Source organism: Stenotrophomonas sp. YJH_SMC_19 (assembly GCF_059367915.1).
In genome coordinates this window covers 1-112,922 of the sequence record NZ_JCAFRI010000014.1, presented here as the reverse complement: position 1 = coordinate 112,922, position 112,922 = coordinate 1, and the positions used below count along the sequence as shown (strand labels likewise).

Sequence of the window (112,922 nt, the reverse complement as noted above, 5' to 3'; positions counted from 1 at the left end):
TCAAATCCCAATAGCAGGGGAGTGGCGACCCCGGATCCATGGCCGTGGACCGGAACGCTAACGGAACGGTGGTTAAAAGCTGGTGCGGCGCCGGGTGATCGGCGACTGAACTTTTCCCGGGATTGGCAGTCTCATTGCCCGACGTCGGTTGGGCTGACAGGAGTGCGGCCCCTCATGGCCGAGGTTGATACACCACAGGAGCTGGATCTGGAACTGGTCCGGCGCGTGCAGCACGGCGAGAGCGCCGCGTTCGATGTCCTGGTGCGCAAGTACCAGCATCGCGTGGTGGCCCTTGTCGGCCGCTACATCGCCGACTGGAGCGAATGTCAGGACGTCGCCCAGGACACTTTCATCCGCGCCTATCGCGCGATCGGAAGTTTCCGTGGCGACGCCCAGTTCTCAACCTGGTTGCATCGAATCGCCGTGAATACCGCCAAAAACTACCTGGCTTCACACAATCGACGGCCGCCGACCGATGACATCGACATCGGCGATGCCGAACAGTTCGACAGTGGTACGCGCCTGCGCGACACCGACACGCCCGAACGCGAGTTGATGCGCCAGGAGCTGGAACAGACGGTGATGAAGGCCGTCAACGCGCTGCCGGAAGAGCTCCGGTCGGCGATCACCCTGCGCGAGGTGGAAGGCCTGAGCTACGAGGAAATCGCGCAGAAAATGGGGTGCCCGATCGGCACCGTGCGTTCACGGATCTTCCGGGCGCGCGAGGCGATCGACACCGAACTCCGGCCGCTGTTGGACATCGGCAGCGCCACCCGTGAGAAGAGCCGCGTATGACCAGTAACCCGTTCAACGAATCGCAGAACCATCAATCGCCCGCCGGGCAGCGCCTGGACCAGCGCCATCGCGAGCAGCTGTCGGCCCTGGTCGATGGCGAGCTGGGCGCCGATGAAGCGCGCTTCCTGCTGCGGCGGATGGAGCATGACCCCGAACTGGCCGGCTGCCAGGAGCGCTGGCAGCTGCTGGGCGACGTGATGCGTGGGCAGGCGTCGGCACTGGCCCCGGCCGGGTTCAGTTCCGCCGTGGCTGCTGCCATCGCCGCCGAGCCTGCGCCGCAGGCCGAGCCGCGCCGTCAGGTGCGTCGCAGTGGCTGGCGGGCCTGGGGCGGTGGTGCCGCACTGGCCGCTTCAGTGGCAGCGGTGGCGCTGTTCATGGGCGGTGAGAAGCTGAAGGAAGCCACCCCGGGCGAGCCGTTGGCACCTCAGGTGATCGCCAGCCAGGCGGAGCTGCCGACCGTGCCGACCGATCCTGCCCCGGTTACCGAAGCCTCTGCAGACACGGCCGCGATGGCTGTGGCGGCGGCTCCCGCCCTGGCGATGGCCACTGCCGGTCGCCGCCAGGACACCCGCCGCGCCAGTGCCACCCGCAGCCAGCAGGCCGCGCGTGCCGCCCAGCGTGAGGACGTGCCGCAACGCACGGTGGCTGCTGCGCAGGCGCCGCTGACCCCGACCATACCGGCCAATGGCAGCCGCAACATGCCGTTTGGCGAGGTCGGTGGGCTGCAGGCGCGGCCGTGGCCGCGTTCCAGCCTGGCGCCTGCCGCCGGCGGCGCGCTCAATGCCAGCTTCCCGGCCCATACCGGTGGCGCCGCCTTCTACCCGTTCGAGCCGCGCCTGCAGGACGACCTGCCGGTGCCGCCGCGCCCGCGCGACTGAGCCGGGCGCTTTCACGCCCCGCCGTCAGCGGGGCCCGTATTCCTCTTTCCATCCGATCCGGAGGTTGCCGTCCGATGACTCCCCGACTCCGCACGCAGGCCATGGGCCTGTTGGCCCTGACCCTGCCGCTGGTGGCCTGCGCGCAGGCACCGGCTCCGGCCGCCCCGACCCAGGCTGCTCCAGCCACCGCGCCAAGGGCACCGGCACAGCCGCTGGTTACCGGCCTGCCCGATTTCACCAACCTTGTTGAACAGGTCGGGCCGGGTGTGGTCAACGTCGACACCACCATCGTCCGCACCAACCGCCAGGCTTCGCGGGGCCCGATGGGCGGTGACGACGACATGCCGGAATTCTTCCGTCGCTTCTTCGGCCCGGACTTCCCGATGCCGGGGCAGGGCCCGGGCGGCCCGGACGGTGGCCCCAGCATCAAGGGCCGCGGCATGGGCTCGGGCTTCATCATTTCGCCCGATGGCTATGTGCTGACCAACTACCACGTGGTGGCCGATGCCAGCGACGTGAAGGTCAAGCTGGGCGACAGCCGTGAGTTCAACGCCAAGGTGGTGGGCAGCGACCAGCAGTACGACGTGGCGCTGCTGAAGATCGATGGCAAGAACCTGCCGACCGTGCGCGTGGGTGATTCCAATACGCTGAAGCCCGGCCAGTGGGTTGTCGCGATCGGCTCGCCGTTCGGTCTCGACCATTCGGTGACCGCCGGTATCGTCAGTGCACTGGGACGTAGCACGGGTGGCGCCGACCAGCGCTACGTGCCGTTCATCCAGACCGACGTGGCGATCAACCAGGGCAACTCCGGCGGTCCGTTGTTGAACACCCGCGGCGAAGTGGTCGGCATCAACTCGCAGATCTTCTCCGCCTCCGGCGGCTACATGGGCATCAGCTTCGCGATCCCGATCGACCTGGCGATGAGCGCGGTCGAGCAGATCAAGAAGAGTGGCAAGGTCACCCGTGGCCAGCTGGGTGCGGTGGTCGAGCCGATCGATGCGCTGAAGGCGCAGGGCCTGGGCCTGCCCGACAGCCGTGGCGCGCTGGTCAACCAGATCGTCGCCGGCAGTGCCGCAGAGAAGGCCGGTGTGCAGATCGGCGACGTAGTGCGTTCGGTCAACGGCAGCCCGGTCAACAGCTGGTCCGACCTGCCGCCGCTGATCGGTGCGATGGCACCGGGCAGCCGGGTCACGCTGGGGGTGATCCGCGACGGCAAGCCGCGCGACCTCAGCGCCACGCTCACGGCGCTGAGCGAAGACGGTCAGGGCAATGCCCGTGCGGCGTCTGCCGCCAGGCCCGATGCGGCACCGCAGGCCGGCGCCAATGCCCTGCTGGGCCTGGACGTGAGCGACCTGACCGCACCGCAGCGCAAGCAGTTCGGCCTGGATGGCAACGAAGGCGTGCGCATCACCGGAGTCAAGGGCCAGGCGGCGCGTGATGCCGGCCTGTCTCCGGGCATGGTGATCCTGCAGGTCGGCCGCACCCCGGTCGGCAGCGTGGAGAGCCTGAACCGGGCGCTGTCCAGCTACAAGAAGGACGACGTGGTGATGCTGCTGGTGCGCACCGGCAACGGCAACAGCGCCTTCGTGGCGGTCAAGGCCGGCCAGTAAGGCCTGCCGGGGCCGCTTCGGCGGCCCCTGTGTCTCCCCTGAAGCCCCGCTCTGGCGGGGCTTCGGCCTTTCCGGGCGGGGCCCGAGCAGTCCGCTTTCGCGGTGGGGCGCCGGGCATGCGATAATCGACCGTTACCCTGACGACGCCGCGCGCCGCCGCCACCTATGTCTTCTGATTCGATGCGGAACATCCGCAACTTCTCCATCATCGCCCATGTCGACCACGGCAAGTCCACGCTGGCCGACCGCATCATCCAGCTCTGTGGTGGCCTGCAGGCCCGCGAGATGGAAGCGCAGGTGCTCGACTCCAACCCGATCGAGCGCGAGCGCGGCATCACGATCAAGGCGCAGTCGGTGTCGTTGCCGTACCTGGCCAAGGACGGGCAGACCTACCATCTGAACTTCATCGACACCCCCGGCCACGTCGACTTCTCCTATGAAGTCAGCCGCTCGCTGGCCGCCTGCGAAGGCGCGCTGCTGGTGGTCGATGCGGCCCAGGGCGTGGAAGCGCAGTCGGTGGCCAACTGCTACACCGCGGTGGAGCAGGGCCTGGAAGTGGTGCCGGTGATCAACAAGATCGACCTGCCGACCGCCGACATCGAGCGCGCCAAGGCCGAGATCGAGGCCGTGATCGGCATCGACGCCTCCGACGCCGTGCCGGTCAGTGCCAAGACCGGCCTGAACGTGCAGGACGTGCTGGAAGCGATCGTGCATCGCATCCCGCCGCCGACACCGCGCGACACCGAGAAGCTGCAGGCGCTGATCATCGACTCCTGGTTCGACAACTACCTGGGCGTGGTCTCGCTGGTACGCGTGATGCAGGGCGAGATCAAGGCCGGTGACAAGCTGCAGGTGATGTCCACCGGCCGCAACCACCAGGTCGACAACGTCGGCGTGTTCACGCCGAAGCGGAAAGTGCTGCCTGCGCTGCGTGCCGGTGAAGTGGGCTGGGTCACCGCCAGCATCAAGGACGTGCACGGTGCGCCGGTCGGCGACACCCTGACCCTGGCCGGCGACCCGGCACCGAAGCCGCTGCCGGGCTTCCAGGAAATGCAGCCGCGCGTGTTCGCCGGTCTGTTCCCGGTCGATGCCGAAGATTACCCGGACCTGCGCGAAGCGCTGGACAAGCTGCGCCTGAACGATGCCGCGCTGCGTTTCGAGCCGGAAAGCTCCGAGGCGATGGGCTTCGGCTTCCGCTGCGGCTTCCTGGGCATGCTGCACATGGAAATCGTGCAGGAACGCCTGGAGCGCGAGTACAACCTGGACCTGATCAGCACCGCGCCGACGGTGGTGTATGAAGTCCTGAAGACCGATGGCTCGATCATCAACATGGACAACCCGGCCAAGCTGCCGCCGGTGAACCAGGTCGAGGAGATCCGCGAGCCGATCATCCGTGCCAACGTGCTCACTCCCGAGGAGTACATCGGCAACATCATCAAGCTGTGCGAAGAAAAGCGCGGCAGCCAGATCGGCATCAACTACCTGGGCAGCCAGGTGCAGATCAGCTATGAGCTGCCGATGGCCGAGGTGGTGCTGGACTTCTTCGACAAGCTGAAGTCGGTCAGCCGTGGCTACGCCTCGCTGGACTACCACTTCGTCCGCTTCGACGCCGGCCCCTTCGTGCGCGTGGACGTGCTGATCAACGGCGACAAGGTCGACGCACTGTCGCTGATCGTGCACCGCAGCCATGCCGACCGTCGTGGCCGTGAGCTGTGCGAGAAGATGAAGGACCTGATTCCGCGCCAGATGTTCGACGTCGCCATCCAGGCTGCGGTCGGCTCGCAGATCATCGCCCGTACCACGGTCAAGGCCATGCGCAAGAACGTGCTGGCCAAGTGCTATGGTGGCGACGTTTCGCGCAAGAAGAAGCTTCTGGAAAAGCAGAAGGAAGGCAAGAAGCGCATGAAGCAGGTCGGCCGCGTGGAGATCCCGCAGGAAGCGTTCCTGGCCGTGCTGCAGATGGACAACAAGTAATCCCGCACCGGCCCTGCGGGGCCGGTCGTCCGGTGACGTTGCAAAGGACCCTGAATGAAACTGTTTGAGATCCTCCTGGTCGTGCTGACCCTGGCCTCGGGCCTGATCCTGCTTGCGGACAAGCTGTACCTCGCCAAGCGTCGCGCCCAGCGCGCCGGCCTGCTCGATTCCGAGCCGGTGCTGGTGGATTACTCGCGTGCGTTCTTCCCGGTGCTGGCGATCGTGCTGATCGTGCGCAGCTTCATTGCCGAACCGTACAAGATCCCGTCCAGCTCGATGATGCCGAACCTGCTGATCGGCGATTTCATCCTGGTCAACAAGTTCTCCTACGGCCTGCGCCTGCCGATCAGCAACACCAGGATCGTGCCGTTCGGCGAGCCCTCGCGTGGTGACGTGGTGGTATTCCACTTCCCCGGCCACAGCGACAACGACCCGGCCAAGGGCGAGAACTTCATCAAGCGCGTGATCGGCGTGCCGGGTGACACCGTGGTCTTCGAAGGCGACGGCGTGATCCTCAATGGCGAGCCGCTGAAGTACGACAACAAGGGCATCTACGCCGGCCACAAGGGTCAGGGCGAAGGCGCCAACCTGCTGGTCGAGCACCTGCCGGGCCGCACCCACACCGTGCTGGAGACCGACTACCCGCGCGGCCAGGGCCAGTGGACGGTGCCGGCCGGCAAGTACCTGGTGATGGGCGACAACCGCGACAACAGCGACGACGGCCGTTTCTGGGGCCTGCTGCCGGAGGAGAACCTGCGCGGCAAGGCCTTCCTGATCTGGCTGAACTGCCAGGGCTGGTTCTGCAAGGATGGCTTCGAGCCGTCGCGGATCGGCTCGAGCATCAACTGATCGGGCATCAACTGAGTACCTTCACATCCAACGCGTATCTGGGGAGAACGCAATGAAGACGATGAACACGCAGCGCGGCATGACCCTGACCTCGTTCCTGACGGTCCTGATCGTGGTCGGTTTCTTCCTCTACATCGGCATGAAGCTGTTCCCGATGTACCAGGAGTACTACGCCGTGCGCTCGGCGATGAAGAGCCTGGCCAACGAGCCGGGCGTGGGCAGCATGGAGCCGTCGCGGATCCAGGACCTGTTCTTCAAGCGCTTGTACATCAACTACTCGGACAATGTGAAGCCGGCCAACGTGAAGTTCGACCGTCGCGACAATGGCTGGACCCTCAAGGTCAACTACGAAGTGCGTCGCCAGCTGATCGGCAACCTCGATGTGGTTGGCAAATTCGATTCTTCCCAGGACCTGACACGAAGCGGTGCCCAGTAAATTCATCCAACGTGGCGACCTGATCGGTCATGCCTTCAGCGACCCGGCCCTGCTCAAGCAGGCGCTGACGCATCGCAGTGCCGGTGCGCCGCACAACGAGCGCCTGGAGTTCCTCGGCGACAGCATCGTCAACATGATGGCGGCCGAGGCGTTGTACCGACGCTGGCCCAAGGCTGACGAAGGGGCGATGACCCGTGCCCGTGCCGAGCTGGTGCGCGAAGGTGCGTTGGCGGTGATCGCGCGCACCCTGCAGTTGGGCGAGCGGCTGACCCTGGGCCCGGGCGAAATGAAGTCCGGCGGTCATCGCCGCGACTCGATCCTGGCCGACGCAGTGGAAGCCGTGGTGGCTGCGATCTACCTGGATGCCGGCTTCGAGGCCTGCCGGGCGGTGGTACTGCCCTGGTTCAGCGCTTCGATCGAGGCGCTGCCGGCCTCCGGCCGTCCCGAGAAGGACCCCAAGACCCGCCTGCAGGAATGGCTGCAGGCCCGACAGAAGGCGTTGCCGCAGTATGAACTGGTGTCAGAATCCGGTGACGACCATGCCAAGCACTTCCGGGTACGCTGCAACGTAGCCGACCCGGCCGCCAGCACCGAGGGCGAAGGCGCCTCGCGGCGGCTTGCCGAACAACAGGCGGCTGCGGCCGTCCTAGAACAACTGGATTCCAAGTGAGCGAACAAACTCCCCATCATTGCGGCAGCGTGGCCGTCATCGGCCGCCCGAACGTGGGCAAGTCGACCCTGACCAATGCCCTGGTCGGCGCCAAGGTCAGCATTGTCTCCAACCGTCCGCAGACCACGCGTCATCGCCTGCTGGGCATCGCCACCTATCCGGAAGGCCAGCTGGTGCTGGTTGATACCCCCGGCCTGCACAAGGTGCAGAAGCGGGCGATGAACCGGGTGATGAACCGTGCCGCGCGCGGCTCGCTGGAGGGTGTCGATGCCGGCCTGCTGGTGATCGAGGCCGGTCGCTGGGATGAAGAAGACAGCCTGGCCTTCAATGTGCTGCGCGACGCCGGCATTCCGGTGGTGCTGGTGGTCAACAAGATCGATCGCCTGAAGGAAAAGGGCGCGCTGCTGCCGTTCCTGCAGCAGGTGACCGAAGGCCGTGATTTCGCTGCCGTGCATCCGATCTCGGCGCAGAAGCGCAATGGCCTGGAAGCGTTGGTGCGCGACGTGCTGAAGCTGCTTCCGGAAGCGCCGCCGATGTTCGGCGAGGACGAGATCACCGACCGCAGCCAGCGTTTCCTGGCCGGCGAGCTGGTACGCGAGCAGCTGATGCGCCAGCTCGGCGAAGAGCTGCCGTACGCCACCACCGTTGAGATCGAGCGCTTCACCGAGGACGGCAACCTGTTGCGCATCGGCGCGGTGATCTGGGTCGAGCGCGAAGGCCAGAAAGCCATCGTTATCGGCAAGGGCGGCGCCCGCCTCAAGGAGATCGGCGCCAAGTCCCGCCTGCAGATGGAGCGTCTGTTCGGGGCCAAGGTGTTCCTTGAGACCTGGGTGCGCGTGCGTGAAGGCTGGTCCGATGACGAGGCCGCGCTGAAGGCCTTCGGTTACGAGTAAGCCGTTGCGGTCGCTTCGATGATGATCGAGGACGACACCGGCTTCGTGCTGCATGCGCGGGCCTACCGCGAGACCAGCCTGCTGGTCGAGGTGTTGAGCGCGCAGCATGGCCGCGTCGGCCTGCTCGCGCGTGGTGTGTCAACGGCGAAGGGGCAGGTGCTGCGTGCTGCCCTGCAGCCATTGCAGTGGATCCGCTTCAGTGCCCAGCAGCGCGGTGAACTGGCCCAGCTGCGCGGCGCCGAAGCGCTGGATGCGGCACCCAGGCTGGTGGGCCAGGCGATGCTGGCCGGCTTCTACCTGAGTGAACTGACCCTGCGCCTGGCGCCCCGCCAGGACCCGTTGCCTGAGTTGTACCTGGCCTATGGCGAAGCGCGCGCGCGGCTGGCGGTCGGTGCCGGCCTGGCCTGGACGCTGCGTCGTTTCGAGCGTGAGCTGTTGACCGCACTGGGCCTGGGTTTCGAACTGGACAGTGCCAGCGACGGCCAGCCGATCGACCCGGCCGCGCGCTACGAGCTGGACCCACAGGAAGGCGCGCAGCGCCTGCTCAGTGAGCGCGGTGGGGAACGCCGGGCGGCGGCCACTGGCTCGGCGCTGCTGGCGTTGGCGGCCGACGAAGAGCCCGCTGCCGCCGACCTGGCCAGCCTGCGCCTGCCGATGCGGCGGGTGCTGGCCCATCACCTCGGGCCACGCGGCCTGAAGTCCTGGGAAATGCTCGAGCAGCTCGCGCCCCGCAGGTAGGGGGTGTTCGGCAGGGCTTGCAGCCCTGCACCTGCCGAGGCCAAAGCAACAGCAGCAGCAACAGCAACAGCATGCATTCCGTGGGATGGCGGGGTGGGTCCGGTTGCGGGAGACGCCGTAAACCCGTCCCTGGGGGCTTGGCCGCGGCATCCATGCCGCGGACACTCCCGCAACCGGACCCACCCCGCCTTCGACAGATTCTTGCGAGCTGTCGGAACGGCACTCTGCTCTGGTGGGTGTCGACCTTGGTCGACACAGTAGAGCCACGCCATGCGTGGATGCGTTTCGATTTCAATTCGAAATATTTGATTCTGATTGAGATTCATCCACGCATGGCGTGGATCTACCCGCCGTCACCGGGAATCTGTCGGGGGTGGGGCGGTGTGGGTTGGCAGGACCGTTGGCGCCATGGATGGCGCCATCGAGCCCCCAGGGATGGGTTTACGGCGTGTCCTGCCAACCCACACCGCCCCGCCCAACAAGCAGAAAGCCAGAGCCGCTCTGGCTCTGGCCTTTGGTGTTGCTCTGGCTTGAAGCATCTGCGGGTGCAGGGCGCAGCCCTGCCGAAAAACCCTCAATGCAGCAGGGCAGCCACCGCGGCGCGGAACCCATCCTGGGCCTGCCCGGACTCCGGCGCATGATGCAACTGGCGCACCGCCCGTCCCAAGCGTGCCGCTCCCACGAAGCCGCAGCTCGCCTGCAGCCGATGCAGCTGGCTGCGCAGCTGGCGCTCGTCGTGCTGGTCCACGGCCTGCTCGACCGCATCGCGTACGCCCGGCAACTCGGCCAGGAACAGCTCGCGCAGCGCGATCAAGTGGTTGCGCTGGCCATTGAGCGCGGCCAGTGCCGCGGTCTCGTCCCAGTCCTGTACCTGCAGCTCGACCGCTGCCGGAGCCGGGGCAACGGAGATCCCCGCCGGGCTGTTCACCAGTGCCCGGCGCACGGCCTTCAGCAACTGGTCGCGGCCCAGCGGCTTGACCAGCGTGTCGCTGAAGCCAGCTTCGCGCAGGCGGGCATGGATGGAGGTGTCGCCATCGGCGGTATGCGCCAATGCCGGGGTATCGGGGTGTGAACGGCGCAGTTCACGCAGCAGCTGCGCGCCATTGCCGTCCGGCAGGTTGACGTCGATCAGCCACAGGTCATGCGCGCCGGGCTCGGCGCTGGCCAGCGCGCTGGCCAATGAATCTGCGGTGTCCACGTCCGCCGGTAACGTTTCCAACGCCGCTTTGAAAAAACCGCGGCTGATGATGTCGTCCTCGACAAGCAGGAAGCGGGGCCGGCTGGCCCGCGGGGTCATCTGCATCAGGGCTGCCTCCATGTCAGCTGCTGCAATCATCAAGCACGGCGGCGGCGGGCGCAAGCGGGTCCGGACCCTGCCAGTCCGGATCTGCGACAATGTGCCCCCATTTTTGCCCGCAGCCTGTTGCCACGTGGCCCGATCCCGCTCCCGCATCGACCGTACCCCGTTCCAGACCGAGATCCTCGACCTCAGCCATGATGGTCGCGGTGTCGCCCGCCGTGAAGGCGAGGGCGGCAAGGTCACCTTCGTCAGCGGCGCCCTGCCGGGCGAGGTGGTCATGGCCGAACAGACCGCCCGCAGCCGCCATTTCGACGAGGCGCGCACGGTGGAAGTGCTGCAGGCCTCGCCCCAGCGCGTGACCCCGAAGTGCCCGCATTTCGGTACCTGCGCCGGCTGCGTGCTGCAGCATCTGGACGAAGACCAGCAGATCGTCGCCAAGCAGCGCGTGCTGATGGACAACCTGGAGCGGATCGGCCATGTGAAGCCGGGCAAGGTGCTGGCGCCGCTGGTCGGCGAGAGCTGGGGTTATCGCCGCAAGGGCCGCTTCTCGGTGCGCCGGGTCGAGAAGAAGGACAAGACCCTGGTCGGTTTCCGTGAACAGGACCCGCGTTTCGTCGCCGATCTCAGCCAGTGCCTGACCGTGATCCCGGAGATCGGTACCAAGGTCGAGGCCTTGTCGACCTTCATCGAATCGCTCGATGGCAAGCGCGACATCCCGCAGATCGAGTTCATCGCCGGCGATCAGGCGGTGGTGCTGACCGTACGTCACCTGCAGCCGCTCAGCGATGCCGACCGCGCCGCCTGGGCCGCCTTTGGCCAGCAGCATGGTTTCGTGATCTACCTGCAATCCGGCGGCGTGGACACCGTGCAGCCGCTGGACGGGCAGGGGGTACCGCTGTCGTTCCGGTTGGCGCCTTGGGACGTGGAACTGGCGTTCCGCCCGCTGGACTTCATCCAGGTCAACGCCAAGCTCAACGAAAAGATGATCGCCCACGCCCTGGACCTGCTTGAGCCGGGCGAGGACGAACGCGTGCTTGACCTGTTCTGCGGCCTGGGCAACTTCACCCTGCCGCTGGCGCGCCGCGTGCGCGAAGTGGTGGGTGTGGAGGGCGATGCCGGCCTGGTCGCGCGTGCCCGTGAGAATGCCGTGCGCAACGGCCTGGCCAACGCCCAGTTCTTCAGCGCCGACCTGACCCAGGACCAGCGCAGCACCCCGTGGATGCGCCAGGGCTTTGACAAGCTGCTGCTGGACCCGCCGCGCTCGGGTGCGATCGAAGTGCTGCAGCAGCTGCCGCTGAAGCAGTTCAAGCGCATTGTCTACGTCAGCTGCCACCCGGGCTCGCTGGCGCGCGATGCCGGCTATCTGGTCAACGAACAGGGCTTCACCCTGGTCAGCGCCGGTGCCATGGACATGTTCCCGCACACCGCGCACGTGGAAAGCATCGCGGTGTTCGAGAAGCGCTGAGCGGCTGTCATCACCCATGGCGCATAATCGCGCCATGGGCATTGAAATCGAACGCAAATTCCTGGTCATCAACGATGGCTGGCGATCCGCTGCGCACCGGGTGATCCCGATGGCGCAGGGCTACATCAACGACATGGGCGCGCTGGATCGCGGTACCCAGAACGCCTCGGTGCGCGTGCGTATCGAGGGCGACCATGCTGCGCTGAACCTGAAGTCGCGCACCATCGGCCACACCCGGCAGGAATTCGATTACCCGATTCCGGTGGAGGACGCGCGCGCGCTGCTGGCGCTGTGCGTGGGTGGCCTGATCGACAAGCGCCGCCATCTGGTCGAGCACGCCGGCCTGACCTGGGAAGTGGACGAGTTCCTCGGCGACAACGCCGGCCTGGTGGTGGCCGAGGTGGAACTGGACAGCGCCGACCAGGCCATCGAGCTGCCGGACTGGGCCGGCGCGGAAGTCACCGACGACGCCCGCTACTACAACGTCGCGCTCGCCAGTCATCCCTATTCACAGTGGTGAAACCCTGAAAAGGGGACGGAGGGGATTAAGTCGTCTTTACCCCGCCTGTGCGGAAAGCGACTTAATCCCCTCCGTCCCCTTTTTTCGGCGGGGGCGGGCCCCATGTCGGTGGGATGAGAATCGACATCTACTCCGACGTGGTCTGTCCCTGGTGCTGGATCGGCAAGCATCGTTTCCAGCAGGGCGTGCAGTTGCTGGGCGCCGATGCGCCTGAACTCGATATCCACTGGCAGCCGTTCCAGCTGGACCCGGACGCGGACGACACCCCGGTGCCGCTGCGCGAGGCCTATGTGCGCAAGTTCGGTGGCGTCGAGCGCACCGAGCAGATCCTCGGCCAGACCCAGACCACGGCGCGTGCGGAAGGCCTGCCGATGGACTTCAGCCGGGGCCAGGTGCGGGTGACCACGCTGCCGGCACATCGGGTGCTGTGGCTGGCCGGCCAGCACGGCGTGCAGGACGCGGTCGGGGAGGCGCTGTTCCGCGCCCACTTCGAGCTTGGCCAGAACCTGGCGGACAGCGCGGTGCTGATCAAGGCCGGTGTGGCGGGCGGCCTGGACGGCGGCGAAATCGCGCAGATGCTGGCCTCCGACCGCGGCCTGGCCGAGGTCAAAGCCAAGCTGGCGGAGGCGCATGCGCTGGGCATCTCCTCGGTGCCGACCTTCGTCATCGATGGAAAGTGGGCCATTTCCGGGGCGCAGCCCCCCGAGGCCTTCGCCAACGCCCTGCGCCAGATTGCCGCCGAACAGGGCGCCCCGGCCACCCCGGCTGGCGACGACGAGGCCTGCGGCCCGGACGGCTGCAAGGTCTGAGCAGATCGGGGTCAGAGCCCCTGCGGGGATCCGGCCCCGGGGTCAGATCCCCGCAGGGGCTCTGACCGCACACTCCCCTTTTTCTGACCACTGCGCCTGTCGGCCGGTTCTGCGACAATGCGGCACTGCGCCATGCGGGCGCGCGTTGTGGAGATCGACCATGCTGCTGATCGGCGTTGCCGGCACCGAACTGACCGCCCAGGAACGTGACTGGCTGCAGCACGATGCCGTGGCCGGGGTGGTGCTGTTCAAGCGCAACTTCGCCTCCCGCCAGCAGGTGACCGATCTGAGCGCGGCGATCCGCGCCGCCGCGCCGCGCCCGCAGCTGATCTGCGTTGACCAGGAAGGTGGCCGCGTGCAGCGTTTCCGCGAGGGTTACAGCGATCTGCCGCCACTGCAGGACATTGGTGCCCTGTATGCCACCGACCCGCAGCAGGCCTTGGCATTGGCCGAACGGCACGCCTGGCTGATGGCCAGCGAAGTACGCGCCAGCGGCCTGGACCTGAGCTTCGCGCCGGTGGTCGACCTTGGCCGTGGCAACCGTGCCATCGGCAACCGCGCCTTCAGTGAAGACCCGCAGGTGGTGGCCGCGTTCACCGCCGCCTACGTGCGTGGCATGCACTCGGTCGGCATGGCCGCCACGCTCAAGCATTTCCCCGGCCACGGCACCGTGCTGGAAGACACCCACGTCGATACTGCGATCGATCCGCGCGCGCTGGACGAGCTGCGTGCGCAGGACCTGGTGCCGTTCCAGGCCGGCATCGCCGCCGGTGCCGATGCGGTGATGATGGCGCACGTGATCTACCCGCAGATTGCGCCTGAACCGGCAGGTTACTCGCCGCGCTGGATCCAGGACATCCTGCGCGGCGAGCTCGGCTTCCGTGGCGTGGTGTTCTCCGACGACATCGGCATGGCCGCCTCGCACAGCGCCGGCGGCGTGCCGGCGCGCGTGCACGCCCATCTGGACGCCGGCTGCGACGTGGTGCTGGTCTGCCACCCGGAGCTGGTCGATGAAGCCCTGCACGCGGTGCAGGGGCGCTCCCTCAATACCGCTGCGCTGCTGGGCCTGATCGGCCGCGGCGCGCTTGGCTGGGATGGCCTGCTGGCCGATGCCCGCCATGGCGACACCCAATCCCGTCTGCTTGAAACCCTTGGAAGAACCGTCTGATGCCCAACCTCACCATTTCCCAGGCCCTGGCCCAGGCTGACCTGCTGGTCGACCGCCCCACCATCGACAAGGCCATCGCTGGTATCGCCGCCGCCATCGCGCGCGATTACAAGGGCGAGGTGCCGCTGTTCCTGTCCATCATGCACGGTGCGCTGCCGTTCGCCGGCCAGCTGGCGCTGGAACTGGGCGCGCGCGGCCAGGACGTGCAGTTTGATTACCTGCACGCCACCCGTTACCGCGGTGAAACCACCGGCGGCGACCTGGTCTGGAAGCACAAGCCGGCCACCTCGCTGTTCGGCCGCCGCGTGCTGCTGGTCGACGACATCCTTGACGAGGGCTACACCCTGCAGGGCGTGCGCACCTGGTGCCTGGAACAGGGCGCAACCGACGTGCGCATCGCCGCGATGACGGTGAAGAAGCACGACCGCGCGCTGCCGGACGTGACCGCCGACTACGCCGGCATCGAACTGCCGGACCGCTACGTGTTCGGCTTCGGCATGGACGTCAACGAAACCCTGCGCTGCGTGCCGGCCATCTACGCGATGAAGGAATAACGGCGCAGCCGCCCGCGGCGCGTCTTCTTCTGCCGCCGGCATCCTCGGGTGCCGGCGTTCGTCTTTTCATGGAGTGCTTCGAATGCAACAGATCGCCCTGGCCGTGATCGGCGGTACCGGTGTCTACAACCTGGCCAAGCTTGACGACGTGCAGACCCACGAGGTCGACACCCGCTTCGGCCGTCCGTCGGGCCCGGTGCGCGTCGGTACGCTGCTTGGCCATCGCGTGGCGTTCCTGGCGCGCCATGGTGAAGGCCACTCGCTGCCGCCGCACAAGATCAACTACCGCGCCAACCTGGCCGCGCTGCAGCAGCTGGGCGCGCAGCGCGTGTTGGCGTTGAACACGGTCGGTGGCATCACCGAGAACTTCGGCCCGCGCGTGCTGGCCTGCCCGGACCAGATCATCGACTACACCTGGGGCCGCATCAGCACCATCTGTGAAGAAGAGGGCACCGATGTGGTCCACGTCGATTTCGGCCACCCGTACACGCCGATGCTGCGCAGCAAGATCCTGGCGGCGGCCAAAGTGACCGGCGTCACGGTCCATGACGGTGGCTGCTACGGCGCAACGCAGGGCCCGCGCCTGGAGACCATCGCTGAAATCGCCCGCATGCGCCGCGACGGCTGCGACCTGGTGGGCATGACCGGCATGCCGGAAGCCGCGCTGGCACGCGAACTGGGGCTGGATTACGCCTGCCTGGCGATCATCGCCAACTGGGCTGCCGGCTGTGGTGATGGCGAGGAGATTACGATGGCCGAAGTGCTGGCCAATGTACAGGCGGCCAGCAACGGACTTCCGGAATTGGTGGGCGAATTGGCGCGGGGGTGATTGTCTTCCCCGAGCAAGCTTTGCATACTCAGCTTGTGCGCGGGTTCAGCGTACACCACCCATTCATTGCATAAGGTCTCGCATCACCATGCCGAACGGTACCGTCAAGTGGTTCAACGACGCCAAGGGATTTGGCTTCATCTCGCCGGAGGATGGCAGCGCCGACGTGTTCGCGCACTTCTCCGCCATCAACTCCAAGGGCTTCCGCAGCCTGCAGGAAGGCCAGCGTGTCACCTATGACGTGACCCAGGGCCCGAAGGGTGCCCAGGCTTCGAACATCACGCCGGCCGAGTGATCCACTCGACAGTGCGTTGAAAACCCCGCTTCGGCGGGGTTTTTTTTTGCGCGGCGTGCCCGCAGCCGGTTCGCGATCCACCCGCCTCGGGCACAATGTGGCCATGACGGAACGACTGCGTATCGCCGTGATCGGCTACGGCACCGCTGGACAGGCGGTGTCCATCCTCCTCACCCGTGACGGCCACGAAGTGGAGATATTCGAACGCGTGCCGACGCCGGGACCGGTGGGTGCCGGTTTCCTGCTGCAGCCCAGCGGCCTGCAGGTGCTGTGGCAGATGGGCCTGCTGGATGCGGTGCGCGCGCATGCCGCGCCGGTGCACCGCCTGTATGGCGACACGCCATGCGAGCGCGCGGTGATGGACATGCGCTACGACGGTCTGGATGCGCGCCTGCATGGCCTGGGCATGCAGCGTGGGGCGTTGTTCTCGCTGTTGGACCAGGCGCGCGCGGGGGCAGGCAATCTGCATGCGGGCGTCACCATCGCCGCCGTGGATGCCGAGCAGGGCCGCCTGCGCGACAGCGAAGGGCGCCTGCATGGCCCGTTCGACCTGGTGGTGGCCGCCGATGGCGCGGCCTCTACGCTGCGCAGCACCATTGCCGGCGGTGCCGGGCTGGACCGCGTGTATCCGTGGGGAGCGCTGTGGTGCCTGTTGCCGGCCGAAGACTGGCCGCATGTGCAGGAGCTGCGGCAGCGCTACGTGGCCGCGCGCAAGATGATCGGCCTGTTGCCGGTCGGCACGCGCCCCGGCGATGACACGCCGCGCCTGAGTTTCTTCTGGAGCCTGCCACGCACCGACTTCGAGCGCTGGCAGGCCGATGGCATGACGCCCTGGCTGGACGAGCTGCATGCGCTGTGGCCGCAGGCCAGTGCGCGCTTCGCCCACCTGCGCGATGCCGGCCAGCTGGCGCGCGCGGTCTATCGCGATGCAGTGATGACGCGCTGGCACCAGGGCCGCATGGTGCTGGCAGGTGATGCGGCGCACGCGATGAGCCCGCAGCTGGGACAGGGGGTGAACATGGCGCTGCTCGATGCGCTGGCGCTGCGCGATGCGGTGCGCACGCATGGCGGTGGTGCCGCTGCATTGCAGGCCTACCAGGCGCAACGCAGGGCCCACGTGGCGGTCTACCAGCGCTGGAGTCGCTGGCTGACGCCGCTGTTCCAGTCCGATCGCGATGCCTGGGCGAAGACGCGCGACGTGCTGCTGGGCCCGATGGGGCGCCTGCCCGGAGGCCGTGGCCACATGCTGCGCGTGCTCAGCGGCACGCAGCAGGGGTGGTTCGGTTCGCTTACGCTGGATCCGGCCTTCATCGACGCATTGGCGACGACGATGGAAATACCTCGCAGCAACGCGATCACGGCCAGCGCGTGAAGCGTGCCGTCACGTGAATTAACGGTTGCCTCACCGCGGATGTGCGAGAAGTAGCTTGCACGCGACTGCGCGTCGCCCGTTTTCCTTTCCGTGATCAACATCGCGCGTGGCCCGGGCAGCGCTGCTGTTGCGGCCTGTTGCGGCCCGGACGTGCCGCTTGATGTTGAAGAGGAGGACGCCATGTTGTTCGCGGTCGAAGAGCTGGAATCGGAAATCTGCAAGCTGCGTGGACTGCTGCAGATGCTGCACGAGGACCAGCCCGACGTACTGGAGGATGTATTCGAGTTCCATGTCGGCAGCCTGGTCAGCCATGCGTCGCCGGAACATCACGCACGCATCCGGACCTGCGCGCAGGAGATGCTGGCGGCAATCCAGGCCTTGCCGCGGCGGCGTGAGAATGACACCCCTGATTTCCAGTTGATGCCGCAGCTGGGCATTGGTCCGGCCTGAGTCAGGCGACCGGCAGTTCCACCAGGCCGCTTTCCACGCAGGCGATCATCTGTTCGCCGCGGGCGGGGGCAGGCACGATGCCTGCAGTGAATGCGGAGAAGGCCGGCAGGACCGTCATCCGGTCACGCAGCCAGAACGCGGGGAAGCGCCGTCGCAGTGGCTTCAAGGCAACCTGCGGGTGCAGATGCCCGGCGATCACATGCAGCGCCGCATCGGGCATCGGCTCATGCCGAAGCATGAACGGCCGCAGTCGTACTTCATCGTGGATCTGGACCTGCAACTGCGCATGCGGCAGCTGGCGGTCGTGATTACCGCGCAGGACATGCACGTCCAGCGAAGCATTGCGTTCACGCCATCCCAGCCATTGCTGGTACCACGCAGCGCGATGCGCCGGCCCATGCAGGATGTCGCCCAGGATCCACAGCTCGCGGCAGGCATGCAGGTCCAGAAGCCGCTGCAAGCGTTGCAGGTCTTCGCCGGTGCCGCCGCTGGGCAACGCGATGCCGGCGCGACGGAACACATCGGCCTTGCCCAGGTGGAGGTCTGCGATCAGCAGTGCCTGCCGCGCGGGCCAGTACAGCGCACGCGCGCCTACCAGGACCACGGACTCACCAGCAAGCAGCAGCGGCAATTCATCGGTCATGGCGGCGCTCCAGTTGCTGGGCCGCGCGCTGCACGCGCATACGCCAGTCTTCATTGCTGAACTGACCGCGCAGGCGTTCGGCCCACAATGGAAAGCCCAGCGGCGTGAGTGATGACGGTCGCTGCAGCGACAGCTGCTGCGTGCCGATCCGCTCCAGTACCTGCTGCACCCCCGGCAGGTCGAGGCTGTCATACAGCACTTCATGTTCCGCCAGCGCCAGCAGCAGGTGTTCCGGATCGTGCTCGCGCAGCACGTCGTACAGCAGGCCCGCGGACGCCTGCAGCTGGCGCAGCGACCGTGGCATGCCACCGGGCAGGCTGGGCACCAGCAGGCCTGCTACGCGTGCGATGCCCCGGAACTGACGTCGCGCCAGCTCGCCCAGGTTCACTGCCTCGCGCAGATCGGCCAGCAACCGGTCATTGCCGAACAACGCACGCCATTGCGCCTCATCCAGATCGATCGGCCGCGCCGGCGCCAGCACCAGGCCATGATCGTTCACCGCATAGCCAATGCTGTTGCGTTGCTGGCGGGTGCAGCGCAGCGCCAACAGCGCGGCCAGTGCCTCGTGTACGTGGCGGCCGGCAAAGGGGTAGACGAACATGAACTGGCCTTCGCGGCGCCGCACCTCTTCCACCAGCAGGTGCTCTGGGCCGGGAAGCGCCGACAGCTGTTGCTGCAGTGCCAGCAACGGTGACAACCAGCGGGATTCGGCACTGTCGTCGGCGCCGGACAGCACCCACTCCAGCTCACGGCCGAGTGGCATCGACAGCGGCAACTGGCCTCCCTGCCAGCGCGGCACCACACCATCACCGCGCCCTCGTGCCAGCCGCACGAAAGCGGTCATGTCGCGCAGCTGCACCAGTTCCAGCAGGCGCCCGGCGAACTGGAAACGGTCGCCGCGACGCAGGCGGCTGGCGAACTGCTCCTCCACTGCACCAAGCCCGCCACCGCGCAGGAACTGCACGCGCACGCTGCCATCGCTGCTGATGGTGCCGATCGACAGGCGGTGCCGCAGCGCCTGGCGGCGATCGTGCATGCGGTAGCTGCCATCGGCATCGCGCACGACCTTGTGGAAATCGGGGTACTGCGCCAGCGCCTGCCCACCCTGCACGATGAAGTCCAGCACGGCCCGCCATTGTTCATCGCCCAGCGTGGCGAAGGCATGGGTGCGACGCACCTGCGCCAGCAGCGCATCACTGTCAAAGCCGCCAGCGAGGGCGCGGCTGACCGCATGCTGTGCCAGCACGTCCAGTGACAACGTCGGCGGTCGACGCGCTTCGACCACGCCTTCGTGCAGTGCGCGGCGCACCGCTGCATATTCGGCCAGTTCCAGTGCGTGGCTGGGTATGCAGACGATGGCCCCCTTGGCGCCGGGACGATGGCGTGCGCGCCCGGCGCGCTGGCGCAGCCGCGCCACGCCCTTGGGGCTGCCCAGCTGCAGTACCTGTTCAACCTCCGGGAAATCCACGCCGAGGTCGAGGCTGGAGGTCGCCACCACGCAGCGCAACGCGCCTGCGCGCAGGCCGTCTTCCACCTGCTGCCGCAGTGCTGGATCCAGCGAGCCATGATGCAGTGCCAGCGTGTCCGCGTCTTCCGGCCATACCGCCGCCAGCGCCTGGTGCCACAGCTCGGCCTGCGCGCGGGTGTTGGTGAACAGCAGGCTGCTGCGTACGGCCATCAGTGCGTCCAGCACGCGCGGCAGCTGCGCCAGGCCGAGATGCCCCGCCCAAGGGAAACGTTCACCGGGTTCCGGCAGCAGGCTGCGCACGCTGATCGCGCGCGGACGAACGCCCTGTACGATCGGTGCATCCTGTTGGCCAGGCAGCAGCACGTCGCGGGCCTGCGGCAGGTTGCCCAGCGTGGCCGACAGTCCCCAAAGCTGCAGGGAAGGAGCGGCGTCGCGCAGCACCGCCAGGTTCAGCTGCAGCAGGACGCCGCGCTTGTTGCCCAGCAGTTCATGCCATTCGTCCACCACCACGCAGCGCAGCTGGCGCATGCGTGGCAGTGTGTCGGGATAGCTCAGCAGCAGTGCCAGCGATTCCGGCGTGGTCACCAGTACGTCGACGCGGCCTTCGCGGGCCTGCCGGCGCTCGCGGTTGCTGGCATCGCCGCTGCGCAGGCCGACCCGCCAGCCCAAGCCCAGCCCGTCGATCACTGCCTGCAGCGCACGTGCGGTATCACTGGCCAATGCCCGCAGCGGCGTCACCCACAGCACCTGCAGCGGCCGCACCGCGCTGGCCCGGCGCGGTGCCGACGGTGGATCGAGCATCGCCTGCAGCAGCGGGCCGCCGAACATGGCCAGCGTCTTGCCGCTGCCGGTGGGGGTGTGCAGCAGCCCGGAGTCGCCCGCCAGATAGTGCCGCCACATCGTGCGCTGGAACGGCAGTGAGCGCCAGCCGCGCGCAGCGAACCAGTCTTCCAGCCGGCGCAACGCCTCGCGGCGGTTCATCGCGCCAGCGCCTGCAGCGTGGCCAGCTGGTCGGCTTCGGCGGCGGGCTTGTCGTGGCGCCAGCGCAGGATGCGGGGAAAGCGCACGGCGATGCCGGATTTGTGCCGGCTGCTGCGGTTGACTGCCTCGAAGCCCAGTTCAAACACCTGTTCGGCACGCACGCTGCGCACCGGGCCAAACCGTTCACGGGTGTTGGCGCGGATCCAGCGATCGAGGGCCAGGATTTCCTTGTCATCCAGGCCCGAATAGGCCTTGGCCACCGGCACCAGCGTATCGCCGTCCCAGACGCCGAAGGTGTAATCGGTGTAAAGCGTGCTGCGCCGTCCATGGCCGGCCTGCGCGTACAGCAGCACGGCATCGATGGTCAGGGGGTCGACCTTCCATTTCCACCAGTCGCCGCGCCGTCGCCCTGACTGGTAGGCGGACGTCCGGCGTTTCAGCATCAACCCTTCCACGCCCCGCTCACGGGCGGCCTCCCGCAACGTGGCCGCCTGCAGCCAGTCTCCAGCGGGTACGTCGGGCGACAGCTGGATGCGTGTATCGCCGAGGGCTCCGATGACCTCGGCCAACTGTGCACGCCGTTGCTGCAGTGGCAGCCCGCGCAGATCCTCGCCATCGCGTTCAAGCAGGTCGTAGGCAAGCACGCGCACCGGGGTGTTGCGCAAGGTCGCTGCACCGGGCTTGCGACGCTGGATGCGGGTCTGCAACGCGGTGAAGGCGCGCGGCAGGTCGTCGCTCTCGTCCCAGGCCAGCAGTTCTCCGTCCAGCACGCAGCCGTCGGGCAGCGCCATCGCGGCCTGTTCAATTTCCGGGAAGCGGCCATCCAGCCGTTCCTCGCCACGTGACCACAGCGCCACTTCACCGCGTCGGCGCAGCAGCTGCAGACGGATTCCATCCCACTTCCACTCCAGCAGCCAGTCTTCGACCGGACCCAGCCGTTCGCCGGGTTCGCCCTCCAGCGGTGAGGCCAGGAAGAACGGGTACGGCTGCTGCCGGTCCAGTGGCAGTTCATCCGGCGACAGCAGCTGCCCCAGCAACGCGGGAGAGGGCACCCACTCGCCGAGCATGCGCTGGGCGATGCGCGCGATGTCCAGGCCGGACCATTCTGCCAGCGCCTGCTGCACCAGCCGTTGCGAGACACCCACGCGCAGCGCGCCGGTGAGCAGCTTGTTGAACACCAGGCGCTCGCCGCTGCACAGCTGCCGCCAGCCGGCGACGACCACCGCACGGCGCACCACTCCGGGCTGGTTGGCCACCGCCAGCAGATGCTGCTCGATCCAGTCCGACAACGGCCGGTCGGCGGCGGGATGCAAGGGGTCATCCAGCAGCAGTGTCAGTGTTTCGGCCAGATCGCCGACCTGAGCGTAGCTGTCTTCCACCAGCCAGGCGGGCAGTCCGGATTCCTCGGCAATCCAGCTGCGCAGCTCACCACTGGCGGCGATCCTGCGGCGTGCGCCGCCGACCTTGCCGCCGCTGAGCAGGTACAGCGCCCACGCCGCATCGTGCGCCGCTGCGTGGCGGAAGTAGTCGACCAGTGCGGCGCGCTTGTCCAGCGTCGCAGTACTGCGGTCCAGGCGCTGGTAGAGCGCGGCGAAGGCCTTCATTCCTCGCTCCCGAAGTCGGTGCGAAAGGCTTCAGCCGCCACGCCGCGCTCGCGCAGGAACGGAATCAATGCATCGGTATTGCCATGGGTGGCGATGACCCGCTGCGCGCCGGTCTGTTCGATGGTCTGCAGCAGCGCGGGCCAATCAGCGTGATCGGAAATGATGAAGCCCCGGTCGACGTTGCGGCGCCGCCGGTTGCCGCGCAGCTGCATCCACCCCGAGGCGAACCCCAGTTGATGCGGTCCGAAGCGGCGCATCCACGGCGTGCCTGCGGCCGAGGGTGGGGCCAGGATCAACTGGCCGGCGGCATCGGGTTGACGCCCCTGTTCGGCGACGGTGAGCGTCTCCAGCATCGGGATGTTGGCCTGCCGGTAGACCGACACGCCATTGGCGATGGCGCCGTGCAGCCACGCGGGGCGGTCGTCCAGTGGCAACAACTCGGCCAGCACCCGCTGCGCCTTGCCGAGTGCATAGCACAGCAGGATCGCCGCTTCGCCACGTTGTTCGCATTCGCGGCGCCACGCCACGATCTCTGCGGCGACCGCCGGGGTGTCCGGCCAGCGATAGATCGGCAGCGCGAACGTGGCTTCGGTGATGAACGTATCGCAGGGCACCACTTCGAAGGGCGTGCAGGTCGGGTCGGGTTGGCGCTTGTAGTCGCCGGACGCCACCCACACCCGTTCACCATCGTCGATGCGCACCTGCGACGAACCGAGCACATGACCGGCCGGATGCAGCGATACCTGCACCCGGCCCAAGCGGAACGGCACCCCCTCGGCGTGCGCCTGCACGCCAACATCGCCCAGCCGCCAGCGCAGGATCGGCAGGCTTCCTTCGCTGCAGTGGTATTCGCCCATGCCCGGGCGCGCGTGGTCGCCGTGGCCATGGGTGATGACCGCGCGCGGCACCGGGCGCCAGGGATCGATGTGGAAATCTCCCGCGGCGCAGTACAGCCCCTCCGGACGCAGCACCACCAGATCGTCATTGCCTTCCATGCGGCCACTGTGGCCTGCGCTTCGTGCAGGCGGTGAGAACCGGCCTGAACACGGGCTTGGCGGGGCATGCGGCACAATCGGACCGCATACCTCTTGCCGCCAGGATGGACCGGATGAGTGGACCCAGCTTCAGCAGCAACGTGCCGTTTGAAACCCATGTGGTGCTGAACCAGCCGCCACCGTTCGCGGGCCGCCAGCTGTGGACCGACGATGTGGCGTTGGCGGAGGCGGTGCATCGCGAGGGTGCCGGTGCCTTAGCGCCACGCCTGGCCGTGTACGGGGCCCTGGCCGGCGACGAGCTGTACCGGCTCGGCTTCGATGCCAACCGTGATCGCCCGCGGCTGCGTACGCACGATGCGCAGGGCCACCGCATTGATACGGTCGAGTTCCACCCTGCGTACCACCAGCTGATGTCCGCAGCGAAGCAGCATGGCGTGGCGGGTCTGTCCTGGCACGAGCCGCAGCCCGGCGCACACGTCGCGCGTGCGGCGCTGAGCTACCTGCACCACCAGGCCGAAGCCGGCACCAGTTGCCCCTTGACCATGACCCATGCGGCGGTGGCAGTGCTGCAGTCGCAGCCGCACCTGGCCGAATGGGCGCGCAAGGCCGCCGCGCCGGTCTATGACCCGCGCGACGTGCCGGTGGCGGACAAGACCGGCATCACGCTGGGCATGGGCATGACCGAGAAGCAGGGCGGCTCGGATGTACGTGCGAACAGCACGCGCGCCGAGCCGATCGATGGCGAACGTTACCGCCTGGTCGGCCACAAGTGGTTCTTTTCCGCGCCGATGTGCGATGGCTTCCTGGTGCTGGCGCAGGCGCCGGGCGGGCTGACCTGCCTGCTGATGCCGCGCCGGCTGGCCGATGGCGACCGCAATGCATTCAGGCTGATGCGGCTGAAGGACAAGCTGGGTGACTGGTCCAATGCGTCCAGCGAGGTCGAGTTCTGTGGCGCGCAGGCATGGCGCGTGGGCGAAGAAGGGCGTGGCGTGGCGACCATCATCGGCATGGTGATGATGACCCGCCTGGACTGCATGCTGGGTGCGGCCGCGGAGATGCGCATGGCGCTGGCGCAGGCGCTGCACCATGCACGCCATCGGCGCACCTTCGGCAAGCTGCTGGTGGAGCACTCGCTGATGACCAACGTGCTGGCTGATCTGGCGCTGGAGTCGGAAGCGGCCACGGTGTTGGCGATGCGCATCGCACGCGCGGTGGATCGTGCCGGTGTGGATGCCAATGAAGCGGCGATGGCGCGGTTGGGGACGGCGCTGGGCAAGTACTGGCTGTGCAAGCGTGCGCCGGCCTTCGTCAATGAAGCGCAGGAATGCCTTGGCGGTGCCGGCTACGTGGAGGAGTCGATGCTGCCGCGCCTGTACCGGCAGGCACCGTTGAATTCGATCTGGGAGGGCAGCGGCAACATCCAGTGCCTGGATGTGCTGCGTGCGCTGGCGCGTGAACCGGAGGCGATGGCGGCGTTGCGCGGTGAGCTGGCGTCGGTGGCCGACCGTGATGCGCGCTATGCAGCAGCATTGCAGCGTTGGGCAGCGGCGCCGCCACCGGAGGAAGCGCAGGCGCGGCTGTTCTGCGAGCGCACTGCGCTGCTGCTGCAGGCGGCGCTGCTGCTGCGTGCGCGCAGTCCGATGGCGGAGGCGTTCGTGCGTAGCCGGCTGGAAGGGGAGCATGGGCTGGCGTTCGGGACGCTGCCGGCGGGGCTGGAGCTGACGGCGATGCTGGCGCGCCCGCTGCCGTAGGGGCGGCCCACGCCGGCTCTCGACACCTACGCTGACAGATTTTCATCAGATAAGGCTCGGGCGCGCCATCCATGGCGCTTACGCCCCTGCGCGACCTACCCGCGCGTCCTTGGACACTTTCCGTGGGCGCGCACCACGGAATCAACAGAAGAAGCAGGGAGCGAAAAGCAGAAAAGCCGCGGCAGTGCCGCGGCTTTTCCTGTGGAGCCGAGCCGGTGCTCGGCTGCCGGTAAGGCTTAGTGCTTGGCTTCTTCCTTGGCGGCGTTGGCCTTGGCGTCATTGGCGACATCGCGGGCCTTGTCGGCGACCTTCTGCGCGGCGGTGGCGTCGCTGGCGTGCGCGGCGGCGTCGGTTGCGGCGTCCTTGGCCTTGTCGGCGGCGTTGGCAGTGGCGTCTGCGGCCTTGTCCAGCGCCTGCTGGGTATCGGCGGCGGCCTGCTCGGAAGCGGCGGCGGTCTTGTCGGCGGCTTCGCGGGTGGCGGCAGCAGCCTTGTCGACGGCGTCGCGGGCGGCAGCGCCGGCGCTGTCGGCCGCCTGCTGCGCGTCCTGCTTGGCCTGTTCGGCTTCCGGGCCCTTGCAGGCGGCCAGAGCCAGCAGCAGGGAGGCGGCCAGCAGGGTGGTGGTGATCGGACGAATCTTCATGGCGGTCTCCGGCACTGCAATGGATGGGGACGCCAGCCTATTCATGCCGTTGTGAAGACCGGGTCGCGATGCAGGGGCTTGATCGCCGGCATCCACGCAAAGAAAAAGCCGCTGGCGAACCAGCGGCTTTTCCAGAACAGCGTGAAGAAAGAAGTTATTACTTCTTGGCTTCTTCAGCAGCGTCCTTGGCCTTCTCAGCGGTGCCTTCAGCAGCCTTGGCAGCGTCAGCAGCAGCGCCGGCAGCAGCGTCGGTGGCAGCACCGGCGGTCTGGGCAGCGGCGTCGGTGGCGGCGTCAGCAGCGGTGGCGGCGGTGTCAGCGGCCTGCTGGGCAGCGTCGGCGGTCTGGGCGCCAGCAGCGGCGGCCTGGTCGGCAGCAGCCTGGGCTTCGGTGGCGGCTTCGTTGGCCGAAGCAGCGGCGTCCTGGGCAGCTTCCTGCTTCGAGCAGGCGGCCAGGGCCAGAGCCAGGGACATCGCGACCAGCAGCTTGTTGATGCTCATTGTGTAAATCCTCGTCGTTAGAATTAGGCAACGCGCATGCTGCGCGCCGACAACATGATGACAAGCCAAGATTGGGTGTCAAGCGATCCCGCATTCATTTTTGCGAAATCATCGTTAAATCTTTTTAAATCAATTCGATGGCGATTGCCGTTGCTTCGCCGCCGCCGATGCAGAGGGTGGCAATGCCGCGCTTGCCACCACGCGTGCGCAGAGCGTTGACCAGGGTCACCACAAGACGTGCGCCGGAGGCACCGATGGGGTGACCCAGTGCGCAGGCGCCGCCATTCACGTTGAGCTTGTCGTGAGGGATGCCCAGTTCGCGCATCGGGGCCATCGCCACCACGGCAAAGGCTTCGTTGATTTCGAACAGATCGACCTGGTCCAGCGACCAGCCGGTCTTGCCCAGCAGCTTGTGCAGCGCGCCGATCGGCGCGGTGGTGAACCACTCCGGTTCCTGCGAGTGGGTGGCGTGGCCGACGATGCGGGCCAGTGGCGTGATGCCACGTGCGGCCGCGTCTTCCTCGGTCAGCAGCACCACCGCGGCGGCACCGTCGGAGATGCTGGAGGAACTGGCGGCGGTCACGCTGCCGTCCTTCTTGAAGGCCGGACGCAGGGTCGGGATCTTGGCGATGTCCGAGCGCCCCGGCTGCTCGTCGGTGGCGACCTCGACGTCACCCTTGCGGGTGGCTACCTTCACCGCGACGATCTCGTCGGCGAACGCACCATTGGCCTGGGCAGCCTGCGCGCGCTTGACCGACTCGATCGCATAGGCGTCCTGCTCTTCGCGGCTGAACTGGTACTTGTCCACCGCGCACTCGGCGAATTCGCCCATGGCCTTGCCGTCATAGGCGTTGACCAGGCCATCGTGGGCCATGTGGTCGACCGCCTGGAAGTTGCCGAAACGGTTGCCGGTACGGGAGTTCGGCAGCATGTGCGGGGCGTTGGACATCGATTCCATGCCGCCGGCGACCACGATGCTGGCCGAGCCGGCCTTGATCAGGTCATGGCCGAGCATGATGGTCTTCATGCCCGAGCCGCACACCTTGTTCAGCGTGGTGGCACCGGCCGACAGCGGGATGCCGGCGGCGATCGCCGCCTGGCGGGCGGGCGCCTGGCCGAGGTTGGCCGGCAGCACGCAGCCCATCAGGACTTCGGAAACGTCGCTGGCCGGGACACCCGATTGTTCCAGGGCGGCGGCGATGGCTGCGGCGCCGAGGGTCGGGGTCGGCACGCCGTTGAACTGGCCGAGGAAGGAGCCGATGGCGGTGCGCTTGGCGGCGGCGATGACGATGTTGGACATGGCAATCTCGTTGATGCGTAAGCAATGTTCGGAAAGGAGACCGGAGGCCGTTGGATGCGCCCCGGTTTCCCGGCAGACTGCGTGGGGGTCGGCCCAAGTATAGAGGGTCGGGGAGGGCTGCCGCTGTGCGGCGCCGAACGCCTGCCGGGATGAAGGCAGGCCAACGTTCACGGGAAGGAATCGATGGAGCGAACGATGATGGTGAGGTCTGTGCTGGCAACCGCGCTGGCGATGGCGCTGACGGCCTGTGGTGGAGGCGGCGGAGGCGGCAGCAACGTGCGCGTCGACCCGCCCCCGACCACGCCGACACCTCCAACCACGCCTCCGCCGACGACACCACCGCCGGCCAAGCCGCAGGAGCCGGCCTTTGACGCGCATCTTTCAGTCACCAACGCGCGTGCCGCACAGGCCGCCGGCCTGACCGGGCAGGGCGTGCGCATCGGCATCGTCGATTCGGGCGTGCAGCGCAACGCGGTGGCCTTGAATGGTCGCGTGCTGGCCAACTTCAATTACATCGATCCCGCCAGGAACAACCTGGCGGTTGATGACGTGGTCGGGCATGGCACCGCCGTGGCCAGCCTCGCCGCCGGCGCAGCAGTGGGGACCTGGCCGGGCGGTATCGCGCCAGGCGCCCAGATCGTCTCGGCAAGAATCATTTCCGACAAGCCGCCGACCGATGACGGCAGTGGCCAGGGCAATGCCTTCAGTGGGCCGCTGGGCGTGGCCCAGGTCCACCAGGACCTGATCAGCTACAACGTGAAGGTGATGAACAACTCGTGGGGCGGCCTGTACTGGACCGACCTGCCGACCACCGCGCAGGTAGCCGCCGAATACCGGCCGTTCGTGATCAACCACGGTGGCCTGGTGGTGTTCGCCGCCGGCAATGACGGCCGCAGCGAGCCGAGCAGCCTGGCCGCGCTGCCCAGCCAGAAGGGCGTGGCAGGCACGCTTCCGGCGGCCGATCTGGAGCGCGGCTGGCTGGTGGCCACGGCGGTGGACCCGTTTACGCCGGGCGCGCTGGCCAGCTATTCGAATGCCTGCGGCCAGGCGGCCCGCTACTGCCTGGCAGCGCCGGGCAGCGCGGTCTACCCGGATGCCAACGGTGGCAGCTACTACTGGAACTACGGCACCTCGTTCGCCGCGCCGCTGGTCTCCGGTGCGGCGGCGCTGGTCTGGCAGCGCTTCCCCTACTTCAACAACGATCTGGTGAGACAGACCCTGCTGGGCACTGCCAAGGACATCGGTGCGCCCGGCGTGGATCCGGTGTTCGGCTATGGCCTGCTCGACATCGGTCGCGCGATCAACGGTCCCGGCCGCTTCGACTGGGGCGATGTGGTTGCCAACGTTGATGCCGGCTCGACCAACTCGATGTGGAGCAACGACATCACCGGCAGCGGTGGCCTGGTCAAGCAGGGCGGAGGCAAGCTGGTACTGGCCGGCAACAACAGCTATTCCGGCGCCACCCGCATCGAGCGCGGCATCCTGACGCTGCAGAACGGTGGCGTGATCCGTTCGAATGTGACGATCCTCGCCCAGCCCGACCCGGATTCCACCGGTCTGCAGTTCAACGGTGGCACGCCGCGGGTGATCGGCAATGTGGTCAACGGCGGCAGCGTGTTCCTCACCACCGGCAACACCACCGGCACCATCGAGGGCAACTACACCCAGCAGCCTGGCGCGCAGCTGATGATCGCGCTCGGTGCCAACGCACTTCAGGTCACCGGCAACGCAACGATCAATGGCGGTGTGCGTGTGCACGGCTTCGTCTCCGGCTATGTGCCGCAGAACGGAACGCGCCAGGACCTCATCCACGCCGCGGGGGGCCTGAACGGCACCTTCAGTACCCAAGCCACTTCCACCGGTCTGCAGGGGCTGACCCTGGTGGCACCCACGTATGGCTACGACAGCAACAACGCCTGGTTGAACGTGAACCAGGTCAGCGTCACCGCCGCAGCCAGTGGCCTGAGCGCCTCCGCACAGGCCGCAGCGCAGCGACTGGAAGGCGCATTCGCAGTGCTCGACGGCAATACCGGCCTGCAGGGATCGCCCTTCGGTACGGCAGCCGGTGCGCTGCAGTGGGCCGGAGGCGGCCAGCAGGGCCTGGCCGACAGCCTGCAGAGCCTGTCCGGCCAGGCGCATGCCCGCGCCGAGGCTGCCACCTTCGACAGCATCGACATGTCGCGGCGTGCGATTGCCGAGCGCTTCGATCGTGTACAGACCACCCCGCGCCTGCGCGGGAGCTGGCAGAGCGCGCTGGGTGAGGCGGGGCAGGGCAGCTTCGCCGGCAACGCCGCCGACAGCCGGGGCTGGATGGCCGGCCAGGATCTGCCGCTGGGCGGCAACGGCCTGATGGGCGTCGCCTTCGGTGAGACCCGCAGCAATGGTGGCAGCAGTTTCGGCGGTGATCGCGGGCGTGATCGCCAGGCGCAGGCACAGTTGTACGCTGGCTGGAACCTGGGGCGTGGCTATGCGCTGGCCCAGTTCGGCAGTGGCCAGTTCACCCGCGCGCTGGATCGCCAGCTGCTGCTGGGTGCGGGCGCCTATGGTGTCTCGGCGCGTTACGGCGGGCGTTTCAGCAGCGCCAGCGTGGAAGGCGGATATCGCCTGGGCCGCGCAGGCGCTTCGTTGACGCCCTACCTCGGTGCCAGCACCACGCGTGTCGATACCGATGCGTTCAATGAGCTGGGCGGTTTCGGCTTCGGCCTGCGGGGTGATGCCACCCGCGCGCAGCGCAGCCAGATGCTGGCCGGCATCCGCGGCGAGCGGGGCTGGGGGCGTTGGAACCTGCGCGGACACGCCGAGTGGCAGCAGCGGCTGGACGGCGGTGACGCCGATTGGCAGGCCAGTTTTGTCGGCGTGGATGCCTGGGCGCCGCTGGCAGGCTGGAATGCGCCGCGCGGCAGTGCGCTGATCGGCGTCGCGCTGGAATCGTGGTGGGGCCGCAATGGCCGCTTGAGCCTGGGTTTCGACCAGCGTATCGGTGGCGAGGGCGCGCGGCAGGCTGCGTTGCGCTACAGCACCGGGTTCTGAGCAATCGGTCGCGCCGGGAAGGATCCCGGCGCGACGTCTGCAGCCTCAGCCGCCGCGCAGGTTGCCCAGGCGCGGAGTGCTGCGGCCCAGCGGCATCTTCAGCTTGCCGATCGACAGGATGCGGCTTTCCGCAATGCGATCGGCGGCCCGCTGCGGCGCGATGTTCTCGCGCTGCGACAGTTCGAAGATGCGGGTGAGGTTGTGGTAGATGCTGCGGATCAGGCGCATCGCGCGTTCGCGGTTGTAGCCGTCGATCTCCAGCGACACGTTCATCACACCGCCGGCGTTGACGGCGTAGTCGGGGGCGTAGAGGATGCCACGCGCATGCAGTTCGTCGCCGATCTCCAGGCTCGACAGCTGGTTGTTGGCCGTGCCGCAGATGATCTTGGCCTTGATCCGCGGCAGCGTGTCGGCGTTGATCGCGCCTTCCAGCGCACACGGTGCGAACACATCGGCGTTCACTTCGTGGATCTCGTCCGGCTTGACCGCCTCGGCGCCGAAATCGCTGACTGCACGATCAACCAGCGCACTGTCCAGGTCGGTGACATACAGCTTGGCACCGCGGTCACGCAGCAGTTTCACCAGTTCCATGCCGATGTGGCCCAGACCCTGCACCGCGATGCTGGTCTTGCCTACTTCCTCATGGCCGAACTTGAAGCGCATCGCCGCCATCAGTGCCTGCAGTGCGCCGTAGGCCGTGAAAGGCGCCGGATCGCCGGAGCCACCATGGACCTGGTGCACGCCGGTCACGAACTGGCTCTCCAGGTAGATGTTCTCCATGTCGTTGACGTCGGTGCCAACGTCCTCGGCGGTGATGTAGCGGCCGCCCAGCGAATCGACGTAGCGGCCGAAGGCGCGGAACAGTACCTCGGTCTTGTCCGTCTTCGGGTCGCCGATGATCACCGCCTTGCCGCCGCCCACGTTGAGCCCGGCCAGCGCATTCTTGTAGGTCATCGTCCGGCTCAGCCGCAGCACATCGGCCAGCGCTTCGTCGGTGCTGGCGTAAGGGCGCATGCGCACGCCGCCCAGGGCGGGGCCCAGGGTGGTGTTGTGGATGGCGATGATCGCCTTCAGGCCGGCATCGTGGTTGTGGCAGAACACCACTTGTTCGTGGCCGGTGGTGGCGAGGGTTTCGAATAGCATGGCGTCTCCGATGGCGCGAACAGCGGCGAACTGCAGCGAACGGCCAGTGAACGGTAGGGTCCCAAAAACAAAAAAAGCGACGTCGTCAGTGCAGGGGGACGGGTCGCGCGGCGCCATTCTAGTCCATTCCCCCGGTCGCTGCCGTCGACATCGGCGCCCTTCCGGTTAAAGAAGATGAAAGTGCGGCCGATGCTGCGACGACGGCGGGTGGCCGGATTCGCGTGAAGAGGCAGGGCGGTCAGTGACGGCAAGGGCACCACAACGACAGGGCAGGCGGCGATGACGCCGGCCTGGTGGCGATCGCTGCGCGGCTGGCTGGCGCGCTCGACCGGGGCGGCTCCGTTGCGCCTGGCGGCCGTATCGCGACAGGCGGTCGCTGCTGCCGCAGCCAGCCTTCAGGGCGAGGCGCTGCAGGCCGGTGAGATCGCCGCCCACCTGCAGCGCGGCCTGCATGCACTTGCCCTGTACCCACGGCTGGCCGGCGAGCCTGCCCCCGTGCAGGATCCGGCACTGGGCGAAGCGGTGGCGCGCGCGCTGCAGGACCGTGACTGGGCCGCCCGGCACCTGCCGCGGCGCCCGCAACTGCTGCCGCAGCTGATCCAGACCGTCAACGACGATGCCGCCTCGGCACGGGTGATGGCGGCGATCATCGGCCAGGACCCGGTGCTGACCGGAAATCTGCTGCGCATCGCCAACAGCCCGGCCTACAAGGTGCATGAGCGGCCGGTGGAAAGCCTGCAGCGTGCGGTGACCCTGGTCGGTACCGAGGGCGTGCGCCAGATCATCAGCGCGGTGCTGGTGCAGCCGGTGATGCAGGTGCAGTGCGGCATGTTTCCGCAGTTCAGCACGGTCATCTGGGAGCACGCACTGCTGGCTTCGCGTGCGGCCGCCGATCATGCGCGCACGGTCACCTTCGGTGATGCCTTCGCTGCGCAGTGGCTGGGCCTGGTGCAGGGGCTGGGGTCAGCGCTGGTGATGCGCCAGTTGCTGCAGGAAGCGCAGGCACGCGACGAAACCGTGGAGCCGGCGCTGGCCCTGCAACTGCTCCAACAATGGTCGTTGCCGCTGGCACAACGCGTGGCTGCAGCCTGGGAGCTGCCCGAGCCCGTGCACCAGGCACTGGCGCCGGAGGCCGATGGCCCACTCGCCGACAGCCTGCGTCTGGCCAGCGCTGCGGCGGCAGCCAGCCTGCTGTGCCGGCATGGACATGCCAGCCAGAGCCGCATGCTGGCCCTGCTCGAACAGTTGCCTTCAGCGCCGCCGCATGCCCTGCGTTGGATCTGGCGGCGCCTGCATGGACGCAGCGTGGAAACACGTGATGAGGCCGGACAGGAAGAGGCGGGTCCAACACCCTGAGCGCTACAGCTGCGATTCGACCGGCAGCCAGCTGATCACCCGCGACAACCAGCGTTTGCGCGCCGTTGCCCCCGGCTCCGCCTCCACCCAGTGCGGTGGCGGTTCGCGCTCCAGCCAGCGCAACCGGCGACGCTCATCCAGAGCCAGCCACCAGCTGTGCCTGGGATCAGCCAGGCGCAGGTACTCGTCCCGCAGCTGTGCGCCCAGCACCGGATCGTCGAACAGCACGCCCATCTCGGTGTTCAGATAGGCCGAGCGCGGGTCGAGGTTGAACGAACCGACAAAACCGCGGCGGTCATCGACCAGGAACGCCTTGGTATGCAGGCTGGCGCCGCTGCTGCCGAACACGCCGGCATCGCCGGACTGCCCTTGTGCCTTCAGTTCGTAAAGGTGGACGCCGGCTTCGAGCAACGGCACGCGGTAGCCCATGTAGCCACCATGCACGGCGGCGACGTCATTGGCGGCCAGTGAGTTGGTGACCACGCCGACCTGCACGCCCCGCCCGGACATGGCCGAAAAGCCATCCAGGCCCTCGTTGCCGGGAACGAAGTAGGGCGAGATCAACAGGGCCTTGTGCCTGGCGGCCTGCAGCTCGCTGATCAGGGTCGACACCAGCCAGGCAGCGCGATCGTCCTTGCGGTGCTTCATCGGCGGGTCGGACACGATGCGCACTGCACCGCTCCAGCGCAGCGGCTCGGGGCTCGGGCGCTGCCGCTTGCGTGATTCGGCCACGCGCGCCAGGTACGGCCGGGCCACGTCCCGCTGCGCCTCATGGTCCGATTCGCGCACCAGCAGGCGCAGCTGTGCGTCGGTATGGAAGGCAAGCGCGGATACCGGAATGGCGGTTTCGCTGTTCCAGTAGTCGTCGAAGATGCGGTTGGCCTGCTCCACGGCGGGGCCGGCGACCAGCAGGTCTAGATCCTGGAAGTTCACATCGGTGCGCGCGCTGAAATACTCCTCGCCGATGTTGCGGCCACCGACGATCGCGACGCGGCCATCGGCGATCCAGCTCTTGTTGTGCATGCGGTGGTTCACGCTGAAGAAGCGCTGCACCATCTCCACCATGCGCAGGATGCCGGTCCGGTTGCGGAACGGGTTGTACAGGCGGATCTCGATGTTCGGATGCGCATCGAGCGCCATCATCAGCGCGTCCTTGTCCTTGGCATTCATGTCATCAAGCAGGATGCGCACGCGCACGCCGCGCTCGGCGGCGTCATACAGCGCCTTGGCCATCAGGTGGCCGATCAGGTCGTCGTGCCAGATGTAGTACTGCAGGTCCAGGCTGCGGCCTGCGTGCGTGGTGATCATCGCGCGTGCGGCGAAGGCATCCATGCCATCACTGAGGAAGGCCACGCCGGACTGGCCGGGATGGGCCTCCTGCAATGGCACGATCTGCTGGTCGATGCGGGTCTGCGCCGGCTGCAGTGGCAGCACATGCGAAGGCGTGCCCTGTGCCTGCGGCGTGAGGTGGTCGGCCAGCAGCAGGCCGGACAGCACCAGCAGCACCAGCACGGCGAGGATGATCGCAGCAACACGCAGCAGGCGTCGCCACAGCGGCTTGGGCAGGCTCATGCCCCGATGGTAGAGCCACGCCATGCGTGAAGGAATGCCTGCAGGATCGACAAGGGGTCAGAGCCCTTGCCTTCGGCACGGGATCCCACCCCGAGGGGGCGTCACCGATGGAGTCGGATCCCATTCCACAGGAAAGGGCTCTGACCCGCACACCTCAGAACCGCTCATCGCTGCCCAGGTAGCGCCACTGCCCCGGCGGCAGCGGCCCCAGCGCCACGCGTCCGATACGCAGGCGGCGCACCCCGGTCACCTGCAGCCCGGCGGCTGTCACCGCTGCACGCAGGCCCTTGGCGGTAAGCCCCTTGCCGGCAAAGCGCAGGCGTTGTTCGCTCTGCCAGCTGACCTTGCCGCCGCCGGCCTCCTGCTGCAAACGCGCCATCAGCCATGGCCCACGCTCCGGGCCGCCCTCGGCCACTTCGATCAGGTATTCCTGTTCGGTGCGGCCAAGATTGCGCTGCAGATGGGCCAGCGTGGCCGGATCCTGGCTGACCACCACCAAGCCGCTGTCGCTGGCCGGAAGCGAGGCGGCCAGCTGCAGGCCATGGAAGTGACGCTGCAGCGGACGGATGTCGCTGGCATCGAGTTCGCTGCGGCTGTCACTGCTGACCAGCGCACACAGGGTCTCAGCGGCAACGCCGGCCGGCTTGTTCAACAGCATGCTGACCCGCTCGGCCTTTTCATCGCTGGCCTGCTCGGCCACAACGATCACCGCGCTGTCATCGACCGGGCGCTGCGGCTGCTCCACCACGTCGCCGTTGACCGTGACCCAGCCGCCTTCGATGTAGCGTCGCGCTTCGCCGCGCGGGATGCCGAGCAGGGCGGACAGGCGTTTGTCGAGACGGATCGGTTCCATGGCGGCAAGGTCGGGCAGGGGGCGCGCAGTGTAGCTGCTGCGGCCGGTCAGCGCTGGCCGCGGTTGGCCAGCTCGGTCAGGTACAGGCGGGTATCGAACTCCAGCTGCAGGTACTCCGGCTCCATGTGCTGGCACAGCTGGTAGAAGGCCTTGTTGTGGTCGGCTTCCTTCAGGTGGGCCAGCTCATGTACCACGATCATGCGCAGGAACGCTGCTGGTGCCTGGCGGAACACGGTGGCGATGCGGATCTCGCGGCTGGCCTTGAGGCGGCCGCCGTGCACGCGGGAAATGGCGGTATGAGTGCCCAGCGCGTGCTTGATCACTTCCAGCGTGTTGTCGTAGCAGACCTTGTTGAGCGGCACCGACTTGCGCAGGTAGCGGTCCTTCAGCTCCTGGGTGTAGTCGTACAGCTGGCGGTCGCTGCGCACTTCATGCGGGTCGGGGTAGCGCTGCTGCAGCCAGGGGCCGAGCTTGCCCTGCGCCAGCAGTTCGCTGACCTGGGCGACCAGGGGTTCGGGATAGCCGGTGAGGTACTTCAGGACTGCCATGCAGGGGCGGCGGGGCGTCGGTAGAATGGGGCATCCAAGATTACACGCGGTACGCACCGACCATGGCAAAGCCCAACGCGCTGCAGGAACAATTGCTCAAGGCCGGCCTGGCCAAGAAGTCGCAGGCCAGCGCCGCCGCGCGCGAGCAGGCCAAGGCCCGCCAGGGCAAGGCCGAATCGACCTCGGCCGAGGTCCAGCGCGAGGCTGAACGCGTCCGCGCCGAGAAGATCGAGCGCGACCGCGCGCTGGCCGCCGAGCGCAATGCGCAGGCCAGGCAGGCTGAACAGAAGGCGCAGGCGAAGCAGATCATCGCGGCCCATGCCGTGTCCCACAAGGGCGATGACGAGTACCGCTTCAGCGATGGCACGGCGATCCGCACCCTGCTGATCGACCCCAAGCTGCGCAAGGCGCTGTCGGTCGGCGTACTGGTCATCGTTGCCCACGGCGACGGTTACGCGCTGCTGCCACGTGCTGCTGCCGAGAAGGTGCGTGAGCGCGCCCCGGAAGCAATCATCGTCGACCACGGCCAGCCGGGCTCGACCGCTGAGATATCCACCGGCAATGCCGAGGACGACGCCTACTACGCCCAGTTCCAGGTGCCCGACGACCTGGTCTGGTAAGCGAAAAGGGGACGGAGGGGATTAAGTCGCGATCGACCTGATTGAAGCCCTCCACGTTCTGCTCAGATTGCTGAAGATCAGCCGGGCATGGCTCGGCTCAACACAGGTCCGCTCCTTTGTGCGCGGGTGTATCGTCCCCATATCAGGCGACACACCTGCGGAGGATGGCCATGGCCACCGGTTGGGCGGGAGACGGCGCGGTCCAGGACCAGATCGACGCCACCGTCGACGATGCGATTGCCCGCGCGCGGCGCCAGCTGCGGCAGGGCCCTGGTCTGGAAAACTGTGAGGAATGCGACGCGCTGATTCCGCTGGCGCGGCGCCAGGCCGTGCCCGGGGTACGGCTGTGCGTGGCGTGCCAGCAGGCGCATGACGACGAAGAACAGGCGCATGCCGGCTACAACCGGCGTGGCAGCAAGGACAGCCAGCTGAGGTAAGGGGTGTTTTATTGGAAGGCTGCGCCCTGCACCTGCAGAAGCAACGTCAACATCAAAGGCTGGCATTCCGTGGGTTGGCAGGGCGGTGTCGGAGTGCGGGGACGCCGTGAACCCGTCCATGGGGGCTTGGCCGCGGCATCCATGCCGCGGACACCCCGCACTCCGACACCGCCCCGCCTCTGACAGATTTCCGCGATCTGTTGGAACCCGCTGCTGATGCCGACCGTTGGTCGGCACGGGGTAGGATTCAATTTTGACTATCGATATCTGACAGATGTGCCGACCAACGGTCGGCACCCACCAACAGCGCGCGGAATCTGTCAGAGGTGGGGCGGTGTGGGTGGGCAGGACCGTTGGCGCCATGGATGGCGCCATCGAGCCCCCATGGACGGGTTTACGGCGTGTCCTGACCACCCACACCGCCCCGCCATCCCACGGAATGCCGCTCTTGATCTTGCTTCGGCTTCGGCCTCGGCAGGTGCAGGGTGCAGCCCTGCAAAGAAGAACCTCCCTCAGCCGTCGCCCTGGATGCCACCGGGGGCCTGTGCCGGGTCGCGCCAGCGCCGCACCGTGCGCTGGAAGAACAGGTTGTTCGGCAGCTGCAGCACCGTGCCCTCGTGGCCGTCGCCGGTCTCCTGCAGCGTGGTGTAGATCAGGTTCACGTCGATCACCCGGCCCTTCAGGCCCGGTTTCTCGCCGTTCTCCAGCACCTCGATGTAGTCATGCAGGCGGAATGGGCGCGTGGTGAAGATCAGCAGCGTGCAGAAGATGTTGGAGAGCACGCTCCAGGCCGCGAAGAAGGCCACCGCACCCACCGCCGCGAAGCCGGTGAACGCGGTCCACAGTACCGACGGCGATGCGCCGAGCAGGCTGAGGATGTACAGCACTGCGCTGAAATAGACCACGAAACTGGTGATCCGGCGCGCGCCCATCACCATTTCCGGTGGCAGCGTGTAGTGCTCGGCGAAGCGGCGGATCAAGCGCCGTGCCAGCACCCGCAGCAGCCACGCGGCCAGCAGGGTGAGCAGGATCTTCACGGCGATACCCGCGTCGTGGAGCCAAGGGTAGGTCCAGGCCGGCAGGTGATCCTTCAGCGACAACATCATGGGGGCGACGACGGGTGGCAATAACGGCCCTCGATGTTACCCGGCGCGTGCGGGGGATTCGACCGCCGGGGTCCAGGCCAGGCAGACCAGCTCCTGGCGGTGCTGCTGCAGGCAGGCGCGGCCGTTGTCGGGGCGCAGCTGCAGTGACAGGCCCAGCGCCTGCAGCAGGACGCAGGCAGCGATCACCAGCAGGGCGGCGCAGGAAGGGCTGGACATGGCAGGACTCCCGGACGGCAGATTCGCGAAGGACCTTCCATGGATGCAGCAGCCGTCGAAAAGGTTGCATGGCATCGGCCGTCGATCGGCTCTAAACCTTTTCCCGGGTCGCCGCATCCAAGCGATATGCTCGACACCACCATGCCCGCGCTGCCTGCCGCCAACGACGCCGTCGACGAACCCGCTCTGGTACGGGCGGCGGCCGCCGGCGACACCGCTGCCTACGAACTGCTGTACCGGCGTCACGCGCCGCGTGTATTCGCTGTCCTGTGGCGGTTGTGTGGCGGCCAGCAGGCACGTGCCGAGGATGCGCTGCAGGAGGCCTTCCTGCAGGCCTGGAAAGCCCTGCCAGGGTTCCGTTTCGAGAGCAGCCTGTCCACCTGGCTGCATCGGCTGGGGGTCAACGCCGCACTGATGGAACTGCGTGGTCGCGCCGCAGGGCAGGATCACGACAGTCTGGAGGATGTCGATGGCGGCCTGCAGGAACTGGCGGTGCATGACCGTTGCGCGGGTACCGAGCGTGACCTGGAGCGCGCATTGTCGACACTGCCACCACGGGCGCGTGCGGTACTGGTGCTGCACGATATCGAAGGCTGGAAACATCAGGAAATCGCCGAGCAGCTGCAGATGGCTGTCGGCAGTTCCAAGGCACAGCTGCATCGTGCGCGCGGCCTGTTGCGCGCACGGCTGGGAGACATGACATGAGTACACACGAACACGATTCCGATCACGACCTGCTGGCCCGGCTGCGCGCGCTGCCGAACGAGCGCGACGTACCCGCCGATGGCTGGGCACGCCTGTCCGCCCGGCTGCCGCCGCGTGAATCGCAGGCAGCGCCCGCGCCAACGGACAACGTGGTGGTCCTGCCGGTGCGTTCGCGGCGCCGCTGGTGGTTGCCGGCCGGCGCTGCCCTGGCTGCCAGCCTGGCACTGTATGCGGTGGCGCCGTGGCGGCATGCGCAGCCGGATACGCCGGCGCCGTCCGCCCTGCAGCTGCAGGCCGCGGCGATGACCGAGCAGTATCAGCAGGCCGTCGCTTCGCTGCCCGATGGACGGGCGCCGGAATGGCAGCCGGCCCTGCACGAACTGGATGAAAGCGCGGCGCAGATCCGTGCCGCCCTGGCGCAGGACCCGCGTGCGCCGCACCTGCTTGGCCAGCTCAAGCGCACCTATGCGCTGCGGCTGGAACTGACCCGGCAGGCGGCCTATGCCGCCGAGTCCGGCTTGACGACCTGAGGAGACCCCCATGACCCGAACCCTGATTTCCTGCTGCGTCGCGCTGCTGTTGGCCCCTGCCGTGGCGCTGGCCGACACCCGCATCGACGAGCGCCACACCTTGGCTGCGGGCGGTCGCATCGAGCTGAGCAACGTGGCCGGCAAGGTGACCGTGCGTGGCTGGGACCGCAATGACGTGCAGCTCACCGGCACGCTCAGCGACGGCCTGCAGTTGCGCCAGGAAAAAAGCGCCAACCGTGTGCGCTGGGAGATCGAATATCCGCGCCGCAGCAACAGCGGTGGTGCAACGCTGGTGTTGAACGTGCCGCGATCGGTGGAGCTGCTGCTGAGCACGGTCAGCGCCAGCCAGGACATCAGTGGTATCGATGTGCGACGGCTGCAGGCCGACACGGTCAGCGGCAGCCTGAGCGCGGCTGGCCGCAGTGGCGACAGCAAGCTCAACACGGTCAGTGGCAGCGTCAGCGCACGCCTGCAGACGCCGAAGCTGGATGTGAACACCGTCAGTGGCCGCATCGAGGCCGGCGGTGGCGTGTCCGGTGATATCGGTGCGCAGACGGTGTCCGGACGGGTCGAGGTCGACGCCGGGCGCGTGCAGCGACTGGCGGTGGAAACCGTTTCGGGCAGCATCGATCTGGCAGCGGCCGGGTTGGCGCCCGGCGGCCGCATCAATGTCGAATCGGTCAGTGCCTCGGTCACGCTGAGCCTGCCACGCACGGTGTCGGCACAGCTGTCGGTGAACAGCTTCAGCGGCTCGATCAACAGCGACGCCGGTCAGGTGGAGCGGCCGCGCTACGGGCCGGGCAGCCATCTCGATACGCGTCTGGGGGGCGGCGATGGAGACATCCGCATCCAGTCGCATTCGGGCAGTGTGCGGGTACGCCTGGATCGCTGAGCACGGTCCGGCAGGCCGCGGCGGCAGCGCCGCCGCGGTCGGTACTGGGTCAGCTGGCTTTCTTCAGCGCCCAGGTGGTGCCGAGGACTTCGATCTTGCCACCGGCCTTGCGGAACGCTGCCAGGTCCGAAGCGATCGAGTCGCTGCTGACCACGGTGCTGGCGGCCGCGCCCTTGCGTTCGCTGCGGATGCTGTTGCTGGCCTTCGCGGGGGTCTTTGCCTTGCGGGGCATGGTTGCTCCTGTCAGGTGGAAGGGGAGGAAAGCGCCCAGGCGTCGGCCTGGCGCAGGTAATCCTGCCGCTCGCGGCGGCAGTCATCGCCGCCCATCGAAAACTGGCGGCAGATCGCCGGGCGCTGCGAATAGATCGTGCAGCGCAGGTGATAGGGATCGATCGCCGCGCACCAGCCTTCCTCGTTGCGCGCCATCACGGCACGGCCGTGGGTGTCGCGTGACAGGAACTGGCCAGGCACGTGGTCGCCGGGCTGCAGCAGCACGGGCAGCCGGCAACAGACCGCGTCACAACGGCGGCAGTCGATGGGTGCAGGTGCTGCGTCAGGTTGTAAGGCCACAGGGGCCTGGCGGGTGCCCAAAGCGGGTCTCGATGGCGGCTCAGGTGCTGCGCGGACCATGAACGAGCCAGGAAGGCATGGCCGCTAGGCCCGCAGGGCGGGCCAGGCTGCACCGTGGACACACACCGGCGTGGCCGGTGGAAGGTGCAGCGGGGTTCTAGCCGACCAAGAGTAACTTAGACCGCGTAACGTTTTGTTAATCCTGGCTGGCTGCCGCCAACGCCAGGCCTTGGACCACGCCCAGCGAGGGCTCGCCGTGGACCATGCGGGCCCCCGGGAAGGCCTCGGCCACGGCCTGGCGCAGGTAGCCGGCACGGGACATGCCGCCGGTCAGGAACACCGCATCCGGGTCGCCCCCGATGTCGCTGCGGACTTGGGCCAGCAGTTCCCGGATCTGCTCCAGGTAGCCGTGGGCGGCGGCGGCCAGGCCATCGGCGCTGCTGTCGGCATGCAGGTCGCGGGCGATGTAGTCCAGCGTGCTGCGGTGCTCGCTGGCGGCGCTGAGGGCGATCTTGGCGCGTTCGACATCGCGGTACAGGCGGGCGGTATTGCCGGTGTCCTGCAGGGCCTGCAGGCGCCCGCCCCACGGCTCGTCGACGTGATCGTATTTGTGCTGGCGGAAGTCGCGCTGGCGCGTCATGTCCTGCACGGTGGCTGCTTCCACATAGTGGTGGGCGGGCACGCGGGTGATGCCGCGGCCGAACAGCGGCATGTAGCTGGACAGGCTCAGCGCCAGATCAATGTCGGTACCGCCGCGGGCGATACCCCACGCGCGGTGGATACGCGGGGCGTCGTCGCCACCGACTTCGGCATGCGCGATATCGGTGGTACCGCCGCCGATGTCGACGATCACCGCCTGGTGCCGCTCGCGGCTTTCGGCGTGGTAGTGCATGGCCGCCGCGGCGGGTTCTTCGAGGAAATCGATCTGGTCGAAGCCGGCCTGGGTGGCGGCCTCGCGCAGGATATCCAGTGCCTGGTCATTGCCGGCCGCGCCGATCGAGCTGCGGAACTGCACCGGGCGGCCGAGCAGAGCGGCACGCAGCGGCTGGCCAAGCTGGGCGCTGGCGGTCAGGCGGATGTGTTCGAGGATGTGCGCGGCGATGCCGGTGATGGTCTGCTTCGCGCGTGGGTGCAGGTTGTAGCCCAGCATCGACTTCGGGCTCTGCACCAGGTTGCCTTCGTGTTCCTCGAAATAGGCTTCCAGCGCGTCGTCGCCGTAGACCGCGTTCTGCAGCAGGTCGCTGGCGCTGCGTTCCTTGCCGGCGCGGGCCTCCATCCATTCACGGCGCAGGGCGCGCAGGGCTTCACGGCGCAGCGCCTGCGGGGTGCGTTCCTGGCCGGCGGCACGGGCTGCACGCGCGGCGCTATCGATCATCTGCTGCAGCTGGTGTTCCTGGCCGTCGTCGAGCTGGAAGTCGTCCGGGTCGGGCACCACGCCGGGGAAGTACACGCTGGTGCGGAACTGTTCGGCGTCACCGAAACGGATCGGCAGCAGTTTCCCCTCATGCACGATGGCGGCGGCGGAGTTGCTGGTACCGAAGTCGATGCCGAGGCGCATGGGGAGTTCCGGGGGCGGTCAGGGGCCGCGCACTCTGCTGCAGTTCGTCGCCGACTGCAAGTTCCAGCGTCACGGCTGCTCCAGCCGCGGTCATGGCGGCGGCCGGGCACCTGCCAGGGAGCCGGGGCCCCGGACCGGGCGGTTACAATGGCGGCTGTTGATTCACTTTGAGGTACTTGCCGATGTCGTCTGTTCCCGCCTGCCCGCAGTGCACCCTGGAAAACACCTATGCCGATGGCGCGCTGTGGATCTGCGCCGATTGCGGTTTCGAATGGACCGCCGAGGAAAGTGCCGGTTCGACCCTGGTCGTGCGTGACAGCAACGGCAATACCCTGCAGGCCGGCGACACCGTCACCGTGATCAAGGACCTGAAGGTGAAGGGGTCTTCGATCCCGCTGAAGCAGGGCACCGTGATCCGCAACATCCGCCTGGTCGAAGATGATGCCGAGCACATCGAAGGCAACTCGGACAAGATCAAGGGCCTGGTCCTGAAGACCTGCTTCCTCAAGAAGGCCTGATCGGTCTCAGCGCCTGGCCTGCTGCTGCGCGCGCCAGCGGGCCAGGCTGTCGAGCTTGGCCTGGTAGCGTGCCTGCTCCGGTGCACCACCCAGCAGCTGCGCGCGGGTCAGTTCACGGTCGGCGCGTTCAAGCTGCCCGGACAGGAAATACACGCGCGCCAGCCCGAAGTGGAACTGGTGCGCGGTGTCATACAGGCGCACGGCCTGCCGGTAATAGCGGATGGCTTCGGCCAGCTTTCCGGCCTGCTCGGCCTGCGTGCCCAGCATGTACTGCGCGAACGGGTCCTCACGCTGCACCGACTTCAAGCGTCGCTCCAGGGCCTTGGCCTGCGCATCCAGCCCAAGCTGCCGATACAGCGCGCTGGCATTGGTCAGCGCCGCATCCTGGCGACCGTCCAGGCGCAGGGCGCGGTCCAGTGCCTGCCGCGCCGCATCGGTGTTGCCCTCACGGTTGTCGAGCACACCCAGGTTGTTCCAGACCGAGGGGAACGCGCGATCCTGCACGACCGAGGCATCGAAGAACGCGCGGGCGCCGACGAGGTCTCCTTCGGCCATGCGTTCGGCACCTCGATTGTTGTAGAAATGGGCCAGTGCACGCGCGCGGCTGACCGGCTGCGGGCCGTGGCGGTCGTAGAGTACGTTGCGATCGAGGTCGACCGTGGCGTAACGCCCCGCGATCTCCACGCCCGCGTTGACGTGGCCCACACTGTAGACCACGCCGGCGTCCTGGTCCTGGTACCAGGACACGACCTGGCCGACTTCCTGGACGCGGGCCTGGATGCCAGCCTCGCGCGCCAGTGCCACGAACATCAGCGTGAAGGCGAGGCAGTTGGCGCGGCGCTGCTGCCAGACTTCGTCCACGGTGTAGGTCGCGTTCGCGTCGTACTGCAGGTCCAGCCCCTGGCGGCCGAAGATCATTTCCACCAGTGCCTGCAGCCGCTGCTCGCGCGATGAACTGCGGTCGATCACCTGCGCCTGCAGCATCGCGCGCATTGCGGGAGGAATCGCGAAGACCTGTTCCGGTGAGGGGACCTCCACCGGGGTGACGCTTCCGATGGGCGGGAGTGCATCGGTGCGCGGGTGGTTCTGTGCGCAGAGCGGCGCGGCCATCAAAGCGGCCAGGACCACGACGAAGATGCGGGCGGCAGGGCGGTACATGACAGTTCCCGGCAGCGGCGGGCGCTCCCGCCTGCAGCGAGTGTAGACCCGGCGGCGCCGCGCTGCAGTGACCGTTGGTCGGCGCGTGGCCGGTACGGCGTTTCATCCACAACCGATGTGGACCAGCGCTCGACAAAGCTGTGGACAACCGCGTCCAGGCCTCACCGGGCAAGCGTTGTGAGTATGTGGTGAAAAAACCATCAGCTTGCCGCGGGGCTGCGCAGGCGGGATGATCCGGGTATGGATTTCTCTCCGCTGACGCTGGCTCCTGCGCAGTGGCAGGCGCTGCAGGACAGCTACGCAACGCCGCCCCGCGCCTACCACCACTTCGGACACGTACGCGCGGTGCTGCAGCACTGCCAGGACGTGGCTGACGGCCCGGGCTGGCAGAGGCCCGCCGAGGTGTACCTGGCCGTGCTCTACCACGACGCGATCTATGTGGCGGGCCGCAAGGACAACGAAGCGCGTTCGGCGGCGCTGGCCCTGCAGGCAATCGCACGGGCCCCGGAACTGGCCGGCGTCGACGCCGCGCGGGTCGAGCAGTTGATCCTGCTGACAGCCCGCCATGGCGATCTGGGCCCGGACGACGTTGATGCCGAGGCCGCGCTGTTCCTGGACTGCGACATGGCGATCCTGGCCGCGCCCGAGCCGGTGTTCGCTGCCTACGATCGTGGCGTGGCCGAAGAGTACAAAGGGGTCGTGCCGGGCTTCCTGTACCGCGCCGGGCGTCGCCGTTTCCTGCAGGGGCTGCTGCGGGCGCCGCGCATCTTCCTCAGTGACTTCTTCCACCAGCGTCTGGATGCGGCGGCTCGGGAAAACCTGCGTCGACAGCTGGCCCGCTGAGCTGGACCGGTACACTTGCGCCTGCTCTCACCGATTGTCGCTTCCCACTGTGTCCGTCCCTGATCCCGACCCCCGCCCGCTGCCCCCCGAAGAGCCCGGTCCCAACGAGTGCTGTGGCAGCGGCTGTCCGCTGTGCGTGCTGGATCTGTATGCCGATGAGCTGCAGCGCTATCGCAAGGCGCTGGCCGAGTGGAAGACGCGGCATCCGGAGGCAACGCCATGAGCCGTGCGCGTCCGGCGGCGGTGCTGGCACTGGTGGCGCTGCTGCTGTTCGTGACCACCGCGCTGTGGACCCAGGTCGCGCGCAGTGATCTGGACTGGGTGCGGGCAACCTTGAGCCTGTACCTGCACGGGCCGTGGGGCCTGGCATTGCGCGCTGCCTACTGCCTGCTGGCGCTGGCCATTGCGGCGCTTGGCATTGCGCTGTATCGCGGCAGCATCGGGCCGCGCCGCAGTGCGGCGGCGCCGCTGTTGTTCACTGTCTCTGCGCTGGGGCTGGCGACGGTCGCCATCGGTGACAGCTGGCTGCCTGAAGCGACCCCGCTGCTTGCACCGTTCATCCATGGACTGGCAGCCAACACCGCGTTCCTGTGTGCCAGCGTCGGCATGCTGCTGCAGGCCTGGTACCTGCGCCGCGAACCGGGTTGGCAGTCCGCCGCGGGCCTGCTCTGGGGCTGGGCATGGCTGGCCTTCGTGCTGCTGTGGCTGCATGTGCTGTGGCGTGGTGGACCACCGCGTGGGCTGGGACAGAAAGTGGTGATCGCGGTGATCGTTGGCTGGCTGCTGTATCTGGCGATGGCCCTGTACCGGCGCAGCCGTCGGGCCGTAGCCCACTGAATCCCCAACGGCCTGCGCCGGTACGTGCCGTGCACGCGGCGGCGGCGTATCGTGTGCGCATTCCATCGGGGATGCGACATGAAGCGTGCAGGGCTGGGCAGGGCAATGGGTGTGGTTCTGGCGTTGGCAGCACTGCCGGCAATGGCGGCGGCCAACGTGCAGCAGTTCAGCCACGGGCGGTTCGAGCAGATTCCGGTGCACATGCCGGCTGGCACGCCGCAGCGTGTGGTGATCTGGTTCCATGAACCCACCGCCGGTGGTGATACCAGCCGCCTTCCGATCGAGGCCCTGCGTGCCGATGGCGCGATGGTCGCTGCCGTGGACATCGCGCATCTGCGCAGCGTGCTCAAGCGCGAGGGGAATCCGACCTGTTCGTTCGGTTCCGGCGACGTCGAGAACTTCTCGCGCTGGTTGCAGGCCTCCCTGCACCTGCCTGGCTACCACCTGCCGCTGGTCGGTGGTGATGGTGAAGGCGCCGAGATGGCCTACACGCTGGCCGCACAGGCCGACACCCAAGTGTTCGCCGGCCTGCTGACCACTGGCTTCTGCCCGGATCGCAGCCACGAGCGCATGGTCTGCGGCGATGGCGTGAAGCGCAACAAGCTGCAGCCTGCCGAGTTGAATTCCCCGTGGCTGAGCGCCGCCGGCGACCATGGCTGCAAGGTTGGCGAGGCCAGCCGCTTCGTGCAGCAGGTGGCGATGGCACGCGAGTTCAAGCGCACCGCGCGCGGTGATGCTTCACCCGGCCTGGTGGCGGCGGCGCGGGTGATCGGCGCGCAGGCCGGCGTCAGCCTGGCACCGCCACCAGCCGCGCTGAAGGGCCTGCCGATAGTGGAAGTACCCGCTGCCGGTAATGGCGACACGCTGGCCGTGTTCGTTTCCGGCGATGGCGGCTGGGCCGGCCTGGACAAGGACGTGGCATCGTCGCTCAACGAGCATGGCGTGGCCGTGGTCGGCATCGACTCACTGCGCTACTTCTGGAGCGAACGCACGCCGAAGGGATTTGCCACTGACCTGCAGAAGATCATCGATCACTACCGCCAGCAGTGGCATCGCGACAAGGTGATGCTGATCGGTTTCTCGCAGGGTGCCGACGTGCTGCCGGCCACCATCAACCAGCTCGATGCCGATACCCGCGCAGCGCTGGATCGTATCGTGCTGTTGTCGGTAGGCAGGAAGGCCGACTTTGAATTCCACGTCAGCAACTGGCTGGGTGGTGGCGGCGATGGTCTGCCGATCGCGCCGGAAGTGGCGAAGCTGCCGGCGGCGAAGACCCTCTGCGTGTATGGCGACAAGGATGACGACGCGCTGTGCCCCGGCCTGCCGGCCAACGACGGCGTGCAGAAGGTGAAGCTGCCGGGCGACCATCACTTCAATGGTGATTACGACCGATTGGCCGAAGTGATCCTCAAGGGCGGGGCGTAGCGCCGGGCCACGCCCGAACGCTGTCGCCGCCGTGTCGACCAAGGTCGACACCTACCGGGTGGTTTGCAGCGCCGGGCCATGCCCGGCGGCTCAGGGCTTCAGTTACGCCGCGGGTCCAGCGAGATCAGGCGCGTGGCATCCAGCAACGCGGCCGGCAGATGCATGCCGCCGGGTGCTGCCAGATAGCGCGGTCGCCACTGCGGGTCGAACTTCGACTTGAAGCGGCGCAGGCCACTGAAGCCATAGAAGCGTTCGCCATGCCGCGCGAGCAGGCCGGCCAGTCGGTTCCAGCGACCAGCAAGGCGATGCTGGGCCAGCCCGGACAGCGGCGCCATGCCCAGCGAGAAGCGCGCATAGCCCTGCGCGCGGCCCCACAGGAACAGCTCGATGAACAGGAAGTCCATCGTGCCCTTCGGTGCCTCGTTGACGTGGCGCATGAGGTCCACCGACAGCTCGGCACCGGCCGGTGCCTGCCACAGGTTGGCGAATGCCACGATCTGGCCCTCGGCTTCGACCAGCGCCACCGGGAAGCGCGCCAGGTAATCCGGATCGTAGCTGCCCAGCGAGAAACCCTTCTCGTCGCCGGCCTTGTCTTCCAGCCACGCGTTGGAGATCGCGTGCAGGCGGGGAAGCAGGCTGGGAATCTCTTCCACCGGTGCCACGCGGAACGAAAGGCCCCCGCGCTTGCCACGGTTCCAGGCCTGGCGCAGATCGGCGCGTTCGCGGCCTTCCAGGCCGAAGTCGTGCAAGGGCACGATCGCTTCCTCGCCCAGCTTGACCAGGCCCAGGCCCAGGTCGAGATAGGTCTGCCAGTAGGTCTCGCCCACCTGGTAGAACACCGGGCGCAGGCCGAGCCGGTCAGCTTCCTCGCGGAAGCGCCATATCAGCGCGCGCGCCACATCAGGCGGGCCGACCGGATCGCCCATCGCGATCAGCGAACCGCCGTAGCGCTGCATCATCACGAAGCCCTGTTTCGCATCATCGCGCAGCACCGCCTTGTCGGCGGTCAGTACCAGGCAGGCCTGGGTATCGGTGGCACCGGCCAGTACCGGCGCCAATGATTGCAGCGTGGCCTCGTCGGCGGCTGGCAGCGGGCTGCGCGTACTGTGCAGCAGCCGCGCCAGGCCGAACATCACCAGCGCGATCGCCACCACCAGCAGCGCACGCAGCGCACGCGGTGCGTTGCCGGATATCGCAAACTGCCACCACAGCTCGTTCTGGTACTCGACATGGCTGTAGGTGAAGAACAACAGCCAGGTGACCGCCACCAGTACCAGGCCGAGGTTGCGCAGCCATGGCCACGACCATGCTTCATCGAGCAGCGCGCCCTGGCGGTAGAACTCGCGGCGTGCGGCCCACAGCGCCATCGCCACCAGCAGGGCGGAGACCGCGATCAACGGTTGGCCACCGCGCAGCCACAGTGGCAACGGGGTGATCACGCACACGGCCATCGCCAGCATCCATGCGGCATGGCTGCGCCGGGCCAGGCCCTGGCCGATCAGCAGCAGGGCGACGCCGCTGAGGCTGCCGATCAGATGGGACGTTTCCAGGATCGGCAGTGATGCGTTGACCAGGTGACGGCGCGGCGTGGGCAACGTGCCGTCGATGACCAGCGCAGCACCGATGCTGAACACCGCCAGCGCGATGATCTGCGGCAACCATGGGCGCAGCGCGTTCCAGCCGGCACGGGTTGCCCCGGCACTGGCCTGCAGCGGCTGGCGCAGCGCGGGTGCAAGCGCGAGCAGGGTGGCCAGCAGCAGGGGCAGCACGTAGTAGGTGACGCGGTAGATCAACGCCGCCGCCAGCACCGCAGCCGGTGCCACCTGTGGCAGCAGCTTCAGCAGGCTCCATTCGAACACGCCGAGGCCGGCGGGCACGGTCGAAACCAGGCCGGCCAGCACCGCGACCAGGTACAGGCCGACGAAGCCGGGCAGGCCGGTCGGCGTCGAGTCCGGAAGCAGCACATAGAACGCGGCACTGGCCAGCACCAGCTCGATCACGCTGAGCACGGTCACCCCGATCATCGTGCGCCGGTCGGGCAGCCACAGCGCATGGCCGAACACGCTGAACTGGCGTCCATCGCGGCCGACCAGCAGCAGGGTGGCCGCATAGGCCAGCAGCGCGACGATGCCGACCACGCGCACCGCATCCGGGTCCAGCGGCAGGGCAAGCGCCGCTGCCGCCGGTTCCATGCACAGCGCCACGCTGATCAGCAGCCACGCACCGAACACGAAGCCGAGCGTGCTCATCAGCACGACCTGGCCGATCTGCGCCAGGTCGAGGCCGGCGGTACGGTAGCCGCGCAGGCGCACCGCACCGCCGGTGAGCGCGGCAAAGCCCACGGTCTGGCCGAGCGTGTGTGCCAGGAACGCGGTGATGCCGATGCGCGCCGGATGCACGCGGATGCCGCTGCGGCGCAGGCCGATGGCATCAAAGCCGATCAGGCAGGCATAGCTGGCCAGGCCCAGCACGACAGTAAGCGCGATCTGCGTGCCACTGAGCTGGTGGAAGGCATGGCGGATGGCGCGGTAGCCGTTCTCATCGAACTCGTTGGCCAGGCCGTGCAGCGCCAACGCAAGGATCAGCAGCGGGATGACGATGGTGAGGACCCGCTTCCATGCCGGGGTGGAGGGAGCGGTGGCGGGGTCGGTGGTTTCGGTCATCGGCGCAAGGGTGCGTCAGGGAGGGCGAGGGCGGTGTCAATGCAGCCGTGGCGCATCGTGCGCCTGTCGCTGGCATTTGACCAGCGTCGCTGTCGGAAGCCGGTAGTGACCGTGTGTGGATGGCTGCCCTGCACCCATCGTTGACCGGTTTGGAGGACAATGCAGGCCTGATCACCCGCAGGAGCCACGCCCATGATGGAGCGTTACGACGTCGGACCGCGCATGTCCGAAATGACCGTGTACAACAAGGTCGCCTACCTTTCCGGCCAGATTCCGGAAGACACCAGCCAGGACATCACCGGGCAGACCCGGCAGGTGCTGGCCGAGATCGACAAGCTGCTGGCGCTGGTGGCCAGTGATCGCCAGCACGTGTTGCGCGCCGAAGTGTTCCTGGCCGACATGGCCGATTTCGACGGTATGAACAAGGCATGGGATGAGTGGGTGGTGGAAGGTGCGACCCCGGCGCGCGCCACGGTCGAGGCCAAGCTGGCCCACGCCGACTGGAAGGTCGAGATCGTGGTGACGGCGGCAGTGCCGTAACGGCAAGGTCACCTCCCAGCAGTGGAGGGGGGGTAGAGTCGACTGTCGCGCGCAGCGCGGGGTTTTGCGCCGCCGGAACGAAGAGCAGTCGACTAACAGCCGACTCTACCCCGCCGCTCCACCGCCGGTTGGTCTGGTGGCTAGGCCGGCACCAGCTCGATGCAGTCCACCGGGCACGGCGGGATGCACAGCTCGCAGCCGGTGCACAGATCGGCGATCACCGTGTGCATGTACTTGGCGCCGCCGACGATGGCGTCCACCGGGCAGGCCTGGATGCACTTGGTGCAGCCGATGCAGTCGGCTTCCACGATCAACGCCACCTGCGGCGCCTTGTGCTCGCCGCGCGAACGATCAAAAGGAATCGCCGGTACGCGCAGAACCTGGGCCAGCGCGCGTGCACCGGCATCGCCACCGGGTGGGCAGCGGTCGACGCCTGCCTCGCCGCGCGCCATCGCCTGCGCGTACGGTCGGCAACCGTCGTAGCCGCATTGCCCGCATTGGGTCTGCGGCAGCAGGCGGTCGAGGCGTTCGGTCAGGGGCGGGATCAGGCTCATGCGTGGCGAAGGCTGCGCGTCGGGTTACTTCAGGGGTTTGCCGCGGAACCAGCGCTCGTGGGCCAGCGCCAGCATCGGCTTGTCTTCGGAACTGTCACCGTAGGCATGGATGCGCACGTAACGCGACAGATCGAACTGGCGACGGATGTGCTCGACCTTGCGCGGGCCACAGTCGCCACCGGCGTAACGGCCGGTCAGGCGTCCGTCCTGACATTCCAGCCGGTTGCAGATCAACTGCAGGCCCAGCTGCTCGCACCACGGCCGCAGGTACAGGTCCAGCGAGCCGGACACGATCACCACGGTGTGCTGCTGTTCCTTGTGCCAGCGGATCTGCTCCAGCATTTCCGGGCGCACCACATCGGGCAGGAACTCACGCGAGAAGCCGGCGGCCAGGGTGGTGATGTCGTCACTGTGGCGGTCGCTGAAGGTCAGGCGGGTGACGCGCGCGCGGATGCGTTCGGCCGAGATCAGCTTCAGCTTGTACGCGAGCAGCCACGGGCCGACCTTCCACCACGCCTGCGCCAGCTGTTCGGCGGTGGCCACGCGGCGCAGGAAACGGCCATAGGTATCGCAGGTGGTCACGGTGTGGTCGAAGTCGAACAGCGCCAGTTCCATTCCGTTGCCTCCCATCGCGTTGCCTCCGGTGGCCGGTGCTGCCGGCGGGCGCGGCCGAGGCCACGCCCGCTGCGGGCATCAGCGGACCGGCATGCCCGGCTGCGCGCCGCTGTCGGCGTCCAGCAACGCCAGCGCACCGCCGTCGAAGCCGGCCGACAGGATCATGCCTTCGCTCAGGCCGAAGCGCATCTTGCGCGGGGCCAGGTTGGCGATGAACACCACGCTGCGGCCGACCAGCTTCTCCGGCTCGCCGTAGCTGCCACGGATACCGGAGAAGATCTGGCGCTTGCCCAGTTCACCTGCATCCAGCTCGAAGCGCAGCAGCTTGTCCGATCCTTCCACGAACTCGCAGACCAGCACCTTGCCGATGCGCAGGTCGAGCTTGGCGAAATCGTCGATGCCGATGTAGGCCGGCGCGTCGGCGCTCTTTGCTTCGTCCTTGGCCGGGGCCGGGGCGGCCGGCTTAGCGGCGGGGGCAGCGGCAGCCGCCGGCTGCAGGGTGTCCTTGGAGGCGTCGATCATGGCGTCAATCTTCTTCGGGTCGATACGGGTGAACAGTGGGGTGTAGTCGGTGATGCGGTGGCCCAGCAGCGGCTGTGCCAGTTCGGTCCAGTCGTTCACCGGCGCGGCCAGGAAGGCTTCGGCCTGCGCGGCGGTGGCCGGCAGCACCGGCTTCAGGGCGGTGACCAGCACGCGGAACAGGTTCAGGCCCTGGCTGCATACGGCCTGCAGTTGCGCATCGGCGCCTTCCTGCTTGGCGATGACCCACGGCTTGACGTCGTCGATGTAGCGGTTGGCTTCGTCGGCCAGGGTCATGGTCAGGCGGATCGCCGCGGCCGGGTCGTTGCGCTCGTAGGCTTCACGGATCGGCGCCAGGCCATCGACGAAGCGCTGGTACTGCGCCGCATCGGGCAGCTGCGCGGCCAGCTGCCCGTCGAAGCGCTTGCTGATGAAGCCGGCGCAGCGGCTGGCCAGGTTGACGAACTTGCCGACCAGGTCGGCGTTGACGCGGGCGATGAAGTCACCCAGGTTCAGGTCGAGATCGTCGACGCCACCGCCGGACTTGGCGGCGTAGTAGTAGCGCAGCGCTTCCGGCTCCAGGCCGACATCGAGGAAGGTACGCGCCATCACGAAGGTGCCGCGCGACTTGCTCATCTTGGCGCCGTCCACGGTCAGGTAGCCGTTGACGTGCAGGCGGGTCGGCGCGCGGTGACCGGTGCCGTGCAGCACCGCCGGCCAGAACAGGCCGTGGAAGTTGACGATGTCCTTGCCGATGAAGTGGTGCAGCTCGGTGCTGGTACCGGCGCGCAGGTGCGCTTCGAAGTCCTCGCCGATCCTGCCGCACAGGGTCTGGAAGCTGGACAGGTAGCCGATCGGCGCGTCCAGCCAGACGTAGAAGTACTTGCCCGGCTGGCCGGGAATCTGGAAGCCGAAGTACGGCGCATCGCGCGAGATGTCCCACGCGCGCAGGCCACCTTCGGCGTTGAGCCACTCGCCGAGCTTGGCCTTCACGCCCGGCAGGGCGACGTCGCCGGCCAGCCATTCGCGCAGGAACGCGTCGAAGTGGCCCACCTCGAAGAAGAAGTGCTCCGAATCGCGCATTTCCGGCGTGGCACCGGAGATGACCGAACGCGGTTCCTTCAGATCGGTCGGCGCATAGGTAGCGCCGCACACTTCGCAGTTGTCGCCGTATTGGTCGGGGCTGCCGCAGTTCGGGCAGATGCCCTTGACGTAGCGGTCGGGCAGGAACATGCCCTTGGCCGGGTCGTAGAACTGCGCCACCGAACGGCGGCTGATGTGGCCGGCCGCTTCCAGCTTCAGGTAGAACTGCTCGGTCAGCGCCTTGTTGGCCGCCGAATTGGTCGAGTCGTAGTGGTCGAAGGCCACGCCGAAGGCGGCGAAGTCACGTTCGTGGCTGGCCTGGATGTTGGCGATGAAGGTTTCCGGGGTGACCCCGGCCTTTTCCGCGGCCAGCATGATCGGCGTGCCATGGGTATCGTCGGCGCAGACAAACCAGGCCTTGCCGCCACTCATTCGCCGCGCACGCACCCAGATGTCGGCCTGGATGTAGCCGACCAGGTGGCCCAGGTGCAGCGGGCCGTTGGCGTAGGGCAGGGCGGTGGTGACGAGCGCGGTACGGGTCATGGTCGCGGGGTGAAGCCGAGGGGAACCGCAGAGTATCGCATGCCCGCAACGAGGTGACCCGGCCGAGGCCGGGTCACGGGGATGAAGCGGGGGCCGGGGCGCTTATTCGCGCTGCCAGGTCTGCGCGCGGCAGATGAAGGCGATGCAGCCGGACACGTCCAGCCGGGTGCCGCCGGGCTGCAGTTCCATCTTCGACTTGTAGGTCTTGCCGTTGGCCGGGTCGAGGATGGTGCCACCGGACCACTTGTTGGCGCCGTCGGCCTTCAGGTTCCAGAGGATGGTCATGCCCTTCACCGGCTTGTTCCTGTTGGCGCCTTCACAGCCGTCACAGACCGGGTTGGGGCCCTTGTCCGAGTGCAGGATGTCGACCACCTTGCCGGTCAGGGTGCCGTTGGCGGCCTGGGTGATCTCGACGATCGACTTCACCTTGCCGGTCTTGTCGTCGATGGTCTTCCAGCGGCCGGCGGCGCCATCGGCGGCCTGCGCCGAGAGCGCGGCCAGGCACAGCGGCAGTGCCAGCAGCAGGGTCTTGAAGGTCTTGCGCATGGTCCCCTCCCAGGGTTCATTCCGGCACTATGCCGGTACGGGTCGACTGTATACCCATTCGGCGGGGTATGGGGAAGGGGGGGCTTTGCAGGGCTGCGCCCTGCACCCGCGGTAGTGCCGGCCGCTGGCCGGCAACGGCAACGGCAACTGCAAAAGCGGCCATTCCGTGGGATGGCGGGGTGGGTCCGGTTGCGGGGGACGCCGTAAACCCGTCCGTGGGGGCTTGGCCGCGGCATCCATGCCGCGGACACCCCCGCAACCGGACCCACCCCGCCTTCGACAGGTCTCCGCGATCTGTCGGAATGGCACGGCCTCTCTTGGTGGGTGCCGACCTTGGTCGACACAGTAGATCCATGCCATGCATGGATGAATCTCGATTGAAAAACGCTCAACCGACTTCGTACAACTCCAGCGGCAGGTCGTCGGGGTCGGCGAAGAAGGTGAAGCGGCGGCCGGTGTACTCGTCCACGCGGATCGGTTCGCAGGTCACGCCATGCGCGGCCAGTCGCTGGATGAAGGGTTCCAGTGCAGTCACCCGGAACGCGAGGTGGCGCAGGCCCTGGGCCTCCGGGCGGCTGGGACGGGGCGGCGGCGAGGGGAAGGAGAACAGTTCCAGCTGGCCGCCGTCGGGCAGGGCCAGGTCCAGCTTCCAGGAATCGCGTGCGGCGCGGTGGTTCTCCGCCAGCACGCGCAGGCCGAGGATGCGCACGTAGAAGTCCTTCGAGCGTGCGTAGTCGCTGCAGATCAGTGCGGCGTGGTGGATGCCCAGCAGGGCGTCGGAACCGGGGGTCATTGCAGGGTGTCCAGCCAGCGCTGGGCGATCTTCTGCGCCAGCGGATAGGGTTCGGGGTCGTTGCGGTTGGTCAGCACGATCACGGTCAGGTGCTTCTCCGGGTGGCGCACGATCACGTTGCGGAAGCCGATGCTCTCGCCGCTGTGCCATTGCACCGGACCATTCAGCCGCCAGCCGAAGCCGTAATGCGGCACGTCCGGTTCCGATGTGGTCGTCGCCGGGCTGAACATCGCGCGGCGCGAGGCCTTCGACAGCAGGCGGTCGTCGTACAGCGCCGCATCCCAGCGGGCCAGGTCGTCCAGCGAGGAGTAGATCCCGCCGTCTCCCAGTACGGCGCTGGTAGTGCTCTGGTCGGTGCGCTGCCAGCGGCCATCGATCCGGCTGTAGCCATAGGCGCGTGCGGCGACCGTGTCCACGCCGTCCTGGTGGGCCACGGTATGCGTCATGCCCAGTGGGCGGAAGATGCGTTGTTGCAGGAAGGCGGCGAAATCCTGGCCGGATGCGCGGCCCACGATCAGTGCCAGCAGTGCATAGCCGCTGTTGCTGTAGCGGTACTGCGTGCCCGGCGCGAAGTTCAGCCGGTCCTGGCGCGACAGCAGGGCCAGCACATCGGCATCGTGTACCTGCCGCGTGTCTGCCGGGTCCATCAGGTCTTCGTAGTCGAGCAGGCCGCTGGTATGCGAGAGCAGGTGGCGGAGGGTGATGCCCGCTGCAGCCGGTGGCAGCTCGGGCAGCCACTGCCGGGCCGGCTGGTCCAGCCCGAGCCGGCCGTCTTCCACCAGCAGCAGCACCGTCGCAGCGGTGAACTGCTTGCTGACCGAGGCCAGCCGGAAGTTGCTGGCGGCTGTGACCGGGGTGCCGTCTTCGACCATCGCAAGGCCGTAGCCACGGCGGAACACCGGCTGCCCGTCATGCAGCACCAGCACTGCGGCGCCGGGCACCTGGCCATCGTAGGCCTGCATCAGGCCGTCGATACCGGCATCCGGTGGGGTTAGCACCGGTGCGGCGGCGCCCGTCAGAGGCAGCAGGCCCAGCACGGCGGCGAACAGGGCGACGGCAGGGCGCATGGTGGCTCCGGAAGCGTCAGGGCGAAGGTGTGGGCGCAGCGCTGGCCGGCTGTGCCATCCAGCGCTCCATCTTGCGGTCCAGCACGTCCAGAGGCATCGAGCCGTCTTTCAGCAGTTCTGCATGGAAGCGGCGCAGATCGAAGGCTGCGCCCTGGCGTGCCTTGGCCTTGTCGCGCAGGGCAACGATGGTGGTCAGGCCGGCGACGTTCGACAGTGCCTGGCCGGGCTGGGCCATGATCCGCTCGACTTCGGCGTTGGCGTCATCGCTGCTCATGTCCACCGTCTTCTGCAGGTAGGCCACGGCCTGCTGCTTGCTCCAGCCCTGTGCATTGACGCCGGTGTCGGCGACGACGCGCGCGGCGCGCAGCAGGCGTGAGTACAGGTAGCCGATACGGTCGTAGGGATCGGTGTAGACGCCGAGGTCTTCACCCAGCGTTTCGGCGTACAGGCCCCAGCCTTCGACGAACGCAAGATCGCCACCGAGGCGACGGAAGCGCGGCAGCTTGGCCAGCTCCTGCTGCAGGCCCAGTTGCACGTGATGGCCGGGAATCGCTTCATGCAGGTACTGCACCGGCACGCTCCAGCGCTTGCGGCTGGGCAGGTCGCGGGTGTTGATGTACAGCACGCCGGGCTGCCCGGGCGGCGACGGCTGGTAGGCGGCAGCGGCGGCGGTCAGCGCCCGTTCCGGTTCCACTGCGCGTACTTCCAGCGCGGACTTCGGCAGCGTATCGAGCACCTGCGGCAGGCGCGCGTTGACCTGCTGCTGCACCTGGCGGTAGCGGCTGATCAGTGCATTGGCATCGCTGTACTGGAACTGGCGATCGTTGCGCATGCTGCGCAGCAGCTTTGCCGGCGTGCCACGCAGCTTGGCGTCCTTCATCACCGTGGCGATCTGTGCCTGCAGTTCCTGCACGCGTTGCTCGCCCAGCGCGTGCAGCTGCGCGGCGGTCTGGTCGCTGGCGGTGGTCTGCACGATCAGGTTGGCGTACCAGGCCTGGCCGTCGGGCAGCGCGCCCATGCCGCTGCTGGCGCGCGTGGCCGGCAGGTACTCGGTGGCGATGAAGCCGCGCAGGGCGCGGTAGGCGGGCATGATGCGCAGTTCGATCATGCGCTTGTACTCGGCACTGATGCGCGCCTTGTCTTCGGCCGCAATCGTGTTCGGCATGGTGCGGATCGGCGACCAGAAGATGCTCTCTTCAGCGGTCGGCTTGATCACTGCATCCAGCTGCGGCAGCACCTTCTCCATCAGGTCGCGCGGCTGCACCACGTCGGCCTTCATGCCCTGGCGCATGTTGTCGATGGCCTGGTCGAACAGTTCGGGAATGCCGAGCGAGCGGCGCGACCAGGTGTCATAGTCCTGCACGGTGTTGAACGGCTGCGCGCCCGCGCCGGAGCCGAGGATCGCCATGATGCTGCCGATGTTGTAGTACTGGCTGATCGGCATCATCCAGCTCGGGTAGCGCTCGGCAGCCAGCGAGGCGCGCGCGTCACGTACGAAGATCTCGTAACTGAGCAGGTCCTGGCCCTGCAGGCCATCGCTGCCGAGTTTTTCGACCTTGCCCAGCCACTGCGTGGTGAAGTCGTGCGACTGCTGGCGCCAGGCGGCGGACAGGATGTTGGGCAGCTGGTCGTTGTAGCGCGGTTCGCCCTGGAACGTGGCCTGCAGCGGGTTCAACCGCATCGAGGCATCCCAGTACTCGTCGTACAGCCGTTCCAGCTGCACCTGCTTGGGCACGGCACGGGCCGGAGCGACCGGACGCGGCGCAGCGCGGCGCGCCGAACTGCCACGGGCCGGTGCGGTGGCACGGGCGGGCCTGGCCTTGGGCTTGGCGGCCTGGCGGGTCTGCGCAGCGGCAGGGCGGATGGCCTTCTTCTTCGCTGCTTCGGCCGACGGCACGGCACTGAACAGGAACAACGCGGCAATGGCAGCGGCCAGGACGCGGGGGGAATACGGCATCAAGAAGCTTCCGTGGAACACAGATCGTGGAGCTTGCACGATCCGCGCGCGTACGGCCAGCGTGAAGACGCAGTCAGCTTGGTGGCGCTGGGGCTTCAGTCAGCCGCAGCGGCGGCGCGCAGTGCCGCCGCGCGATCGGCGCCCAGATAGCGGGTGATGGCACGCCGCATCAGGTAGAGCAACGGAATCAGGGCAATCGCAAAGCCCATCTTGTACACGTAGTTGACGCTGGCGACCGCAAGGAACAACGAGGTCGGCCAGTGTTGCGGGCCCAGCACGAAGGCGATCCAGATCACCACGAAGCTGTCCACCACCTGCGAGATCGCGGTCGATCCGGTCGCACGCAGCCACACGTGGCGTTCGCCGGTGGCCTGGCGGATGCGATGGAACACCGCCACGTCGATCAGCTGGCCGAGCAGGAAGGCCACCAGCGAACCGGCGATGGTCCACATGCCCTGGCCGAACACGGCTGCGAACGCGGCCTGGTAGTCGGGCACACCGTGGCCATCCATCGACGTGACCCACCAGCTGGCCGGCGCCAGCGAAATGGCCGCGAAGGCGAACAGGAAGCCGTAGCCGATCAGCACCACCGCCAGCCACGAGATGAAGCGCACGCCGCGCTTGCCGAAAAACTCGTTGATGGTGTCGGTCATGATGAACACCACCGGCCACAGCAGGGTACCGGCGGTGAAGCTGAGCGAGCCGGTCTGGCCGAACAGGTTCCAGTTCAGCGGGGCGATGCCCAGGGTGTCTTCCAACGCGAAGATCTTCACCCCGATCAGCTCGGCCAGCACCGCATTGCCGCAGAAGAACGCGGCCAGCACGATGAACAGCAGGACCGCGCGGTCCTGCAGCGGGCGCTCGATCGGCGCCGGGGTCATTCGGTGCGTTCGCCGGTGCGTTCGCCGGCGCGGGTGAACGGCACGCTGGACGGTGCGACGGCGCCGCCGGAAATGATGAAGCTCATGGCCTGGTCGACGGTCCAGTCAGTCGGGGTCAGCAGTTCCACCGGCACGATTTCCAGGTAGCCCGAGGTCGGGTTCGGCGTGGTCGGTACATACACCGCGGCCAGCTCACGGTCGGTGCCGTGTTCCTTGATCACGCGGGTGACCAGTCCGACCGATTTCATGTCGCGGTGCGGGAAGTCGATCAGCACCACGCGCTGGGTGCTGCCCGGTTCGGTCTGCAGCATGTCCAGCAGCTTCTTTGCGCTGTCGTAGATGATGCTGGCCAGCGGAATGCGCTTGATGACCGCGCCCACCCAGCGCAGCAGGCGCTGGCCGAGCACGCGGCGGCTGGCCACGCCCACCGCCAGGATCACCAGCAGGGTGGCCAGCAGGGCGATGGTGTCTTGGATCCATTCGGCGCGGACCCAGCCGAGGTAGTGCGGGAAGCTTGTCGCGATCTGCTCGGACAGCGGTACCACCAGCGGGCTGGAAATGCCCGACAGCAACACGAACACGAACTTGACCACGACCCAGGTCAGCCAGATCGGCAGCAGGGTCAGCAGGCCGGTCAGGAACAGGCGCTGCAGGGAGGGGCGGGGGACCAGGGCGGGGGCTTCGAGCGACATGTGCGCATTGTAGCGGTCACTGCCGGTCGATTACGCTGGTGGATCGACTGCGGCAACGAGCCATGGAAGGGAAGCTGTGTTGAAGATTCTGCGCGGACTGGGCTGGACCCTGGCGGGCCTGCTGCTGTTGACCATCGTGGTGTGGTGCGCCTCACGCATGTGGCCGGTGCCGGAATCGCGGTTGCAGGCGCAGCAACGGCTGGAAGCGCGGCTGCCGGCGAGCGGGCGCAACGGTTATGCCCTGTTGTGGACGCTGCCGTTCGACGATCTGGATGCTCGCCAGCGCGAGCAGGCGTTGGCCGAGGACGTGCGCCGTTGGGAGGCCGACCTGCGGGGCAGCAGCGGCGGCCAGACACACCTGGTGGCCAACCATGCCGAGCTGCGCTCGCGGCCCGGTGCCAGTTGCGGGCCGGCCGCCCGCGGCTGCCTCGCCCAGGTCCGCGCGGACCCGCAACGCTTCGTGGAGGCCCATGCCGGGCACCAGCAGTTGCACGCGCGGCTGGATCAGCTCGCCGAAGCAGACTACTTCGTATCGCCGTTCCAGCCGAAGGGCGAGGGCATCCTGGTGCCGATGCCGACCTACGGGCTGGTGGTCGATGCCACCAGCGCACGCGCGCTGGCGTTCGTACAGGGTGACATCGACGGTGCCCTGCGCGGCAGCTGCCGGGGAGTGCAGCTGGGCCGGCGGCTGGTGCCCGGTGGCAGCTATCTGGTCGAAAGCATCATCGGCGCCAGCCTGGTACAGGCCAACGCGCAGCTGCTGGCCGACATGCTGGTCGAACTGCCTGCCGATCACCCGCTGCCGGCCGAATGCGAACAGGCCATGCAGCCGATGCGGGCCGACGAGCAGAGCCTGTGCCGTGCGATGCAGGGCGAGTATGCGATGAACCGGGTGGCGATCGAGACCTCGGCGCGGGAATTCGGCGGCGCGCTGGTACTGGACCGCAGCAGCACCCTGGCCCGTGCGGCCGGCAATCTCGGTTGGGCCTGTGGCGCGACGGCGACCGCTGCGCTGGAGGCGGACCGTCCGTTGCCGGCACCGGCGCCGCCGCAGCGTGACTTTGGTTGCCTGTCGAACGTCATGGGTTGCCTGTTGACCGACATTGCGGGTCCGGTCTATCCGGCCTATTCGTCGCGCACCCAGGACGCCGCGGCGATGCTGCGCCTGCTGGGTGCACAGCGCTGGCTGCGGCAGCAGCCGGGGGATCCGGTGGATGCCCTGCAGCGGTTGCCGGCACAGTTCGCCTCGCCGGTGCGGGTGCCGCGCTTGTCGGCGGATGGCCGCCATCTGCAGGTGCCGCGCCGCTCGCCGTCCCGCAGCAACGACGAAAGCCCGTGGCTGTCGGTGCCGCTGCAGGCGGAGCCAGCTTCGACTGCGTTGGCGCGCGATTGAGGTGCGCTCAGCGTGCGTGTGGCTTCAACCGCAGGTACACCTGCTTGCGGACCTGTGCGACCACCTCGCCGCTTTCATCGATCACGTCGTTGCTGAACCAGCGCAGCACCTTCTCGCCACTGGCCGCTTCGGCGCGCAGTTCATCCAGCAGCGCGTCGTCGATGCGGAACGACGTCCGCACGATGCCACGGCCCGGCGTGAGGAAGTCGATGGCGCCGGCGCGGTCCCACACGTAGTAGTCGCGGCCGAGGATGTGCAGCAGGCCGAGCATCCAGAACGGATCGGTCATCGCGAACAGGCTGCCGCCGAAGTGGGTGCCGACGTAGTTGCGGTTCCATGGCCGCAGGCGCAGCTCGACATCGATCTGCCGGTAGTCGGGGGTGATGCGGGTGACGTGGATGCCGGTGAACAGGAAGGGCGGCCAGAGGTTGATGCCGAAGCGGAACAGACGGGCGTTCATGCGGATCCGGGGGCGCTGGGCGAGGTGTCCAGTCTAACCATTCGCATGCGTATGTTGCACCCGGTGGCACCGGTCACGCGCCGCCGTCGATCACATACCCGTCGCGTCCATTCGCTTTGGCCTGGTACAGCGCGGTGTCGGCCCCTTCGACGAAATGATGGGGTTGCAGCTCGCCTTCCGGTACCCGGGTGAACACGCCGATGGTGAGCGTCACCCGGTCGTCGCTGCCGTCACCGTGTACCGGCAACGCACGTACGCAGTCGATCAGGTCCTGGATGACAAGCTGCGCGCCTTCGGCCGGGGTATCGGGCAGTACCAGTGCGAATTCATCGCCACCGTAACGCGCGGCCATGTCGCGCGGCCGCCGCGCATGCGCGCCGATCAACCGGGCGACGTCCCGCAGCACGCGGTCGCCGACCTGGTGGCCATGGCGGTCGTTGTGGCGCTTGAAGTGGTCGACATCGATCAGCGCCAGGCTCAGTGGCTTGCCGTTGCGTCGTGCGGCGTCGCATTCCTGCTGCAGCGCCTGTTCGAAACGCAGGCGATTGCCAAGGCCGGTCAGTGCGTCGCGGTTGGCCTGCCGGTGCCAGGCCGAAATCCGCCAGATCGCCCAGGCCAGCAGTACCAGCAGGACGCCCAGCAGGGCGGTGGCTGGCGCCCACCAGAGGTTGCTGGTGCGCAACAGCAACCAGCTCAGCAGAGGAGCAAGCGGCAGCGAACACAGCGCCGCCAGCCACGGCAGGCGCAGGCCGAGCAGGATCACACACAGCGCCACCAGCACCGCGCTGATGGTGTGCTGCCAGAAGCGGGGCAGCACCTCGATCTGCTTGTGCTGCAGCAGCATCGAGGCGATGTTGGCCTGGTACTCGCTGCCGCTCATCCAGAACTCGCGGGTGGTCGGGGTCAGCAGGCGCGGTGCGATGCCGCTGGCGGTCATGCCGACGATGATGCGGCGGCCATGCAGCATCGCCATGTCCACGTGGCCATCGAGTACGTCTGCGTAGGAAACCTGCGGCAACTGCTCGGGAGGTCCGGCATAGCGCACCCGCACGTAGTCGTTGCGCCGCCATTGATAAGGCGAGCCCACCTCGGGATCAGGGTCGGGCAGTCCGCGCACCGCGCCCGCAGGCAGGCCGGTCAGGGCCAGCCCGAGCGCCGGCCAATGCGCCTTGCCGATGCCCGCATGCAGGTAGATGCCGCGGGCGACGCCGTCGCTGTCCACCTCAACGTCGGTGTGGCCGATGGCGGCGGCACTGGCCGCGATCTGCGGAACCGGCAGCATTTCCTCGGCCATGCGATCACCGGCTGCCGGTGCGGCCAGCACCGGCAGCACCACCCGGCCATTGCGACGGATGGCCGCGGCCAGCGCGTCGTCCTGGCGGCTGTCGCGGCGATCCGGCTCGGACAGCATCAGATCCAGCGCGACCCGTTCGGCACCGGCATCGGTCAGGCGATCCAGCAACCGGGCGTGGACCGAGCGCGGCCACGGCCATTGGCCGATGCGTTGCAGGCTGCCTTCGTCGATGGCCACGATCAGCACGCTCGGGTCGGGTCGATAGTCCCAGTTGCCGACCATCGCGTCGTAGGTGGCCTCGTCCTGCCGCCACAGCCATTGGCCCTGGCTGGCGACGAGGGTCAGTATCCCGGCCAGCATGGCCAGCAGGATCCGCTTCGACCACGGCAGCGGCGAGCGCCTCACAACAGCAGCCACAGCAGCAGGGCACCGCCGCCGGTGCCATAGCAGAGGCGACACGGCAGGGCGATCTGCTGGGCAGGCGAGAACTCGCCGGCATGGCCGTCATCGTCGATGTACTGCACGCGCACATGCAGGGTGCCGCGCCACGGACGCTTGAAGCTGACCTGCGGTTCGGCCACGGTTTCGTCGACCAGGGGTGCCTTGAAGTCGCCGCGGCGGTCGACCTGCACGCGATAGCGCTGGCCTTCGCTGCCGGCCTGCCAACGCAGGGTCAGTTCACCGTGCGCGGCCTCGGGCGGTTGCAGCGCAGGATCCACCGGCTCGTTGCTCAGCTGCAGTGGCAGGGCCTGGCCATAGCGCCCCTGGTGCCCATCGGCACTGCGGGAGGCGATCCGCCAGAAGTAGTGACCCGGCGGCAATGGCTGCGCCAGGCGCAGGTCGGTGCCGGTGCTGGTCTGTTCCTGCAGTGGCTGTACGAAGGTGGAATCAGCCGCGATCTGCAGCACGCTGCTGCGCGCACCGGGGGCTTGGCTCCAGCGGAACCGCGGGCGGTCGCCGTTGATTGTCTGTCCATGCAGCGGGGCCAGGGTCAGCGGCGGTGGAGGCTGGTCGCTGAGTTCGAAGTCGGCACTGGCGTCGATGCCTTCCACACCCTGCGCATCGACCGCGCGCAGCAGGATGCGCAGCTGGCCCGGCGGCAGATCGCCGATGGCCAGGCGGGTATCGGGGGTGGTGGCAGCGAACAGCAGGATCTCCGGCGTGGCTGCCTCCACCACTTCAACGCGGTAATGCGCGGCGCCGGCGACCGGAGTCCATGCCAGCAGCGTCGGCAACGGGGCCAGGCGCAGTTCATCGTTGCGCAGCTGCGGCGCCGGCAGCAGTACGGAGACTGCGTCCGGAGCAGCGTCTGCGCTGGCGCTGCGGGTGGCCTGTCCGGGCTGGACCATGCGCTGGCCATGGGCGTTGCCGACCTGCACCTTGCCCTGCAGGACCTCGGTGGCCGCGACATCACGACCGTCGCCGGCACTGACCCGGAAGACGGTGCCGCGTACGCTGCTGGTGGCGGTGGGCGCATCGATGATGTAGCGCGATGCCGGGCCGCGCGCGGGCGTCACCCGATTGCTGGCGCGGCCCTGCTGCAGGCGCAGGCGGGTGTCGACCATGCCGGTGTGGCCATAGCGGCTGAGCTGGTCCAGGCGCAGGCGCGAGTACTCACGCAGCTGCAGGCGCGACGCATCGGCAAATTCCAGCGTGACGCTGGATTCGCCCTCGGTCTGTACGGTGTCTCCGATATGCAGCTGCTCGCCGGCCTGGATGGCGCGGCTGGCGCTGCCGTCTCCACTGGACAGTTCGACCTTGCCGCGGACCGAGAGCACCCGCGCCGGTGCCGGTTCGATGCGCAGCCAGCTGATGGGGAAACGCAGCAGCTGGCCGGGCGGCAGCCGGTAGGGGTTGTCGATTCGGTTGTGCTGCTGGAGCTGTTGCCAGCGCACCGAGGGTTTCAGATACACGCCACCCAGATCCCACAGGGTGTCGCCGGGGCGGACCCGGTAGTTCCAGTCCTGCGCGGCGGCGATGGCCGGCAGCAGAAGCAGGGCACAGAGCAGGGCGCCCTGGAAGCGCATGGCAAACAACAGCGAGCGGACGAAGGTCACAGTTTTGCAATCCCGGCAATGCGGGGGTGCAGCTGCAAGACCCCATGGCCCCGACCTCATCCCCCCGAACGGATCGTGGCGGCCGTACGGCCGCCATCGTGCGCATTATTGCCCGCGTCCAGTGCAGGGATTCTGAACGAACCCGGCTTCCGTTCAGAACAGCAGGGAGGCCATCCTGCGGCGGTACTGGCCGACCAGGTCCTCGTCGGAGATCACATTGAAGGCATCGATCAGCGCCTTGCGCGGCAGGCCTTCCTCGAAACTCCGGTCGATCCGCAGCATTTCCAGGAACTGCGCCAGCGCGGCTTCGTCATGGCCGCCGAGCAGCAGCTGCACGCCGCGCAGGTGGCGGGCCTTGAGGTCATTGCCGTTGGCGGCGATGCGCGCGTCCAGCACCTCGGCGGCCGGGGCGTCCTTCAGGGCGGCGGCAAAGGACAGCCGGGCGCGGGCGCGCACGGCGCGGTCGTCGGTGGCCAGGTTGGCGGGCAGGCCGTCGATCAGCGTACCGGCTTCGTCCACGCCGCCGATCTGCAGCAGGGCCAGGGCCAGGTCGAGCTTCAGCTCGTCCTTGTCCGGCTCGGCGGCGATCTGCGCACGCAGTACATCCACCTGTGCCTGCGGATCCAACGGCGCTTCGTCCTCGGCGGCAGTGTCGCCGACGTCGGCCGGCACGATGCCGTGCTGGGCCAGGAACTCACGCAGCTGGCCTTCCGGGATGGCGCCGGGGAAACCGTCCACCAGCTGGCCGCCCTTGACCAGGAACACGGTGGGCACCGAGCGGATCTGGAAGGCGGCGGCAATCTGCTGTTCCTTGTCGACATCGACCTTGGCCAGCTCGAAGGCACCGTTGTATTCGGCGGCCAGCTTTTCCAGCATCGGCCCCAGGGTCTTGCAGGGGCCGCACCACGTGGCCCAGAAGTCGACCAGCACCGGCGTCTGCAGCGACTTCTGCAGGACTTCGGCCTCGAAGGTCGCAGTGGTGGCGTCGAATACGTAGGTCGTCTCGGTCATGGGGGAGGCATCGATTGGCATCTGGAGACCGATTCTATGGTGACGATCGATGCCAGTCTCAACCCGGACTGCGGCAAATGCCCGACAATGCGTCGTTCCCGCCGCCGTTGCTCCTGGAGCCTGCATGACCTCCCCGTCTTCCCTGTTGCGTCTGTCCGGCCCCGCCGCCGCACTGCTGTTCGTGCTGGCGGTGCTGGGCTTCGGCACCGGCCTGGAAGGTTATGCACAGGCGCGGCACCCGGTGGCCCTGCTGGGCGCACACGGCGTGCCGCACGCGTTGGCCTTCAATCTGCTGGGCTTCGTACTGCCGGGCCTGTTGGCGGTGGTCGTGGCCGAGTGCCTGCGCCGACAGCTGCCGGCCAGTGCTGGCTGGGCGCCGCGGGTGGGCAGCCAGATGCTGTTGCTGGGCGGACTGGCCTTCACCGCGATGGGCTTGATGCCGCTGGATGTGGACGATCTGCACGGGCCGGCCAGCCAGCTGCACGCCAGTGCCTGGATGATCTGGGTGCTGGGCTTCGTCGCCGGCACCCTGTTGCTGGGCATCTCCCAGCTGCGCCAGACGCACGGGCGCGCCCTGGGCGGGGTGGCGATCGCCTGTGGCGTGCTGGCGGCGCTGGCTGCCTTTGCGCTGCAGGGCGTGCTGCCGGCGCCGCTGGCACAACGGCTTGCATTCGCCTGCTGGGCGGTCTGGCTGGCGCTGGCCCTGCCGCTGTCGCGACCGCGCTGAGATCGGCTCCGGGCCGCTGGCGGGGCCGGCGGTCGGCGGGCAGGATTGGAGACGTTTGCCGCACTGCGGTACGCTGTACCGCTTTGCCGCCGCATCCGCGTGTTCCATGACCAGCGCTGAAACCAACGCCTACGACCCGCAGCAGGTTGAATCCGCCGCCCAGAAGTACTGGGACGCCACCCGTGCCTTCGAAGTCGACGAGACTTCGGACAAGCCGAAGTACTACTGCCTGTCGATGCTTCCGTACCCGTCCGGTGCGCTGCACATGGGCCACGTGCGCAATTACACCATCGGCGACGTGATCAGCCGCTACAAGCGCATGACCGGCCACAACGTGCTGCAGCCGATGGGCTGGGACGCGTTCGGCCTGCCTGCGGAGAACGCGGCAATCAAGAACAAGACCGCACCGGCGGCCTGGACCTACAAGAACATCGAGCACATGCGTGGCCAGTTCAAGGCCATGGGCTATGCGGTGGACTGGTCGCGCGAATTCGCCACCTGCCGCCCGGACTACTATGTCCACGAACAGCGCATGTTCACGCGCCTGATGCGCAAGGGCCTGGCCTACCGCCGCAATGCGGTGGTGAACTGGGATCCGGTCGACCAGACCGTGCTGGCCAACGAGCAGGTCATCGATGGCCGTGGTTGGCGTTCCGGTGCGCTGGTCGAGAAGCGCGAGATCCCGCAGTGGTTCCTGCGCATCACCGATTACGCCCAGGAACTGCTGGACGGCCTGGATGAACTGGACGGCTGGCCGGATTCGGTCAAGACTATGCAGCGCAACTGGATCGGCCGCTCCGAGGGCCTGGAAATCCAGTTCGACGTGCGTGATGTCGACGGCACTGCGCTGGATCCGCTGCGCGTGTTCACCACCCGTCCGGATACCGTGATGGGCGTGACCTTCGTGTCGATCGCCGCCGAACATCCGCTGGCCCTGCATGCGGCGAAGAACAACCCGGAACTGGCTGCGCTGCTGTCGGAAATGAAGCAGGGTGGCGTGTCCGAGGCCGAGCTGGAAACCCAGGAAAAGCGCGGCATGGACACCGGCCTGCGTGCCATCCATCCGGTCACCGGCGAAAAGGTGCCGGTGTGGGTCGCCAACTTCGTGCTGATGGGCTACGGCACCGGTGCGGTGATGGCTGTTCCGGGCCACGACCAGCGCGACAATGAAGTGGCAAACAAGTACGGCCTGCCGATCAAGCAGGTGATCGCGCTGAAGGATCCGCGCAACGACGACGAGCGCACCTGGGATGGTGCCCGCTGGCAGGACTGGTACAGCGACAAGAACCGTGCCTTCGAGCTGGTCAACTCGGCCGAATTCGATGGGCTGGATTTCCAGGGCGCCTTCGAAGCCTTGGCCGAACGCTTCGAGCGCAAGGCCCAGGGCCAGCGCCGCGTCAACTATCGCCTGCGCGACTGGGGCGTGAGCCGCCAGCGCTACTGGGGTTGCCCGATTCCGGTGATCTACTGCGACAAGTGCGGTGCGGTGCCGGTGCCGGAAGAGCAGCTGCCGGTGGTGCTGCCGGAGGACGTGGCGTTCTCGGGGACTGGTTCGCCGATCAAGACCGATCCGGAATGGCGCAAGACCACCTGCCCGGAATGCGGCGGCGCGGCCGAGCGCGAGACCGACACCTTCGACACCTTCATGGAGTCGAGCTGGTACTACGCCCGCTACACCTCGCCGGGTGCCCGTGATGCGGTCGACAAGCGCGGCAATTACTGGTTGCCGGTCGACCAGTACATCGGCGGCATCGAGCACGCGATCCTGCACCTGATGTATTTCCGCTTCTACCACAAGCTGCTGCGCGACGCGCGGATGGTGGACAGCAACGAACCGGCACGCAACCTGCTGTGCCAGGGCATGGTGATCGCCGAGACCTACTACCGCCCGAACCCGGACGGCTCGAAGGACTGGATCAATCCGGCCGATGTGGAAGTGCAGCGCGACGAGCGCGGCCGCATCACTGGCGCAACGCTGATCGCCGACGGCCAGCCGGTGGTGGTCGGTGGCACTGAAAAGATGTCCAAGTCGAAGAACAACGGCGTGGACCCGCAGGCGATGGTCGACAAGTACGGTGCCGACACCGTGCGCCTGTTCTCGATGTTCGCCGCCCCGCCGGAACAGTCGCTGGAGTGGAACGAAGCCGGCGTGGACGGCATGGCGCGCTTCCTGCGCCGCCTGTGGGCCCAGGTGCAGAAGCACGCCGCCGACGGTGCCGCCCCGGCGCTGGACGTGGCCGCGCTGGACGCCAACCAGAAGGCACTGCGTCGCAAGACCCACGAGACCATCGGCAAGGTCGGTGACGACTATGGCCGTCGCCACAGCTTCAATACCGCCATCGCGGCGGTGATGGAACTGATGAACGCGCTGGCCAAGTTCGAGGATGGCAGCGAGCAGGGCCGTGCGGTGCGCCAGGAAGCGCTGCAGGCCATCGTACTGCTGCTGAACCCGATCACCCCGCATGCCAGCCACGCCCTGTGGCAGGTGCTGGGCCATGGCGAGACGCTGCTGGAAGACCAGCCGTTCCCGCAGGCCGACGCCGGTGCGCTGGTGCGCGACGCGCTGACCCTGGCCGTGCAGGTCAACGGCAAGCTGCGTGGCACCATCGAGGTGGCCGCCGATGCTGCACGCGAGCAGGTCGAAGCACTGGCTCTGGCCGAGCCGAATGCGGCCAAGTTCATGGAAGGCCTGACCGTGCGCAAGATCATCATCGTGCCGGGCAAGATCGTGAACATCGTCGCTGCCTGATACATCCTGGGCCGGTCACCCACGCGGTGGCCGGTACCTTCCCGGTGCGGGGCCATGCACTTGATGGCCCTGCATTCACGCGGCTTCGGGCAGGCTGTGTGTTGCCGTGATCGCCCGGCTCCGCCAGACTGTCTCCATGACCCGAATCCTGCTTGCCCTCGTTCTTGTCCTCGGCCTTGCCGGCTGCGGTTTCCATCTGCGCAACAAGCTGATGCTGCCGACCGACACGGCGCCGGTGAAGGTGGTCTCCACCGCGCCATACAGCGAACTGGTCAAGCTGCTCAATCGCAGCCTGCTGGCTTCCGGTGCCAAGCTGGCCGACGAGGACAGCAAGGGGCCCAGTACCCAGCTCCAGGTGCTGTCCGAACGCTGGGGCGACCTGCCGATCGCCATCGACTCGCAGGGCCGTGCGCAGGAGTACAGCCTGCGCTATGCGGTGATCTTCATCTTCCGTCGCGAGGATGGCAGCGAGCTGGTGCCGCAGCAGGTGATCGAACTGTCGCGCGACTACGTGTCGCCGCCGACCGACGCCACCGGTACCACCACCGAACGCGAAATCCTGGCCGATGAGCTGCGACGGGAAATGTCCGCGTCGATCATCCGCCGCATCGACAGCGTGGTGCGCGCCGAGATCGAGAAGGGCGGCAGCCTGACGGCGCCGAAGGCCAAGCCGATCGAAGGGGCGGAGCCGGCCGAGCCGGTTCCCGCAGCCAAGCACTGAGTCGCGACGATGGAACTGCGTCCGGAGCAGCTGGCCAGCCAGGGCGCTGACACCCCGCTGGCGCCGGTCTACCTGATTGCCGGCCCGGAAACCCTGCGCGTGCTTGAGGCGGCCGACGCCATCCGTGCACGCGCACGCGCCGCCGGCATCGCCGAGCGGGAAGTGTTCGACGCCGATGGGCGTGATTTCGACTGGAACCAGCTCGACGCCAGCTTCAACGCGCCCAGCCTGTTCAGTGCCCGCCGCCTGGTCGAGGTGCGCCTGCCCAGCGGCAAGCCGGGCAAGGACGGGGCCGAGGTGATCAGCCAGTTCTGCGCCAACCCGGCGCCGGACGTGGTGCTGATGATTACCGCCAGCGAATGGAGCAAGGCCCACCAGGGCAAGTGGGCCGAGGCAGTCAATCGCATCGGCGTGCTGTCGGTGGCTTGGGCGATCAAGCCGCACGAACTGCCGGACTGGATCGAGCGCCGCCTGCGTGGCAAGGGCCTGCGTGCCGATCCGGCCGCCGTGCAGCGCCTGGCCGAGCGGGTCGAGGGCAACCTGCTGGCCGCTGCGCAGGAAATCGACAAGCTGGCGTTGCTGGCCGACGGCCAGCCGCTGGACGTGGAACGGATGGAATCGCTGGTGGCCGACGCCGCCCGCTATGACGTTTTCCGGCTGCTGGAAGCCACGTTCTCCGGCCAGCCGCCGGCGGTGCTGCGCATGCTGGCGGGCCTGCGTGGCGAAGGCGAGGCGGTGGCCGCACTGATGCCAATGGTGATCCGCGAGCTGCTGGCTGGTGCCGGCCTGGCCCGGGTACAGGCGCGTGGCGGCAATCTGGCCGCCGAAATGAAATCGCGCGGCATCTGGGAATCGCGGCAAGCGCCCTACAAGCGTGCGCTGCAGCGGCACCCCGAGGGCAAGCGCTGGGAGCGTTTCGTGGCCGAGGCCGGACTGGTCGACCGCATCGCCAAGGGGCGCGCCGACGGTGATGCCTGGCTGGCGCTGGAGCGCCTGCTGGTGGCCGTGGCCGAACCGCGTGCCGTGCGCCTGCTGGCGCGGGCCTGAGTGATGAGCCTGCGGATCTATTACGGGGGCACCTTCGATCCGGTGCACCTCGGGCACCTCGCCATCGCGCGTGCTGCCCGTGACGAACTGCAGGTCGCTGTACGCATGCTGCCGGCGGCTGATCCGCCGCATCGCGCGGTGCCGGGTGCAACCGCTGACCAGCGCTTCACCATGCTCTCGCTGGCCATCGGCGATGAGCCCGGCCTGCTGCTGGACCACCGTGAACTGGACCGCGCCATACGCTTTCCCGGCCGCCCGTCCTATACCGTCGACACCCTGCGCGAACTGCGCGGCGAGCTGGGCCCCAGCCGGCCATTGGCCTGGCTGGTGGGGGCCGACAGCCTGCTGGGCCTGACCCGCTGGCATGAATGGGAGGCACTGTTCGGGCTGGCCCATTTCGTGGTGGCCGAGCGCCCGGGCAGTCCCCTTCAGGCCTCGGTGGATGGCGAACTTGGCCGCGCCCTGGAAGGCCGCTGGGCCGACAACGAGCAGGCCCTGTTCGCCAGTCCGGCCGGGCGCATCCTGCGCCTGCATCATCCGCTGCGCGAGGAATCGGCCAGTGCCGTGCGTGCGCAGATCGCCGCCGGCGGCCCCTGGCGGGCGTTGCTGCCGCCGGCCGTGGCCGACTATGTGGCCGCCCATGGCCTGTACCGCTCCCCTACGCCGTGAATGCCGCCGCCCCGGCTTGCCCGTATAATCGCCCCCACGTTTATCGAGTCGATCCACTTTGAGCAACCAGACCCAGCCCCAGACCATCAAGGTCGATCTGCCCAGCCCGCCGCCGTCCGTGCCGGAACTGCTGGCCAGCGTCCGCCAAGCCACCGAAGACCTGAAGGCCAAGGACCTGGTCGAGATCGATGTGCGCGGCCGGTCCAGCGTTGCCGACTACATGATCGTCGTTTCGGGCACCTCGACCCGCCACGTCAAGTCGATCGCCGATGAAGTCGTGCGCTTTGCCAAGAATCTCGACGTGATGCCGCTGGGTGTTGAAGGCGAGCGCGAAGCCGAGTGGGTACTGGTCGACCTGGGCGACGTGATCGTGCATGTGATGCTGCCGCGCGTGCGTGAGTTCTATGCCCTGGAGCGCCTGTGGACCGTTGGCGACCAGCCGCCGTCCAGCGACGACGAAGTGGCCTGAGCCGCACGTTGATGCATCCCTTCGACGGCGCCGATGGCGCCGTCGACGTTTTGGAGGACCGTTGATGAAAGCCCGCCTGATTGCTACCGGCGAACGCGCACCCAGCTGGGTGGCGCAGGGCTTCGCCGAGTATCAGAAGCGGCTGTCGCACTGGCTGCCGTTCGATCTGGTGGAAATCGAGCCCGGCCTGCGCGGCAAGGGCCGCGATGCGCGCCGCGCCACCGAAGACGAAGGCAGGCGCGTGATCGCCGCACTGCCGAAGAATGCCTATGTGGTGGCGCTGGATGTGCCGGGCCGCCAGCTCAGTTCCGAACAGCTGGCGCAGCGGCTGGAGCATTGGCGTGGGCAGGGCAGGGACCTTGCCTTCCTGATCGGTGGCCCGGAAGGGCATTCGCCCGAAGTTTCCGCGCTGGCCGACGAAAAGTGGTCGATTGGACCATTGACGCTGCCGCACATGCTGGTGCGCCTGGTGGTGGCCGAGCAGTTGTACCGGGCCGCCGCAATGATTGCGAATCACCCCTACCATCGCGCGTGAAGAGTGGTTATACTAGTCGTCTGCCCGAATAGCTCAGCCGGTTAGAGCACTTGACTGTTAATCAGGGGGTCGTTGGTTCGAGTCCAACTTCGGGCGCCACTTTGAAGAGACCTGCATCGCAAGATGCAGGTCTTTTTTTTTGCGTTGTTGTAGAGCCGAGCCCGCACTCGACTCTACAGTGCCAGCTCACCTCTGGAGAACCCCACCAGCGTAGCGATGGCCGCCACCAGAATGGCGCCGAACAACACCCATTCCCAACGCGTGAATACCTGCTCACCGCGTTGCAGCCGGGTCAGTGCGAACACCACTACGCCGGGCAGATACAGCAGCACCGACAGCAGCAGGTTGTCGAGGCCTCCTGCATACACCAGCCACAACGCGTAGGCACTGGCCAGCAGCGCCACCGCGAAATCACGCCAGCGCACGCCCGGTTCACCCGCATAGGCGTCCCCGCGCCACGCCAGCTGCACGCCGAACGCGGTGGACAGGAAGTAGGGCACCAGGCTCATCGAGGCCGCCAGCAGCACCAGGCCCGTGTAGCTGCCGGAGTTGACCAGCACCAGCAGCAGGAACAGCTGGATCAAGCCATTGCTCAGCCACAGCGCGTTGGCGGGCACGCCGCGCGCATTCTCGCGTCCCAGGAAGGCCGGCATGGTGCCGTCGCCTGCAGCGGCGTACAGCACTTCGGCACACAGCAGCACCCAGGCCAGCAGCGCGCCGAGTACCGAAATGATCGAGCCGACGATGATCACCGTCGCGCCCCACTCGCCGACGATGGCGCGCAGCACGTAAGCCATCGACGGATTGGGCAACCCCGCCAGTTCGGCCTGCGACAGCACGCCCATCGACAGCAGGCTGACCAGCACCAGCAGCAGCCAGACGCCGAGGAAGCCGATCACCGTGGCGCGGCCGACATCGGCGCGACGGGCCGCACGCCGCGAGTAGATGCTGGCACCTTCGATGCCGATGAATACCCACACGGTCACCAGCATCATGCCGCGCAGCTGCTGGCCGAGATCGCCGAGTGCGGGCGCGCCCAGGAAATCGGCGCGGAACATATCCATGCGGAAGGCACCGGCGGCCAGGATCAGGAACAACGTGATAGGCAGCAGCTTGGCCACCGTTACCAGGCCGTTGACGATGGCGGCGGTGCGCAGGCCGCGCAGCACCAGCAGGTGCACGGTCCAGAGAAGTAGCGACGAAGCGGCCACGGCGGCCGGGGTATTGCCTTCACCGAAGACCGGCATGAAGTGGCCGAGGCCACTGAAGATCAGCACGAAGAAGCTGGCGTTGCCGAGCACCGAGGCAACCCAGTAGCCCCACGCGGCGGAGAAGCCGATGTAGTTGCCGAAGCCTTCGCGCGCGTATGCGTAGATGCCGGTATCGAGATCCGGCCGGCGGTTGGCCAGGGCCTGGAACACGAAGGCCAGCATCAGCATGCCGGCGCCGCTGACCGCCCAGCCGAGCAGCGCCGCCGCCGGACCGGCGCTGCGCGCCACGTTCTGCGGCAATGAAAAGATGCCGGCACCGACCATCGAGCCGACCACCAGTGCGGTCAACGCAGGCAGCCCGAGGCGTTGTGATGTCGCGGCCATGATGTCCCCTGCGGCGCTGATGCCGCCGACCCACGGTAGCGGTGTGCCCGTGAACATGCACGCAAGGGGCCGCAACGACGAAGGCCCGGGCAGATGCCCGGGCCTTCGAAGGTGGTGCGTTGAACGGTATTACTTGAAGGTGTACTTGGCGCCGACAGTGAAGTAACGGCCGATGGCGCCGCTGAAGTGCATCGGGTTGTAGTTCACGCCGCCATAGGTCAGCGGATCCAGCGGAGCGATGCGATCGAACACGTTTTCGACCGAAGCGCTCAGCTCGAACTCGTCGGTAACAGCCCAACGGCCGGACAGATCGAAGGTGGTGAACGAGGAGATCTTCTTTACCGGCGTGCCGTCGAAGTAGAAGAACTGGTACTTGCCGCCACGCTTGTCGGTGTTGTCCATGCTGGAGATGTAATTGGCAACGCCGCTCACGCTCCAAGGACCCTGTTTCCAGGTGGTACCGAAGTTGATGCGATCCTTCGGCGTACCGATGCAGTTGGTCACGTCGCAGTTGCCGTGCGTGCCCAGGAAGTCATCGGTGCTGCCACCGCTGGTGCGCTCGAATTTCAGCAGGTGGCTCCACTGCAGATCCATCTCCAGCTGGCCCGGGCCGATGTCGAAGGTCTGGCGGATGTCGGTGTCGATGCCGCGAACGCGCGAGGAGCTTGCGTTGATGTAGGCGGTATTGACGGCCAGGATGCTGCCGGTGCCTGCGACGCCGTTGAGCAGGTTGTTGTCGCGCAGGACATTGCCGGCACGGATCGCGTCATCGGTATCGCCCTGGGCGATCTCGTTGGTGCGCTTGATTTCCCAGGCATCGACGGTCAGCGAGGTGGAGCTGGTGGGCTGCAATACGATGCCCACCGAGTAGCTCTTCGACTCTTCCGGCTTCAGGTCCTTGTTCGGACGGGTGATGATCGCAACCGATTGCGAGCCGCAGTCGTCCGGCGAAGCACCCGGGGCCGGGTTTTCACCGTCCGGGCAACGGATCGGATCCGAGGCCGTGGAGAAGGCGGCCAGGCCACCGTCTCCGTTCTCGGCCGGGTTCGGTGCACGGAAGCCTTCGGCGTAGCTGGCGCGCAAGGCGATCCAGTCGGCCGGCGTCCACTTCACGCCCAGCTTCGGCGTGGCCTTGCCTTCACCGCTTTCATACTTGTCGTAGCGCAGTGCAGCGGACAGTTCCAACTGCTCCAGCACCGGTGCCGACAGTTCGACGTAACCGGCGTAGACGTTCTGCGTGCCGTCATAGGCCGAGTAGCCCAGGCCGATGATGTCACCCGTGTCGGTGTAGGTCTGCGGGGTCAGGCTGTTGCTGGTCTTGCGCCATTCGGTACCGATCGCCAGGCCCAGCGGCCCCCCCTTCAGATCCATCAGGCTGCGCGACACGGTGAAGTCGAACATGTCCAGGCTGGACTTGGCGCGTGCGCTGATCTTCGGCGAGATGTAGTCGTACAGTGCCTTGGAGTTCAGGTTGGCATTGTCACCGATGCGCCACACGCCACCGGCACAGTTCGCGTCGCCCAGCGCGCACTTCACGGCGCTGTAGCGCAGGAAGCCGGTGCGCTCGTTGACCAGATCGGTGCCCGAATGCAGGTAGGCGGTGTCATAACTCCAGTCGCCCCAGTTGCCCTTGACGCCGACCAGGAAGCGGTTGAACTCGTTGGTGTTGTCGGTCACGCGCGGGCCGACATCCCAGGCGCTGTAGCGCAGGCGCAACGGGCCGTTGCCCAGGCCGGCAGGCCGGTCAGGATGATTCGGGCCGAGCACCACGGCACCGTCGCCGCTGTTGGCGTTGACCGGGCCACCCGGGTAGCCCCAGCCGCCGGAAACACCGGACGGCGTGTTGCTGAAGGTGGTTTCCTTCTTCGAGTAGCCGATCTCGGTGTAGATCTCGCCGCCCTCGCCGAAGGCGAAGCTGGCACGTCCGAACACGTTGACGTACTTCTCTTCCGGCGAAATGTCGCGGTACAGCTGCGCCGGATCCCACAGGCAGCCCTGCGCGGCCACCGAAGCATCGGTCTGGCCACCAATGGTGGTCAGGCCCTGGCAGCCCGGCAGCGGTACCAGCGTCGCCGGATTGGTCTCGGTGACATTGCGGTCGTCATACACCGAACCGTTCGGTCCGACACCGCCACGGGTCCTGCCGCTGAGGAAGGCGCCGCCCAGGAACTGCGCATTGTTGCCGTAGCCCCACTGGCGGGTGTCGCCGGTGCCGATCCACTTGCGGTTCTTGCGGTCGCTGATCTTGATCGCGTCGCTCTTGCCGACGTCCAGGCTGAAGAAGGCGTTCCAGCCGTCGGTGGCCATGTCGCCGGTACCGGCGGTCAGGGTCGCCTTGCGGGTATCGCCGTCGCCGTCGCCGGAGACGCCATAGGAGCCACGCAGGATGGCGCCCTGGAAATCACTGCGCAGGATGATGTTGACCACGCCGGCGATGGCATCGGAGCCATAGATCGCCGAGGCGCCGTCCTTCAGCACTTCCACGCGTTCAACGGCGTCGAGCGGGATGGTGCTCAGGTCGGTGAAGACCTTCTGTCCATCATCGGCCAGGCCATAGGTCGCCATGCGGCGGCCGTTCAACAGGACCAGGGTCGAGCCCGCGCCAAGACCGCGCAGGGAGATGCCGGCGCCACCGCCGGCGAAGCCGTTGCCGAATGATTTGGGAATCGAGCCGGCGCCGTTGGCGGTGATGGTCTGCAGGTATTCGGCAACCGTGGTCTTGCCGGTGCGGTCGATTTCCTGGCGGGTCACCACCTGCACCGGGGACGGTGTTTCGGTGTTGGTGCGCGGAATGTTCGAACCGGTAACCGTGATGCGGTCCAGGTTGGTGGCCTTCTCCTGCGCGAAGGCGGAGGTGGAAGCCACGGCGCCAACCAGCAGCAGAGTGCCGCCGGTAAGGATGTGGGTGATGGACGATGCCAGGGTGCAGCGGCGGCGGCTGGCGGGCCGTTGGATCAGGTGTTTCACAGCTTCTCTCCTAACTGGAAAACCGTAGCGTTGAGGGCTGTCTCCGGAGTGTCCGGGACGGGCCAATCTAGGTTTCCGACGGGTGACGAAGTCGTGAAATTTTGCTTAATCCGTAACGTTTGAACTGGAACTTTGCCGAGTTTGGCAGTTCGGTCCCGAAGGCCGGTCCGACAGGCGGTCGGACCGGCCCGGGTCGTCAGTCCGGCAACGAGAACTGCACCGGCACCAAACCGATGGCCGGTACCGCTACACCATCACGCTGGGCCGGTTCAAAGCGCCAGCGCTTGAGCACCTGTTGGCGTGCAGCCTGGTCCAGGTGGCGCGAGCCACTGCTGCGCTCGATGCTGACCGCGACCGGCTGGCCGCTGCTGTCGACCTTCACCCGCAGCAGCACCGTGCCCTGCTCATGGTTGCGCAGTGCGGCGACCGGATAGGCCGGTGGCGGGGCACTGCGGTATTGCAGCTGGGCGCCGGCCAGCGGTGCATGGGTGTCGACGCTCGGCGCGAGTTGCGGCGGGGCCGGTTCGGCGGTCGGCAGCATGATGCCCTGCGTTTCCTCCACGGTCGCGGTTGGGGCCGGCAGTGGCGGTGTCGCCGGCTGTGCCTGCGGTTTCGGCACGACCCGGGCGACTTCCTTCGGTTCCTGCAGCACCGGTGGGGGCGGCGTCGGCGGGATCTTCTCGATCAGCCTGACCGTGGTCTTGTCACGCGGGACCTGCACGGCCTGGTAGGTCGCCGGGATCAGCAGCAACAGGAACGCGAGCAGGTGCAGGGCGATGGCCGCGCTCCAGGCGGCAACGCGGGCGGGGTCGAAGTGCGGGGATGCAACGGGATACGTACGAACCATGGTCCACCTCCATGCCAGTGACGAAGTCCTCAACGCACCAGGGCCCGTGGCGGGGTTGCCGCACGCGGCTGGCAGCCAATCATTAGCGCCAGGCCCCGGCCACTGCCTAGAGGCAGGGGCAGGATCGTTGGGCTGGCCTTCAGCCAGCCGCCCTGGCCCATGAAAAAGGCGGGCCCCTGCGGGACCCGCCTCCGTCTACCGGAACGGATGGGATCAGCGACCCAGCTCGAACACCACGTCCAGATTGACCGACACAGTGGATTCGCCCGGGGCGACCGGCGTGGCCTTGTCCATCGCCGCGCCGGCGGCCATGGTCCGCATCATCGGCATCGGGCGGTAACCACCCCCGGCATTCTCGGAGATGCTGACGATGCGGCGCACCTGAAGGCCGAGCGACTTGGCATAGGTCTGGGCGCGGGCCTGGGCCTTCTTCAGCGCGGCCAGGCGCGCTTCGTCATAGACCGGTTCCGGCTGGTCGATCTCGAAGCTGGGGCCGTTGATCTGGTTGGCGCCCTGAGCGGCCAGCGCGTCCAGCACCTTGCCGAGCTTGGCGATGTCACGGACCTTCAGGCTGACCGTGTTGCTGGCCTGGTAGCCGGTGATCTTCGGCGCTTCGTTGTCGGCATAGCGGTATTGCGGGTTGAGGCTGACGCCGCTGGTCTGCACGTCGCGCTCGGCGATGCCGGCGGCCTTGATCGCGGCGAGCACCTTGTCCATCTGCTGGGCGTTCTGGCGCATGGCGCTGTTGCCATCAGCGGCCTGGGTGACCACGCCGGCCGACAGGGTGGCCACGTCCGGTACGCGGGTGGCTTCGGCATTGGCCGAGATGTTCAGCAGCGTGCCTTCGGCCGCGGCGGCGATCGACGGCGACGACGGGGCGGCATGGGCAGTCATCGAGGTTCCAAGGGCGAGGGACAGGGCAAGCAGCAGCGGGGTGGCGGTCAGGCGCATGGAGAACTCCTTGTTGTGCCGTTGAGGGTGGTGTCGTAGCGATGAACGCGCTGTGAGCCCGTTCGGGGTTGAACGCGTTCCGGGACGGGTTGCCGACGATTCAGGTGGCGGCCTCAGGTTATGCTGTGCCGATGCTCTATCTTGCTTCCCGCTCCCCCCGACGCAACCAGTTGCTGGCCCGACTCGGACGCCCCTTCCAGGCCTTGGACCTGGAGGTCGTCGAGCAGCGCGCGCCCGCTGAAAGCGCCGAACAGTATGTGTGCCGGGTCGCCGCCGACAAGGCGCGCGCCGGCCTGGCCCGGGTGCTGGCCGATGATCCGCAGGCGCGGGTGCTTGGCTCGGACACCGAAGTGGTGCTGGACGGCGAGGTCTTCGGCAAGCCGGCCGACGCCGCCGGCGCACGCGCGATGCTGGCGCGCCTGGCCGGGCGCACCCACCAGGTGATGACTGCGGTGGTGGTGGTCGGCGCCGACGGGCTGGACAGCGAACTGGTCATTTCCGAAGTGACCTTCGCCCCGATCGCCGCCGCCGACATCGCCGCCTATGTCGCCACCGGCGAGCCGTTGGACAAGGCCGGGGCCTACGCCATCCAGGGCGGGGCCGAGCGCTGGATCGAACATCTTTCCGGCAGCTACTCCGGCGTCATGGGGCTGCCATTGCTGCATACCGATCGTCTGCTGGCGCGCTGTGGCGTGCCGGCCCCCACTGCCGATGCCGCCAGGGAGGCTGCCGATGTCTGAGGAAATCCTGGTCAATGTGACCCCGCGCGAGACCCGGGTCGCGGTGATCGAGAACGGCATGCTGCAGGAACTGCACATCGAGCGCGGTTGGCGCCGGGGTGTGGTCGGCAACATCTACAAGGGCAAGGTGCAGCGGGTCATGCCCGGCATGCAGGCCGCGTTCGTCGAGGTAGGCCTGGAGCGCGCCGCGTTCCTGCACGCCAACGACGTGGTGCGCCCGGCCCCGGTGGCCAGTGCAGACACCGAGAACACGACCCTTCCGCCGCCGGCCAGCGTGCCCATCGTCGAGCTGCTGCGTGACGGCCAGGACATCGTGGTGCAGGTGGTGAAGGACCCGATCGGCACCAAGGGCGCACGCCTGACCACCCAGATCAGCATCCCGTCGCGCTACATGGTGCTGCTGCCGCAATCCAAGGTGGTGGGGGTGTCCGCGCGCATCGAGGATGAAGCCGAGCGCGCCCGCCTGAAGGCCTTGGTGACCGAGCTGTCTGCGCAGCATGGCGGCTACGGCTACATCGTGCGTACCAATGCCGAGGGCCAGCCGGCCGAGGACATCGCCGAGGACATCGCTTACCTGTCGCGGGTCTGGAACGTGGTCGAGCGCCGCGGCCGCGAAGCGGCCTCGTGCAGCAACATCTATGAAGACCTGAGCCTGCCGCTGCGTTCGGTGCGCGACCTGATCCGCAAGGACGTGGACAAGGTGAAGGTGGACTCGAAGGAAACCTTCGCGCAGCTGCAGGCGTTCGTGGCCAAGTACATGCCGGTGCTGGCCGAGAAGCTGGAACTGTATTCAGGCGATCGCCCGATCTTCGACATGTTCGGGGTGGAGGACGAGATCGGCCGTGCGCTGGACAAGCAGGTGCCGCTGAAATCCGGTGGTTACCTGGTGATCGACCAGACCGAGGCGATGACCACCATCGACGTCAATACCGGTTCGTTCCTCGGCCAGCGCAACCTGGAAGAGACGGTGTTCCGCACCAACCTGGAAGCGGCACAGGCGGTGGCCCGCCAGCTGCGCCTGCGCAACCTGGGCGGCATCATCATCATCGACTTCATCGACATGGACGATGCCGAGCATCGCCGCCAGGTGCTGCGCACCCTGGAAAAGGCGCTGGCCCGCGACCATGCCAAGACCACGGTGTACGACTTCTCTCCGCTGGGGCTGGTGGAGATGACGCGCAAGCGCACGGTGGAAAGCCTGGAGCGCCAGCTGTCGGAAACGTGCCCGCAGTGCAGTGGCCGTGGCAGCATCAAGACCACCGAAACGGTGACCTACGAGATCTTCCGCGAGATCACCCGTGCCGTGCGCCAGTTCGATGCCGCACGCCTGCTGGTGATCGCCTCGACCAAGGTGGTCGCGCGCATCACCGACGAGGAATCCTCGGCGGTGGCCGAGCTGGAGGAATTCCTCGGCAAGAGCATCCGCTTCCAGGCGGACGAGCAGTACCTGCAGGAGCAATTCGATGTCGTTCTGCTCTGATCCTCGCCGGCCGCAGGCCGGCGGTGGCCGATGAGCGCGCCGCCGCGCCTGCGACTGCGAAGGATCCGCCGTCATTTCATTGCCGCCTGCGCGGTGGGCCTGGTCGGGCTGGCACTGCTGGTGGGTACCCTCAGCCAGCTGCTGCCGCTGGCCGAGCGTCACCCCGACAGGATTGCCGCCTGGCTAAGTGAGCGTGCCGGCCAGCCGGTGCATTTCGACCAGCTGCAGACGGCCTGGACCCGGCGTGGTCCGCTGCTGCAGCTGAAGGGCCTGCGCATCGGCGCCGGTCAGGGCCTGGCCATCGGCGAGGCCGAAGTGCTGGTGTCAATGTACAGCGGGATGCTGCCTGGTCGCTCGCTGACCGAGCTGCGCCTGCGTGGCCTGGCACTGGACCTGCAGCAGGGCGAGGACGGCCGCTGGTCGGTGCGCGGCCTGCCGAAGTCAGACACGGGCGGAGACCCGCTGGACGCGCTGCGCCGGTTGGGCGAGCTGCAGGTGATCGATGGCCGCCTGGGTGTGCATGCACCGGGACTGGGTATCGATACCACCCTGCCGCGTATCGATCTGCGCCTGCGCGTCAATGGCGACCGCCTGCGTGTGGGCGTGCGTGCCTGGGCGCAGACCGATGCCCTGCCGCTGACCGCAGTGCTGGACGTGGACCGCGCGCGCGGCAACGGGCAGGCCTGGCTGGGTGCCGATCCTGTTGATTTCCATGCCTGGTCGCCGTTGCTGGCAGCTGGTGGCGTGCGCCTGCGCGAAGGCAAGGGTGAGCTGAACCTGTGGCTGACCCTGCGCGACTTCGCGCCGGTGGCGCTGACCACCGATTCGGACCTGCGTGACGTGCGCGTCGACGGTGCACCGATGCCCGACGTGGCAACGCCGCGGTTGCAGCTGCAGCGCTTGCAGGCGCGCCTGCGCTGGCAGCGCCAGGCCGATGGTTGGGCGCTGCAGGTACCGCGCCTTCGTTTGAAGACCGAAGACGGCGAACAACAGCTCGATGGCCTGCAGTTGCAGGTTGGCAGGCAGCTGCGGGTGAGTTCCGGCGAAGTACAGGCCGGTACGGCGCTGCGGGCGCTGGCGCTGAGTGATCGCCTCGAGCCAGGCCTGCGCCATTGGTTGTTCCTGTCCAAACCGCAGCTGGATGTGCGAGAGCTGCAACTGGCCGGCGAACGTGATGGCCCGTTGCGGGCACAGGGCGAGCTGCAGTCGCTGGGCTTTGCCAGCGTTGGCAATTCTCCGGGTCTGCGCGGCCTGGGGGGACATTTCGAGGGCGACGCCGATGGCTTCAGCCTGCAGCTGCAACCGCAACGGCAGCTGCAGTTCGATTGGCCCACCGGCTTCGGCGTGCGGCACGACCTGCACCTGGCTGGACAGATCGTGGGCTGGCGTGACGAGGGCGGTGGCTGGCGTATCGGCACTGCGGCGATGCGCGTGGAAGGCACCGACTACGCGGCCGATGTGCGCGGTGGTGTCTGGTTCCAGGGCGACGGCACGCGGCCCTGGCTGCAGTTGGCGGCCAAGCTGGACGATGTGCCGATGACGGCGGCCAAGCGCTTCTGGATCCACTCCAAGATGAGCAAGGGCGCCACCGACTGGCTGGACATGGCGCTGGCCGGCGGCCAGGTGCGCAATGGCATCGGCCTGGTCAGCGGTGACCTGGACGACTGGCCGTTCGACAACAACGATGGCCGCTTCGAGGCCACCGGCCATATCACCAACGGCGACATCCGCTTCCAGCACGACTGGCCGCTGATGCGCCAGGTCGACGCCGATATCGCTTTCATCGGCCCCGGCTTCGACATGCATGGGCGCGGGGACCTGGCCGGTGTAGCGGTGCAGAGATTCGAGGCGGGCATCCAGGACTTCGGGCAGCAGCCGCTTTACGTGCGTGCCGATGCGCAGAGCGAGGCCGGCAGACTGCTGGCAATGCTGCGGCAGAGCCCATTGCACAAGGACTATGGCGACACCCTGGACAACCTCACGGCTGCGGGCCCGGCGCATGTGACCTTCGACCTGCTGCAGCCGCTGCACCACGATGAAGGCGGCGGTCACCTGCAGGGCACGGTCGACCTCAATGGTGTGAAGCTGGTGGACAAGCGCTTCCAGCTGGCCTTCGACAACATGCATGGGCAGGCGCGCTACAGCAATGGTGGCTTCGGTGCCGAGGAACTGGCGGTGCGCCACCTCGGTCAGGACGGCCGCTTGAGCCTGCGTGCCGGCGGCTACGTGCACGACAGCAGGCTGGCGTTCGAGTCGCAGCTGACGGCCAACCTCGACGCCGGTGTGCTGATTGACCGCGCCCCGGAAATGGCGTGGCTCAAGCCCTATATCGCGGGTAACTCGCCCTGGACCATCGCGGTCAACCTGCCCAAAGTCGCACCGGGAGCGCCCGCACCGCCCAGCGAACTGCGCCTGAGTTCGGATCTGGTAGGAACCCGCCTGGACTTGCCGGCACCGCTGGACAAGCCGGCCACCGAGCCGCTGGCGACCACGGTGGCCGCGCAGCTGCCGATGGGCGCTGGTCGCATCGATGTGGCCTTTGGCCAGCGTCTGGCCCTGGCCGCGCGCAGCCACAACAACCACACCGGTGTGCAGGTCACCCTGGGCAGCGACCATGCCGATCGCGAGCCGCCGCCCAGCGGACTGTCCGTCAATGGCCGCAGCCCGACTCTGGATGCGCTGGAGTGGATCAGTCTGGCCCGTGGTGGCAACGACGATGACGGCATGCCGCTGCGTGCAGTGGACGTGCAGGTCGGCAAGCTGATGCTGATCGGCGGCGTCTTCGAGCAGACCCGGTTGCAGCTGCAGCCGGGAGCGCAGGCGCTGGACGTGCGCTTGGATGGACCTTCGCTGGCCGGTCGCCTGACCGTACCCAACGCCGAAGGAGGCACCATCAGTGGCCGACTCGACCGTGTGCACTGGCAGTCGCTGCCGCCGGCGCCGGGCGCGGCCGCGCCAGCCCGGGTGCAGGCCGGCGCCAACGACATGGACCCGGCCAAGCTGCCGCCGTTCGCGCTGGACATCGCCGACCTGAAGTTCGGCAAGGTGGTGCTGGGCCAGGCGGTGCTGCGTACGCGGCCGCTGGCCAATGGCCTGAACGTGGACGAGCTGCGCTTCCGCGCGCCCGATCAGGAGATCGACATCAGCGGTCGCTGGCTGGGTCGCACCGGTGGTGCCCGCACCGAGCTGACCGCGCAGGTGCGCAGCGAGGACCTGGGCGGCCTGATGCAGAACCTCGACTACGGCGGCCAGCTGCGTGGCGGCTCTGGCCAGGCGCAGCTGCAGGCCTCCTGGAGCGGGGGGCCGTCGGACTTCCAGCTGGCCAATCTGCAGGGCAGCCTTGATCTGCACGCGCGTAATGGCCAGCTGCTGGAGCTGGAGCCGGGCGCTGGCCGTGTGCTGGGCCTGCTCAGCGTGACCCAGCTGCCGCGGCGCCTGATGTTCGACTTCCGCGACTTCTTCTCCAAGGGCTTCGCGTTCAACCAGGTCGACGGCAGCGTGCAGTTCGGGCAGGGCATGGCCCGCACCGACAAGGTACTGATCGAGGGCCCGGCGGCGAACATCACCATCCGCGGCCAGGCCGACCTGCGCAACCAGCGGTTCGACCAGACCATCGATGTCAACCCGCGCGCCGGCAACCTGCTGACGGTGGTCGGCGCGGTGGCCGGTGGCCCGGTGGGCGCGGCGCTCGGCGCGGCCACCAATGCGGTACTGTCCAAACCGCTCGGCGAGATCGGCGCCCGCACCTACAAGGTGACCGGTCCATGGAAGGAGCCGAAGGTGGAAGTGATCGAACGCAGCCGCGACAAGACCCCGCCAGCGCCCGCGCCGCGCCCGGCCCCGGCCGTTCCGCCGCCCGTTACCGACCTGCCACGCTCACGCTGAGCGTGGACCTCCTGTTCACGGGGCTTGCCTGAGCGCCCCAGCACCCCCAGATCGAGAACCATGACTGATATCGCCCTGACGCTTGCCCAAGATCGCCTGCTGCGCCCCGGCGGGCTGGATACCGATGGCCTGGAGCGCACCTTCGGCCAGCTGCTCGGCCCCGGTGTGGACTTCGGCGACCTCTATTTCCAGCACGCCCGCCGCGAGAGCTGGAGCGTGGAAGACGGCATCGTCAAGGACGGTGCCCATTCCATCGAGCAAGGCGTGGGCGTACGGGCGATGTCCGGCGAGAAGACCGGATTCGCCTACTCCGACGACATCCATGCCGACGCGCTGCTGGCCGCGGCGCAGTCGGCGCGTGCGATTTCGCGCGAGGGTGGCGCGCAGTCCGGGCGCTCGCTGCTGCGCGGCAATTCACGCGCGCTGTATCCGGCGCTGGATCCCATCGATGGCGTCGGCAACGAGGCAAAGGTCGAGGTGCTGAAGCGCCTGGACGGCTACCTGCGTGCCGCCGACCCGCGCGTGAAGCAGGTGATGGTGAGCCTGTCCGGCGGCGTGGACACGGTGCTCATCGCGCGCAGCGACGGCGTGCTGGGCGCTGACGTGCGCCCGCTGGTACGCCTGAACGTGCAGGTGATCGTCGAACACAACGGCCGCCGAGAGTCCGGCTATGCCGGTGGCGGTGGCCGCTATGGCTACGGGGAACTGTTTGCTGATGGCCGCCCGGAAGCATTTGCGCGCGAGGCCCTGCGCCAGGCGCTGGTGAACCTGGACGCCGTGCCGGCGCCGGCCGGCGTGATGCCGGTGGTACTGGGACCTGGCTGGCCCGGCGTGCTGCTGCATGAAGCGGTCGGCCACGGCCTGGAAGGCGACTTCAACCGCAAGGGCACCAGCGTCTACGCCGGCCGCATCGGCGAACGCGTGGCGGCACCGGGCGTGACCATCGTCGACGATGGAACCCTGGACGGGCGTCGCGGTTCGCTCAACATCGACGACGAAGGCCACCCGAGCCAGTGCACCACGCTGATCGAGGACGGCATCCTGGTCGGCTACATGCAGGACAGCCTCAATGCACGCCTGATGGGCATGGCACCGACCGGCAACGGGCGTCGCGAATCGTTCGCGCACCTGACCATGCCGCGCATGACCAATACCTACATGCGCGCCGGCCAGCACGACCCGCAGGAAATGATCCGCTCGGTGAAGAAGGGCCTGTATGCAGTGAACTTCGGCGGCGGCCAGGTCGACATCACCAGCGGCAAGTACGTGTTCTCGGCCACCGAGGCCTACCTGATCGAGGATGGCCGCATCACCGCGCCGGTGAAGGGGGCGACCCTGATCGGCAACGGTCCGGAAACCATGCAGAAGGTGCGGATGGTCGGCAACGACCTGGCCCTGGACGAGGGCGTGGGTATCTGTGGCAAGGACGGGCAGAGCGTGCCGGTGGGTGTCGGCCAGCCGTCGCTGTTGATCGAGGGCATCACCGTCGGCGGTACCCAGGCCTGAGCCGGGCGATGGCCAGCGCCACCGCCCGCTCCAGCGCGGACTCAGTCCTCGTCGGCCTCGTCGGCTTCGACGTGGCCAGCGTCTTCGGCGGCCTTCAGGCCGAGCGCCGCCGGCAGCATCAGTGCGCGCAGCACCTGGTAGATCTCGCGATAGGCACGCGGCGGCTTGTTCTTCGCCTTCTCGGCCTGCGCATTGCGCACCAGCGTGCGCAGTTGCTGGCGGTCGGCCTGCGGGTAATCGTCCAGCAGGGCGGCCAGCGCCTTGTCACCTTCGGCCAGCAGGCGCTCGCGCCAGTCTTCCACGCGGTGCATCATCGCCACTTCGCGGCGGCCGGTTTCGCTGTTGGCATCCAGCGCATCGCGGATCGCATCCAGCGTGGCTTCTTCTTCGCGGCGCATGTGCTTGGCCAGGAACGCCAGCTGGCGCTTGTGGGCGATGTGCGCGGTGATGCGCTTGCACTCGGCGATGTGCGGCAGCAGGTCTTCCGGGATCGGCAGGCGCGCCAGCTGGGCCGGTGTCAGCGACACCAGTTTTTCGCCCAGGGCCAGGACGTCGAGCGCGTCGCGCCGGTTCTGGCTGCGGCTCTTGTCGTGGAATTCACCGGTTTCTTCGTCGCGTCCGCGCATCGTCCATACCTGATTTCAAAAAAAGTCGCCCGGCGTGATGCCGGGCCCAACCCGTACAGGATAAAGCATTGAACGTGATCGCCCCTGAAGCCGCCGTCGGCGACGACAGCCCGGCCCGGCTGGAACGGCTGGCCGACCTCTCCCAGCAGCTGCTCGACCGCGCCCGCGCGCTGGGCGCCAGCCAGGCTGAAGTCAGCTGCAGCGAAGACCGCGGGCTGGAGGTGAATGTCCGCCTCGGCGAGGTCGAAACCGTGCAGTCCACCCGCGACCGCGGCATCGCCGTCACTGTGTATTTCGGCCAACGCAAGGGCAGCGCCAGCACCGGCGACCTGAACGAGGCCAGCCTGGCGGCCACGGTCGAGCAGGCCTGCGCCATCGCCCGGCATACCGAAGATGACGCGGCCGCCGGCCTGGCCGAGGCGGCGCTGATGGCCACCCACTTCCCGGACCTGGACGGCTGGCACCCGTGGGCGCTGCAGGCCGACGAGGCGGTGGACCTGGCCCTGGCTTGCGAAGCTGCAGGCCGTGAGGCCGATGCGCAGATCCGCAATTCCGACGGCGCCTCGGTGTCGAGCATGCAGAGCCTGTCGGTCTATGCCAATTCGCATGGTTTCATCGGCCGTGAGCGCGGCACCCACCATTCGGTCGGTTGTGCGCTGATCGCCGGGCAGGGCGATGGCATGCAGCGTGACGGCTGGTACACCAGTGCGCTGGCTCGCGAGGACCTGGAGGACGTCGGCCTGGTCGGGCGTCGTGCCGCCGAGCGTACTGTCGCCCGCCTGCAGCCACGATCGCTGGCCACCGGCAGCATGCCGGTGCTGTTCGCCCCGGAAGTGGCGCGCAGCCTGGTCGGGCACCTGCTGTCGGCGGTGTCCGGCGGTGCTCTGTATCGCCAGGCCAGCTTCCTGCTGGACAGCGTTGGCCAGCGCCTGTTCCCGGACTGGATGCAGATCGAGGAGCTGCCGCACCTGCGCCGTGGCCTGCGCTCGGCCGCCTTCGACGGCGACGGCGTGGCCACCCGGGCCTCGGCTCTGGTCCGCGACGGCGTGCTGCAGCGCTATGTGCTGGGCAGCTACTCGGCACGCAAGCTGGGCCTGCAGACCACCGCCAACGCCGGTGGCGTGCACAACCTGCAGTTGGCGGCCAATGCCGGCCCGCTGCAGGACATCGCGCGGCAGATGGGCGATGGCCTGCTGGTGACCGAGCTGATGGGGCAGGGCGTGAACGGCGTGACCGGCGACTATTCGCGTGGCGCGGGTGGCTTCCGGGTCGAGAACGGCGAGATCCAGTACCCGGTGGACGGCATCACCATCGCCGGCAACCTGCGCGAGATGTTCAGCAGCATCGAGGCGGTCGGCAGCGACGTCGATCCCCGCTCGCACATCCGGACCGGTTCGATCCTGTTGGGGCGGATGACCATCGCAGGTAATGATTGATGCCGTCGATGGCGTAAGCTATGCCCGCCTGACGCAATCAGCTGGGTGCTGGTTGGTCAAGACCACCCAATGAAAAGGAGTTTTGTCGTGAGTGAATTCGATAACGTCCCGCCGCCGCCACCGGCCACCGCCGACGTTCCGGCCGACCAGCGCACCATGGCCCTGGCCGCGCACCTGCTGGGCATCTTCACCGGCTTCATCGGCGCGCTGATCATCTGGCTGATCAACAAGGACGATGCTGGCAAGGCCTTCGTGACCGACCAGGCCAAGGAAGCCCTGAACTTCCAGATCACCGTGACCATCGCCATGGTCATCAGCATGATCCTCACCATCGTGATCATCGGCGTGTTCCTGGCCCCGATCGTCGGCATCATCAGCCTGGTGTTCAGCATCATCGCTGCGGTCAAGGCCAACAACGGCGAAGCCTATCGCTACCCGTTCGCGCTGCGCCTGATCAAGTAGGATCGTCCGCACGCGGAACTGAAAACGCCCGGCACTGCCGGGCGTTTTCGTGTGCGGGGAATGCCGGGCCGCGTGCAGCGATCAGTGATCGCGTTCCACCGCCAGCGTCGCCAGCGCGCGCAGCGCGTCGGCTTCCTCGCCATACCCGGCCAGGATCGACTGCATGCGCGCTGCGAGCTCTTGCAGCTGGGCCTTTGCGCCGTCCATGCCAAGCAGGGCGGGGAAGGTGCTCTTGTCCTGCGCCTGGTCCTTGCCGGCAGTCTTGCCCAGCTGTTCGGAACTGGCTTCGACATCGAGGATGTCATCGCGGACCTGGAAGGCCAGGCCGAGTGCATCGGCGAAACTGTCGAGCTGGGCCAGCTGCGGTTCGTGGGCCTGGCCGCACAGCGCGCCCATGCGCACTGCCGCGCGGATCAGCGCGCCGGTCTTCAGCGCGTGCATGCGGGTCAGCGCCGCCAGCGTCTGCTGCTGGCCGGTGGCATCGATGTCCAGCGCCTGGCCGCCACACATGCCAGACGCGCCGGAGGCGTGGGCCAGAGTCTGCAGGCAGGCCACGCGCAACGTGGCCGGCAGCGGCGCATCGGCCAGCAGGCCGAAGGCACGGGTCTGCAGGGCGTCGCCAGCAAGGATCGCGGTGGCTTCGTCGAAGGCTACGTGGGTGGTGGGCTTGCCGCGACGCAGGGCGTCGTCATCCATCGCCGGAAGGTCGTCATGCACCAGCGAATAGGCATGGATCAGCTCGACGGACATGGCCGCCGCATCCAGGCTTTCCGGCTGCGCACCGAACAGGTGACCACTGGCGTAGACCAGCAGGGGCCGCATGCGCTTGCCGCCACCAAGCACCGAATAGCGCATGGCCTGATGCAGGCGCTGCGGCGCCTCGGCAGGCGAGGGCAGGGCGGCATCGAGCTGGCTTTCGATACGGTCGCGCCAGCGCGCGAACAGAACCTCAGCCGTCATGGCTGGGCGGGTCGAAGGGCTCGGAGGCTTCCGGCTGCGCCGGATCACTGAGCAGGCGCACGCGCAGTTCGGCCTGCTCCAGTGCCTGCTGGCACTGGCGGTACAGACCGACACCACGCTCGTAAGCACTGAGCGAAGCTTCCAGGCTCAGCTCGCCGGTTTCCATCTGCTCCACCAGCTGCTCCAGCGATTCGAGCGACTGCTCGAACTGGGCGACGGGGGAGGCGTTTTCGGGGGACTTCTTGGCCATGCGGCAAGTGTGGACGGGCCGCGCGCGGGGGTCAATTCACCAGCCGCCCGGGCGCCACTGCAACTGCGCGTCATGCGCCTGCAACCAGGCCTGCAGCGGTGCGGCGATGACCAGGTCGGCGGCGGCCAGCAACTGCGGGCCATCAAAGATCAGCGGCAGCTGCGCGCGTCGCCAGGGGGCGAGGTGCTCGCGTTGCAGGCAGTCCTTCAGCGCGTGCGAATGCTGGCGACCCGGCAGCAGGATGCGCTCGCCGCCCACGCGTGCACGGACCTGCAGTGGCTGTTCGAAAGCGCCGGCGCCCAGCAGGCTCAGCTGGCCGCCGTCGGGCAATGGCAGCGGTGCACGGCCATCCCACACGGCCTGCCAGTCGAGGGGCAGCGAGGGCAGCCGGGCCGGCAGCAGATAGGCGTGGTTGCGCCATTGCTGGATCACGTGCTGCTGCCAGCGCACACGCGCCTGGCGGTCGGTGTCGGCCGGCAACAGCTCCTCCAGCGCCTGCTGCAACACCGAGGCCGGCAACGGTGCCGCATCATGGCCCAGCACCCACGCGCGCAGCACGCGTGCCGCGCGGCGCGGCGACATCTGGCGCAGCAGTTCCAGTGACAGCACGCGCGGTGCCACTTCCACATGCGCGATCAGCTCGGCGTCTTCCTCGTCCAGCAGTTCGCGGGTCTGCCGGCAATGCGTCGCGCTGCCCGCCAATGCTGCAGCCACATGCGGCCAGCGCTGGCGCAGCAACGGCAACACCTGCAGGCGCAGGAAGTTGCGATCGGCGTGGTCTTCCGCGTTGCTGGGGTCTTCGATCCAGCGCAGCGCGTGCTGGCGCGCGTAGTCGAGCAGTGCACTGCGTGGTACCGCCAGCAGCGGGCGCCACAAGGGATGTTCGCCAAGGCGGCTGTGCGTGGACATCGCCGCCAGGCCATCGACGCCGGAAGCGCGCAGGGCGCGCAACAGGAAGGTCTCGGCCTGGTCGTCCTGGTGCTGCGCCAGTGCCAGCGTCTCACCGTCGCGCAGCTCAGCCGCGAACGCGGCACGTCGTGCCTGTCGCGCGGCACCTTCGGTGCCCAGGCCTGTGCCGTTCTCGACCTGCACGCGGTGCACGGCCAGCTCAATGCCCCAGGCGTCGCATTGCTGCTGGCAGTGCAGCACCCAGTCATCCGCATCGGGCTGCAGGCCGTGATGCACGTGCACCGCGCGCAGGGCGGTGCCGGAAGTCTGCGCGCAGCGCCACAGCCAGTGCAGCAGCACGGTGGAGTCGACGCCACCGCTGTAGCCCACCAGCAGCGGCGCATCCAGCGGAACGAGGGCAGGGAAGGCAGTCACGGTGGCAAGTATAGGGTTGCTCGGCAGGGCTGCGCCCTGCACCCGCTACGATCCAGAGGAACAGCAACAGCAACAGCAGAAGCTGGTTTCCTGAGGGTAGGCGGGGTGGGTCCGGTTGCGGGAGACGCCGTAAACCCGTCCTTGGGGGCTTGGCCGCGGCATCCATGCCGCGGACACTCCCGCAACCGGACCCACCCCGCCTTCGACAGTTTCCTGCGAACTGTCGGGTTGCTCATGGGGTCAGATCCGTTTTCCTGCGGAAAACGGATCTGACCCCGGATTCAATTCGATATCTGACAGATACGATCCACGCAAAGCGTGGATGGTCCAACCGTCACCGGAAAACTGTCGGGGGTGGGGCGGTGTGGGTGGGCAGGACCGTTGGCGCCATGGATGGCGCCATCGAGCCCCCATGGACGGGTTTACGGCGAGTCCTGACCACCCATACCGCCCCGCCCAACTCACAGAAAACCAGAGCCGCTTTTGATCTTGATTTGGCTTCGGCTTCGGCAGGTGCAGGGCGCAGCCCTGCCGAAAACCCTACTTCACCCGACGACCCGAACGGTCGATGCGGAACCACTCTCCGCCTTCCATCGGCGTGTGGCCATCGGCATCCGGCGTGCCGCGACGGCAGCCATTGCAGACCTCGGCCACGCCGTCCTGGAACGGCCATGCGAAATCGAAGGTGCCGGGTACCACTTGGCGGAACGTCAGGTCGAAGTAGCCCACGCGGTTGCCGACGCGGGCGCGCAGCAGGCCTTCCTGCGGCGTTTCCGGGCCGTTGTCCCAGGTCAGCACCGGCAGGCTGCGGCCCTTGCGGTCGACGTAGTGGAAACCCTGGTCGGCGTACACCACTGCCAGGCCGTGGTCGTCGTAATTCAGGTCCTTCAGCGTGTCGGCGCTGATCTTCGGCCGGTGATCGATCACCTCGCAGTTGGGCAGTGGCCACAACCCGTGTTCGTCGGTCAGCAGCTTGCATGCCGGTGCCTGTGCCGCTGCAGTGGCGCTGACCAGCATCCCAAGCAGGGCCAGCGACCGCGCGAAGCGGCCGCTGGCAGCGTCAGGGCGGGCCTGCCGTGCGATCACTTGGCCTCGGCCTTGCGCTCGAACGCGGTCGGTGCCGGCAGCTGCACCGGCACGCCCTTGTCATCGCAGGTGCCGGCCTGGCACAGGCGCTCGCGCAGGGCCGGGGTGGCCTGCACGATCATGTGATAGATCGCGTTCTGTTCCAGCGTGCCGCGGATCGCCTTGCTGCCCGGGCCGCGTGCCCAGATACCGACGTCTTCGCCGCCGTGCGATTCGGACTTCATCGGCACCAGTGCTTCCTGCATGTAGTCCGGATGCTCGGTGTCGACCTCGCGCAGGTTCGGGCGGCCGTTGGCCGGTTCGAAGCTGCTCGGGTTGTGCGGGTAGCGCTTCGGGCCGGCCGGCTGCTGGTTGCTGCTGCCGGTATGGCCCGGGCCGTTGGCATAGCTCAGCGTAGTGTACGGCTGGCCGGTGCCGTCCAGCGCGTAGTCCAGCTTGCCGGCGCCGTCTTCGCCGCCCTTGTCCTTGACCTTGCCCAGGATCGGGTTGCCACGTGCCGGGTAGCCGACGAAGTTCAGCGTGTGCGAGTGGTCGGCGGTGACGATGATCAGGGTGTCGTCGGCGGAGGTCAGCTCGTTGGCCACGCGCACTGCGTCGGACAGGGCCACGGTCTCGGTCAGTGCACGGTAGGCGTTGCCGCTGTGGTTGGCGTGGTCGATGCGCGCGCCTTCGATCATCAGCACGTAGCCTTCCTGGTGCTTGGCCAGATTCTTGATCGCTGCAGCCGTCAGTTCGGCCAGGCTCGGCTCGCCGCCCGGATCCTGCGGGCGCTCGTACTCGTAGCGCATGTGGTCCGGCTCGAACAGGCCAAGGATGGCCGGTGCGTTGGCGGCGGCGGCCAGCTGCTTGCTGTTCCACACGTAGGCACCCTGCGGGTGTGCCTGCTGCCATTCCTGCACCAGGCTGCGGCCATCCAGGCGCTGGCCGACCTTGTCGTCGTATTCCGGATCGCGCTCTTCCACGGTGGTGAATTCACCGCGGCCGCCACCGAGGGCGACCAGGGGGCCGCGGCCATAGCGTGAGGTCGACAGCAGCTGCTGGGCGATGTCCTTGCAGCCGGCCGCCTTGGCCGCTTCGGTCAGGTCGGTGTCGTTTTCCCAGTTGCGCTCGGGCGAGTGCGCGTAGGTGGCGGCCGGGGTGGCATGGGTCAGGCGCGCGGTGGAGACCACGCCGGTAGCCAGGCCGGCGCTGTCGGCCAGCTGCAGCCAGGTCAGCAGGCCCTTGGACAGGCTGTCGGCACAGTCGGTCCGGCTGCCGGCGCTGACGCCGATCGCACCCATGTGGGTCTTCACGCCGGTGGTGATGGCGGTCATGGTGCCGGCCGAATCGGGCGTCTGCGAATCGGTGTTGTAGGTCTTGCTGAATGCCGTGGCCGGGAAGCGCTCCCAGGACAGCAGGTTCTCTTCACCGGAGCCACCTTTGCGCTGGCCCTCGTAGATGCGCGAGGCGGCCACGGTGGTCAGGCTCATGCCGTCGCCGAGGAACAGGATGACGTTCTTGGCCTTGCCGGACATCGCACCGTTGGCGGCGGCCTGGGCGGCGCCACTGCGGTACCACCACTGCGGGGTCTCGCCGGCCGGGTGGGCGACGGGGTCGACGGCGACCTTGAGGCCGGCCGGGGCAGTGGCGGGGATGGTGCTGGCGCAGGCGCCCAGCAGCAGGGTGGTGGCGCAGGCGGCCAACAGGGAGACGGAACGGCGCATGGACGCTGGGATCTCACAAACTGTAACGGGACGTTCATTATGCCCGCCCTCGGAAGGCACGCCGATGACACACTGATTTGCCGGTCGGGCGGTCGTTCCCCAGCCGTTGATGGGCTATCGTGCCAGCATCCCTTCCTTCCCTCTGGATTGCCTATGAAGCTGGTCTCTGCCTGGCTGCGGATTCCATTCTGGCAGCGCGTGGTCGGTGGCTTCGTGCTCGGCGCGCTGGCCGGCTGGGCGCTCGGCCCGGCCGCGGAAACGTGGTTCGGCCCGCTTGGCGAGCTGTACGTCACCCTGATCAAGATGATCGCGGTGCCGCTGGTGTTCTTCGCGGTGATCAATGCGATCTCGTCGCTGCACGGCCAGAAGTCGGTTGCCGCGCTCAGTGGCCGCACCTTCCTGTGGTTCGTGATCACCGCTGCGTTGGCGGTGTGCGTCGGACTGGGCGTGGGCACCGTGCTGCAGCCCGGCGCCGGTGGCCTGCAGCTGACGATGGCCAGCAATTACGTGCCGCGCGAAGTGCCCAGCGTGGTGCAGGTGCTGCTGGACGTGGTACCGGCCAATGTCTTCTATGCGCTGTCTGGTATCGGCACCAAGGTCAACGCGGCCGGCGAAACCGTGCTGGCCGCCGGCCGTGGCTCGATCCTGCCGGTCATCTTCTTCGCTGGCCTGGTCGGCTTCGCCATCGTCAAGCTCGGCGAGAAGGTGACCGAGGCGCGCAAGCTGGTCGGCCAGATGAGCGACATCATGATCCAGGTGACCCGCTTCGTGCTGGAAGTCACCCCGATCGGCACCTTTGGCCTGATCGCCGGCCTGGTCGGCAGCTACGGGTTCGAGAAGCTGCTGCCGCTGGGGCATTTCGTGCTGGCCCTGTACGTGGCCTGCGCCCTGCACATCGTGGTGGTCTACAGCGCACTGTTGTTGGCGCACGGACTGAACCCGCTGAAGTTCTTCCGTGGTGCGGCGCCGGGCATGCAGGTTGCGTTCGTCAGCTCTTCCAGCTTCGCGGCGATGCCGGTGGCACTGCGTTCGATCACCCACAACCTGGGCGTGAACAAGGATTACGGTTCGTTTGCGGTGCCGCTGGGCGCCAGCATCAAGATGGACGGCTGCGGTGCCATCTACCCGGCGCTGTGCGCGGTGTTCATCGCGCAGTACAGCGGTGTGCCGCTGACCCCTGAACAGTACGTGGTGGTGCTGATTGCTTCGGTGCTGGGCAGCTTCGGTACGGCCGGTGTTCCGGGTACCGCGGTGATCATGGCCACGGTGGTGCTGAGCGCGGCCAACCTGCCGTTGGAGACGATCGGCTACCTGTATGCCATCGACCGCATCCTCGACATGATGCGCACGATGACGAACGTGACCGGCCAGATGCTGGTGCCGGTGATCGTGGCCAAGGAAACCGGGCTGCTCGACCAGGCGGTGTATGACAATCCGTCCAGCAATGTGGGTGTGGACGACCCCGATCCGACGCCGCCACGCGGCTGAGGGTGTGTGGAGACGAAAGGCCCGCCCTGAACGGCGGGCTTTTTGTTTGGGAGCTGGCTGGCGCGGTGGCGGTCATGCCGGGTCTGGTAGATCCACGCCATGCGTGGATGGAGGCGGTGCCGACCAACGGTCGGCCCCCACCAAAGGTCAGTACCCACCAAAGGTCAGTACCCACCAGAGGTCAGTACCCACCAGAGGTCAGTACCCACCAGAGGTCAGTACCCACCAGAGGTCGGTAGATCCAAGCCCTGCGTGGATGAAGGCGGTGCCGACCAAGATCGGCAGCTACCCACCATTGCGCGGGCTTAACAAAAAAGCCGCTGCAGGGCAGCGGCTTTCTCGTGTCAGGCGGCGTGGTAGCGCCAACCGGCCAGATCAGAGATCGACCCGGCGGGCCTGCATGAACTTGTTGCCCCAGTAGCCGCTGAGCAGGGTGTCCACGCGCACGTCCTTGCCCGAGCTCGGTGCGTGCAGGAAGCGGCCATCACCCACATAGATGCCGACGTGATCGACGCGGCCCTTGCGGCCGAAGAACACCAGGTCACCGGCGGCCAGCGCGGTGCGGTCGTTGATCAGTTCGGCGTTGTCGTCATGTGCCATTTCGCGCGAGACGCGCGGCAGCTCAATGCCCAGGGCCGAGCGGAACACGTAGCCGACCAGACCACTGCAGTCGAAGCCGCTGTCCGGGTTGCTGCCGCCCCAACGGTATGGGGTGCCCAGCAGGGTCATCGCGCGACGCAGCAGCGACTGCACCTTGCCATTGTCGGCCGCGGTGCCGACAACGCTGCCATTGGCAGCGCTGCTGGTGTCGTAGTTGGCGAGGAGGCGGCTGAGGTCACCGGCCACCACGGCCGAGCGGTCCATCAGCGGAATGGTGTCGTTGGCGGCCAGGTGAGGCAGCAGGGCGGCCAGGGTAGCGCTGGCGGCGGCGTCGACGCGGCTGCGTTGCGGAGCGGCAGCCTCGGCCTTGGCGGCCGGTCGGGCGGTGCTCTCGGCCACCGGGGCCGGGGTCACATCGGAACGGTTCGGAGCAGTCTGCGACCAGGCCGGAAGGCTGGTCAGACACAGTGCCAGGCCAAGCAACAGCGGGCGGGCACTACGTGAAGATACGGAAGTCTGGCCTTCGCTTTTCAGGTCGTCAGTCGTCACGCGTCGGTCACAGGAAAAAAACGATGGGGCATCATGCCCTGTAAAAGCGCGGATAAGTTAAAAATTCCGTTAGTAATTCGTTAGTTGAGCGGTGATGCTCGTCACAGTTTTGAACATATCGCCTGTTCATTTTAGCGAAGGACGCGTTTCGCCCCTGTGTAGTGGTCCTTCCAGTAGGGACCGCTGAGCGAGTCGAGGCGTACGGTGCCGCCGGTGCTCGGCGCATGCACGAAGCGCCCTTCACCGACATAGATACCGACATGGGTGACGCTGCCGCGGCTGCCGAAGAACACCAGGTCGCCGGTGGCCAGGCGCTGCGGATCGATCTTCGGACCCTGTACCGCCGCCAGGTCGCGCGAGGTGCGCGGCAGTTTCAGGTCCAGCATCTCGCGATAGACATAGGCCACCAGGCCGCTGCAGTCGAAGCCGGAATCCGGGGTGTTGCCGCCATAGCGGTAGGGGGTGCCGACCAGGCTGATGGCACGCATCAGCACCGAGTTGGCCGCCTCGGGGTTGTCCGGCACGGTCTTCGGCCAGTTCACGGTCGGCGGGGGCGGAGCGGGGCGGGTGGCCTTGCCGCCGCCGCAGGCGGTCATCAGCACGGGCAGGGCCAGCAGCAGGGCCGGGGCGAGGAGCCGGCGCAGGCCGGACGAAACTGGCGTGATGTGCATGTTCTCCGGATAATGCGCCACCTTGGGATTGGCCGTCATGATGGCGGCGTCCCCGCCGGGCGACAACCCGCCCCAACCCGCCTGCCTCCGGCAGATCCAGACAGAGTTGCGCATGAAGATCGAAAAAGACCGCGTTGTCCGCTTCCACTACACCGTTTCCGAAGTCGGCCAGGAGCCGATCGAATCGTCCAAGGACCGCGGCGAGCCGCTGGCGATCCTGATCGGCCACGGCAACATCATCCCGGGCCTGGAAAACGCCATGATGGACAAGGAAGCCGGCGCGACCTTCAGCGTTGACGTCAACGCAGCCGATGCCTACGGCGAGCGCCGCGAGGGCCTGTCCCAGCGCGTGCCGAAGAAGCATTTCGGCAACACCAAGCTGGCTCCGGGCCAGCAGGTCGTGCTGCAGACCAACTTCGGCCCGCGTGCGGTGACCGTGCAGAAGGTCGGCATGAGCGTCGTCGACGTCGACCTGAACCATCCGATGGCCGGCAAGGACCTGCACTTCGACGTGGAAATCGTCGATGTGCGCGAAGCCGGCAAGGAAGAGATCGACCACGGCCACGTCCACGGCGATGGCGGTCACCACCACTGATCGCAGCGCGATCATGATGGCAGCAAGGGCCCGCTTCGGCGGGCCATTGCGTTTCTGGAACACGGCGCGGCCATCCATGGCACGCGGGCCGGCGGCATAATGGCGGACCTGCCCGACGGACGCCCCGTGAACGCCGCTTCTCCTTCCCTGCAACCGGTGGCTTCCGGCGAACGCATCGCCGTGCTGGACGTGCTGCGCGGTGCTGCGCTGCTGGGCATCCTGCTGATGAACATCGAGGCCTTCAGCGGACCGCTGGACCTGGCCTTCACCGGCATCAACGTGCATTGGCAGGGTATCGACTACTGGGCCGATGCCTTTGTCTACGTATTCGTGCAGGGGAAGTTCTTCACCCTGTTCTCGTTGCTGTTCGGCGCCGGCTTCGCGGTGATGGCGCAGCGCGCCGAGGCGGCCGGGCGTGACTTCACCCCGTTCTACCTGCGCCGCAGCGCTGGCCTGCTGCTGATCGGCCTGTGCCACGCGCTGCTGGTCTGGTCCGGCGACATCCTGGTGATGTACGCGTTGGTCTCGTTGCCGTTGCTGGCCTGCCGCGAGGCGCCGCGCAGCTGGCTGCCGTGGATGGGCGTAACGGTCTATCTCGGCGGTGTGGCGATGATGCTGCTGGTCGGCGCGATGGTGTCGATGGCTTCGGCGGAGGACGTGCGGAAGATGCTCACCGACGCGCAGCAGAGCATCGATCTGCAGCGCCTGGTATACGGGCAGGGCAGCTGGATGCAGGCCAATGCGCAGCGGCTGAGCGAGTTCGGCACGTCGATGGGGGCGATGCTGATCACCGGCCCGGAAGTGCTGGGCATGTTCCTGATCGGCAGCTGGTTTGCCGGCAGCGGCGCGCTGGCCACGCCGGATCGCTTCCCGCGGCTGTATGCGGTGTTGCGTTGGGGGGCGCTGCCCTTCGGCCTGCTGGTCACGCTGCTGGGTGTTGCCTGGAAGCCGTATCTGGCGCCGGGCGCTTACGATCTGCCGGTTACGGCGGCGATGGCGCTGGTGACGATCGGCGGCCTGCCGATGTGCCTGGGTTACCTGGCCTGGATCGTACACTGGCGCGCGCGGCTGGGCTGGCTGGCGCCGGTCGGGCGCATGGCGTTGACCCATTACCTCGGCCAGTCGCTGCTGTGCACCTGGCTGTTCTACCACTACGGCCTGGGCGCGTTCGAAACGATGCCACGCAGCGTGCAGTTGATGTTCGCGCTGCTGTTGTTCACCGTGCAGGTGGGCATCTCGCACGTATGGCTGCGCCGCTTCCGCTTTGGGCCGATGGAATGGCTGTGGCGCGCGATGACCTATCGGCAGTGGCCGCCGATGCGGCGCGAGGCCGGCCAGGGCTGATCGATGCAGGGCGCGCGCGAGGATGTGATCGTGGTCGGCGCCGGTGCCATTGGACTGGCTGCCGCACTCGCGCTGCGTGCACAGGGCCGGCAGGTACGCGTGATCGACCGTGGGCGTGTCGGCGGCGCGACCTCGCATGGCAACTGCGGCACCATCACCCCCAGCCACGCGCCACCGCTGGCAGCGCCCGGCGTGCCGTTGCGCGCGCTGCGCTGGATGCTCGATCCGCGTGCGCCGCTGTACGTGCGTACACGCCTGGACCCAGCATTGTGGCGCTGGCTGCTGCAGTTCGGGGCGCGCTGCAACGCACGCGACTGGCTGCACGCCACGCGGGCACGCGGCGCATTGCTGAATGATTCACGGCTGCGCCTGGCGCAGTGGGTGCAGACGCATGCGCTGGACTGCGAGTTCGAGGCGCGCGGTCTGGACTATGTGTTCGGTGACGCCCGCAATTTCGATCACCACGCTGCCGAGTGTGAGGCGCTGAACGCACAGGGCATTGCCTCGGCGCGCATCGATGGCACCGACTACGCGCGCGACAATCCGGCGTTCCATGATCGCCTTGCCGGTGCGATCCACTTCCCCGGCGATGCCCAGCTGCGTCCGGACCGCTACACCGCCGAACTGGCGCGCGTGCTGCGCGCACAGGGCGTGGTGATCGAAGAACAGTCGGACGTGGAGGATTTCAGCGCTGATGCGCAGGGTGTGCGCGTGCGTGTCGGTGAACGCATGCTGCAGGCGCGAGAGCTGGTGCTGGCGACCGGGCCGTGGTCACCGCGCTGGGCGCGGCAACTGGGTCTGCGCGTGCCGATCCAACCCGGCAAGGGCTACTCGCTGACCTGGTCACGACCGGCGCAGGTGCCGCAGCGTCCAGTCGTGCTGAAGGACCATTCCGTGTTCGTGATCGCCTGGCGCGAAGCGCTGCGGCTGGGCGGCACCATGGAATTTGCCGGTGCCGATCCGCAGCTGCGCACGACCCGCCTGCAGGCCCTGCAGCAGGCCGCCGACCACTACCTGCGCGCGCCACGTGGTGCGCAGCTGCAGGAGCAGTGGTGCGGGTGGCGCCCCATGAGCGTGGACGACGTGCCGTTGATCGGCCGCGCGCCCGCGCATCCTCACGTCTGGCTTGCAGCGGGGCATGGCATGCTCGGCATCAGCATGAGCGCCGGCACCGGCCAGCTGATCGCCGATCTCGTCTGCGGCCGCACGCCGGCGATCGATCCTGCCCCTTACCGACCCGAGCGATTCCGATGAGCACTGCACCCTATGATTACGACCTGATCGTCCTTGGCGGTGGTTCCGCCGGCCTGGCTGGCGCGATCCGCGCCGCGCAGCACGGCAAGCGCGTGGCGCTGCTGGAGCCTGGTGAACTGGGCGGGACCTGCGTCAACGTCGGCTGCGTGCCGAAGAAGGCCATGTGGCTGGCGGCCGACCTGCACGAGCGCATCGGCCTGGCCAGTGCGATGGGTTTCGATGTCAAGGCACGCCCGGCATTGTCGTGGAAGGAGCTGGTGATCCATCGCCAGGCCTACATCAGCAACATCCACACCAGCTACCACAAGCGCCTGGACGAAACCGGCGTGGTGCGCATTCCGGCGCGCGGTCATCTGCTCGATGCGCATACCGTGGCCTGCAGCGATGGCGTGCGTTACAGCGCTGAACACATCCTGATCGCCACCGGCGCGCACCCGCTGCGGCCTGACATCCCCGGTGCCGAACTGGGCCTGGTCTCCGATGATTTCTTCGATCTGCGCGCGGCACCGGCCGAGGTGGCGATCATCGGTGGCGGTTACATCGCGGTGGAGCTGGCCGGCCTGCTGCAGGCACTGGGCAGCAGGGTGAGCCTGCTGGTGCGTGGCCAGCGGCTGCTGGATCGCTTCGATTACGAGCTGACCGATCAGCTGGCCGAGAACCTGAAGCAGCAGGGCGTGCGCATCCATTTTGGCTATCGCCTGCGCGAACTGCAGCGCGATGGCGAACGCGTACGTGCATTCGGCCATGATGGCCCGCTCGACAGCGTGTTCGACGCGGTGTTCTTTGCCACCGGCCGCCGTGGCAACAGCCGCGATCTGGGCCTGGAAGCGCTCGGCATCGGTATCGGCGAACACCAGCAGGTGCAGGTGGACGAATGGCAGACCACGTGTGTGCCGAGCGTGCACGCGGTGGGCGACATCGCTGGCAAGGTCGGCCTGACCCCGGTGGCGGTAGCCGCTTCGCGGCGGCTGATGGACCGCCTGTTCGGTGGCCGCCCGCAGTCGAAGATGGATTACGAGAACGTGGCCAGCGTGGTGTTCTCGCATCCACCGCTGGGCGCGGTGGGCATGAGCGAAGAAGAGGCGCGCGCGCGGTTCGATCAGGTGAGCGTCTACCACAGCCGTTTCCGTCCGATGCTGCAGGCGCTGGCCAACGGCACCCAGCGCAGCCTGTTCAAGATGGTCTGTGCCGGTCCGGAAGAACGGGTGGTGGGCATCCACCTGCTGGGCGAAGCGGCCGACGAGATCCTGCAGGGCTTTGCGGTGGCGGTGAAGATGGGCGCGACCAAGGTCCAGTTCGACGACACCGTGGCGATCCACCCGACCTCGGCCGAGGAAGTCGTCCTGATGCGCTGAGCTGGACGGTTTTAGAGCCGAGCCTATGCTCGGCTGCGTTCCGTGCAGACAGGGGCAGCCGAGCACAGGCTGGGCTCTCCAGGTCACCAGGCGCACCCATGCGACAATGGACGCCCTTGCGCCTTCCCTGGCCGCCCCGTGCGGCCCGCCGTCGTCCTGATGTCCAGCCCCGCTTCCCGTATCGCCACCGCTTCCCCACGCATCGCGCTGGGAGGCATCGGCCTGGCCGCGATCGGCGCCATCGCCGCCTCCGGCAAGGCCATCATCGTCAAGCTCGGCCTGCGTCACGGCGTGGATGCCACCACGCTGCTCGCCCTGCGCATGCTGATGGCGCTACCGCTGTTCGTGCTGATGGCACTGTGGGCCGCGCGCCGGGCCGAGCCGCTGTCCTGGGCCGACCGTGCCCGCGTGTTGTGGCTGGGCTTCACCGGCTACTACCTGTCCAGTCTGCTCGACTTCCAGGGCCTGCAGTACATCAGCGTGACCCTTGAGCGCCTGATTCTCTACTTGAACCCGACCCTGGTGCTGCTGATCAACGTGCTGCTGGCGCGCCAGCGGCCCGGTCGGTGGCAGATCGGCGCGCTGGTGCTGAGCTATCTGGGCGTGCTGCTCGCCTTCGGCCACGATCTGCAGCGCGAGGGCGGGCAGATCATCGTCGGCAGCCTGCTGGTACTGGGCAGTGCGCTCAGCTACGCGCTGTACCTGTTCGGCAGTGGGCAGGTGGTCGCACGCATCGGCGCGGTGCGGTTGACCGCCTATGCCAGCTGCGTGGCCAGCGTGCTGGTGCTGCTGCATTTCGCGGTGAGCCATCCGCTGCCGTTGCTGTGGCAGGCACCGGCGCCAGTGCAACGGCTGTCGCTGGTCAATGCCACCGTGTGCACGGTGCTGCCGGTGCTGGCGATCATGCTGGCGGTGCAGCGCGTGGGTTCGTCGCTGGCCGCGCAGGTCGGTATGCTGGGCCCTGTTTCCACCATCGTGATGAGCCTATGGCTGCTCGACGAACCGATGGGGCCGGCGCAGATCGCCGGCACCGTGCTGGTACTGATCGGCGTACTGTTGGTGACCCGCCTGCGGCGCTGACACCCGAGCAGGCGCGTGCGCGCATCCTGGCGGTGATCCGCGCGATCCCCGTAGGGCAGGTGATGGGTTATGGGCAGGTAGCGATGCGCGCGGGCCTGCCCGGGCGTGCGCGGCTGACCGCGCGCATCCTGGGCCAGAACGACGACCCGGACCTGCCCTGGCACCGCGTGCTGCGCTCGGATGGGCGAATTGCCATGGAAGAAGGGTCGGCCGGATGGCGCGAGCAGTCACAGCGGTTGCGCGCGGAGGGCGTGGTGGTGGAGAACGGCCGGGTGCGGATGCCGGCGGCTGATCCGGCAGCGGCACTGGATGCCGCTGTGTGGGGCCCGGGATGAGCACCGCTGGCGACTGAACAGGCCGGACCTGAGGGCCGCTAACAAGACACGGTGCTGCGGCTATGATGGAGGCCGTTCCATGCCGGTACTCCCATGTTCCCGCGACTGCCAACCGTCACCAAGGCCCTGCTGATCGCCAATGCGATCCTGTTCCTGCTGCAGCAACCGTTCCTGCTCGGCATGCAGACCTTCGAGCCGTTCATGCTGCAACCGCTGCAGCAGGGCTTCGATGCGTTCTCGCCGGGTGGCAACTTCCAGCCGTGGCAGCTGCTGACCTATGGCTTCCTGCATGGCAGCTTCGGCCACCTGTTCTTCAACATGCTGGCGGTCTTCATGTTCGGCGCGCCGCTGGAGCAGACCTGGGGCGAGAAGCGCTTCCTGCTGTATTACCTGGTGTGCGTGGCTGGTGCAGGCGTCTGCCAGCTGCTGGTGGGCACGCTGCTGGAAAACCCGGCGACGGTGCTGGGCGCCTCCGGTGGCGTGTTTGGCCTGCTGCTGGCCTACGGCATGCTGTTTCCCAACCAGCGGGTGATGCTGCTGTTCCCGCCGATCCCGATGAAGGCGCGGACCTTCGTGATCCTGTTCGGCGTGGGCGAACTGGTGCTGGGCATGACCGGCTGGCAGCCGGGCGTGGCCCATTTCGCGCACCTGGGCGGCATGCTGTTCGGCTGGTTGCTGATCCGTTACTGGCGCGGGCAGCCGCCGTTCAACAAGCGCCGCCCGCCCGGCCCACCGAAGCGCCCGAACCATCTGCGCAGCGTGAAGTGAGGCGCGATGCGCCTCGCTTCACGCGGGTAGGTGCCAACCTTGGTTGGCACGCTTTGAATGGGATCATTTGACGCGGTAGGTGCCGACCGTTGGTCGGCACACCTTTTCCCACGCGGGCAGGTGCCAACCTTGGTTGGCACGCTTTGAATGGGATCATTTGACGCTGTGGGTGCCGACCGTTGGTCGGCACACCGCTACAGGTCCCGCAGCACCACCTGCGCCGCATTGTGCCCCGGTGCACCGGTAACACCACCGCCGGGATGGGTACCCGACCCGCACAGATACAGGCCGGGAAGGGCGCCGCGATAGCCGGCCTGGCCGACCATCGGCCGCGCCGAGAACAACTGGTTGGCGCTCAGTGCGCCGTGGAAGATGTCGCCGCCGACCAGGCCGAAGGTGCGTTCCAGATCGAGCGGGGACAGCACCTGACGACCGAGCACGCTGTCAGCGAAGCCGGGCGCATAGCGTTCAACGGTGGCGATCATCAGGTCGGCTACCGTCCCGCGGTGGTCACCCCAGTGACGCCCATCAGGAAGTACCGGCGCCACGTGCTGGCAGAACAGGCTGGCCACATGCTGCCCGGGCGGTGCCAGTGAATCGTCCAGCGTACTGGGTATCAGCATTTCCACGATCGGTTCGCGCGACCAACCGTCGCGGCGCGCATCCAGCCAGGCGCGATCCATGTAGTCCAGGCTGGGTGCCATGATGATGCCGGCACTGAGGTGATCGCCCGGACCGGGCAGGGCGCGGAACTCCGGCAGCCGCGACAGCGCCAGGTTCATCCGGAAGGTGCCGGAACCGCAGCGCCAGTTCGTCATGCGTTCGCGTGTGGCAGCCGGTACCTGCGCCGGCTCCAGCAGCTGTTCGTACAGCAGCTTCGGATTGACGTTGGCGACCACCGCGCGTGCACGCAGGGTTTCGCCGTTGGCCAGTTCCACCCCCACGGCGCGGCCCTGTTCGGTCAGTACCCGTCGCACGCCGGCATCCACGCGCAGCTCGGCCCCGGCCTCGCGCGCCGCGCTGGCGATGGCCTGGCTGATCGCGCCCATGCCACCCATCGCATGGCCCCATGCACCCTTCACGCCATTGCACTGGCCGAACACGTGATGCAGCAACACGTAGGCGCTGCCCGGTGTGTATGGACTGGCATAGTTGCCGACGATGCCATCGAAGCCGAACAGCGCCTTGATCGGCTCGCTCTCGAACCAGCGGTCCAGGTATTCCGCCGCCGACAGCGTGAACAGGTCCAGCAGCTCCTGCCGCAGCGGTGCATCCAGCGCCGCCAGTTCGCGGCCGAGCTTCCCCATCTGCCAAAGTGCGGGCAGGCCGCGCCAGCCGCCGGCGACGCCGATGTCCGGTGGCGCGCGGAGAGCCCACGCGCGCAGTACATCGGCGAAGATCTCCAGGCGTGCTTCGTACGCTGGCAGGCGCTGTGCATCCCGCTCGGAGAATCCAGCGACTTCGGCCTGGGTGCGGCCAGGTGCCGACAACAGGTAGCGGTCGTCGGGCAATGGCAGGAAGTTGTTGGCCGGGCGCGTGACAATGCGCAGCCCATGCGCATGCAGTTGCAGGTCTTCGATCACCTTCGGTTGCAACAGCGACACCGTGTACGACGCCACCGAGTTGCGGAAGCCGGGATGGAACTCCTCGGTGACCGCCGCTCCGCCGAGCACGCCGCGCCGTTCAAGGACCAGCACCTTCTTTCCGGCCTTCGCCAGATAGGCCGCACAGACCAGGCCGTTGTGGCCACCACCGATGATGATTGCATCCCAGGACATCAGCACCTCAAAAAAAGGGGACGGAGGGGATTAAGTCGCAATTCGCACTGGGTCGGCAGCGATGGGCAGAAACGACTTAATCCCCTCCGTCCCCTTTTTTTATTGCGGCCTGGATGGTGGCGATGTCGATCTTCTTCATCGGCATCATCGCGTTGAATGCGCGCTTGGCCAGTGCCTTGTCCTTGCTGGTCACTGCTTCGATGAGCATGCGCGGGCTGATCTGCCAGGAGATGCCCCAGCGATCCTTGCACCAGCCGCATTGGCTCTCCTGGCCACCGTTGCCGACGATCGCATTCCACAGACGGTCGGTCTCGGCCTGGTCCTCGGTCTGGATCTGGAAGGAGAACGCTTCGCTGTGCTTGAACGCGCTGCCGCCGTTGAGGCCGACGCAGGGAACGCCGCAGACGGTGAATTCGACGGTCAGCACGTTGCCTTCCTTGCCATCCGGGTAGTCGCCCGGCGCGTGATGCACGGCGGTGACCGCGCTGTCGGGCAGGAGGCTGGCATAGAAGGTGGCGGCCTCGAGCGCGCCGTTGTCGTACCAGACACAGATGGTGTTCTTGTGTGCCATGTCGGGGCTCCGCGATGGACGAGGCCGCAGCGATAGCACGCCGGGTGTTAAGCCGGGATGGGTATCACGGTGACCGGAGACTGGGGGCGGAAACGGGAGGAGCGGGCTGCAAGCGGCTGATTAATAAACAAAACTTGAACAAAGTTCATGTTTGTATCAAAACTTTTCCTTCAATTTCAATTGGTTATTTTTGTTCAGCTGCCATTGCAAATTAAGAATTGATGAAATTAATATTTGGTTCAGCTACATGGGGCTGTCGCTTCCGTGCAGCAACTCTGCAACTGCAGCCTGATCTTCACCGAATCAAGGAAACTCCATGACCAGCAGCAAGCACGTCGCAAGGTTGAAGCGTACCGCCTTGGCGGTCGTCCTGACTTCTTTCATCGGCGCCGCAGCCGCGCAGAGCACGACCGGTTCGTTGTACGGCAGTGCGCCTGCCGGCACGACCATCGTCGTGCAGAGCGATACGGGCCTGAAACGCTCGGCGACCGTCGACAGCAATGGCCGCTACAACCTCGGCTCGTTGCCGGTGGGCAAGTACACCATCATCCAGCAGCGTGACGGCCAGACCGTCGATCAGCGCGAGAATGTTCTGCTGAAGGTCGGCGTTGGCACCGAGGTGTCGTTTGCCGGTGGCAGCAGTGCCGCCACCACGCTGGAGGCCGTGAACGTCGTCGCGGCGAATGTGCCGAAGATCGATGTCACCAATACGGTGTCCAAGTCGGTCATTACGTCCGAGCAACTGGATGTGTTGCCACTGGGGCGTAGCGCCGAAGCCATCGCATTGCTGGCGCCAGGTGTTGTCGCAGGCAGTGGCGCGTTCAGCAATGGCTCGCGTTCGGTGCTGTCTTTCGGTGGTTCCAGTGTTACTGAGAATGCCTACTATCTGAATGGCTTCCTGGCCAACAATCCGCTCAGCAACCTGGGTGGTATCAGCCTGCCCTATGGGTCGATCGACCAGCAGGAAACGTTCATGGGCGGCTACGGAGCGGGATACGGGCGCTCCACCGGTGGTGTGATCAACCAGCTCGGCAAGCGCGGCACCAATGAATGGCATTTCGGCGTGCAGGCCACCTGGGCCCCGGACTCGCTGTCGGCTTCTGCGGCCACTGTCATCTATCCCAATCGCCAGCTGCCAGATGGATACAGCTACACCGATGACTCGTTGCCTGGTTCGCTCTATCGCTACCGCAAGGACGATGTCGCCACGCGTACCACCTACAGTGGCTATGCCAGTGGCCCGCTGATCGAGGATCGTCTGTTCATTCACTTGGCTGCGGAAAAGGACCGCACCGAAGGTGTGTCCACGAACAGCTCTGCAGCAACGCAGCAGGTGCGCAACCACTACACCATTGATGCGCCGAAGTTCTATGGAAAGATCGACTGGAACATCAACGATAGCAACACGCTGGAATACACCCGCGTGCAGAACACCGATCGCAACGGTGGCTACTACCGATCGTTCGACTACGAGGACCTGGCCGAAGGTGATCGCACCGGCACGTTCCCGAACACCACGAAGCTCAAGGACGACTTTGACATCTTCAAGTACACCGGCTACCTGAACGATGACCTGACCCTGAGTGCGGTTTGGGGTCGCAGCAAGGAGAGCAATCTGGAGTCGAATCCGCTGGATACGGCCAACCCCTATCTCAGCAGCCCGGGCAATCAGGATCCGTCCATTACCGGTGGCCGCCCCATCCGCAACGACCAGTCGGCGCTCTATACCAAGTCGTCAGATGCGGGCAGCAAGACCCGAGGCCTGCGTGTAGACCTGCAGTACCGCATCGGCAACCACGAGCTGACCGGTGGCATCGATAACATGTACTTCCAGGGGCATAACGAAGGTCAGGCGATGACCGGGCCGGGGTATGCCTGGATCTATGGTCGTGTTGATCCGGCCTCGTCGCCGAATCCGGGCTTTGATATCACCCCGCCGGGCGGCAATGGCTACTTCGTGCAGAAGTACATCTTCTCCACGACCACCAGCATGTCGGTCAAGCAGAAGGCCTACTATCTGGAGGACCGCTGGCAGGTCACGCCGAACTGGTTGGTGACCCTCGGCATCCGCAATGACAAGTTCACCAACTACAACAGTGCGGCCAAGCCTTACGTCGACAGCGGTGACCAGTGGGCGCCGCGTCTGGGCGCGAGCTGGGATGTGTTTGGCGATTCGTCGCTGAAGGTGTTCGCCAACCTGGGCCGCTACTACCTGGCGTTGCCCAACAGCGTTGCCATTCGTGGTGCTTCCGCCTCGACGTTCACCCGCGAGTACTTCACCTATAGCGGAATTGATGCCAACGGCAACCCGACCGGGTTGACCGCTCTGGGCCCGGGCCCGGTGTCAGCCAACAATGAATATGGCCAGACCCCTGATCCGTTGTCGATTGCGCCGACCGACCTGAAGTCGCAGTACCAGGACGAGCTGATCCTTGGCTTCGAGAAGACGCTGGGCGAGCGCTGGAGCTCCGGTGCCAAGTTCACCTATCGTCGCCTGCAGACGGCCATCGACGATACCTGTGACTCCGATCGCATCCACGACAAGCTTGCCGCGATGGGCGTCGACGACAGCAATCTCGATGTCCCGGGCTGTGTGATCTTCAATCCGGGCAAGACCAACACCTTCATGATCCGACACGCGGATGGCTCGGGTTACACGCCGGTGCAGATGAGCTCCGCCGACTGGGGTTACGGCAACAAGAAGGCCAAGCGTGACTACATCGCCGTCGATCTGTTCATCGAGCACCCGCTGAGCGACAAGTGGTACGGACGTCTGGATTACACCTGGTCGCGCAGCTTCGGCAATACCGAAGGCCAGGTGAAGTCGGATATCGGCCAGGATGACGTCTCCAAGACCCAGGACTGGGATGCCGCGGCACTGATGGAATACGCCGGTGGCTATCTGGCGAACGACCGCCGTCACCAGCTGAAGGGCTATGGCGCCTATATGTTCAACGACGAGTGGTCGGCGTCGGCCACCCTGCGGATCATGTCGGGGGCGCCGAAGAGCTGCCTGGGCTACTACGGCACCGATGAGAGTGATCCGCTGGGCTACGACGCGGCCTATCACTATTGCGGTGGCAAGCCGTCGCGTCCGGGTGACGCCGGCCGGCAGCCCTGGACGACCCGCCTGGATCTGGGCGTGATGTATCGCCCTTCGTTTGCCGATCACAAGCTGGCTTTCAGCCTGGATGTTTTCAATGTGCTGAACCAGCGTCGCGCGGTGCAGTCTGACGCGGTCTATGAAGATGGCCCCTACACGGTGTCCAACACCTACGGCATGGGTACCTACTTCAGCGCGCCTCGTTCGGTTCGTGTCAGTGCGTCCTACGACTTCTGATCGCAGCACCTGATCGATCTCTCCAGAAAACGACCTGGACCCCGGCCATGCCGGGGTCCCTTTTTTGGGTCGCCAAGCGAAAAAAGGGCGCCCGAAGGCGCCCTCTGCATTACCAGTTGCAGCAGTTAGCTCAGCGCCAGACCTTGATCTGCTCGGCTTCGCTGCGCTGCATCGGCTGGCCGGCCTTGCAGCTGAAGGTGGCACCGAACGCCGGCAGGTTGGCCAGCGTGCCGTTGCTGCGCCACAGGCCCGGTGCACGGATGTCGGCGGTCAGGCGACGCACGGCCTCGTTCGGCGACAGCTGCTGCGCCCACAACGCCGACCACGCGCGGAAGAAGCCCTGTTGCTGTGCCGGCTTGGCCTTCGGCTCCTGCGCGGTGTACGCGGCCCACGCCAGTTCCAGGCCGGCGATGTCGGCCAGGTTCTCTTCCTGGGTGAGCGTGCCGTTGACCTTGGCACCCTTCACGCCCGGGAAGTCGTACGCGCTGTACTGCGCGGCGACGCGGTTGCCGAGCAGGGTCCAGGCGGTCTTGTCGGCCGGGGTCCACCAGCTGCGCAGTTCGCCCTTGGCGTCGACCAGCGCGCCCTTGGCATCGATCGCGCGGGTCAGCTCGTGGCCGACCAGGCCACCGAAGCTGCCGAACTTGTCGGCAGCGTCGGCCTTGGCGTTGAACACCGGCCCCTGCAGGATCGCAGCGGTGACGATCAGGCGGTTCTGCGCCAGATCGTAGGCCAGCGACGGCTGCTGCGGCAGCACGTCCCAGCGGCGGTCGGCGTTGCCCTTGCCGATGCGCTTCATTTCCTCGCGATGGCGCCAGGTCGACGCGATCAGCATGTTGCCGCCAAACGAACCACGGCCCATCGGCTGCACGCTGTAGTCGAGATCACGCAGCGGGGTGCCGATCTCGATCTTCAGCGCGGCCAGCTTGGCCTGCGCTTCGGTCTTGGCTTCGGCACTCATCCAGCTGCTGTTCTTGACGGCTTCGATCTGTACTTCGCGCACCTTGTCGACGATCCACGCCGCCTGGCGACGATCTTCGGCGGACAGGTAACGGGCGGCGTATTCGCGACCGAGCATCGGGCCGGCGGCCACGTTGATCGCCTCCAGCACGTCTTCCCAGCGCTGCGGCGGCAGGGTTTCGCCACGCAGCACGCGGCCGCGGAATTCGAATTCGGCGTCGCGGTAGGCCTTGGACAGGTAGGGCGCCATCGAGTCGCCCACGCGCCAGCGCAGGTAGGCCTTCCACTGGTCCGGCTTGAGCTTGGTGACCATGCCATCGAGCTGCTTGAACAGGCCCGGGTCGGCCAGCGAGACCAGATCGTCGTCCACGCCCTGGGCCTTCAGGAAGGCATCCAGCTGCAGGTTGCGGTAGCGGCTGTTGAGCTCCTTGGTGGAGATCGGCGCGTAGTTGTTGAACGGGTTGTTGATGCCGGCCAGAGACTGCGCATTGCGCGCCAGTTCGGTTTCCAGCGCGATCACCGCCTGCGACTCGGCATCCAGCTTGGCGGCCGGGGTGCCGGTCAGCGCCAGGATCTGCTTGACGTAGGCGCGGTAGCGGCCCATCAGCGCCACGGTGTCGGCGTCGGTGCGGGTGTAGAACGCCGGGTCCGGCAGGCCCATGCCGCCCTGCATGAAGTAACCGATGTGGCGGTCCAGCGCCTTCAGGTCCACGTCCGGGCCGAAGTTGAAGGCCACCGGGATGCCGACCTGGTGCAGCGCGGCGATCGAGGCCGGCACATCCTTGGCCTTCTTGATGGCGTTGATGCGGGTCAGCAGCGGGGCGATCGGATTGGATCCGTCGGCTTCCACGGCGGCTTCGTCCAGGCCGCTGGCCCAGAAGTCGCCCAGCAGTTTCTGCACGTTGCCCTGCGGCGCCTTCATCGCTGCGTCGAGCAGTTCACGCTGCTGCTGACGGCTGCGGTCGACCAGCTGGCCCAGCGCGGTGGTGGCACCGGTCTGTGGCACCGGGTTGGCCTTCAGCCAGCCTGCGTTGGTGGCGTCATAGAAGTCGCTGCACTGGGCGCTGACGGCCGGGGCGCGCGCGGCCTTCTTCTTGGCGGCGGCGAACGCATCATGGGTCGGGACCAGGGTCGCCAGGCTGATGCCCAGGGCGATGGCAAGCGGACGGAAATTGGGCATGTGGAACGAATCCGTGATGGATTGAGGGCGCGCGCACTATAGCAAGCCGCGCATCGACGCGGCATGCACGCATCACGCTGCTTTCGCCGACCAGGGTCGGCCGCTAGCTGTGTAAACCCACCACGTTGTTCAGCAGGACTCTGGAAATAGGTGGCTGGCCACCGATCCCCATGTGAGGGCGGTGCCAGTTGTAGTGGTGCAGCCATTGGGTCAGCACGGAATTGCGCTGGTCCGAGGAGGCGTATTCG

At 67.3% G+C, this 112,922-nt stretch carries 103 protein-coding genes and 1 tRNA gene; 56 read left to right on the top strand and 48 right to left on the bottom strand.

The window, feature by feature from the left end:
* Window positions 1-174 precede the first annotated feature (174 nt).
* The 9 genes from rpoE to recO all read left to right on the top strand — a co-directional run bounded on the left by rpoE (window position 175) and on the right by recO (window position 8,843).
* The gene (rpoE, locus tag AC5P5R_RS14930) at window positions 175-795 is read left to right on the top strand and encodes an RNA polymerase sigma factor RpoE (protein WP_005414197.1); all 621 of its coding nucleotides are present in this window, start codon (window positions 175-177) and stop codon (window positions 793-795) included.
* Window positions 792-1,673: a sigma-E factor negative regulatory protein gene (locus AC5P5R_RS14925; RefSeq protein WP_100438815.1), complete on the top strand. Its 882-nt coding sequence runs from the start codon at window positions 792-794 to the stop codon at window positions 1,671-1,673. The genes rpoE and AC5P5R_RS14925 overlap by 4 nt, the downstream gene beginning before the upstream one ends.
* Before the next feature lie 74 nt (window positions 1,674-1,747).
* Window positions 1,748-3,283: a DegQ family serine endoprotease gene (locus AC5P5R_RS14920; protein WP_005410604.1), complete on the top strand. Its 1,536-nt coding sequence runs from the start codon at window positions 1,748-1,750 to the stop codon at window positions 3,281-3,283.
* 180 nt (window positions 3,284-3,463) lie between these two features.
* Entirely contained in the window at window positions 3,464-5,257 is a 1,794-nt protein-coding gene (gene lepA / locus AC5P5R_RS14915; protein ID WP_005410603.1) for a translation elongation factor 4, read from the top strand.
* A 54-nt stretch (window positions 5,258-5,311) separates the two neighbouring features.
* Complete coding sequence (gene lepB, locus AC5P5R_RS14910) at window positions 5,312-6,106, top strand: signal peptidase I (RefSeq protein ID WP_005410602.1); 795 nt, start codon at window positions 5,312-5,314, stop codon at window positions 6,104-6,106.
* 52 nt (window positions 6,107-6,158) lie between these two features.
* On the top strand, window positions 6,159-6,542 hold the full coding sequence (locus tag AC5P5R_RS14905) for a DUF4845 domain-containing protein (RefSeq protein WP_005410601.1): 384 nt from the start codon (window positions 6,159-6,161) through the stop codon (window positions 6,540-6,542).
* On the top strand, window positions 6,532-7,212 hold the full coding sequence (gene rnc / locus AC5P5R_RS14900) for a ribonuclease III (protein ID WP_005410600.1): 681 nt from the start codon (window positions 6,532-6,534) through the stop codon (window positions 7,210-7,212). Before AC5P5R_RS14905 ends, rnc begins: the two co-directional genes overlap by 11 nt.
* The gene (gene era, locus AC5P5R_RS14895) at window positions 7,209-8,105 is read left to right on the top strand and encodes a GTPase Era (protein WP_005410599.1); all 897 of its coding nucleotides are present in this window, start codon (window positions 7,209-7,211) and stop codon (window positions 8,103-8,105) included. Before rnc ends, era begins: the two co-directional genes overlap by 4 nt.
* An 18-nt stretch (window positions 8,106-8,123) precedes the next feature.
* Entirely contained in the window at window positions 8,124-8,843 is a 720-nt protein-coding gene (gene recO / locus AC5P5R_RS14890) for a DNA repair protein RecO (RefSeq protein WP_005410598.1), read from the top strand.
* Window positions 8,844-9,417: 574 nt separating this feature from the next.
* Here the strand turns inward: recO and AC5P5R_RS14885 are convergent.
* A complete protein-coding gene (locus tag AC5P5R_RS14885; RefSeq protein WP_012480972.1) occupies window positions 9,418-10,146 on the bottom strand; it encodes a response regulator in 729 nt (242 codons plus the stop codon).
* 127 nt (window positions 10,147-10,273) lie between these two features.
* Here AC5P5R_RS14885 and rlmD point away from each other — a divergent pair, with 127 nt between their 5' ends.
* The 9 genes from rlmD to AC5P5R_RS14840 all read left to right on the top strand — a co-directional run bounded on the left by rlmD (window position 10,274) and on the right by AC5P5R_RS14840 (window position 17,605).
* On the top strand, window positions 10,274-11,608 hold the full coding sequence (gene rlmD / locus AC5P5R_RS14880) for a 23S rRNA (uracil(1939)-C(5))-methyltransferase RlmD (RefSeq protein ID WP_005414201.1): 1,335 nt from the start codon (window positions 10,274-10,276) through the stop codon (window positions 11,606-11,608).
* 34 nt (window positions 11,609-11,642) lie between these two features.
* Window positions 11,643-12,128: a CYTH domain-containing protein gene (locus tag AC5P5R_RS14875; protein WP_012480971.1), complete on the top strand. Its 486-nt coding sequence runs from the start codon at window positions 11,643-11,645 to the stop codon at window positions 12,126-12,128.
* Window positions 12,129-12,241: 113 nt separating this feature from the next.
* Window positions 12,242-12,937 (top strand): DsbA family oxidoreductase, encoded by a 696-nt coding sequence (locus AC5P5R_RS14870; protein WP_100438813.1) that lies wholly within the window; start codon window positions 12,242-12,244, stop codon window positions 12,935-12,937.
* Window positions 12,938-13,097: 160 nt separating this feature from the next.
* Window positions 13,098-14,105, top strand: a complete 1,008-nt coding sequence (gene nagZ / locus AC5P5R_RS14865; protein WP_005410593.1) for a beta-N-acetylhexosaminidase — start codon at window positions 13,098-13,100, stop codon at window positions 14,103-14,105.
* Window positions 14,105-14,659 carry a hypoxanthine-guanine phosphoribosyltransferase gene (locus AC5P5R_RS14860; protein WP_329751697.1) on the top strand — a complete coding sequence of 185 codons (555 nt, stop codon included), beginning with the start codon at window positions 14,105-14,107 and terminating at the stop codon, window positions 14,657-14,659. The genes nagZ and AC5P5R_RS14860 overlap by 1 nt, the downstream gene beginning before the upstream one ends.
* A gap of 82 nt (window positions 14,660-14,741) precedes the next feature.
* The gene (locus AC5P5R_RS14855; RefSeq protein ID WP_005410591.1) at window positions 14,742-15,488 is read left to right on the top strand and encodes an S-methyl-5'-thioinosine phosphorylase; all 747 of its coding nucleotides are present in this window, start codon (window positions 14,742-14,744) and stop codon (window positions 15,486-15,488) included.
* Between the two features lie 88 nt (window positions 15,489-15,576).
* Window positions 15,577-15,783, top strand: a complete 207-nt coding sequence (locus tag AC5P5R_RS14850) for a cold-shock protein (RefSeq protein ID WP_005410590.1) — start codon at window positions 15,577-15,579, stop codon at window positions 15,781-15,783.
* Between the two features lie 103 nt (window positions 15,784-15,886).
* Entirely contained in the window at window positions 15,887-17,155 is a 1,269-nt protein-coding gene (locus AC5P5R_RS14845; protein WP_043035435.1) for an FAD-dependent oxidoreductase, read from the top strand.
* A 180-nt stretch (window positions 17,156-17,335) separates the two neighbouring features.
* Window positions 17,336-17,605: a hypothetical protein gene (locus tag AC5P5R_RS14840; RefSeq protein ID WP_024958257.1), complete on the top strand. Its 270-nt coding sequence runs from the start codon at window positions 17,336-17,338 to the stop codon at window positions 17,603-17,605.
* A gap of 1 nt (window position 17,606) precedes the next feature.
* Here the strand turns inward: AC5P5R_RS14840 and pdeM are convergent, their stop codons facing one another.
* The 4 genes from pdeM to AC5P5R_RS14820 are packed head-to-tail and all read right to left on the bottom strand — an operon-like array spanning window position 17,607 to window position 23,296.
* On the bottom strand, window positions 17,607-18,248 hold the full coding sequence (gene pdeM, locus AC5P5R_RS14835; RefSeq protein WP_100438812.1) for a ligase-associated DNA damage response endonuclease PdeM: 642 nt from the start codon (window positions 18,246-18,248) through the stop codon (window positions 17,607-17,609).
* Window positions 18,238-20,697: a ligase-associated DNA damage response DEXH box helicase gene (locus tag AC5P5R_RS14830; RefSeq protein ID WP_076739748.1), complete on the bottom strand. Its 2,460-nt coding sequence runs from the start codon at window positions 20,695-20,697 to the stop codon at window positions 18,238-18,240. Before AC5P5R_RS14830 ends, pdeM begins: the two co-directional genes overlap by 11 nt.
* On the bottom strand, window positions 20,694-22,301 hold the full coding sequence (locus tag AC5P5R_RS14825) for an ATP-dependent DNA ligase (protein ID WP_100438811.1): 1,608 nt from the start codon (window positions 22,299-22,301) through the stop codon (window positions 20,694-20,696). Before AC5P5R_RS14825 ends, AC5P5R_RS14830 begins: the two co-directional genes overlap by 4 nt.
* Window positions 22,298-23,296, bottom strand: a complete 999-nt coding sequence (locus tag AC5P5R_RS14820; protein ID WP_100438810.1) for a ligase-associated DNA damage response exonuclease — start codon at window positions 23,294-23,296, stop codon at window positions 22,298-22,300. Before AC5P5R_RS14820 ends, AC5P5R_RS14825 begins: the two co-directional genes overlap by 4 nt.
* Window positions 23,297-23,409: 113 nt before the next feature.
* Here AC5P5R_RS14820 and AC5P5R_RS14815 point away from each other — a divergent pair, with 113 nt between their 5' ends.
* On the top strand, window positions 23,410-25,047 hold the full coding sequence (locus tag AC5P5R_RS14815; protein ID WP_100438809.1) for an acyl-CoA dehydrogenase family protein: 1,638 nt from the start codon (window positions 23,410-23,412) through the stop codon (window positions 25,045-25,047).
* A gap of 236 nt (window positions 25,048-25,283) precedes the next feature.
* Here AC5P5R_RS14815 and AC5P5R_RS14810 read toward each other — a convergent pair whose 3' ends face one another.
* The 3 genes from AC5P5R_RS14810 to AC5P5R_RS14800 all read right to left on the bottom strand — a co-directional run bounded on the left by AC5P5R_RS14810 (window position 25,284) and on the right by AC5P5R_RS14800 (window position 27,487).
* Window positions 25,284-25,688: a hypothetical protein gene (locus tag AC5P5R_RS14810; protein ID WP_164281692.1), complete on the bottom strand. Its 405-nt coding sequence runs from the start codon at window positions 25,686-25,688 to the stop codon at window positions 25,284-25,286.
* Between the two features lie 157 nt (window positions 25,689-25,845).
* Complete coding sequence (locus AC5P5R_RS14805; RefSeq protein WP_005410581.1) at window positions 25,846-26,187, bottom strand: hypothetical protein; 342 nt, start codon at window positions 26,185-26,187, stop codon at window positions 25,846-25,848.
* 124 nt (window positions 26,188-26,311) lie between these two features.
* Window positions 26,312-27,487, bottom strand: a complete 1,176-nt coding sequence (locus tag AC5P5R_RS14800) for a thiolase family protein (protein ID WP_033834339.1) — start codon at window positions 27,485-27,487, stop codon at window positions 26,312-26,314.
* Window positions 27,488-27,670: 183 nt separating this feature from the next.
* Here AC5P5R_RS14800 and AC5P5R_RS14795 point away from each other — a divergent pair, with 183 nt between their 5' ends.
* Entirely contained in the window at window positions 27,671-30,517 is a 2,847-nt protein-coding gene (locus AC5P5R_RS14795; protein WP_100438807.1) for an autotransporter serine protease, read from the top strand.
* A 45-nt stretch (window positions 30,518-30,562) separates the two neighbouring features.
* Here AC5P5R_RS14795 and AC5P5R_RS14790 read toward each other — a convergent pair whose 3' ends face one another.
* Window positions 30,563-31,660 carry a Glu/Leu/Phe/Val dehydrogenase dimerization domain-containing protein gene (locus AC5P5R_RS14790; protein WP_100438806.1) on the bottom strand — a complete coding sequence of 366 codons (1,098 nt, stop codon included), beginning with the start codon at window positions 31,658-31,660 and terminating at the stop codon, window positions 30,563-30,565.
* Between the two features lie 279 nt (window positions 31,661-31,939).
* Between AC5P5R_RS14790 and AC5P5R_RS14785 the strand changes: the two genes are divergently transcribed.
* Window positions 31,940-33,016: an HDOD domain-containing protein gene (locus AC5P5R_RS14785; protein ID WP_049396637.1), complete on the top strand. Its 1,077-nt coding sequence runs from the start codon at window positions 31,940-31,942 to the stop codon at window positions 33,014-33,016.
* A 3-nt stretch (window positions 33,017-33,019) separates the two neighbouring features.
* Here the strand turns inward: AC5P5R_RS14785 and AC5P5R_RS14780 are convergent, their stop codons facing one another.
* The 3 genes from AC5P5R_RS14780 to AC5P5R_RS14770 all read right to left on the bottom strand — a co-directional run bounded on the left by AC5P5R_RS14780 (window position 33,020) and on the right by AC5P5R_RS14770 (window position 35,989).
* A complete protein-coding gene (locus AC5P5R_RS14780; RefSeq protein ID WP_100438805.1) occupies window positions 33,020-34,612 on the bottom strand; it encodes a phospholipase D family protein in 1,593 nt (530 codons plus the stop codon).
* Between the two features lie 130 nt (window positions 34,613-34,742).
* On the bottom strand, window positions 34,743-35,441 hold the full coding sequence (locus AC5P5R_RS14775; RefSeq protein WP_043035442.1) for an RNA pseudouridine synthase: 699 nt from the start codon (window positions 35,439-35,441) through the stop codon (window positions 34,743-34,745).
* 47 nt (window positions 35,442-35,488) lie between these two features.
* Window positions 35,489-35,989 (bottom strand): M48 metallopeptidase family protein, encoded by a 501-nt coding sequence (locus AC5P5R_RS14770; protein ID WP_005414217.1) that lies wholly within the window; start codon window positions 35,987-35,989, stop codon window positions 35,489-35,491.
* 62 nt (window positions 35,990-36,051) lie between these two features.
* Between AC5P5R_RS14770 and AC5P5R_RS14765 the strand changes: the two genes are divergently transcribed.
* Entirely contained in the window at window positions 36,052-36,609 is a 558-nt protein-coding gene (locus AC5P5R_RS14765) for a DUF2058 domain-containing protein (RefSeq protein ID WP_043035444.1), read from the top strand.
* A 170-nt stretch (window positions 36,610-36,779) separates the two neighbouring features.
* On the top strand, window positions 36,780-37,046 hold the full coding sequence (locus AC5P5R_RS14760; protein ID WP_043035454.1) for a DksA/TraR family C4-type zinc finger protein: 267 nt from the start codon (window positions 36,780-36,782) through the stop codon (window positions 37,044-37,046).
* A 512-nt stretch (window positions 37,047-37,558) separates the two neighbouring features.
* Here AC5P5R_RS14760 and AC5P5R_RS14755 read toward each other — a convergent pair.
* Entirely contained in the window at window positions 37,559-38,152 is a 594-nt protein-coding gene (locus tag AC5P5R_RS14755; protein ID WP_005410571.1) for a mechanosensitive ion channel family protein, read from the bottom strand.
* Window positions 38,153-38,188: 36 nt separating this feature from the next.
* A complete protein-coding gene (locus AC5P5R_RS14750) occupies window positions 38,189-38,368 on the bottom strand; it encodes a hypothetical protein (protein WP_005410570.1) in 180 nt (59 codons plus the stop codon).
* A gap of 126 nt (window positions 38,369-38,494) precedes the next feature.
* Here AC5P5R_RS14750 and AC5P5R_RS14745 point away from each other — a divergent pair, with 126 nt between their 5' ends.
* The 3 genes from AC5P5R_RS14745 to AC5P5R_RS14735 are packed head-to-tail and all read left to right on the top strand — an operon-like array spanning window position 38,495 to window position 40,495.
* Window positions 38,495-39,073: an RNA polymerase sigma factor gene (locus AC5P5R_RS14745; RefSeq protein WP_005414221.1), complete on the top strand. Its 579-nt coding sequence runs from the start codon at window positions 38,495-38,497 to the stop codon at window positions 39,071-39,073.
* Window positions 39,070-39,603, top strand: a complete 534-nt coding sequence (locus AC5P5R_RS14740) for a hypothetical protein (RefSeq protein ID WP_005410568.1) — start codon at window positions 39,070-39,072, stop codon at window positions 39,601-39,603. Before AC5P5R_RS14745 ends, AC5P5R_RS14740 begins: the two co-directional genes overlap by 4 nt.
* 10 nt (window positions 39,604-39,613) lie before the next feature.
* Entirely contained in the window at window positions 39,614-40,495 is an 882-nt protein-coding gene (locus AC5P5R_RS14735) for a DUF4097 family beta strand repeat-containing protein (RefSeq protein ID WP_100438804.1), read from the top strand.
* A gap of 49 nt (window positions 40,496-40,544) precedes the next feature.
* Here AC5P5R_RS14735 and AC5P5R_RS14730 read toward each other — a convergent pair whose 3' ends face one another.
* The 3 genes from AC5P5R_RS14730 to AC5P5R_RS14720 form a co-directional block, all read right to left on the bottom strand.
* A complete protein-coding gene (locus tag AC5P5R_RS14730; RefSeq protein WP_005410566.1) occupies window positions 40,545-40,727 on the bottom strand; it encodes a hypothetical protein in 183 nt (60 codons plus the stop codon).
* An 11-nt stretch (window positions 40,728-40,738) separates the two neighbouring features.
* Entirely contained in the window at window positions 40,739-41,032 is a 294-nt protein-coding gene (locus AC5P5R_RS14725) for a YkgJ family cysteine cluster protein (RefSeq protein WP_053462562.1), read from the bottom strand.
* Window positions 41,033-41,261: 229 nt separating this feature from the next.
* Window positions 41,262-42,623: an Hsp70 family protein gene (locus AC5P5R_RS14720; RefSeq protein ID WP_012480950.1), complete on the bottom strand. Its 1,362-nt coding sequence runs from the start codon at window positions 42,621-42,623 to the stop codon at window positions 41,262-41,264.
* 182 nt (window positions 42,624-42,805) lie between these two features.
* Here AC5P5R_RS14720 and AC5P5R_RS14715 point away from each other — a divergent pair, with 182 nt between their 5' ends.
* Window positions 42,806-43,141, top strand: coding sequence for a zinc ribbon domain-containing protein YjdM (locus AC5P5R_RS14715; RefSeq protein ID WP_005414225.1), 336 nt, complete (start codon window positions 42,806-42,808; stop codon window positions 43,139-43,141).
* Window positions 43,142-43,147: 6 nt separating this feature from the next.
* Here the strand turns inward: AC5P5R_RS14715 and AC5P5R_RS14710 are convergent, their stop codons facing one another.
* Window positions 43,148-44,299 carry a transglutaminase-like domain-containing protein gene (locus tag AC5P5R_RS14710; RefSeq protein WP_043035446.1) on the bottom strand — a complete coding sequence of 384 codons (1,152 nt, stop codon included), beginning with the start codon at window positions 44,297-44,299 and terminating at the stop codon, window positions 43,148-43,150.
* A 240-nt stretch (window positions 44,300-44,539) separates the two neighbouring features.
* Between AC5P5R_RS14710 and AC5P5R_RS14705 the strand changes: the two genes are divergently transcribed.
* From AC5P5R_RS14705 to AC5P5R_RS14690, 4 genes are all read left to right on the top strand, one after another.
* Window positions 44,540-45,142 carry an HD domain-containing protein gene (locus AC5P5R_RS14705; protein WP_005410561.1) on the top strand — a complete coding sequence of 201 codons (603 nt, stop codon included), beginning with the start codon at window positions 44,540-44,542 and terminating at the stop codon, window positions 45,140-45,142.
* A gap of 49 nt (window positions 45,143-45,191) precedes the next feature.
* Complete coding sequence (locus tag AC5P5R_RS14700) at window positions 45,192-45,365, top strand: oxidoreductase-like domain-containing protein (RefSeq protein WP_050550426.1); 174 nt, start codon at window positions 45,192-45,194, stop codon at window positions 45,363-45,365.
* Window positions 45,362-45,979 (top strand): DUF998 domain-containing protein, encoded by a 618-nt coding sequence (locus AC5P5R_RS14695; RefSeq protein ID WP_043035448.1) that lies wholly within the window; start codon window positions 45,362-45,364, stop codon window positions 45,977-45,979. The genes AC5P5R_RS14700 and AC5P5R_RS14695 overlap by 4 nt, the downstream gene beginning before the upstream one ends.
* 78 nt (window positions 45,980-46,057) lie before the next feature.
* On the top strand, window positions 46,058-47,404 hold the full coding sequence (locus AC5P5R_RS14690) for a virulence factor family protein (protein ID WP_224119247.1): 1,347 nt from the start codon (window positions 46,058-46,060) through the stop codon (window positions 47,402-47,404).
* 98 nt (window positions 47,405-47,502) lie between these two features.
* Here the strand turns inward: AC5P5R_RS14690 and mprF are convergent, their stop codons facing one another.
* Window positions 47,503-50,067, bottom strand: a complete 2,565-nt coding sequence (gene mprF / locus AC5P5R_RS14685; RefSeq protein WP_005414230.1) for a bifunctional lysylphosphatidylglycerol flippase/synthetase MprF — start codon at window positions 50,065-50,067, stop codon at window positions 47,503-47,505.
* Window positions 50,068-50,259: 192 nt separating this feature from the next.
* Between mprF and AC5P5R_RS14680 the strand changes: the two genes are divergently transcribed.
* Window positions 50,260-50,607: a RidA family protein gene (locus tag AC5P5R_RS14680; protein ID WP_005410556.1), complete on the top strand. Its 348-nt coding sequence runs from the start codon at window positions 50,260-50,262 to the stop codon at window positions 50,605-50,607.
* A 140-nt stretch (window positions 50,608-50,747) separates the two neighbouring features.
* Here the strand turns inward: AC5P5R_RS14680 and rnfB are convergent, their stop codons facing one another.
* The 9 genes from rnfB to AC5P5R_RS14635 form a co-directional block, all read right to left on the bottom strand.
* Complete coding sequence (rnfB, locus tag AC5P5R_RS14675; RefSeq protein ID WP_012480943.1) at window positions 50,748-51,161, bottom strand: Rnf electron transport complex subunit RnfB; 414 nt, start codon at window positions 51,159-51,161, stop codon at window positions 50,748-50,750.
* 24 nt (window positions 51,162-51,185) lie between these two features.
* Window positions 51,186-51,776: an HAD family hydrolase gene (locus tag AC5P5R_RS14670; RefSeq protein ID WP_032965934.1), complete on the bottom strand. Its 591-nt coding sequence runs from the start codon at window positions 51,774-51,776 to the stop codon at window positions 51,186-51,188.
* A gap of 78 nt (window positions 51,777-51,854) precedes the next feature.
* Window positions 51,855-53,921: a methionine--tRNA ligase gene (gene metG, locus AC5P5R_RS14665; protein ID WP_043035451.1), complete on the bottom strand. Its 2,067-nt coding sequence runs from the start codon at window positions 53,919-53,921 to the stop codon at window positions 51,855-51,857.
* A gap of 102 nt (window positions 53,922-54,023) precedes the next feature.
* Window positions 54,024-54,467 carry a DUF2147 domain-containing protein gene (locus AC5P5R_RS14660; RefSeq protein ID WP_005410552.1) on the bottom strand — a complete coding sequence of 148 codons (444 nt, stop codon included), beginning with the start codon at window positions 54,465-54,467 and terminating at the stop codon, window positions 54,024-54,026.
* Window positions 54,468-54,855: 388 nt separating this feature from the next.
* The gene (gene gloA2 / locus AC5P5R_RS14655; RefSeq protein WP_100438801.1) at window positions 54,856-55,260 is read right to left on the bottom strand and encodes an SMU1112c/YaeR family gloxylase I-like metalloprotein; all 405 of its coding nucleotides are present in this window, start codon (window positions 55,258-55,260) and stop codon (window positions 54,856-54,858) included.
* A complete protein-coding gene (locus AC5P5R_RS14650) occupies window positions 55,257-56,327 on the bottom strand; it encodes a serine hydrolase domain-containing protein (RefSeq protein WP_100438800.1) in 1,071 nt (356 codons plus the stop codon). The genes gloA2 and AC5P5R_RS14650 overlap by 4 nt, the downstream gene beginning before the upstream one ends.
* 16 nt (window positions 56,328-56,343) lie before the next feature.
* Window positions 56,344-58,284 (bottom strand): DUF885 domain-containing protein, encoded by a 1,941-nt coding sequence (locus AC5P5R_RS14645; RefSeq protein ID WP_164281691.1) that lies wholly within the window; start codon window positions 58,282-58,284, stop codon window positions 56,344-56,346.
* 95 nt (window positions 58,285-58,379) lie between these two features.
* Window positions 58,380-59,165: a queuosine precursor transporter gene (locus AC5P5R_RS14640; protein WP_005414136.1), complete on the bottom strand. Its 786-nt coding sequence runs from the start codon at window positions 59,163-59,165 to the stop codon at window positions 58,380-58,382.
* Complete coding sequence (locus tag AC5P5R_RS14635; protein WP_005414135.1) at window positions 59,162-59,857, bottom strand: DUF502 domain-containing protein; 696 nt, start codon at window positions 59,855-59,857, stop codon at window positions 59,162-59,164. The genes AC5P5R_RS14640 and AC5P5R_RS14635 overlap by 4 nt, the downstream gene beginning before the upstream one ends.
* Window positions 59,858-59,933: 76 nt before the next feature.
* On the opposite strand from AC5P5R_RS14635, the gene AC5P5R_RS14630 reads away from it, so the two are divergent.
* The gene (locus AC5P5R_RS14630; RefSeq protein WP_099472663.1) at window positions 59,934-61,250 is read left to right on the top strand and encodes a hypothetical protein; all 1,317 of its coding nucleotides are present in this window, start codon (window positions 59,934-59,936) and stop codon (window positions 61,248-61,250) included.
* Between the two features lie 7 nt (window positions 61,251-61,257).
* Here AC5P5R_RS14630 and AC5P5R_RS14625 read toward each other — a convergent pair whose 3' ends face one another.
* From AC5P5R_RS14625 to trxA, 4 genes are all read right to left on the bottom strand, one after another.
* Window positions 61,258-61,710 (bottom strand): DUF4442 domain-containing protein, encoded by a 453-nt coding sequence (locus tag AC5P5R_RS14625; protein ID WP_100438798.1) that lies wholly within the window; start codon window positions 61,708-61,710, stop codon window positions 61,258-61,260.
* Window positions 61,711-61,783: 73 nt separating this feature from the next.
* A complete protein-coding gene (locus tag AC5P5R_RS14620) occupies window positions 61,784-63,409 on the bottom strand; it encodes a CHASE2 domain-containing protein (RefSeq protein ID WP_164281737.1) in 1,626 nt (541 codons plus the stop codon).
* The gene (locus AC5P5R_RS14615; protein WP_164281736.1) at window positions 63,406-65,061 is read right to left on the bottom strand and encodes a FecR family protein; all 1,656 of its coding nucleotides are present in this window, start codon (window positions 65,059-65,061) and stop codon (window positions 63,406-63,408) included. Before AC5P5R_RS14615 ends, AC5P5R_RS14620 begins: the two co-directional genes overlap by 4 nt.
* Before the next feature lie 153 nt (window positions 65,062-65,214).
* Window positions 65,215-66,072 (bottom strand): thioredoxin, encoded by an 858-nt coding sequence (gene trxA, locus AC5P5R_RS14610; protein WP_005410542.1) that lies wholly within the window; start codon window positions 66,070-66,072, stop codon window positions 65,215-65,217.
* Window positions 66,073-66,196: 124 nt separating this feature from the next.
* On the opposite strand from trxA, the gene AC5P5R_RS14605 reads away from it, so the two are divergent.
* The 8 genes from AC5P5R_RS14605 to AC5P5R_RS14570 all read left to right on the top strand — a co-directional run bounded on the left by AC5P5R_RS14605 (window position 66,197) and on the right by AC5P5R_RS14570 (window position 73,088).
* On the top strand, window positions 66,197-66,799 hold the full coding sequence (locus AC5P5R_RS14605; protein ID WP_062606135.1) for a DUF998 domain-containing protein: 603 nt from the start codon (window positions 66,197-66,199) through the stop codon (window positions 66,797-66,799).
* Between the two features lie 106 nt (window positions 66,800-66,905).
* Window positions 66,906-69,548 (top strand): leucine--tRNA ligase, encoded by a 2,643-nt coding sequence (gene leuS, locus AC5P5R_RS14600; protein WP_012480931.1) that lies wholly within the window; start codon window positions 66,906-66,908, stop codon window positions 69,546-69,548.
* A gap of 136 nt (window positions 69,549-69,684) precedes the next feature.
* Window positions 69,685-70,269, top strand: coding sequence for an LPS-assembly lipoprotein LptE (locus AC5P5R_RS14595; RefSeq protein ID WP_005410539.1), 585 nt, complete (start codon window positions 69,685-69,687; stop codon window positions 70,267-70,269).
* A gap of 9 nt (window positions 70,270-70,278) precedes the next feature.
* Window positions 70,279-71,316: a DNA polymerase III subunit delta gene (holA, locus tag AC5P5R_RS14590; RefSeq protein WP_012480930.1), complete on the top strand. Its 1,038-nt coding sequence runs from the start codon at window positions 70,279-70,281 to the stop codon at window positions 71,314-71,316.
* Window positions 71,317-71,985 carry a nicotinate-nucleotide adenylyltransferase gene (gene nadD / locus AC5P5R_RS14585; protein WP_005410537.1) on the top strand — a complete coding sequence of 223 codons (669 nt, stop codon included), beginning with the start codon at window positions 71,317-71,319 and terminating at the stop codon, window positions 71,983-71,985. It begins immediately after the preceding gene.
* 58 nt (window positions 71,986-72,043) lie between these two features.
* The gene (rsfS, locus tag AC5P5R_RS14580; RefSeq protein ID WP_005410536.1) at window positions 72,044-72,454 is read left to right on the top strand and encodes a ribosome silencing factor; all 411 of its coding nucleotides are present in this window, start codon (window positions 72,044-72,046) and stop codon (window positions 72,452-72,454) included.
* Window positions 72,455-72,518: 64 nt separating this feature from the next.
* A complete protein-coding gene (rlmH, locus tag AC5P5R_RS14575; protein ID WP_005414126.1) occupies window positions 72,519-72,989 on the top strand; it encodes a 23S rRNA (pseudouridine(1915)-N(3))-methyltransferase RlmH in 471 nt (156 codons plus the stop codon).
* Between the two features lie 22 nt (window positions 72,990-73,011).
* Window positions 73,012-73,088: transfer RNA gene (locus AC5P5R_RS14570), tRNA-Asn, on the top strand.
* Between the two features lie 74 nt (window positions 73,089-73,162).
* On the opposite strand, the gene AC5P5R_RS14565 is transcribed toward AC5P5R_RS14570, so the two are convergent.
* From AC5P5R_RS14565 to AC5P5R_RS14550, 4 genes are all read right to left on the bottom strand, one after another.
* Window positions 73,163-74,584: a basic amino acid/polyamine antiporter gene (locus tag AC5P5R_RS14565; RefSeq protein ID WP_164281735.1), complete on the bottom strand. Its 1,422-nt coding sequence runs from the start codon at window positions 74,582-74,584 to the stop codon at window positions 73,163-73,165.
* Between the two features lie 129 nt (window positions 74,585-74,713).
* Window positions 74,714-77,551, bottom strand: coding sequence for a TonB-dependent receptor (locus AC5P5R_RS14560; protein ID WP_005410533.1), 2,838 nt, complete (start codon window positions 77,549-77,551; stop codon window positions 74,714-74,716).
* Window positions 77,552-77,747: 196 nt separating this feature from the next.
* On the bottom strand, window positions 77,748-78,398 hold the full coding sequence (locus AC5P5R_RS14555; protein WP_100438794.1) for an energy transducer TonB: 651 nt from the start codon (window positions 78,396-78,398) through the stop codon (window positions 77,748-77,750).
* A 213-nt stretch (window positions 78,399-78,611) separates the two neighbouring features.
* Complete coding sequence (locus AC5P5R_RS14550) at window positions 78,612-79,349, bottom strand: SIMPL domain-containing protein (protein WP_005410531.1); 738 nt, start codon at window positions 79,347-79,349, stop codon at window positions 78,612-78,614.
* Between the two features lie 131 nt (window positions 79,350-79,480).
* On the opposite strand from AC5P5R_RS14550, the gene AC5P5R_RS14545 reads away from it, so the two are divergent.
* The 4 genes from AC5P5R_RS14545 to tldD are packed head-to-tail and all read left to right on the top strand — an operon-like array spanning window position 79,481 to window position 86,960.
* Complete coding sequence (locus tag AC5P5R_RS14545) at window positions 79,481-80,089, top strand: Maf family nucleotide pyrophosphatase (protein ID WP_032966937.1); 609 nt, start codon at window positions 79,481-79,483, stop codon at window positions 80,087-80,089.
* Window positions 80,082-81,569, top strand: a complete 1,488-nt coding sequence (gene rng / locus AC5P5R_RS14540) for a ribonuclease G (RefSeq protein WP_495226394.1) — start codon at window positions 80,082-80,084, stop codon at window positions 81,567-81,569. The genes AC5P5R_RS14545 and rng overlap by 8 nt, the downstream gene beginning before the upstream one ends.
* A gap of 30 nt (window positions 81,570-81,599) precedes the next feature.
* Window positions 81,600-85,454 carry a YhdP family protein gene (locus AC5P5R_RS14535; RefSeq protein WP_100438793.1) on the top strand — a complete coding sequence of 1,285 codons (3,855 nt, stop codon included), beginning with the start codon at window positions 81,600-81,602 and terminating at the stop codon, window positions 85,452-85,454.
* A 60-nt stretch (window positions 85,455-85,514) separates the two neighbouring features.
* Window positions 85,515-86,960, top strand: a complete 1,446-nt coding sequence (tldD, locus tag AC5P5R_RS14530; RefSeq protein ID WP_005410527.1) for a metalloprotease TldD — start codon at window positions 85,515-85,517, stop codon at window positions 86,958-86,960.
* A gap of 41 nt (window positions 86,961-87,001) precedes the next feature.
* Here the strand turns inward: tldD and yjgA are convergent, their stop codons facing one another.
* Window positions 87,002-87,586: a ribosome biogenesis factor YjgA gene (yjgA, locus tag AC5P5R_RS14525; RefSeq protein WP_100438792.1), complete on the bottom strand. Its 585-nt coding sequence runs from the start codon at window positions 87,584-87,586 to the stop codon at window positions 87,002-87,004.
* Between the two features lie 68 nt (window positions 87,587-87,654).
* On the opposite strand from yjgA, the gene pmbA reads away from it, so the two are divergent.
* Window positions 87,655-89,022, top strand: a complete 1,368-nt coding sequence (gene pmbA, locus AC5P5R_RS14520) for a metalloprotease PmbA (RefSeq protein WP_099484059.1) — start codon at window positions 87,655-87,657, stop codon at window positions 89,020-89,022.
* A gap of 87 nt (window positions 89,023-89,109) precedes the next feature.
* The gene (locus tag AC5P5R_RS14515) at window positions 89,110-89,484 is read left to right on the top strand and encodes a DUF4870 domain-containing protein (RefSeq protein WP_005410524.1); all 375 of its coding nucleotides are present in this window, start codon (window positions 89,110-89,112) and stop codon (window positions 89,482-89,484) included.
* Window positions 89,485-89,565: 81 nt separating this feature from the next.
* Here the strand turns inward: AC5P5R_RS14515 and AC5P5R_RS14510 are convergent, their stop codons facing one another.
* From AC5P5R_RS14510 to AC5P5R_RS14490, 5 genes are all read right to left on the bottom strand, one after another.
* Window positions 89,566-90,444: a polyprenyl synthetase family protein gene (locus AC5P5R_RS14510; protein ID WP_100438790.1), complete on the bottom strand. Its 879-nt coding sequence runs from the start codon at window positions 90,442-90,444 to the stop codon at window positions 89,566-89,568.
* On the bottom strand, window positions 90,434-90,694 hold the full coding sequence (locus AC5P5R_RS14505; RefSeq protein WP_005410522.1) for an exodeoxyribonuclease VII small subunit: 261 nt from the start codon (window positions 90,692-90,694) through the stop codon (window positions 90,434-90,436). The genes AC5P5R_RS14510 and AC5P5R_RS14505 overlap by 11 nt, the downstream gene beginning before the upstream one ends.
* Window positions 90,695-90,730: 36 nt before the next feature.
* Complete coding sequence (tilS, locus tag AC5P5R_RS14500) at window positions 90,731-92,017, bottom strand: tRNA lysidine(34) synthetase TilS (protein WP_171968556.1); 1,287 nt, start codon at window positions 92,015-92,017, stop codon at window positions 90,731-90,733.
* A 540-nt stretch (window positions 92,018-92,557) separates the two neighbouring features.
* A complete protein-coding gene (locus AC5P5R_RS14495; protein WP_049433610.1) occupies window positions 92,558-93,103 on the bottom strand; it encodes a WG repeat-containing protein in 546 nt (181 codons plus the stop codon).
* Window positions 93,100-94,806 (bottom strand): alkaline phosphatase, encoded by a 1,707-nt coding sequence (locus AC5P5R_RS14490; RefSeq protein WP_099527251.1) that lies wholly within the window; start codon window positions 94,804-94,806, stop codon window positions 93,100-93,102. Before AC5P5R_RS14490 ends, AC5P5R_RS14495 begins: the two co-directional genes overlap by 4 nt.
* A 153-nt stretch (window positions 94,807-94,959) precedes the next feature.
* Here AC5P5R_RS14490 and AC5P5R_RS14485 point away from each other — a divergent pair, with 153 nt between their 5' ends.
* On the top strand, window positions 94,960-96,294 hold the full coding sequence (locus AC5P5R_RS14485; RefSeq protein WP_005410518.1) for a dicarboxylate/amino acid:cation symporter: 1,335 nt from the start codon (window positions 94,960-94,962) through the stop codon (window positions 96,292-96,294).
* A gap of 375 nt (window positions 96,295-96,669) precedes the next feature.
* Here the strand turns inward: AC5P5R_RS14485 and AC5P5R_RS14480 are convergent, their stop codons facing one another.
* Together AC5P5R_RS14480 and AC5P5R_RS14475 are read right to left on the bottom strand one after the other, a co-directional pair.
* On the bottom strand, window positions 96,670-97,443 hold the full coding sequence (locus tag AC5P5R_RS14480; protein WP_005414115.1) for a C40 family peptidase: 774 nt from the start codon (window positions 97,441-97,443) through the stop codon (window positions 96,670-96,672).
* A 131-nt stretch (window positions 97,444-97,574) separates the two neighbouring features.
* Window positions 97,575-98,153, bottom strand: coding sequence for a C40 family peptidase (locus AC5P5R_RS14475; protein WP_172459930.1), 579 nt, complete (start codon window positions 98,151-98,153; stop codon window positions 97,575-97,577).
* A gap of 73 nt (window positions 98,154-98,226) precedes the next feature.
* On the opposite strand from AC5P5R_RS14475, the gene AC5P5R_RS14470 reads away from it, so the two are divergent.
* The 7 genes from AC5P5R_RS14470 to AC5P5R_RS14440 all read left to right on the top strand — a co-directional run bounded on the left by AC5P5R_RS14470 (window position 98,227) and on the right by AC5P5R_RS14440 (window position 104,845).
* Window positions 98,227-98,709 carry an FKBP-type peptidyl-prolyl cis-trans isomerase gene (locus AC5P5R_RS14470; protein WP_012480915.1) on the top strand — a complete coding sequence of 161 codons (483 nt, stop codon included), beginning with the start codon at window positions 98,227-98,229 and terminating at the stop codon, window positions 98,707-98,709.
* A gap of 99 nt (window positions 98,710-98,808) precedes the next feature.
* Complete coding sequence (locus AC5P5R_RS14465) at window positions 98,809-100,053, top strand: DUF418 domain-containing protein (protein WP_100438789.1); 1,245 nt, start codon at window positions 98,809-98,811, stop codon at window positions 100,051-100,053.
* 3 nt (window positions 100,054-100,056) lie between these two features.
* The gene (locus AC5P5R_RS14460; RefSeq protein ID WP_100438788.1) at window positions 100,057-101,307 is read left to right on the top strand and encodes an NAD(P)/FAD-dependent oxidoreductase; all 1,251 of its coding nucleotides are present in this window, start codon (window positions 100,057-100,059) and stop codon (window positions 101,305-101,307) included.
* Window positions 101,304-102,662 (top strand): glutathione-disulfide reductase, encoded by a 1,359-nt coding sequence (gorA, locus tag AC5P5R_RS14455; RefSeq protein WP_100438787.1) that lies wholly within the window; start codon window positions 101,304-101,306, stop codon window positions 102,660-102,662. Before AC5P5R_RS14460 ends, gorA begins: the two co-directional genes overlap by 4 nt.
* 159 nt (window positions 102,663-102,821) lie before the next feature.
* Window positions 102,822-103,742, top strand: a complete 921-nt coding sequence (locus AC5P5R_RS14450) for a DMT family transporter (protein WP_100438786.1) — start codon at window positions 102,822-102,824, stop codon at window positions 103,740-103,742.
* On the top strand, window positions 103,739-104,077 hold the full coding sequence (locus tag AC5P5R_RS14445) for an MGMT family protein (RefSeq protein ID WP_224119427.1): 339 nt from the start codon (window positions 103,739-103,741) through the stop codon (window positions 104,075-104,077). The genes AC5P5R_RS14450 and AC5P5R_RS14445 overlap by 4 nt, the downstream gene beginning before the upstream one ends.
* 93 nt (window positions 104,078-104,170) lie before the next feature.
* Window positions 104,171-104,845, top strand: a complete 675-nt coding sequence (locus tag AC5P5R_RS14440; RefSeq protein ID WP_005410509.1) for a rhomboid family intramembrane serine protease — start codon at window positions 104,171-104,173, stop codon at window positions 104,843-104,845.
* Window positions 104,846-105,039: 194 nt separating this feature from the next.
* Here AC5P5R_RS14440 and AC5P5R_RS14435 read toward each other — a convergent pair whose 3' ends face one another.
* A complete protein-coding gene (locus tag AC5P5R_RS14435) occupies window positions 105,040-106,623 on the bottom strand; it encodes a phytoene desaturase family protein (protein WP_100438785.1) in 1,584 nt (527 codons plus the stop codon).
* A gap of 76 nt (window positions 106,624-106,699) precedes the next feature.
* Window positions 106,700-107,194, bottom strand: coding sequence for a VOC family protein (locus tag AC5P5R_RS14430; protein ID WP_100438784.1), 495 nt, complete (start codon window positions 107,192-107,194; stop codon window positions 106,700-106,702).
* A gap of 316 nt (window positions 107,195-107,510) precedes the next feature.
* On the opposite strand from AC5P5R_RS14430, the gene AC5P5R_RS14425 reads away from it, so the two are divergent.
* Complete coding sequence (locus tag AC5P5R_RS14425; protein ID WP_005410506.1) at window positions 107,511-110,534, top strand: TonB-dependent receptor; 3,024 nt, start codon at window positions 107,511-107,513, stop codon at window positions 110,532-110,534.
* Between the two features lie 130 nt (window positions 110,535-110,664).
* On the opposite strand, the gene AC5P5R_RS14420 is transcribed toward AC5P5R_RS14425, so the two are convergent.
* On the bottom strand, window positions 110,665-112,674 hold the full coding sequence (locus AC5P5R_RS14420; protein ID WP_005410505.1) for a M13 family metallopeptidase: 2,010 nt from the start codon (window positions 112,672-112,674) through the stop codon (window positions 110,665-110,667).
* A gap of 103 nt (window positions 112,675-112,777) precedes the next feature.
* On the bottom strand, window positions 112,778-112,922 hold a 145-nt coding region (locus AC5P5R_RS14415), incomplete at its 5' end, for an integrase core domain-containing protein (protein WP_143565881.1).

Bases quoted from the DNA above. Each gene is read 5' to 3' on its own strand.
- rpoE (WP_005414197.1), top strand. From the start codon at position 175: ATGGCCGAGGTTGATACACCACAGGAGCTGGATCTGGAACTGGTCCGG.
- AC5P5R_RS14925 (WP_100438815.1), top strand. From the start codon at position 792: ATGACCAGTAACCCGTTCAACGAATCGCAGAACCATCAATCGCCCGCC.
- AC5P5R_RS14920 (WP_005410604.1), top strand. From the start codon at position 1,748: ATGACTCCCCGACTCCGCACGCAGGCCATGGGCCTGTTGGCCCTGACC.
- lepA (WP_005410603.1), top strand. From the start codon at position 3,464: ATGCGGAACATCCGCAACTTCTCCATCATCGCCCATGTCGACCACGGC.
- lepB (WP_005410602.1), top strand. From the start codon at position 5,312: ATGAAACTGTTTGAGATCCTCCTGGTCGTGCTGACCCTGGCCTCGGGC.
- AC5P5R_RS14905 (WP_005410601.1), top strand. From the start codon at position 6,159: ATGAAGACGATGAACACGCAGCGCGGCATGACCCTGACCTCGTTCCTG.
- recO (WP_005410598.1), top strand. From the start codon at position 8,124: ATGATGATCGAGGACGACACCGGCTTCGTGCTGCATGCGCGGGCCTAC.
- AC5P5R_RS14885 (WP_012480972.1), bottom strand. From the start codon at position 10,146: ATGCAGATGACCCCGCGGGCCAGCCGGCCCCGCTTCCTGCTTGTCGAG.
- AC5P5R_RS14875 (WP_012480971.1), top strand. From the start codon at position 11,643: ATGGGCATTGAAATCGAACGCAAATTCCTGGTCATCAACGATGGCTGG.
- AC5P5R_RS14870 (WP_100438813.1), top strand. From the start codon at position 12,242: ATGAGAATCGACATCTACTCCGACGTGGTCTGTCCCTGGTGCTGGATC.
- nagZ (WP_005410593.1), top strand. From the start codon at position 13,098: ATGCTGCTGATCGGCGTTGCCGGCACCGAACTGACCGCCCAGGAACGT.
- AC5P5R_RS14860 (WP_329751697.1), top strand. From the start codon at position 14,105: ATGCCCAACCTCACCATTTCCCAGGCCCTGGCCCAGGCTGACCTGCTG.
- AC5P5R_RS14855 (WP_005410591.1), top strand. From the start codon at position 14,742: ATGCAACAGATCGCCCTGGCCGTGATCGGCGGTACCGGTGTCTACAAC.
- AC5P5R_RS14850 (WP_005410590.1), top strand. From the start codon at position 15,577: ATGCCGAACGGTACCGTCAAGTGGTTCAACGACGCCAAGGGATTTGGC.
- AC5P5R_RS14845 (WP_043035435.1), top strand. From the start codon at position 15,887: ATGACGGAACGACTGCGTATCGCCGTGATCGGCTACGGCACCGCTGGA.
- AC5P5R_RS14840 (WP_024958257.1), top strand. From the start codon at position 17,336: ATGTTGTTCGCGGTCGAAGAGCTGGAATCGGAAATCTGCAAGCTGCGT.
- pdeM (WP_100438812.1), bottom strand. From the start codon at position 18,248: ATGACCGATGAATTGCCGCTGCTGCTTGCTGGTGAGTCCGTGGTCCTG.
- AC5P5R_RS14830 (WP_076739748.1), bottom strand. From the start codon at position 20,697: ATGAACCGCCGCGAGGCGTTGCGCCGGCTGGAAGACTGGTTCGCTGCG.
- AC5P5R_RS14825 (WP_100438811.1), bottom strand. From the start codon at position 22,301: ATGAAGGCCTTCGCCGCGCTCTACCAGCGCCTGGACCGCAGTACTGCG.
- AC5P5R_RS14820 (WP_100438810.1), bottom strand. From the start codon at position 23,296: ATGGAAGGCAATGACGATCTGGTGGTGCTGCGTCCGGAGGGGCTGTAC.
- AC5P5R_RS14815 (WP_100438809.1), top strand. From the start codon at position 23,410: ATGAGTGGACCCAGCTTCAGCAGCAACGTGCCGTTTGAAACCCATGTG.
- AC5P5R_RS14810 (WP_164281692.1), bottom strand. From the start codon at position 25,688: ATGAAGATTCGTCCGATCACCACCACCCTGCTGGCCGCCTCCCTGCTG.
- AC5P5R_RS14805 (WP_005410581.1), bottom strand. From the start codon at position 26,187: ATGAGCATCAACAAGCTGCTGGTCGCGATGTCCCTGGCTCTGGCCCTG.
- AC5P5R_RS14800 (WP_033834339.1), bottom strand. From the start codon at position 27,487: ATGTCCAACATCGTCATCGCCGCCGCCAAGCGCACCGCCATCGGCTCC.
- AC5P5R_RS14795 (WP_100438807.1), top strand. From the start codon at position 27,671: ATGGAGCGAACGATGATGGTGAGGTCTGTGCTGGCAACCGCGCTGGCG.
- AC5P5R_RS14790 (WP_100438806.1), bottom strand. From the start codon at position 31,660: ATGCTATTCGAAACCCTCGCCACCACCGGCCACGAACAAGTGGTGTTC.
- AC5P5R_RS14785 (WP_049396637.1), top strand. From the start codon at position 31,940: ATGACGCCGGCCTGGTGGCGATCGCTGCGCGGCTGGCTGGCGCGCTCG.
- AC5P5R_RS14780 (WP_100438805.1), bottom strand. From the start codon at position 34,612: ATGGCGTGGCTCTACCATCGGGGCATGAGCCTGCCCAAGCCGCTGTGG.
- AC5P5R_RS14775 (WP_043035442.1), bottom strand. From the start codon at position 35,441: ATGGAACCGATCCGTCTCGACAAACGCCTGTCCGCCCTGCTCGGCATC.
- AC5P5R_RS14770 (WP_005414217.1), bottom strand. From the start codon at position 35,989: ATGGCAGTCCTGAAGTACCTCACCGGCTATCCCGAACCCCTGGTCGCC.
- AC5P5R_RS14765 (WP_043035444.1), top strand. From the start codon at position 36,052: ATGGCAAAGCCCAACGCGCTGCAGGAACAATTGCTCAAGGCCGGCCTG.
- AC5P5R_RS14760 (WP_043035454.1), top strand. From the start codon at position 36,780: ATGGCCACCGGTTGGGCGGGAGACGGCGCGGTCCAGGACCAGATCGAC.
- AC5P5R_RS14755 (WP_005410571.1), bottom strand. From the start codon at position 38,152: ATGATGTTGTCGCTGAAGGATCACCTGCCGGCCTGGACCTACCCTTGG.
- AC5P5R_RS14750 (WP_005410570.1), bottom strand. From the start codon at position 38,368: ATGTCCAGCCCTTCCTGCGCCGCCCTGCTGGTGATCGCTGCCTGCGTC.
- AC5P5R_RS14745 (WP_005414221.1), top strand. From the start codon at position 38,495: ATGCTCGACACCACCATGCCCGCGCTGCCTGCCGCCAACGACGCCGTC.
- AC5P5R_RS14740 (WP_005410568.1), top strand. From the start codon at position 39,070: ATGAGTACACACGAACACGATTCCGATCACGACCTGCTGGCCCGGCTG.
- AC5P5R_RS14735 (WP_100438804.1), top strand. From the start codon at position 39,614: ATGACCCGAACCCTGATTTCCTGCTGCGTCGCGCTGCTGTTGGCCCCT.
- AC5P5R_RS14730 (WP_005410566.1), bottom strand. From the start codon at position 40,727: ATGCCCCGCAAGGCAAAGACCCCCGCGAAGGCCAGCAACAGCATCCGC.
- AC5P5R_RS14720 (WP_012480950.1), bottom strand. From the start codon at position 42,623: ATGCGCCTCGGCATCGACTTCGGTACCAGCAACTCCGCCGCCGCCATC.
- AC5P5R_RS14715 (WP_005414225.1), top strand. From the start codon at position 42,806: ATGTCGTCTGTTCCCGCCTGCCCGCAGTGCACCCTGGAAAACACCTAT.
- AC5P5R_RS14710 (WP_043035446.1), bottom strand. From the start codon at position 44,299: ATGTACCGCCCTGCCGCCCGCATCTTCGTCGTGGTCCTGGCCGCTTTG.
- AC5P5R_RS14705 (WP_005410561.1), top strand. From the start codon at position 44,540: ATGGATTTCTCTCCGCTGACGCTGGCTCCTGCGCAGTGGCAGGCGCTG.
- AC5P5R_RS14695 (WP_043035448.1), top strand. From the start codon at position 45,362: ATGAGCCGTGCGCGTCCGGCGGCGGTGCTGGCACTGGTGGCGCTGCTG.
- AC5P5R_RS14690 (WP_224119247.1), top strand. From the start codon at position 46,058: ATGAAGCGTGCAGGGCTGGGCAGGGCAATGGGTGTGGTTCTGGCGTTG.
- mprF (WP_005414230.1), bottom strand. From the start codon at position 50,067: ATGACCGAAACCACCGACCCCGCCACCGCTCCCTCCACCCCGGCATGG.
- AC5P5R_RS14680 (WP_005410556.1), top strand. From the start codon at position 50,260: ATGATGGAGCGTTACGACGTCGGACCGCGCATGTCCGAAATGACCGTG.
- rnfB (WP_012480943.1), bottom strand. From the start codon at position 51,161: ATGAGCCTGATCCCGCCCCTGACCGAACGCCTCGACCGCCTGCTGCCG.
- AC5P5R_RS14670 (WP_032965934.1), bottom strand. From the start codon at position 51,776: ATGGAACTGGCGCTGTTCGACTTCGACCACACCGTGACCACCTGCGAT.
- metG (WP_043035451.1), bottom strand. From the start codon at position 53,921: ATGACCCGTACCGCGCTCGTCACCACCGCCCTGCCCTACGCCAACGGC.
- AC5P5R_RS14660 (WP_005410552.1), bottom strand. From the start codon at position 54,467: ATGCGCAAGACCTTCAAGACCCTGCTGCTGGCACTGCCGCTGTGCCTG.
- gloA2 (WP_100438801.1), bottom strand. From the start codon at position 55,260: ATGACCCCCGGTTCCGACGCCCTGCTGGGCATCCACCACGCCGCACTG.
- AC5P5R_RS14650 (WP_100438800.1), bottom strand. From the start codon at position 56,327: ATGCGCCCTGCCGTCGCCCTGTTCGCCGCCGTGCTGGGCCTGCTGCCT.
- AC5P5R_RS14645 (WP_164281691.1), bottom strand. From the start codon at position 58,284: ATGCCGTATTCCCCCCGCGTCCTGGCCGCTGCCATTGCCGCGTTGTTC.
- AC5P5R_RS14640 (WP_005414136.1), bottom strand. From the start codon at position 59,165: ATGACCCCGGCGCCGATCGAGCGCCCGCTGCAGGACCGCGCGGTCCTG.
- AC5P5R_RS14635 (WP_005414135.1), bottom strand. From the start codon at position 59,857: ATGTCGCTCGAAGCCCCCGCCCTGGTCCCCCGCCCCTCCCTGCAGCGC.
- AC5P5R_RS14625 (WP_100438798.1), bottom strand. From the start codon at position 61,710: ATGAACGCCCGTCTGTTCCGCTTCGGCATCAACCTCTGGCCGCCCTTC.
- trxA (WP_005410542.1), bottom strand. From the start codon at position 66,072: ATGACCGAGACGACCTACGTATTCGACGCCACCACTGCGACCTTCGAG.
- AC5P5R_RS14605 (WP_062606135.1), top strand. From the start codon at position 66,197: ATGACCTCCCCGTCTTCCCTGTTGCGTCTGTCCGGCCCCGCCGCCGCA.
- leuS (WP_012480931.1), top strand. From the start codon at position 66,906: ATGACCAGCGCTGAAACCAACGCCTACGACCCGCAGCAGGTTGAATCC.
- AC5P5R_RS14595 (WP_005410539.1), top strand. From the start codon at position 69,685: ATGACCCGAATCCTGCTTGCCCTCGTTCTTGTCCTCGGCCTTGCCGGC.
- holA (WP_012480930.1), top strand. From the start codon at position 70,279: ATGGAACTGCGTCCGGAGCAGCTGGCCAGCCAGGGCGCTGACACCCCG.
- rlmH (WP_005414126.1), top strand. From the start codon at position 72,519: ATGAAAGCCCGCCTGATTGCTACCGGCGAACGCGCACCCAGCTGGGTG.
- AC5P5R_RS14565 (WP_164281735.1), bottom strand. From the start codon at position 74,584: ATGGCCGCGACATCACAACGCCTCGGGCTGCCTGCGTTGACCGCACTG.
- AC5P5R_RS14555 (WP_100438794.1), bottom strand. From the start codon at position 78,398: ATGGTTCGTACGTATCCCGTTGCATCCCCGCACTTCGACCCCGCCCGC.
- AC5P5R_RS14550 (WP_005410531.1), bottom strand. From the start codon at position 79,349: ATGCGCCTGACCGCCACCCCGCTGCTGCTTGCCCTGTCCCTCGCCCTT.
- AC5P5R_RS14545 (WP_032966937.1), top strand. From the start codon at position 79,481: ATGCTCTATCTTGCTTCCCGCTCCCCCCGACGCAACCAGTTGCTGGCC.
- rng (WP_495226394.1), top strand. From the start codon at position 80,082: ATGTCTGAGGAAATCCTGGTCAATGTGACCCCGCGCGAGACCCGGGTC.
- AC5P5R_RS14535 (WP_100438793.1), top strand. From the start codon at position 81,600: ATGAGCGCGCCGCCGCGCCTGCGACTGCGAAGGATCCGCCGTCATTTC.
- tldD (WP_005410527.1), top strand. From the start codon at position 85,515: ATGACTGATATCGCCCTGACGCTTGCCCAAGATCGCCTGCTGCGCCCC.
- yjgA (WP_100438792.1), bottom strand. From the start codon at position 87,586: ATGCGCGGACGCGACGAAGAAACCGGTGAATTCCACGACAAGAGCCGC.
- AC5P5R_RS14510 (WP_100438790.1), bottom strand. From the start codon at position 90,444: ATGACGGCTGAGGTTCTGTTCGCGCGCTGGCGCGACCGTATCGAAAGC.
- AC5P5R_RS14505 (WP_005410522.1), bottom strand. From the start codon at position 90,694: ATGGCCAAGAAGTCCCCCGAAAACGCCTCCCCCGTCGCCCAGTTCGAG.
- AC5P5R_RS14490 (WP_099527251.1), bottom strand. From the start codon at position 94,806: ATGCGCCGTTCCGTCTCCCTGTTGGCCGCCTGCGCCACCACCCTGCTG.
- AC5P5R_RS14485 (WP_005410518.1), top strand. From the start codon at position 94,960: ATGAAGCTGGTCTCTGCCTGGCTGCGGATTCCATTCTGGCAGCGCGTG.
- AC5P5R_RS14475 (WP_172459930.1), bottom strand. From the start codon at position 98,153: ATGACGGCCAATCCCAAGGTGGCGCATTATCCGGAGAACATGCACATC.
- AC5P5R_RS14470 (WP_012480915.1), top strand. From the start codon at position 98,227: ATGAAGATCGAAAAAGACCGCGTTGTCCGCTTCCACTACACCGTTTCC.
- AC5P5R_RS14465 (WP_100438789.1), top strand. From the start codon at position 98,809: ATGGCGGACCTGCCCGACGGACGCCCCGTGAACGCCGCTTCTCCTTCC.
- AC5P5R_RS14460 (WP_100438788.1), top strand. From the start codon at position 100,057: ATGCAGGGCGCGCGCGAGGATGTGATCGTGGTCGGCGCCGGTGCCATT.
- gorA (WP_100438787.1), top strand. From the start codon at position 101,304: ATGAGCACTGCACCCTATGATTACGACCTGATCGTCCTTGGCGGTGGT.
- AC5P5R_RS14450 (WP_100438786.1), top strand. From the start codon at position 102,822: ATGTCCAGCCCCGCTTCCCGTATCGCCACCGCTTCCCCACGCATCGCG.
- AC5P5R_RS14440 (WP_005410509.1), top strand. From the start codon at position 104,171: ATGTTCCCGCGACTGCCAACCGTCACCAAGGCCCTGCTGATCGCCAAT.
- AC5P5R_RS14435 (WP_100438785.1), bottom strand. From the start codon at position 106,623: ATGTCCTGGGATGCAATCATCATCGGTGGTGGCCACAACGGCCTGGTC.
- AC5P5R_RS14430 (WP_100438784.1), bottom strand. From the start codon at position 107,194: ATGGCACACAAGAACACCATCTGTGTCTGGTACGACAACGGCGCGCTC.
- AC5P5R_RS14425 (WP_005410506.1), top strand. From the start codon at position 107,511: ATGACCAGCAGCAAGCACGTCGCAAGGTTGAAGCGTACCGCCTTGGCG.
- AC5P5R_RS14420 (WP_005410505.1), bottom strand. From the start codon at position 112,674: ATGCCCAATTTCCGTCCGCTTGCCATCGCCCTGGGCATCAGCCTGGCG.